Source organism: Taibaiella sp. KBW10 (assembly GCF_003852495.1).
GTDB lineage: Bacteria > Bacteroidota > Bacteroidia > Chitinophagales > Chitinophagaceae > Edaphocola.
The window spans coordinates 1-115,343 of record NZ_QAJI01000003.1; the positions used below are offsets into that span (position 1 = coordinate 1).

Here is a 115,343-nt window from a genome sequence, read left to right on the forward strand (position 1 = left end):
AAAAAAGCAACCAAAATGTTTAAAATGCCGTTAATTTTACCCTGAAACGCAGTACTGTATTGATTAGCAACCAATGAAATCTTTATTGAAATAAACAGCTTCTATCGTGTTGGTAGGCGCTTAAGTAACTTAATGATGCGCTATAAAGGGGAATATCATCGATTTGGACAGTTTCTTCTAACAAAACCCTACCCTGTTTATTGTATAATAAGCCACAAAGTATTTCCGGGACTATATATAATAAGTACAATAAGCAAGGAGCTAAAGCATTAGAACCACATAACATTAATTGAGTATCCGCTTTTAGGAAACAAGAACTTACTTTATTCGTTGGGTTTTCCTTTATGGCTTTTGGAACCTTTTGACTTGACGCAATTTGCTGCGTTATATCTTTTGATTGTTGAGCCTTTAGACGATGCAAACTAAGTGTATTCATGACCGGCTATACTATATATAATACAACGCATACACAACATCTACACCCAGGCAAAAGACAAGCTAATACTACAGGAAGGTAACGAGGATGCCCACGAGCCCTTTTAAGAGCATAAGACCATCTACAATAAACAGGTAAAATAATAAGGGCTGAGGTCTCCGTAGTAAACGAACCACATACCATAAACCCAATAAAGGCAGGAGACTTAGCACGGTTTGCCCTATTGTATATTGACCATACCAGGCCATTATACAAACCAACAAAATCGATAGTATATATAAAGGTATCAGAACAAAGCGTATTGTTTTCTTTAAACCTAAGGATACGACAAAGGTCCGCAGCCCGCTCCGAGCATCTACGGCATAGTCTTTAATATCAAATAAAATACAAAGCTGCAGGATATAAAGGGTATTATAAAGACAGAGTAACATAAAAAGCGGACTGTAGGCCGGCTTACTTCCAATCAGCCATTGGCTGCTCATCACCGGTAACACCGTAATCGTCATCGTCCATAATAAGGAGATGACCAAAGGTTTCAGTACACCATAACGGCGTATATTAAAACGGCCATACCCAATATATGAAAAGGCCAACAGCAGGGCACCTGATATAATTGCATAATCAAGTGGTGCAATGACCTGATGCCTGATAATCGGTATATAATAATATAACGCGGCAAACAGGATAACTGCGGCCCATAAAAATTGTTGCGCCCTTACGAGACGATCGTTTTTAATATACCATAAGGTTCTTTGTACATAAAAGGGGTTTTGAAAAACACTGTCTGTCTTTGCATCTTTAAGTGACCGATAGGCATTAGTATAAAATACAATAACCCCCAGGAACATAATAGCCAGATAATGCCCATCAAAAAAAGGGATGTTCAAAGTAAAAAGGGACTCTAAACATAAAGCAAGCGCGCAGAGTGCATAGAAATAATTACCAAAAAACAGGAATTTCAGGTAATTTCGCCGAAGGATATACGTTCTAATCGTCTTAATCGTCATTTTATAAGAGGGATGCGTGCTATAGGTACTTCATTACAGCCTGTAAACTCAAATATAAGGCCTTAATTAAAAAAAAATAAAAAAAATTTGACAGATTAAAAAATTATGATACCTTTGCAGTCCAAAATTTATAACAACATTTTACAATGGCAAATCATAAAGCAACCCGTAAAGACGTAAGACAAGCTGCTAAACGTCGCGATCGCAACAGATACTATGGCAAAACTACTCGTAATGCCATTCGTACCTTGTTAGCTACAAGTGAAAAAGAAGTAGCGACAGAAAAATTACCAAAAGTAATTTCTATGATTGACAAATTAGCAAAACGCAATGTTATTCATAAGAATAAAGCGAATAACTTAAAATCAAAATTAACTAGAAAAATTACAGCTACTGCTTAATTTTCAATTAGTTTACTAAGATATAAAAGAAGCGCCACGGTAACACACCGTGGCGCTTCTTTTATATGTAATCAAAAGTGCGTAATATTAGGGTACTAAACAACCTGACCTATGAACGAAAAGTTATTTCAGTTTATATGGCAATACGCACTATTTAACCCTCAAAATTTATGCTTAAAAGACGGCAGAGGGATTACGATTATACACAGAGGGCAGCATAACCCCGATGCAGGCCCTGATTTTATCGGTGCAAAATTGCTCATCGAAAATACCACCTGGATAGGTAATATTGAGCTTCACCTGAAAGAAAGCGACTGGCTTAAACATCAGCATCATAAGGATACCAATTATCACAACATTATTTTACATGTGGTGCTGGAGGAAGATGTGTCTTATAGCCTGGGCAATTTTCCGGTATTGAGCCTTAAAGGAAAGATCAAACAGACCCTGATTACCTACTATGAGCAATTAATGCTGCAACAGCAAACTATTGCCTGCAACACCGCGACACAACAGGTGCCGGAACTACTGCGGAACCATTGGCTGGATCGCTTGCTTGTAGAACGCTGGGAGGAAAAATCTGCTGCTATGGAAGCGCTATTGGTAAAGAGTAATTACGACTGGAGAGGCTTGCTCTATCACCGTATAGCCTATAATTTAGGCACTAAAGCGAACGCTGCCGCGTTTGCACAGCTGGCACTGCAAACACCCCTGAATATTTTATCGAAGCATAGAACAGAATTATCCCATATAGAAGCTATTTTATTTGGCCAGGCAGGTCTTATACCCGAAGTACCCCAGGATCCTTATGCGATAGAGCTGACGATACATTATGCTTTTTATAAACAGAAATACCAACTTCAGGCAGTACCGAAACACATCTGGAAATTTTCGAGAATGCGACCGGCACATTTTCCGACCATTCGGCTGGCTCAGTTGGCCATGTTACTCCACAAAAGCCATGACCTGTTTTCTAAAATGATCACAGCAAAAGATAATCTGGAGATAGAGGCGCTCTTGTATACAGAAGTAAGTACCTACTGGCAGGATCATTACACCTTCGAAAAGCCCGCTAAAAGAACTCAAAAACACATGGGCAAGTCTATGATCCAAAATATCATTATCAACACCATAGCCCCCATACAATACCTCTATGCGGCCCATACGGACAACCTGCATCAAAAAGAAAAGGCACTGCAGCTGTTACACGGTACTCCTCCGGAGGAAAACCATATTCTGGATAAATGGGCGGCATTAAATATTACTCCGCAAAATGCCGTCCAATCTCAAGCCCTGATACAGCTTTACAATCATTATTGCAGTAAAAAGCAATGTTTACGCTGTAGCATCGGACACTATCTCTTAAAACAATAAGCGCAACCGGTGCCGGTTGCGCTTATTGTTGATGCTATGTCTACAGGATGATTTAAAGACCCTGAAAAATCTCACTTGAAGTACTGTTATTCGGCAACATTTTCATCTTGTTTTTATAACCGGCTGTTTGCACCCAGTATACAATCCAGAGTACAAATGCAACCAGTCCAATCACACCACCCAATACAGAAATGGCATCGAAGGCCGCATTAGGATCCTGGGTCGGCATTTCGCCCGAGAGCATGCTTTTATACTTAGCAATTGTATCGGACATATTGAACAGGCCCATCACCGTACTTATAATAGACAATACTGCATAAGTCATCCCTACTCCATAAGTGGGTTTTGCTGTAGGTAAAGGCTGGCCTTTGGATTGATACTCTGCAACAATCGTTTGGGAAAGTTTGTTAACGACATACAGATACCAAAAAGAGCCAAAGTAAGGAATCAGCAACAACCATACCAAATTAGGATTCATTTGACGGTTTGCAACAGCCGCAGCCTTAATTGTATTGCTAAGGTTTAATAAATAAATAATAAATACGGTAAGCCCGATAAGTGCCCCTATCAACATGACTATACCTAATGCTGCCATCATCATAATATTGTTTTTTTTGAAGTGAAAAAGATACCGCAAAATACAATTATTTCCCTAAAAATCAAGGCTCGAAAAAGCCTGTAAAAAAGAATTATCAACAATGTGGAAAAAGGTTTAATATATGAATTAATATATGACACTCAGAGCCATTAAATACCGTATATTTGCGAGACTTTTTAAGCCAAGATAATGAGCGATAATACAAATGAAATCCTTCCGAATGAGGGGGGCGAGAATGAGCCACAAAACAGAATTGTAGCTGTAAATATTGAAGAGCAGATGAAAAGCGCATACATCGACTATTCGATGTCTGTAATTGTAGGCCGTGCCCTACCCGATGTGCGTGACGGATTGAAACCCGTACACCGTCGTGTGCTTTATGCCATGAATGAATTGAGCATGGCACATAACAAGCCTCATAAGAAATCTGCCCGTGTGGTAGGGGAAGTTTTAGGTAAATATCACCCGCATGGTGACTCCTCTGTGTATGATGCGATGGTACGTATGGCCCAACCCTGGAGCATGCGTTACATGATGGTTGATGGCCAGGGTAACTTTGGCTCTCAGGATGGAGATGGTCCGGCAGCGATGCGTTATACTGAGGTACGGATGCAACGTTATGCAGAAAGCATGATTGAGGACATCGAAAAAGAAACGGTTGACTTTGGATTAAACTTTGATGACAGTCTTGAAGAACCGACGGTATTACCGACGCGTATTCCTCAGTTACTGGTAAATGGTTCCAGTGGTATTGCTGTGGGTATGGCCACCAATATTATGCCGCACAACCTTACGGAAGTAATCAATGGTTGTATTGCCTATATCGAAAATAAAGAAATTACCATTGATGAGCTGATGCATTACGTAAAGGCTCCGGATTTTCCGACAGGTGGTATCATCTACGGAATCGACGGAATCAAGCAGGGATTCCAAACAGGCCGCGGACGTGTTGTCTTAAGGGGTCGTGTTACGGTTGAGACGTTAAAAAATGGTAAAGATCAGATCGTCATCACGGAAGTACCTTATCAGGTAAGCCGCGATGCCCTGGCCGAAAAGATCGGTTACCTGGTGAATAATAAAATCATTGACGGCATTACCCATGTAGCCAATGAATCGAATAAAGAAGGTACAAGGGTTGTGGTAGAGCTGCGCAGAGATGCAGTTGCTCAGGTAATCATCAACCAATTGTATAAATACAGTGAATTACAAACTTCTTATGGCATCAATAATGTAGCGCTGGTAAAAGGTCGTCCGCGTACCTTGAACCTGAAAGACATGATTTCGGAGTTTGTCGCATTCCGTCATGAGGTCGTTACAAAAAGAACACAATACGAGTTAAGAGAAGCAGAGAAAAGAGCGCATATTCTGGAAGGCTACATGAAAGTAGTTGGTACGCAAAATGACCTGGACCGAGCCATCAAAATTATCAGGGAAAGCAAAACACCTGATGAAGCCAGAGAAGGTTTAATGACTTCTTTTGATTTATCGGAAATTCAGGCAAAAGCCATCTTAGAATTACGTTTACGGACGCTTACCGGACTGGAGATTGATAAGATCAGAAGTGAATATGATGAACTCATGAAAACCATCAATCATTTAAAAGGAATTTTGGCAGATGAGTCGATCCGTTTTGACATTATCAAAGGAGAATTATTAGAAGTACAAAAGAAATTCGGGGACGAGCGTCGCACTGAGATTCAATATGCTTCGGGCGATATGCGTATCGAAGATATGATCGCAGAAGAAGATGTGGTGATCACGATTTCTCACTTAGGCTATATCAAACGTGCTTCTGTAGCAGATTATCGCTCTCAGAAAAGAGGTGGTCGTGGCGCTATGGGTGGCAAAACGAGGGACGAAGATTATCTGGAACACCTGTTCATTGCCTCTACACATGATACCCTCTTGTTCTTTACGGAAAAAGGAAGGTGTTATTGGCTTAAGGTATATGAAATTCCGGAAACGGATAAAAATGCTAAAGGACGGGCTATCCAAAACTTAATGCAAATACCACAGGATGATAAAATCCGCGTGATCCTCGATGTACCTAAGCTAGATGATGAAGCCTTTGTAGACAAACATAATATTGTATTGTGTACCAAAAAAGGGATCATTAAGAAAACAAAATTAAAAGAGTTCAGCCGTCCGCGTCAAACCGGGGTGAATGCAATTACCATCAATGAAGGCGATCAATTGTTAGATGTAGCCTTAACTGACGGCGAAAGCTTTATTATGATGGCGATCAAATCCGGTAGAGCGATTAGCTTTAACGAAGACCGCGTAAGAGCAACGGGTCGTGGCGCTATCGGTGTTTCCGGAATTGAATTAGAAGGAGAAAGCGATGCCGTAGTCGGAATGATCTGTTTATCTAAAGACTTTAAGGACAGAGACCGACAAGTATTGGTGGTATCGGAAAAAGGTTTGGGTAAACGTACACCATTCTTTGAATTAATCGGAGAAGAGGCTACAGATGAAGATAAGGAGAAAGCTTTTACGCTGAAAAATGAAGACGGTTCAGAAAGTTTATACCAATTGAGTTACCGGATCACGAATCGTGGTGGTAAAGGGGTAAAAACCATGAACATTACAGATAAAACAGGTCCTTTGGCCGGCTTATTATCTGTGACTCAGGCCGATGATCTGATGATTACTTGTCAAAGTGGTCTGACCATCAGAATGAAAGTGGAAAGTGTAAGAGAAGCCGGCAGAGCAACGCAAGGGGTTAAACTGATCAATATTGACAATAAAGACCAGATTGCAGCTATTGCCCGTATTCAGGATCAGGGAGAAGAAGAGGAAATTATAGAAGAAGGTGATGTAGTAGTATCAACGGATCCGGAAGGAACAAACCCGACGGCAACCGAAGAGCAAACTCCTGATGCAAATAATGAAGAAACACCTGATACGACGCCTGATGCACCTGCAGCGGAATAACTCCAGGTTCTAAACAAAGCATAATAATCATTATCAAAAAAACGACTATTGTATTCATAAACCAATAGTCGTTTTACATAGACCACCACAATATGGCACAATTACAGTTAGAAAAACCAATTGCGTTCTTTGATTTGGAAACGACGGGTGTTGACCCGGCTAAAGACAGGATCATTGAAATTGCCATTGTCAAATTAAATACGGACGGCACAAGAGATACTTATATCAAACGCATCAACCCGGAAAGGGCGATACCGGCCGAAACAACGGCTATTCACGGCATTACTGATGATGATGTAAAAGACGCCCCTACCTTTAAACAAGTGGCGCACGACATTTTCACTTTTATAAAAAATTGTGATTTGGGTGGCTATAATTCTAATAAATTTGACATTCCTTGTCTGGCAGAAGAATTATTAAGAGCTGGTGTGGAAGTAGATTTTAAGAAAAGAAAATTGGTTGATGTACAACAGGTATTTTACAAAATGGAACCCCGTACCTTGAGTGCTGCTTATAATTTTTATTGTCAGAAAGAACATGTCAATGCCCATGCGGCCCTGGCAGATGTTGAAGCGACTATTGAAATATTGGAATCACAGCTGGATAGATATAACGGAACCATAGAAAATAACGTTGTTGAATTACATAAATTTACGGGAGGAGATGATTTTGTAGATTATGCCCGTAGAATTGTACTGAAAAATGGTGTAGCGGTTTTCAACTTTGGCAAACACAAAGGGGTTCCTGTAGAGCAGGTATTTAAGAAAGAACCTCAGTATTATGATTGGATGATGCAATCAGATTTCGCACTCAATACCAAACAGTGCATTTCTGAAATTTTGAACGCGATGTTATTAAAAAAATAGAACCCATTTTGGCAGAAAAAACGAACAATTTAAAAAAGCTGGTCGTCATACCTACGTATAACGAGAAAGAAAATGCCGCACTAATCATTGCTGCTGTCATGGAGCTACCCGGAGATTTCCATGTGCTCATTGTAGATGATGGTTCTCCAGATGGTACGGCAGATATCGTAAAAGATCTGATGCAGCATACCTATGGCCAACGTTTACATATTCAGGAACGTACCGGTAAATTAGGTTTGGGCACCGCATACATACATGGGTTTAAATGGGCATTACAACAGGGATACGATTATATTTTTGAAATGGATGCCGATTTTTCACACAAACCGAAAGACCTGATCCGCTTATTTGAGGCTTGCCATACCGAAGGTGCAGACCTTAGTGTTGGCTCTAGATATGTAAAAGGCGGCAAGTTGGAAAACTGGCCTGCCGATCGTATCTTTTTATCGAAAGGTGCCTCTTTTTATACCAGAATCATTACCTGGATGCCAGTACGGGACAGCACTGCAGGTTTTGTCTGCTATAAACGAAAAGTATTAGAAACCTTACCACTTGATGAGATCAGATTCATTGGTTACGCCTTCCAGATCGAAATGAAATACCGCTCCTGGAAAGCCGGTTTTAAAATAAAGGAAGTACCCATCACCTTTACAGACAGAGTACTGGGCGCATCTAAAATGTCTAAGGGCATTATTAAAGAAGCGGTGTTGGGGGTCTGGAAAATGAAGTGGTTTATCTAACCCAAAGTATATTGAATAGCGGGCATTCTTCAAGGGATGCCCGCTATTTACTACATACTAAAAAGAAAATCGTGCGCGCGGGAATGAACTACAGATACCGGAACAAAACGATTAATGTACACTTATGTAAAACATAAGACTTAAATTTGCCCTTACATTTTTGACTTTAAACATAATCTATTGATACAATGAAATTCGTCTCTCATTTACAAAACGGGAAAGAACAAAGTGCTGTTTTACACAATGGCAAATTATATAATACTGCGGCATTAGATGCCAGCCTGCCAGATACCATGCAAGCAATGCTGGACAATTGGGCGGCAACTTTTGCAATAACGAAAGCAGCTGTAGCCGCTTTGGATGCAGGACAAAAAAGTGTGGAAAGTATCGAGATGGCTGAGGCGACGCTTTTGGCACCGGTACCACGCCCTACATCCTGCAGAGATGGTTATGCTTTCCGTCAGCACGTAGCGGCTGCACGACGTAACCGTGGTGTGGATATGATTGCAGAGTTTGACCAATACCCTATTTTCTATTTTACCAATCATAATGCCATTCAGGGTCCCGGTGAAATCGAATGTATGCCAGATCATTTTGAGAAGCTGGATTTTGAACTGGAAGTAGCCGTAATTGTGGGTAAGAAAGGACGCAACATTACCGCTGCAGAAGCAGATGACTATATCGCGGGATATTGCATCATGAACGATATGAGTGCGCGTACCTTACAAATGGAGGAAATGCTCTTAAACCTCGGGCCTGCAAAAGGAAAAGATTTCTCTACGGTGATCGGACCATGGATGATTACTCCGGACGAGCTGGAAGCATTTAAGGTAGCCCCAAAACCAAATCATACCGGTAATAGCTATAACCTTAAAATGACTTGTACCGTAAATGGCATTCAGGTGAGTGAAGGTAATATGGCCGACATGGACTGGACTTTTGCTGAAATCCTGGAGCGTTGCGCTTACGGTGCAGACATTCTTCCCGGCGATGTAATTGGTAGTGGCACCGTAGGTACCGGCTGTTTCCTGGAACTAAATGGCACGGCAAAATTAAACAATCCGGATGCAGTACCACAATGGCTGTTGCCTAATGATGAAGTGGTTCTGGAAGTGGCAGAAATGGGCGTCTTAACGAATACCATCAAAGCGGTAGATACTGATTTCTCTATTTTAAAATTAAAAAAGAAATAGGTTTATATTGTATTAGCAGTTAGCGCGNNCGCGCTAACTGCTAATACAATAATTTAATTACCTTGCAGCATTAAAACACCTTTCCTTGCGCAAACATTTTGTACAGAATCTGCTTTTTCTACTATTAGTCAATCTAATCGTAAAGCCACTGTGGATCATGGGCATAGACCGCACGGTACAGAATACCGTCGGCAATGCTGTGTATGGAAGCTATTTTGCCATTCTCAATTTCACCATCATCTTCCAGGTATTGCTGGATTTTGGTTTGCAAAACTACAATAACCAGGTTGTCTCCAAAGCGCCGCAGGCGATGCGTAACCTGTTTCCCAATATCATTATCGCTAAGCTGATTCTTTCTTTTATCTATGTTGCTATTATCATAGGTTTGGGTACATTGTGGGGTTATACGACCAGCCATTTCCTGCTGTTAATTACCCTGACTTTAGTACAGATTACCAGTTCATTTCTTTTATTTTTCAGAAGCAATATTGCGGCCCTCCAGTATTTCAAAACAGATAGTATCTTTTCTGTACTTGATCGGTTTCTCGTTATCGGCATTGTCGCCGGCCTGCTGTTCCTTCCACAGATCAGGCATCATTTTACCATTCAACATTTTGCCTTGGCACAGCTGGGTGCTTTTATTGTTGCCGCAGTAGCCGGTTTCTTAACCTGCAGAAAATTAAGTAAACTGCACTGGCATCATATTAAACTAAAAAAAGTCCGGTTGGTATTAAAGCAAAGTATCCCCTATGCACTACTTATTTTCCTGATGAGCATTTATATGCGCTCTGATGTAATCTTATTGGAAAAGCTCGCCACTGATGGGACCCTTGCCGGTAAATATGCAGCCGCCTTCCGGCTACTGGATGTTTGTAATAATATGTCCGGAGTACTGTTTGCCGGTATGTTACTGCCTTTATTAGGCAAAATGATTGCAAAAAAAGAGGATTACCGGTCGATCATAAAATTATCTGCCAATATTTTGATTCCGGCCTCATGGGGCATTTTTATACTTATTTTCTTTTGGGGCGATTTTATTTTCCTGAAGTTATATAAAGAGGTAAGCACTTCGGATACGGCCATATTAAGATGGCTGATGCTATGCTTACCACTGTACGCAATCAATTATATCTACAGCACTTTATTGACAGCCAATGGCAACATTAAAACCCTGGTACGAATTTCTTTCCTTGCCGTCTTGATTAATGTTGGCCTTAATCTTTATGGCATTTATACCTCCGGTGCCAATGCCGGGATTGTTACCGCAAGAAATGCCTTTATTACCTTGCTGTTTGTCAGCGCTTGTAATATCTGGTTTAGTGCCCAGACCATGCATTTACAATTTGACCGAAAATGGATTCTGAGGCATTTACTTTTTTTGATCTGTAGCAGTTTGGGTGCCTATGCGATCGCACATTTTATGAATACATTCCCGGCTATCGCTCAAATGGGTTTTACCCTGTTTATGGCGCTATGCCTCTATCTGCTTTTGGGTATCATTTCCCTGAAAGACCTTAAAACTCCGCTAAAAAAGTTTAGTTCACCGCATAATTAAACTATTAACAATCTTTTGGTTCTAAGATCGTCATTTATAATCAAATAAATGTCAATTTTGCTCATTCGTATCTATCATAAAACATCTAAACATGAGGCTTTTTAGCACAATCATTGCAGTCCTTTTATCCTTAACACTTTCGGCGCAGACGGCCTACAAAATTTCGGGCATTGTAAAAGACAATTTTAACGAAGAAGTACTTGGCGCTATTATCCAGCTCAAAACAACAGAGAATAAGTACATCAAAGGAACCAGTTCCGTAGAAGATGGTAGTTTTATTATTGATGGTGTCGAAAATGGAAAGTACATTCTTAGTATTACCATGATCGGGGCACAACCACTCGAAAAGAATATTGACATCAGTGATAAGGATCTTAATGTGGGTATTCAGAAGTTTGGCAACGCCAATACCAATCTTAAAGAAGTAACCGTAACGTCTACCTTACTGACAGGACAACAAAACCAGGATACCTCAAGCTATAATGCAAATGCCTTTAAAGTGAATCCGGATGCAACCGCAGAAGATTTGGTGAGGAAGATGCCGGGTATAGATCTTAGTGGTGGTGATGTGAAAGCACAAGGAGAGAAGGTGGCCAAAGTACTGGTAGATGGAAAACCTTTTTTTGGTGATGATGCGGCCTCAACATTGAAAAACCTGCCTGCAGAGGTGATCAGCAAAATACAGGTATATGATGAGAAAAGTGAACAATCAAGGCTGACCGGCGTAGATGATGGTGAAACGGTTAAAGCAATTAATATCGTCACGAAAACAGAAAAAAGAGAAGGGACCTTTGGCAAAGTGTTTGCCGGTGGTGGCCTGGATTTTAATAGCATCTCTAATGGGGCGGTCAATAATGATGCCTTCCGTTATAGTGCCGGTGGTAACATCAACTATTTTAAAGGCGATCGCAGGATCAGTTTTATTGCACAAAGTAATAATGTAAATATCCAAAACTTCAGTTCACAGGATTTGTTGGGTATTTCCAGCTCTAGCGGTGGCCGCGGATTCGGCAGAGGCGGCATGGGCGGCGGTAATAGCGCTAACAACTTTATGGTAAATAGCCAAAACGGCATTGCCCAAACCAATGCATTGGGCTTCAACTATACCGATAAATTGGGTAAAAAAGTAGAGCTGACGGCCAGTTATTTTTTCAATAATACCAACACGAATACCACGCAGGAAACAGACCGCCAGTATGTACTGAATAATGAATCGGGACAAACTTATAAGGAGTTGAGTAATGCAACGGCGCATAACTATAACCACCGGGTCAATGCACGCCTGACCTATACGATCGACAGTAACAATACCTTGATATGGGTACCCAGTTTATCACTTCAGAATAACAACAGTAATTCTAACCTGATGGGAAATACTGCTACATTGGACAATAGTATTGCGAACAGTACCAAGAATGATTTCGAATCCAAACTGAACGGGTATAGCTTTTCTAATATGCTGATGTACTTTCATAAGTTTAAAAAAGCGGGTCGTTCTTTTAATATCAGAATTAATAATGGTCTGAATGAGAACAAAGGAAACAGCAGCTTTTATGCCATCAATACGTTCTACCCTACTGTACAGTTGAATGATACCTTAGATCAAAATTCTACCCTGAACCGTACCGGATGGAATATGAACAGTAATGTAGAATATACAGAGCCAATCACCAAGCATAGCGGAATCCAGATTAGTTATAACAACGGGTATCAAAAAACGAATTCTGATAAACTGACCTATAACTATGATGAAAATACTTTAGGCTATACGATGCAGGATACTGCCTTAAGCAATAAGTATACGACGATATACAAAACAAACGCTGTCGGTTTACGCTATACGTTTAATAATAAAATGATTCGTTTTAATGTGGGTGCGGATGCACAAAAATCAGTGCTGGAGGGAGAACGCGTTTTCCCTTATGAATCGGCAATTAATAAAAATTTCCAGAACATTTTACCCCGGGCTATGATGCGGGTTAATTTCAGTAAGACGAAGAACCTGGGCTTGTTCTACCGAACAGCAACCAACGCGCCGAGTGTTACCCAACTACAAGATGTAATCGATAATAGTAATCCTTTGCAATTAACCTCAGGTAATCCGGATCTGAAACAGTCTTATACCCATAACCTGTTTAGCCGTTACTCCAGCTCCAATGCCAAAACGAACAGTATGTTTTTTGTGATGTTACGCGGTAGCCTGACGAATGATTATATCGGTAACAGTACAATTATTGCGGCCAATGATACCACTGTCGGTAATAATATCACCCTTGCGAAAGGTGGCCAATACACCACACAACGCAATATGGACGGGTATTATAGCTTTAACGCGTTCACAACCTACAGTACGCCTATTCCTTCTTTGAAATCGAATATTAATGTGAACCTGAATGGAGGAATCACCCGCACACCGGGATATATCAATAATGCCAAAAACTATTCCAATAACCGGAATGTAGGATTAGGTGTGGTTTTCAGCAGTAACATTAGTGAGAAGATAGATTTTACTTTATCGTCTAATACCAACATGAACTTTGTACAAAATACGCTGAACAGTAATGCAGATAATAACTATCTAAACCAAAGCACACGTTTAGCAGCAAACTATATTTTCTGGAAGGGAATGGTATTGAATACAGAATTGAATCACCAATTGTATGAAGGATTGACCAGCAGTGCTAATCAGAATTTCTTGTTATGGAACGCCGGTATCGGTAAGAAATTGTTCAAAAAACAACAAGCAGAAATTCGCTTATCCGTATTTGACTTATTGGGTCAAAATAGAAGTATTGCACAATCCTTTACAGAATCTTATAACCAAACGGTGAGCTCGAATGTATTACAACGCTATTTCTTACTGACCTTTACTTATAACATTCGTAATTTCAGAAAAGGAAGTACCGAATCGGATATGGAAACTAAAGGCGAAGGTAATATGCGTATGATGCCTCCCCCACCTCCGGGTGGTGGTATGATGCCTCCTCCGGGTGGCGGACCCATGAATTAATTATGTATTATAAAAAGGCAGCCTGTTCAGGCTGCATTTTTATAATACGAAAATATGTGACACTATTGATTGATCTTCTTTATCTGGTGTACAATACGAAATATTCAAGCGCATTCATGGGAAGGAATTCCCCCCGCTAATGGACAAAGTAATTATAAAAAAAATGGCCGTATCGCTTACGGCCATTTTTTATCGTCACTAAGGAGAAAAACTTATTTAGCAATCATCAGTTTTTTAGTAGCAAACCCATCTTCGGTCGTAAACTTAATGATGTACATACCGGCAGATAAAGATTGTAAATCCAAACGGGCGGTACCATTCTGCACCTTACTCACTTTAGATTCTAATACTGTTTTACCCGTCACATCATATACCGAAACCAATAAGTCTTTACTGGCCTTAAGGTTATATTGAACCGTCAATAAACCATCTCTGTTAGGGTTTGGAAAAATACTGATGTTATTAGAAAGGTCCTCATCTACTTTATTAATCGATGTGGTGCTGATGGCAGCACAAGCAGCAGTTACCGGGTTAATGGTTACGGCATTAGTACCCGCCGGATCCAACCAGGGTTTCAGTTTTCTATTTGTCGCACTTCCATCTACGGCATAATCCCATACATAGGAAAACTTACTGTACTCTACATAATCACCAACATCTGTGGCTTCTCCTGCAGCATTATTCACACAGGAAGCAGGCGTATTATAAGGACCTCCTACAGAAAGCTGCCCGATTAAGAATCCATTACCGTCAAACAAACCGCTTCCTGAAGAACCGGTAGAACCGTAGCTGTTTTCTAAAAGCATTTCCCAGTGGGTATTTGCGGCACCCAGATTAGCAGATTGTATTTGATGTGTGTAAGACAATTTTTTATTATCGCCATCAGGATGATGAAAACCGATGAATTTCTTAGGTTCTGTTACCGTTGTCGGGATAGCAGGATTGTTATTCCAACCAGACAAAACCGCACCATAACTAGCCGGAATTGCTTGCTTTAAGGTAAATAACATAAAATCACCCTTGATTTGATTTGCATTAGTTGTGGCTTCATTATAATTAGCCCTCGCTACAAAATTCAAACCAGTCATAGATTGAGAAGTAGGATTAGCACTTCCTGTACAAGCACTATGCTCAAAATTAAAACGCACTAAAGTCTGATTAAAAGTCGTACTGGAAACAGATCCGGTAGGCTCACAGTGGGTAGCCGTTAATAAATATGGCTTACAACTGGCCGTCGTATTGGCCGTATTATTCACCAAAGTACCCGTACAAGCACCTACACCTTGCGCAGAAAACATTAGTAATTGAACGGTAGCTTTCCTATTATTAGTATAATTAGCTCCTTGCGGACAGATGGCATTCACCATACACACAGAAGAAGATCCGTTCAAGGCATTATCATAAGCATCCCAAGGCATAATATTGGCCGTCGCATATGTTTTTAAATGCTCAATAGCACGGTGAAATACTGCAGCTCTGTCGATATGCAATTGAATATCTCTGACATCTACATTCGCCTCTATATTCAATTCAACATTCACAACACTTCCTTGTACCGCATCGGTCACAAAAGTTCCCGATGCATCATTATTCTCCGCATCAAATGCACCCAACACCTGATTCTTTTGTTCATTGGTCAAGAATAATTTTACCCCTTTTGGCAAATTGAATTGATCATACAATAAACCGATTGCCGGGGCACCCGCGATGGAAATTTGGCCTCTCCAAATGGTCTCCCCGTTATCTAAGGTCACAAACTGTCCCGACTGAGGAAAACCGAAATCAGTAGCAGTATATAAAGCAACTAAAAAGGGCTTGGTAAATTTTGTGTTTTCTCTTTCTGTTTGCAAATAAGCATCCCAATCGGGATTTGCATAGCTAGCCACCGGAATATTCGCATAGGCGATCTCCGTTTTGGCTGTTTGAGGTAATCCTCCTTTGCTGATTTGCGCATGAGACTGGTATGCAAAGCACGCCAATGCAGAAAGTATAAGTACTGATTTTTTCATTAAAAAATGGAATATATTATATAAATGGATTAAGTATACAATATTAAGCAAAAAAACAATTATGTGTATCAGCAATGCCTCATCTGATCAGAATATGACAATAAAAAAGGCTACCCAATAGGTAGCCTTTTTATGCACGATCGGGCAATGTATTTATTGCTGAATCATTATTTTTTTAGTAGCAAAACCGGTTTCCGTACTCAGTTTAACCACATACATACCATTCGAAAGATGTTGCAATCCCAATTGCGCCGTACCATTCAGTGCCTTGGGTAATAAAGAATGATAAACTACTTTACCCGTAACATCATAAACCATAATCTGCAAATCAGCAGTCGACTTTAAATTGTACTGAATCTTTACCTGACCATCTGTATTAGGATTAGGAAATACCGTGATATTATTTGATAACTCATCGTCTTTCATATTGATACCCGTTCCTGAAGTAGCGGCACAGTTTGCTGCATTCAAAGCACCTAAAGTACTCACACCGGAGTTGTTAGGATCAAGCCATGATTTTAATTTGCGATTGGCACCGGCACCATCCAAAGCGTAATCCCAATCATAAGAAAACTTGCTATAAGTTACAAATTTCATGGCATTTACATCGGTTGTTTGCCCTTTGGCATTTACTTTACAAGATGAAGGAGGGTTAACTTCTCCCGCTACGGAAGCAATACCGATTAAAGATCCCTCCGGGTTAACCAGGCCACTACCTGAAGAACCGCCTGCTACATAACCACCATCTAACATCATACCCCAATGGGTATTGGTCGGATTATTGCCCAGTTCGGTACTTTCTATATCATAAGTATAGGAAAGTTTTTTTGCATCTCCGGCAGGGTGATGAAATCCAATGAATTTTTTAGGTTCACTTGTCGTCGTTGCGATACCCGCGCTATTGTTCCAACCCGATAAGGTAGCATTGTAACTGGCAGGCACCGTTTGCCGCAATTGGTATAACATAAAATCCCCTTTAATTGAGGACGTCGACATCGAAGAGCTATAACTGGAACGGGCTATAACGTTAACGCCAACGATTGTTTGTGCTGTAGGTACTTCCGTAGAAGTACAGCCACTTTTTTCGAAATTAAACCGGATCATCATCTGATTAAAGGTGGCATTGTTTAAAGAACCCGTTGCTTCACAGTGTGAAGCCGTTAATATATAAGCATTGCTACACGCACCAATACCGTTGCCGGTATTGTTCAATAAGGTACCCGAACACAGAGAGACGCCCCCAGTTACCGGCAATAAAGTTTGCACCGCAGCTTTTTTATTAATCACATAGTTTGCTCCCTGAGGACAAATAGCATTGATCATACATACAGAAGATGAGCCTAGCAAAGCGCTATCAATAGCTGTAGCGATGGTTTGCGTGCCTGCTGCTGTGGTATACTGCGCCAAATGTTCTATAGCTCTGTGAAAAACGATTGCTTTATCTATGTGTAACTGTATCGTATTTAAGGCCACCCCTGCATCAATATCCAATTCCACATTAACAATACTACCTTGTATGGCATCTGTAATAAATACACCTGAAGGATCATTATTGCTATTGTCAAAAGCACCCAATACCTGCTTCTGGTTTTCATTAGATAAATACAGGCTTACCCCTTTTGGCAGCTGAAAGCGATCATACATTAATCCGATTGCCGGTGCATCCTGTACCGCGATCTGAGCGCGCCACACACGTTTGCCATTATCCAAGGTAATCAATTGTCCCGACTGAGGAAAACCAAAATCTGTGGCAGCGTATAAGCCGGCCAGATAAGGTCTTGTAAAGTCAACATGTTCCTTTTCAGTTGTCAGATAAGCCTCCCAATCGGGATTATTATAAGTAGATAAGGGAATGGTATTATATTCAATTTTATGTTGAAAAGATAAAGGAATGCCTCCTTTACTGATTTGTGCACTAGACTGGAATACAATACATGCCAATGCAGAAAGTATAAGAACTGATTTTTTCATTAAAAAATAGAATATATAAATGAATTAAGTATACAATATTAAGCAAAAAAACAATTATGTGCATCAGCAATGCCTCATCTGATCAGAATATGACAATAAAAAAGGCTACCTATTCGGTAGCCTTTTTTATACACGATCGGGCAATATATTTACTGCTGAATCATCAGTTTTTTAATAGCAAACCCATCTTCGGTCGTAAACTTAATGATGTACATACCGGCAGATAAAGATTGTAAATCCAAACGGGCTGTACCATTCTGCACTTTACTCACTTTAGATTGGTATACCGTTTTACCTGTTACATCATATACCGAAACCAATAGGTCTTTACTGGCCTTCAGATTATATTGAACCGTTAATAAACCATCTCTGTTAGGATTCGGAAAAATACTGATGTTATTAGAAAGATCATCATCTACTTTATTAATAGATGTGGTGCTGATGGCAGCACAGGTAGCCGTTAACGGATTAATGGTTACGACATTGGTGCCCGCCGGATCCAACCAGGGTTTCAGTTTTCTATTTGCTGCACTTCCATCTACCGCATAATCCCATACATAGGAAAACTTACTGTAGTATATATTATCGCCTATATTTGTAGGATTTCCTGCTGCATTATTGACACAGTTTTCCGGTACATTACTATTGCCCCCTAAAGATACCTGGCCGATCAGGTACCCGTCACCATCAAACAAGCCACTCCCGGAAGAACCTGTAGAACCATAGCTGTTTTCGAGTGTCAATCCCCAGTGTGTATCGGGTGCTCCCATAGCTACAGAGCGGATCTGATGCGCGTAAGATAGCTTTTTATTATCACCGTCGGGGTGATGAAAACCGATGAATTTCTTAGGTTCTGATACGGAGGTAGCAATAGAGAGATTGTTATTCCAGCCGGATAAAATGGCACCATAGCTTTCGGGAATAGCTTGTCTAAAGCTAAATAATAAAAAGTCTCCCTTGATCTGATTAACCGCACCCAAATCTGCATTATAATCTGAGCGGGCAACAAAGTTCAGACCGGTCATAGACAAGGCAGCGGGATTGGCACCACCGGTACAGGTACTATGCTCAAAATTAAAACGGACAATGGTCTGGTCAAATGTAGTGCTGGAAACAGAGCCTGTACCTTCGCAATGGGTAGCTGTCAGTAAATAAGGCTTGCAATTTGAAGTGGTATTACCGGTATTATTAACCAAGGTACCGGAGCATGCTGCATAAAAAACCTGGCCGTCCATAGTAACCTCGAACACGATCTGAACCGTTGCTTTCCGGTTATTGCTGTAATTGGCGCCCTGTGGACAGATAGCGTTCACCATACATACAGAGGAAGCTCCATTATAAACACTATCGTAATAATCCCATGTACCAACCGTATTCGATGCATAGGTCTTCAGGTTTTCAATACCGCGGTGAAACACAGCGGCACCGTTGATATGCAATTGAATATCCCTTAGATTCACCTCGGGATCAATATCCAGTTCTATAGTTACTTTTTCGCCCTGTACTGCATCCGTAATAAAAGTACCTGAAGCATCATTGTTATCTACATCAAACGCACCGAGCACCTGCTTCCTGTTTTCATTGGTCAGAAACAAACGCACGCCTTTGGGTAAATAAAACCGGTCATACTTCAGGCCAATGGCCGGTGCACCGATAACAGCGATCTGCCCTCGCCAGACGGTTTGCCCGTTATCCAATGTAACGAACTGGCCAGACTCCGGAAAGCCAAAGTCAGCAGCCGTATTTTGTGCGACCACAAATGGCTTGGCAAATTTTGTACTTTCTTTTTCTTTCTGCAAATAAGCCTCCCAGTCGGGGTTTGCATAAGAAGAAACAGGAAAGTTGTTAAACGAAAGCGTTGTCTTTGCCGTTTGCGGCAAGCCTCCTTTGCTGATCTGTGCACTAATCTGATAGCTGATACAGAAACTTACAGCAATTAAAATAATTGATTTTTTCATTGTAGATCGATAATATATGAATTAACAATATTAAGTAAAATATCATATATTATAAATAATTATTCTAATGAATTAAAAACCCGTCAGTTATACCGGTTTTGAATTCATTAGAAATAGCATTATTTCTAAATCGCCGATTTCTTAGTTGCAAATCTCACTGCTGCATCGCCAAAGCGGACCATATACATTCCATTAGAAAGCTGAGACAGGTCGACCGGAAGCACCCTTGTTCGTAACGTTTTTACCGCTAATATTATATACGGTAATGTGCAGGCCGGGGCTTGATTTCAGGTTGTTTTTAGTTTAGGATATAAGGCAATATCATGAGACAGGTCATAATCGTTCCTCTTAACCGAGATTGGGCAATGACAAAACTATCTGAAGCCTCAAGAACCCCACCCTTAAATTAAATTTATTCATTAAAAGATTGAACTCCATCCCTTAATTAGATACACTTCGATGTAACTTTTTATGCTCATCAGAATTAAATTATTACTCTTATAAAATTTTATTATCTTTAACTAATTTTTTTAAATATCAAAATATACTAATACAATATAAATAAAATTCATTTTTTACACATTCAATATACCGTAATTTAAAATGATCAGACAGTAAGCGGTTTGATTTTATTCAATAACAATAAAAATCTAATGAAAATCTATGAAAAAGAAAATTTTATTTTTATGTGCAGGGCTGGCTTTTGCCTTCAATACAAAGGCACAGATAAGCCAGGGTGGCCTGCCACTATCGATGAAGCAGGAAGTTGCCTTGACCAATGTACCCCTGTCTGATTATCAAAATCCGGACTGGGAAAGTTATTTAAACAAAGAAAAGGAACGGCCAAATAAATCAAAAGTGACCGGTCCGGTAAAAATAGGCTTACATGCACCGACCGACTTCGGATTCCCACAGTCCGGGCAAATGATTACCCTGGACAATGGACAAAGGGTATGGAGAGGGATCATGAGTATTCCAGGTGCTCCGGCGATAGGTTTATTATTTGATCAATTCAATTTACCCAAAGGAGTGAAACTCTACCTGACCAATGAAAATAAAAAACAGGTGGTCGGAGCCTTTGATAACAGCAACAATGATCCTTCCGGACAATTTGCCATAGATGCCATACAAGGTCCTAAAGTATATATGGAACTAAATATTGCTCCGGAGGTAAACCTCAGCGATATAAAGATGCATATTGATAAAGCACTAGTATTTCACAGGGCTATTGAGCATTTACAAACGTACCTGATAGCGGGCGCAACACCTTTAGATCAATTAGATAATCAAACAAATGGTCAGTCATCCCAATGTAACATTAATGCCATTTGCCCTCAGGGTGTGAACTACCCCAACCCCCGAAAGGCGACAGTACAGACGGTAAACATGGCCGGTGGAGACGCTTGCTCCGGAACACTGGTTACCCATACCGGTAATACTGCAGCCAGCTGTAAGCCCTATATTTATACCGCATCACATTGTGAGTCCCCAGGCGAGACTAATTCATCAACGCCCGTCTTCAACCAATATTTGGTCCGGTTTAATTTTGAGCGGCCTACCTGTGATAATAGTGGGGCGACCAATGGCCAGAGCATGATGGGTGTAAATCTTGTAGCCAGATCCGAGTTTCAGGAGCAATGGTTAGGTAATACAACAAGCGTAAAAGGCGATTTTATGTTACTGGAATTGCGTGAGGCCATTCCTGCCGGCTACGGAGCCGTATTTTCCGGTTGGGATAGAAGCAATAGCTTTCCAACCAATGTAAGCCTGCCCAAAAAATTCATCGGATTCCATCATCCTGCCGCAGATAATAAAAAGCTGTCAAGTGCGCAAACAATAGTATCGTATGAGTGGCCTAGTGCAGAACCAAATCCTTCAGGATCCCGCTGGGCTATACAATTGACAGAAGGATATGTGGAAGGAGGTTCTTCCGGTAGTGGCTTATTTAATGGAGATGGCTACCTGATCGGGGATGCCTCTGTAGCAGCTGTCGAAGACACGATACCGGCCAATTGTAAGACAAAGGCGAATGGACAAGCCAATGCAGATCCGTCGAATTTCGTTTTGTACCAAAAGATCAGCCATGCTTGGGAATATAATGAAAACGGGATAGCAGGTGCCAATAGCCTGAAACCATTTTTAGATCCGGCCAATACCGGCGTGCTGAAAATTAATTCTGTAACACAAACGTGTGCCCCACTGACTTCCGGTGGCGGAACAGAAACCGGATTGTCCCTTTCCGGATTTAATGAAGGATTAGATGGTGATATTGTGGTATACCCTAATCCTAGTTCCGGCAACAATGTACAGTTACAGTACAACCTGAGAAATAGGACTGATCTATCTGTAACTATTGTTGATATTACTGGTAAAGTAGTTTTTGAAGCTAAAATAAAGGGTGCTAAAACCGGTACAAAACTAGTAAACTTACAACAGGTATCTTCCGGGATGTATGTGATTAAAATCTCATCGCCTAATGGCTATACCTGTAAGAAACTGGTATTAAATAAATAGTTTTTCCATAGCAATAGTTAATACCCGATTTTCATTCAAAACAAGTACAAGTTCGTATAAAAATTAAGTGGGGTCAAATAANNTTATTTGACCCCACTTAATTTTAAGATATAGAAGTATTTATTTTATAAATACTTGCCGAATTGCTCTATCTATACATACTTAATCAATTATACAAACAGGACACTGCCCTTAGCCCCCTGAACCATCTCTTATTAACCTAAATTAACGGCAATTAACTAGAATTAACTAAGGAGCACTAGGAACATAATTATCTTCGTTATTGAGCTTTATTAAGCGACATAACAATTAAAAATGATCTGACTGCCAAGGGTTTGATCTTATTCAATAACAGAAAACAATCAATTGAAAGCAATGAAAAAGAAAATTATTTTTTTCTCGGTACTGTTGGCTTTAGGTCTGAAGGCTAATGCACAGATAAACCAGGGGGGCTTGCCACTATCGATGAAGCAGGAAATAGCATTGACCAATGTACCCCTGTCTGATTATCAAAACCCGGACTGGGAAAGCTATTTGAACGAAGAAAAGGAACGTTTACATAAGCCACAGGTGACCGGCCCGGTAAAAATAGGCTTACATGCACCGACCGATTTTGGATTCCCACAGTCCGGGCAAATGATTACCCTGGACAATGGACAAAGGGTGTGGAGAGGGATCATGAGTATTCCAGGTGCTCCGGCGATTGGCCTGTTATTTGATCAATTCAATTTACCCAAAGGAGTAAAACTCTACCTGACCAATGAAAATAAAAGACAGGTAGTGGGTGCCTTTGATAACAGCAACAATGATGCTTCAGGACAATTTGCCATAGATGCCATACAAGGTCCTAAAGTATATATAGAACTAAATATTGCTCCGGAGGTAAACCTCAGCGATATAAAGATGCATATTGATAAAGCATTAGTATTTCACAGGGCTATTGAGCATTTACAAACGTACCTGATAGCGGGCGCAACACCTTTAGATCAAGTTGATGCCCAGTTAAACGGAAGGTCTTCTGTCTGTACGATTAATGCCATTTGCCCTCAGGGTGCGAACTATCCCAACCCCCGAAAAGCTACCATACAGACAATAGACATGGTTGGTGGAGGTGCCTGCTCCGGAACCCTGGTTACCCATACCGGTAATACTGCAGCCAGCTGTAAGCCATATATTTATACCGCATCACATTGCGAGCCGACAGGTCAAACCAACTCATCAACGCCCGTCTTCAACCAGTATTTGGTACGGTTCAATTTTGAGCGACCTACCTGTGATAATAGTGGAGCGACCAATGGCCAAAGCATAACTGGCGTAAATCTCGTATCCAGATCTGCTTTCCAATCACAATGGCTAAACGATCTTAATAGTATTAAAGGCGATTTTATGTTACTGGAATTACGTCAGGCCATTCCTGCCAGCTACGGAGCCGTATTTTCTGGTTGGGATAGGAGTAATAGCTTTCCAACCAATGTAAGCCTGCCCAAAAAATTCATTGGATTCCATCATCCGGCAGGAGATAATAAAAAGCTGTCAACTTCCCAAAGCATCGCATCTACAGAATGGCCTAGTCAACAACCCAGCCCATCTGGATCGCGTTGGACCACAGAATTGGAAGTAGGATATGTGGAAGGAGGTTCTTCCGGTAGTGGCTTATTTAATGGGGATGGTTACGTAATCGGCGATGCTTCTGTAGCCGGGGTATCCGCTACGATACCGGCCAATTGTAATACAAAGGCTAACGGAGAGCCGAACGCGGATCCTCTAAATTCCGTAACGTATCAAAAGCTTAGCCATGTATGGGAGTATAATGAAAACGGAATAGCAGGAGCCAATAGCCTGAAGCCATTTTTAGATCCGGCCAATACCGGTGTACTGAAAACTAATTCGGTAACACAAACGTGTGCCCCACTGACTTCCGGTGGCGGAACAGAAACAGGATTATCCCTTTCCGGATTTAATGAAGGATTAGATGGTGATATTGTGGTATACCCTAATCCTAGTTCCGGCAACAATGTACAATTGCAGTACAACCTCAAAAATAGTACTGATCTATCTGTAACTATTGTTGATATTACTGGTAAAGTAGTTTTTGAAGCTAAAATAAAGGGTGCTAAAACCGGTACAAAACAATTAAACTTACAACAGGTATCTTCCGGGATGTATGTGATTAAAATCTCATCGCCTAATGGCTATACTTGTAAGAAACTGGTATTAAATAAATAGTATTTCCCAATCGTTTTTTAAGATAAGGATCTCATAAATTGAAATGCGGTCTATTAAGATTAAATACCTTAATAGACCGCATTTTCGTTTCAAGACACAGGCGTATTTATGTTATACACCCCGTATTTTTTATAAAATCATTATACCAGCATGGTTACCGGGTTTTCTAAATATGCTTTTAACGTTTGCAGGAAGGAAGATCCTACCGCGCCATCTACCACTCTATGATCGCAGCTTAAAGTCAGTTTCATAATGTTGCGGATCACTACAGCACCCTCTTCTGCTACAGGTGTAGGCGCTATTTTACCTACAGCCAGGATACAGCTATCCGGTGGATTGATAATCGCCGTAAACTCATCAATATCCATCATTCCCAAGTTAGAAATGGTGAAGGTATTACCTGTAAATTCTTGTGGTTGTAATTTTTTATCTTTTGCTTTTTTAACCAATGTTTTGGCTTCGGCAGCAATCGCAGACAGTGATTTCTGATCGGCAAATTTGATTACCGGTACAATCAGACCATCTTCAATAGCCACTGCAGAACCAATATGGATATGATGATTTTCTCTTACAAAATCACCCATCCAGCTACTGTTTACCGCAGGGTGTTTGCGTAAAGCCATCGCAGCCGATTTGATTACCAGGTCATTAAAGGATATTTTAGATTCGGATAGCTCATTCATAGCTGCGCGCGCTTCCATAGCCTTATCCATGTTTACAGAGATCGTCAGATAGAAATGCGGCGCCGTAAATTTGCTTTGACTTAAGCGTTGTGCAATCACTTTCCTCATTTGAGAAAGTTCGATATCTGTATGTGATTCTTGCCCTGCTATCACCGGCGCTGAAGCAGAAACGGTTCCACTCGGTTTAGCTGAAGGAACATAAGCTTCTACATCTTTTCTGATAATACGTCCACCATCTCCGCTTCCTTTCAAATCGGATAAGCTGATGCCTTTGTCTTTAGCCATTTTTCTGGCTAAAGGAGACACTTTCACTCTGCTATCCTCACTTGTTGCTGCGGCTGGAGCGGCAGAAGCCTGTTGTGCACTTGCGACTGGCGCCGCGCTAGCGGTCTGTGTTGGTGCAGGCGTGGCTTCAGCTGCAGGAGCAGTATCAGCAGCTTTATTATTATAATAATCTATATAAGGTTTTACATCCGTACCGGCTTTACCAACAATGGCCATAACGCCATTTACCGCAACGCCTTGGCCCGCAGGTACGCCCTGGTATAAAAGTACGCCATCGGCATAAGGCATTACTTCCATGGTCGCTTTATCGGTTTCTACCTCTGCTATCACATCATCAGACTTCACCGTATCGCCAACATTTTTCAACCAGGCCACGATTTTACCTTCTTTCATGGTATCGCTCAGCAAAGGCATTTGTATTACCGTAGCCAATGAAGCATCGGGAGCTGTAGCTGGTGCAGCAGGAGTTGCAGGGGCGGCTGGAGCCGGAGCAGCTTCTGTTGCCGTTGCAGCAGCAGGTGTTTCCTCAACGGTTACCGTATTGGCTGCTTCAGATAAGTGAGCCGATATATCCTCTCCTTCTTTACCAATAATGGCCAAAATATCATTAACCGGAATTTTTTTCTTATCGCTGATGTACAAGATCGTTCCATCTACATAAGGCATTACTTCCATGGTCGCTTTATCCGTTTCTACATCTGCTATTACATCGTCTGACTTCACTTTATCTCCAACTTTCTTGTGCCAGCCCGCAATAACACCTTCTTTCATGGTGTCACTTAATAAGGGCATACGTACTACTTCAGCCATAATATATTCGTTAGTTTTTTATGTTAATTTTCAACCCCCAAATATACTGCATATCATTGATACAATATTCATATTAAGGGCAATTTGTTTTGTTTCCTACAGCCTGTTATTACTTCGTATCCGGCAGGAAGGGTAACATGGTCCAGATTTGATTCTGGTTGTTCATTAATAGCTTAAACTGCTGAAAAGCGTCAAAACTATAGCCCAATTCATTTTGGATCATCTGTTTGGCAAACAAAGAACTGTTCAGCTCTTTACCATTTACCATTTTCAGCAGGCGCTCTATATCAGAAGTAGGTTTAGGAAAGGTAACAACCCTGTATTCACTAATACCGGCAAGTTTTGCCGCAGCTTTAAGTGCCCTGTCTAAACCTCCTAAGCCATCTACCAGGTTCAAACCTAAAGCGGCTGTTCCAGTCCATACTCTGCCCTGCCCTACGCTATCTACATATTCCATGCTTAAATTACGTCCGGCAGCAACCCTGCTTTTGAAGGTACTATAGATTGTGTCCACACCATGTTGGATGATATTTCTTTCCTGCTCTGTAAAAGGACGGTTCATTTGGCCCATATCCGCCATAGGCGCATTTTTCTCCACATCAAAAGTAATCCCCAGCTTATTATTAAATAGCTTCTGCGTATTCATCATGATCCCAAACACACCGATACTACCGGTAATGGTATTAGGCATTGCAAAAACACTGTCGGACTGGCAAGCGATATAATACCCGCCGGAAGCGGCATAATCACCCATAGAAGTCACTAATTTTTTCTTGGCTTTTAATAACTGTAATTCTCTTAAGATATTTTCAGAAGCCAAAGCAGAACCACCGGGAGAATTTACCCTTAATACAACGGCTTTTACATTCTCATCATCCCTTACCCTTCTGATCTCTTTAATAAAATCTTCTGAAGCAATTACCGCATCGCTATTTGCGCCGGCCCGGCCATCTACAATAGATCCTTCAGCAATCAGTAAGGCAATGTGGTTATTACTTGGTTTTTGAGACAACCTGCTTTTATAATCAGATAAAGAAGCAAAATTGAGGTCTTTATCGGCGGCAATACCGGATTTAGCCTTTAATAATTGCTCCATCTCATCTTTATATTTCAATCCGTCTACTAAACGGTATTGTATGGCATCCGTACTGGTTTGGATAGCGCCTTTTTGTACTAAAGAATCTATGGTAGCAGTGTCCATTTTAGTATGCTCACTCACGGCAACCAACATTTCGCTCCATAAATCCTTTTGATAAGCGGCAATTTGCGCCCTGTTCTCCGGGGTCATTTTATAAGCTCTAATCGGCTCTGTGGCACTTTTGAACTTTCCGCAATAAAATATTTCGGGTTCTACTTCCAGCTTGTCTAACAAGCCTTTGTAGAACATAATGTTTGTACTTAAACCTTTTAACTCCACGTTCCCGATCGGGTTTAAGAATACGCTGTCCGCTACAGAAGCCACATAATAAGCTTTTTGGGCAATCCCATCCGCATAAGCATAGATAAATTTACCACTCTTTTTAAAACCTTCCAGGGCTTTACGTAACTGCTGAGAGGTTGCCCAGCCATTATTGTTATTGCCTGCTTTTATATAAATGCCTTTAATATTTTCGTCTGCTTTAGCCAGTTCAATCGCACTCATGATTTCAAACAAACCCACCTCTGCTGCAGGCGCACCACCTGTAATGGCCGATAAGATATTAGCCTGAGGGATTTCGCTAATGGGTTTTGATAAATCAATCTCCAAAATACTGTTCGATTTAATAACGGCAACCTGTGAACTGGTTACAGAGCTGGCCAGGGCACCCATAATACCGAAAAATACCAGCATCAACAGGATTCCTGATACGACAATCGCCAACAGTGAGGCGAAAAAATATTTGAAAAAATCTTTCATAATGAACTTTAACGTTTAAAGCGCAAATATAGTCCATAGTTTCCCAATTGCTCTTCATAAAATGATTTACTAAATGTTATAATTATTATTTCTGTAAATTGCAGTAAACCAAGTACAGACATATGCCATCATTCCATTTTACATATGACAGCTTCCCGGATGCAACCTCAATAGACCCCGTTTTACAACAACTGATGGCCACAGCAGCAGAAGCCGCCCGCAATTTATCTTATGCCCCTTACTCAAAGTTTCAGGTCGGTGCTGCGGTTTTATTGGAAAATGACGCCGTCGTACAGGGCAGCAACCAGGAAAACGCCTCCTTTCCGGCAGGTATCTGTGCCGAAAGGGTCGCCTTGAACAGCGCAGCCGTGTTATATCCTGGTATTAAAGTATTGACAATTGCAATAGCCTATACGAAAGCACATATTGACGCAGAAATGGCGGATGAGGTTTTATCGCCATGCGGTATCTGCAGGCAAGTAATCAGTGAAGTGTACCAGCGGCAAAACAGCCCGATCCGTTTATTAATGAGTAGTGCGAACGGCAAGATTATTATGATTAATGATGCCCAAAATTTATTACCGTTTTCCTTTGGCAGCCATATGCTGTAATCCTTTACAGGATTAGCTTTTGAGCGTTTATATTAACCTTAACACCTGCGAAGCCTGTTATTTATTTGATTAAGTAATTTATTCGTTTTAAGTTCGCGGATTATTTCAAAAAATAGACAAAAAATAATATGCGTAAAGGGTTTATTATTATTTCGACCTTGTTAGTGTTACTAACTTTGGGCTTATCCATTTTCTTAAGCAAAAACTGGTATGTGTTTTTCGGCATTACCTTCCTCTTAACCATATTGGGATATTATGACATGTCCCAGAAAAAGCACTCCATCATGCGTATCTACCCCGTTTTCGGGCGGTTACGTTGGTTTATGGAAGACATTCGCCCCAAAATATACCAATACTTTGTAGAAAGTGATATTGATGGCCGTCCGATCAACAGGATCGATCGTTCTACGATTTATCAAAGAGCCAAGAAAGAAAACGATACGATGCCTTTCGGTACGCAATTAGATGTGTATGCCGAAGGGTACGAATGGATGTGTCACTCCATTGCACCAAAAGACTTTAAAAGCCTGAATCATAACCCAAGGGTACATGTAGGAAACAAGGACTGTACCAAACCTTATGAGTTGAGTATTTACAATATCTCTGCGATGAGTTATGGTTCCCTGAGTTCTAATGCGGTAGAAGCAATGAACGCCGGAGCGCAAATCGGTGGCTTCGCACACAATACGGGTGAAGGGGGTTTGAGTCCTTTCCATTTAAAACATGGAGGCGATGTGATCTGGCAAATCGGTACCGGTTATTTCGGCTGCCGAAATTTAGATGGTACTTTCTCTACCGAATTATTTGCCGAAAAAGCACAGTTGGAAACCGTGAAAATGATCGAGATCAAGATCTCACAAGGTGCGAAACCGGGTCATGGTGGTATCTTACCGGCGGCTAAGAATACCCCTGAGATTGCCGCAATTCGTGCAATCGAACCTTATACTTTAGTAGCTTCTCCTCCCTACCACTCTGCTTTTGGCACACCAAAGGAATTGGTTTTATTTGTCAAAAAACTAAGAGACCTCAGCGGTGGTAAACCGGTAGGTTTTAAACTGTGTATTGGTCATAAATCAGAATTCATCAGTATTTGTAAAGCGATGATCGCTTTAGATACCTATCCCGATTTCATTACCGTAGATGGTGGTGAAGGTGGTACCGGTGCGGCACCACAGGAATTCTCCAACTATGTAGGAGCGCCTTTATTAGATGGTCTTGATTTTGTATCTAATATATTAAGAGGGCTTGACATCAAAAAGCATATTAAAGTATTGGCTTCGGGTAAAATTACCAGTGGTTTCCATTTAGTGCGTGCAATGGCTTTAGGAGCAGATGCCTGCTATTCTGCCCGTGCCATGATGATGGCCGTAGGTTGTATCCAGGCTTTGATGTGTAATACCAACAAATGCCCTGTAGGGGTCGCTACACAGGACAAATCATTGTCTGTAGGTTTGGTGGTAGAAGATAAGAAAACAAGGGTGGCACAATTCCACAAATACACGATTGAAAACTTTATCGAGTTATTGGGTGCAGCCGGGTTAACCAGCAAAGAAGACCTGACCCGTTCTCATATCTATCGTCGTATTTCCTTAAATTCCATGCTGACTTATGAAGAGATCTTCCCATCTTATGAAATGGGCGCTTTCTTAAATCCGGATAATATTCCACAACGTTACAAAACAGACTTCGCCTTTGCCAGTATGGACCAATGGGGTATGTCTAATATCGGTAGCTGGAGTAACGATAACAATAAGTAAATATCTTTTTATACATCAAAAAAAATCCCGGGAGCTTCTTCCGGGATTTTTTATAATGTATATGCGGTTATTTTTCTCCTTTTTGTTCGTGATACTCCTGCTCCGTATTAATTTCCCAGATATTCTGCTTGGTGTTTATCCCATTTACAATATTATCTACGGCAACCATTGCTGTCAACATAGAGTGATCGCTGTTATTATATTTATGCATCCCGTTACGGCCTACCATAAATAAGTTCGCAATCTGGTCTGTGTATATTTTAACCTGATCAAAATCACCATAAGTACCAAAGTATGCCGGGTATGCTTTTTCCATCTTAATCACAGTAGCATCCAGTACATCAGCTTTGTCGATGATACCAATTTGAGACAACTCTTCGATGCCCAACACCTTCATAGAAGTCTCATCTTTTTCCCAGATGTCGTCCCCCTTGTTACAGAAATATTCCATACCTACCCATACATGATTCGGATCAGCAACCATATACGGACTCCAGTTATTGAAGATCTGCAGACGACCTACTTTTACATCATGCTCCTGTATATAGATCCAGTTATCTTTAACGGTATTATCCGACCCTGCGGGGCGCTGGTTATCCCGTTTAATTGTCAGTTTGTTCAATAATAATCCTACAGTTAAAAAGTCACGATACACCAAGCCTTTTGCAATATCAAGTATATTATTCGGCGCTTTGGGGCTGACAATATCGATTAGCTGCTGCACCGGCATGGTCGAGAAGAAATAATCACAATGGTGCATTGTCTCCTCCCCGGTTTGGTTAAGCTTTACTTTTACTTTGCATACATTTCCGGTTGCCGGATCCAGCTCTATACCGGTTACTTCTGTATTCATTACAATACGACCACCTCTCTGCGTGACCATATCCGCAACGGTTTCCCACATTTGTCCGGGTCCGAATTTAGGATACAGAAATTGCTCGATTAGACTGGTCTCCACTTCTTTTTGTGATAATCCCGATTCCTGTCTTGGTTTCTTCAGGGCATGCATGATCGCCTTGGTAATAGACAAGCCCTTAATACGCTGTGCACCCCACTCCGCCGATATCATACGACAGGAGATACCCCAAACCTTTTCCGTATAATCTTTAAAGAAAGTATGATACAATTCTTTACCAAAACGGTTGATAAAGAAGTCCTCCAGCGACTTTTCGTCCTTCCTCGGGCTGATTTGGGAAAGGAGATAAGAAGCCATTATTTTGAATGAACGCATCAGTCCCAAGCCTTTAAGGGTGTCTACAGACAGGGAAATCGGATAGTTAAAGAATTTTTTTAGAAAATAAATACGAGATAATCGGTTACGGATCAGCATAATATTATCCGTTTTATCGGGAGCGCAAGTAGATACATGCTCCTTGCGCTTACCCGCATAAGATCCGAACTTGTCTGCTGCAAGCGCCTCCAGAGGCATGATACTCGTCCACCATTTCATAACCCGGTCCGACTTGGAGAAGAACCGATGTCCACCTATATCAATACGATTGCCTTTATAGTTGACCGTTTTGCTGATTCCACCGATATCGTTTGTCTTTTCAAAAATAATCGGGATAATATCGGTTCTGGATAACAGTTCATAAGCGGCTGTTAAGCCTGCAGGTCCTGCGCCTGAAATAATCGCAATTTTGGGGGGCATAAATCTAATTTTAAAAATTTTAATCCTGCTGCTCTTCAGGCCTACCGAACATCTGGTCTATAAATGATAGCGGGATCACAATTCCCAGTACAAACCACATCAGCATATAACGCAGGGTAATAATCGCCGCAAAAACAGAAAAAGCAAAGTATCCAAAGTAGCATATATACCAAAGCAAAACAGGGTACACAAAGTCACGCTTCCAACGGCCATATATTTTCCTTTGCCTGAACAGGTACAGTGCCGGTACAGCGACACATAAAAAATGAACCAATACAATAAGGTAGGGAAATGGTTTCACAATAGCGACCCGCAAACCTGGATACCTTACTTTATAACTATCCGGCCGCAAGTCAAACCAGTTCCGGGTTTCAATAGTTGCCCAAGAGCTATCAGGCATATTATTACTAGTCAAAGCTTCCGCGTGCGGAAGCACAAAATTCAGGGTATTCGGTACTATCTGATATTTAATAAAATCGCATTTATTATTCATTATCGTCTCCTTACCAAATTCTGCATACATACCAGATAAAGCATACCAGGCATTAAAATAAGACACCCTGTACCGTCTACAATACAGATAAAGGTATAATTTCAAGGGGCTTTCTTTATGCCAAAGAAAGAAAGTACCTACCTTCCCTTCCTGTCGTTCCCGAAATCCGCCCTCTTTCAAAGCCAGACTGGGGTGGGCATAGCAGTAACGAACTATGCTATCGAATTCTTTCAGTTCCGGAGTAGCCCACTCAATACGGTTTTCACTAGAAGGGTGATAGATATATAAGGCATTGTTAGCCATTTGCCAACCAGAAAAACCTGAGAATACATTGGTACCGGTTTCTTCATAAATAGCAGATTTTATAGCGCTATAGGCCCCCATAATCACTAATAAAGTACCTGCAATACCAATCGCTTTATAAACTATCCCGGCCTTATGCGTGATCAATAGCGCCACCACAGTTACTATCGGATAGAAAAGAGCAGTATAGCGGACATTAAAGACCCAGTACAGCATAATGAGCTGCAATACAAGTACCCAGGCAGAGGGCTTTCTGATTATCCATAATAAGCTGGTAAACCATACGATCGTTAGAGTAGTGAAGAGGGTATCACTGGCGATCTGGTTTGCTAAGGGAAGAAAGATCGGGTTGAGTACCAGCAGACATAAAGTGAATATCTTCAGCTTACGGTTTTTAAAAGGAAATAGGAAATCAACTGAAAAAAAACAGAACAGTGTGCTCAGGCACAAAACCATATATTGGCTCAACACAACAGCATAAGAAGAAGAAAAGAAGTCATGTACGATCTGTAGATACTTGGAATACCCAAAAGGCCGATAGTAACTCCGCATGTCCCTGACAGCTGCAAAAATATAGGAATGAGAATCAGCGTAAAAGTCTGCCTCTGCTATGGCATATTTATATCCCAGAAAATAAAGCAGGTAAATCATTACCGCGGCCCAAAACAATCGCTTATTCGCTCTATCATTAAAAATGTGGTTAAACAATTTCTTTTCATTGAGAGATTGGGTGTGTTTATTCATTTCAGGTTTAGCTTTTGATTTCCTAATAAAACTGTTTATTAACGGCAGATTCAATAATAAATATTGCTCAAAGAAAATCAAATATACATTAACTAATATAAATAAACAATTAATACAAAATACTAAATATATAAAATAATAAAAACTAGAAAGATCAGATAATTTTTTACATAAAAAAGCCGTCTCTTGGTAGAGACGGCTTTTATGATGAGTAGTTAAGAAAGCTTATGCTTCTTTACCACCTTTTAATTCATCTTGTAATGTTTGTAATTCGTCCCATTTGCCATCAGCAGCCAATTGCGCTTGTTGTGCCCAAGTTGTTGCATCAGCCAGGTTGAAATTACCTTCAGCAGCTTCTAAGATTTCTTTTACTTCTTCAGCTGTTTTCGTTGCCAAAGTAGCGAAAGTAGTGATACCTGCTGCATTTAATGCTTCTGCGATCTTAGGTCCGATACCTTCGATTTTTACTAAATCATCACCAGAAGCAGCTACTGGAGCCGTTTCAGATTTTTGAGTAGTTGCAGTTGCTGCACCACGGCTACGACGTGTTTTCTTAGTAGCAGTTGTTTTTTCTTCTTTGTTGTAAACTGTATTAAAGTCTACTAATTCAATCATTGCCATTTCAGCAGCATCACCCATACGAGGAGCTAACTTAATGATACGGCAATAACCACCAGGACGGTTTGCGATTTTCTCACTTATTACATCAAACAATTCTTTGATAGATTCTTTGTTTTGTAAATAACCAAATACAACACGACGATTGTGTGTCGTATCATTTTTAGATTTAGTGATCAAAGGCTCAACGAATACGCGTAATGCTTTAGCTTTAGCTAAAGTAGTAGTGATTCTTTTGTGCTCAATCAACTGAGCAGCCAGATTGTGTAATAAGGCTTTTCTGTGAGAAGAGGTACGACCTAAATTGTTAACTTTGTCTCCGTGACGCATGACTAAAAAGTGTTTTTATATGCTGTACCGTGTCAAGGCATACAGCACTGCTTTATTCCCATGAAAGCGATTGCTTAATAAAACCGGTTATGATTAAATAAAGAAACCGTCTGGCTCAGGGAAACCAAACGGTATTATGTTGATTAGTGATTTGATTCACTCAATTTCACGCGACTCACGTCCATACCAAAGCTCAAACCTCTTTCGCCTAAAACCTGTTCGATTTCAGTTAAAGATTTCTGACCGAAGTTACGGAACTTCATCAACTCTTCTTGAGTGTATTGTACCAATTCGATTAAGGAATTGATTTTCGCTGCTTTCAGACAGTTGAATGCACGTACAGAAAGTTCTAAGTCTTCCAATGGTGTATTCAATACTTTACGCAATTGTAACAATCCTTCATCTACAGTCTCTTCTTTCTCTTCACGTTTTGTGTCCAGAGAGATGTTTTCGTCTGTGATGATCATCAAGTGTTGAATCAAAATACGGGAAGCTTCCTTAACGGCTTCTTCCGGATGAATAGTACCATCTGTAATCACATCCATAACTAATTTTTCATAGTCGGTACGTTGCTCCACACGGGTATTTTCAATAGCGTATTTTACATTCTTAATTGGCGTAAAAATAGAATCAATAGCGATAAAGTTGATCGAAGAATCTTTTGGACGATTCTCTTCTGCAGGTACATAACCGCGACCTTTACCGATATGAATTTCAATCTCTAAAGTAGCGGAAGTATCCAAATTACAGATTACCAGTTCAGGGGTCATTACTTCAAAATTTGGAGTAGCTTCGCCAATCATTGCTGCTGTAAATTGCTCTTTACCTTTGATTACCAGGGAAATTTTATCAGAAGAAATACTGCCTTCTGTGATGGATTTAAAACGTACTTGTTTTAAATTCAAAATAATTTCTGTAACATCTTCAATAACACCTTTAATTGTATCGAACTCATGGTCTACGGTAGCAATTTTGATACCGGTGATTGCATAACCTTCCAAAGAGTTTAATAATACTCTACGTAATGCATTCCCGATGGTGACACCATAACCGGGTTCCAGCGGACGGAATTCAAATTGTGCTTCGAAGTCTGTTGCTTTTTGCAATACAATTTTGTCGGGCTTCTGAAAATTCAATATAGCCATATTGAAAGAGTTGTTTTTTTGAAGTTTCAACCGAACAATGTATTCGGTCTATAAAATAAAATTTTGTTGCAATATAATAGAAAAAAATCAATTACCTCCTTATATAGCGAGGTAATTGAACTTTTATTATTTAGAGTACAACTCTACGATTAATTGCTCTTTAATATTTTCAGGAACAAACTCGCGCTCTGGAGCAGCAATGAAAGTACCTTTAAATTCTTTTTCGTTCATATCCAACCAGTTGATGTTTGGATTTTTACCGCGAACTAAGCTTATTACTGCAGAATTTACTTTTGATTTTGGTTTCAATTCGATCACATCACCTGCTTTCATAATGTAAGAAGGAATGTTTACAGATTCACCGTTAATCAGGATATGTTTGTGAGAAACCAATTGACGGGCAGCAGGGCGTGTAGGTGCTAAACCTAAACGGTATACTGTGTTGTCTAAACGGGATTCTAACAATTTGATCAAGTTCTCACCAGTCGCACCTTTCAAACGAGAAGCCTCTTTGTAGATGTTACGGAACTGTTTTTCTAACACCATGTAGGTGTATTTTGCTTTTTGTTTTTCTTTCAGTTGAATTGCGTATTCAGATTGAGATTTACGCTTACGGTTTCCACCGTGCATTCCCGGAGGATTGCTGTTTTTAGAAAGGTTTTTACCTGATCCTAAAATTGGTTCGCCGAAGATACGGCAGATCTTGTTTTTTGGTCCTGTGTAACGAGCCATTTTGTTTAAATTTTATATCGATTTTTGTAACACGGCCCTTCAGCTCATTTAAAAATCGGAAAAGCCGATCTGAAGGGAATTTAAGAATGTTATAAACACTATTAGACTAACCACAAAAATGTGGTTAATCCAATAGTTATATTAGTTATAGATTATACTCTACGTTTTTTAGGAGGACGACAACCATTATGTGGAATTGGCGTGATATCCTTGATTGTTACTACTTCGATACCGCTGTTAGCAACAGAACGAATAGCACCTTCACGGCCAGAACCAGGTCCTTTAACGATAACGTCTACTTTTTTCAAACCTGCGTCGATCGCTACTTTAGCAGCATCGGCAGCAGCCTGTTGTGCAGCGTATGGTGTGTTCTTTTTAGAACCACGGAAACCCATTTTACCTGCAGAAGACCAAGAAATTACCTGACCTGTTTTATTTGTAAAACTGATAATAATGTTGTTGAAAGTCGAAGTAATGTGTACGTCACCATGTGGCTCTACTTTTACTACTCTTTTCTTGGCAGCAGCTTTCGCTGTGTTAACTTTTCCTTTTGCCATTTTAATTAAGGTAATCTTTAAATGTTTTAAAATAACTAAGCGATCAAGCGCTTAGCCGGGTGAACCCTCCCTCGCGAAGAAGTACAATACAGAGATCTGGCGTCCACACCAAGTTTAATTGGTTTACTTCTTCGCAGCTTTTTTCTTACCTGCAACAGTGCGGCGTTTACCTTTACGGGTACGGCTGTTCGTTTTAGTACGTTGTCCACGTAGAGGTAAACCTTTACGGTGACGTACACCACGGTAACAAGCGATATCCATAAGACGCTTAATGTTCATTTGGATTTCAGAACGCAACTGACCTTCTACTTTGAATTCCGAACCGATTACGTTACGGATTGCAGTTTGTTCCTCATCATTCCATTCGTTTACTTTTTTATCAAAATCAATACCAGATTTTACTAAAATGTAACGAGCAGTGCTGCGGCCGATTCCAAAAATATAGGTTAAACCTATCTCGCCACGTTTGTTTTTAGGTAAGTCAATACCAGCTATACGAGCCATTTAATAAATTTTGTTTTAAAAATTTAGAAATTTAATTATCCCTGACGTTGTTTGAAACGAGGATTCTTTTTGTTGATCACATACAATTTGCCTTTACGACGCACGATTTTACAATCTGCACTACGCTTTTTGATGGCTGCACGAACTTTCATGTTTATTATTTATAGTATTTACAATTAAACAAATTTATTACCTTCAGAAAGGAAGATTATTTGTAACGGTAGATGATTCTACCTCTACTCAAATCATAAGGACTCATCTCTACCCCTACTTTATCTCCGGGAAGAATACGAATGTAGTGCATCCGCATTTTACCGGATATCGTAGCCAATATCTCGTGTCCGTTCTCCAGTCTTACCCGAAACATTGCGTTGGATAAGGCTTCTATAATATTTCCGTCTTGTTTTATAAGGGGCTGTTTTGCCATAATTTCTAAAAGGAATGCAAAGGTAAGCAATTTTTTTTGAATAATGTAAAAAAAATATATTATTACGACAATAGTATGCTTGACCTATTGCAATATAAATGTGCAGTATAGAGGAAGACTTTCAGATATACTAAATAATTCATATATTTGAGTACACCTAAAAAATCTATGCGTTATGAAAAATACTGCATCTGCCGCCTCATTTTCAAAAAATCAGGTATGGGGCATCGTCATCTTAATAGTATTGATCCTGCTCCTCATTGTCTGCTGGCGAATCATTCCCCTGTTACAAACCGATAATGACTATATACCGCAAGCTGGTATACAAAAGGAATGGGAAGCCGCGCAAAAGTACGAAAAAATAACACAGGACCCATCAGAACATCCAAACACCTACGATTATCCGGAAACGGGCAGTTCCAGTACCACCCTCTTCTCTTTTGACCCGAATACAGCGTCTGAAAACGATTTTGTACGCCTGGGCCTGAGTCCGAAGGTGGCACGTACGATTCTCAATTACCGCAATAAGGGTGGGAGATTTTACAAAAAGGAGGATTTTGCCAAGATCTACACCCTTCGGGAAGAAGATTTCAAGCGACTGCTGCCCTACATCCATATTGAAGGAGGTAATAAACAGGCTTATGGCCATCAGGCATATAATTCTTATCCCTATCATAAGAATGCCAAAGGAAGCCGTAACACCTACCCTTCCAAAACAAATGAACCTGTCTATATCAATACCTGTACACCCGAACAACTTATGGGGTTAAGGGGGATCGGTACCGGTTATGCTTCCCGTATCCTTAAATACAGAGATATCTTGGGAGGTTTTATTGCCGTAGAACAGCTCAAAGAGGTGTATGGAATGAATGACAGTTTATATGAAGCCATCAAAGACCTCATCAGGATACAACCGGAGCAGATACGGAAGATCAATATTAATACCGCTACAGAAGAAGAATTAAGACAACATCCTTATGCCCGTAATATGGTAAAATACATTATCTTGTACCGCAAAGACATCGGACAATTTAAACGAATAGAAGAATTCCGTCAAGTTCCTTTGATTAATGAAGAAAAATATCGTAAAATTGCACCCTATTTATCATTATAATTACTCAGTTTATGGACTTTAAGTACACGGAGACGCAGCAACAAATTGCGGAAATGGTTAGAGATTTCGCCAATAAAGAAATTCGCCCCAATATTATGGAGTGGGATGAAAACCAGATTTTCCCTGTGGAATTATTTCACAAAATGGGTGAACTGGGTTTGATGGGTGTATTAGTACCGCAACAATATGGTGGCGCAGAACTGTCCTACTTTGAATATATTACGGTGGTAAGTGAGATCGCGAAAGTATGTAGCTCTATCGGTTTATCGACAGCAGCACATAATTCTCTGTGTACCGGTCATATCTTATACTTTGGTAACGAAGAGCAAAAACAAAAATATTTACCGAAACTGGCCAGCGGCGAATGGATTGGTGCCTGGGGTTTAACCGAAGCCAATACAGGATCTGATGCCGGTAATATGCGCTGTACGGCTACCCGCGAGGGAGATGAGTGGGTATTGAATGGTACTAAGAACTGGATCACTCATGGTATCTCTGGTAATGTGGCTGTTGTATTGGCCCGTACAGGGGAACCAAGAACTAAAAATAATGTAACGGCTTTTATCGTAGAAAGAGGAACTCCTGGTTTTTCTGCCGGTAAAAAAGAGAATAAATTAGGCATGCGTGCTTCTGAAACCGCAGAATTGGTTTTTGACAACTGCCGTATTTCCGATGCACAACGTATGGGTGAAGTAGGATCCGGATTCAAACAAGCCATGAAGGTATTGGATGGTGGCCGTATCTCTATCGCAGCCTTATCTTTAGGTATTGCAAAAGGGGCTTATGAAGCTGCCGTTAAATATGCTAAAGAACGCCAGCAATTTGACCAGCCTATCGCTAACTTCCAGGCAATCGCCTTTAAACTGGCCGACATGGCAGTTAAAATTGAAGCCGCTGAATTACTGATTTATCAAGCTGCAGATTTGAAAAATCGTGGAGAGAAAATGACCAAAGAATCGGCCATGGCTAAAATGTATGCTTCTGAGATTTGTGTTCAGGTGGCAACAGATGCCGTACAGGTCTTCGGTGGTTACGGCTATACCAAAGACTTCCCTGTAGAGAAATTCTACCGCGACGCTAAACTGTGTACGATTGGTGAAGGAACGACTGAGATCCAGAAATTGGTGATCTCTCGCGATATCCTGAATATGTAATCGTGAATTATCCAATATTTCCAACAAAGGCTTTATTCTTATACAGAGTAAAGCCTTTGTTTCCTTTACTGATATGACCTTACTGATGAGCGCATGGCTCCGAAAACCTTATAATGTCCTGGTACTGCTTGCGGTACTGACCTTTGCCGGGTCTTTTATAGACCTGAGTGTATTGGATATACACCTGCATGATACGTATTTTATCATTGACCAAAAGTATATTTACTGGGCTTATAGTGCCGTGCTACTGGTTATGGCGCTCTTATACCGGCTTTGCCATTCTTACCTGCTTTCTGCCTGGTTGAGCTGGATGCATATTGCCTCATTGGCAATACTCCTTGGCTGGGTCACGCTGGCCAGAGCATTCATCGACCTGAGTATTTTAAATTCAAAATCCCTGCTCTTTTTACTGGTGATCATCAATATATTTGCACTGCCTGTCAATGTTATTGCAGGAATGCTTCGTAAACTACTTTTCAAATAACATGAATATCAGCAAAAATCAACTCAAATATATCCGCTCCCTTTCGCAACAAAAATTCCGGAAAGAACACCAGACCTATATTGTAGAAGGAATAAAAAATGCAGCTGAATGGCTGATGGCTAAAGCTGATATTGAATATATCGTGGCCCTGGAATCCTGGTATACCGAAAATATGCCTTTATATACACACCTGGAACGCGCTAAGATTCTGATTGCAACAGAAGCCGATTTTGAAAAGATCTCCGGTTTCAAAACACCGAACCAGGTTTTACTGACGGCACACATGCCCAAAATACAGCCGGCAGCCGACTTTAAAGACCAATGGACACTGGTACTGGATAAAGTTCAGGATCCGGGCAATATGGGCACCATCATTCGCACCGCAGACTGGTTTGGTATTAAACAGATTGTCTGTTCACCCGACTGTGTCGAGATCTACAATCCCAAAGTAATCCAGTCTACTATGGGCAGTGTACTTAGAATGCAGTTTACCCATACGAACCTGGTTTCTTTCCTTGAAACTCATAACGAAATCGCTTCTTATGCAGCTATTTTAGGTGGTAGTCCGATCGGGTCCTTAACCGCAACCCCCAAAGGCTTTATCATTATGGGTAATGAAAGTAAAGGGGTATCGGCCGAGGTGCAGGCATTGGCAACACAAGGCATTACAATTCCCCGCATAGGCAATGCAGAGTCGCTGAATGTCGCTGTGGCAACGGGCATTATTTGCAACGAATTGATCTCCTCTTAAGCAACCTCCGGAAATAAAAGACATTACGATGAAAGCATTAACTACTTTCTTTTTGGGTATATTATTAACAACAAGTACATGGGCACAAAAGGCGACTAAGCATATTGCTTATCCCAACAGCTTCAGGATGAGCAACACTTTTTTAACCAATTTTATCATTGCTCCGGTCACCTCAGCAATTAAAAAAGAAATTGGGTTCAGCACTAATCCCGGGACGACCACTAATCCTGATATTATAAAAAAGCTTGCCCCTAAAGATATTAAATGGAGTGGTATCAATAGTATTTATTACCAGATATACCAAAACAAAGAAAGTCAAAAAACACATTATGCCGGCGCTATTGTCTACAGATTTAAGAACAAGAAAACTTTAGATCAAAGTCTGGGTCAACTTCAAATACAAAGCAATGAAGGATATTTAGTACTGGATCATTACCTGATCCGTATCTGGAGTAATGATCATAAAAATGCCGCAATGCATTTAGAAAGGTTGGCTGACTATTTTACCCGAAAATCAGGCGCCACGGTTATTTATTTTAAAGAAGAGAAAGTGTCCGATGTAACAGAGCCCCTTACAGATTAACAGGTGCAAGAACAGGTGGATAGTAAGTACCTCAAAATCCATACAGCCATAAATTAGCATTTTCAACTTTTGAGGCGCTTATAGACCTGAGCGTCCGACATAAATTTTCTTTCGATGCCATGGGGCTGAGATGATCAAGGGCTTCATGTAATCCTGATTCATTGTACGCTTCCCTCCACTCTTTTGTTGACATCACAATAAAAGAAGAAACGTGTGATTACTTGCCGAAGTTTATCGCACTAAATGATCACCAATCGGCTATCCAATTTCAATACACGAGGATAACAAAAGAGGTCGCCCTAACATAGGCGACCTCTTTTGTATGCGTTTATAATGTTGCTATTAACAAGCATCCATCACTTAATCGATTCCTTATTTCTTGATCAGTTTACGGCTACCCACTACTTGTCCGTCACTGCTGATGACCATAGTGTACACACCGGCACTCAGCGCCTGAGTATTATATTTCAGGTACTGACTCGCTTTGATCCTCCCATAATGCTGCACAGACAGCTTCTTACCGGTTACATCATAGAGAGACAGGTCTATATTGCCGGGCTTCTGAACCACGATCTCAATATTCGTTTCTGTAGTGGCCGGATTAGGATACAGGTTGCCGATACTAAAATTAGTATTTGTCACTTTGTCCAGACTCAATGTTTTGTTATACCAAAACACATAAGGCCCTTCTGCACCTGGCATTGGCCTGGTTATGGTCTTACCATTAATACTGGTCGCCGACAAATAGTATTCGAAGGTATCTATATTATTGGTTGTTGTACTTGGGATATTAGCCAGCCAATGATTGCCCGTTCCGGCAGTCATTGTTGTATTCGTCCAGGTAGTGCTACCTTTTTTTCTCCAGTACAATGTAGCAGCGGCAATACCACTTTTATTGGTGATCTCGGCATCAATAGGATAACCGCTTTGGTAGCCTTGGAGCGAACGATAAGGAAAATGGAAAAAGCGTAATGGGTTCTCTGCACTGAATTCTTTGGTAATACAGTGAATAGATCCACCCGAGCCATCTAACAAACGCATATCTATCGGCACAATATTATAACCCGGATAAGCTTTTTTGATAGAATCGATGGCAGCCAGATCTCCGGCAATATTACCACTGGTTGCATCACTGAATATGGGCTGTATAATCGTTTTATTTACGATCAGGTGATTGGAATATGTACGGGTATAGCTTGCATAATCGTCTGCAGAAGTATACCAGCTTCCGTCATCTTTAGATGGGAATGGAATATGGTTAAACTGATAGGGTTTATTGTGGTGATTTATCCTGGTAGCCAGGGTATCAATATTGTTTTTAGCGATGGTATAATCGGTAAAACCCGGCACCGTAGCCATTGCCGTAGGCATTTTAGTGTAGACGAAGGTATTTTCATCAATCATATCTACATATAAATCAATGTGCCCTGTACCACCGTCATGTGGTAGCAGAGGAAGAATATCCGCACGTTGGAGCTTTAAGGCACTACTTATCGAATCTTTAGTCCTGGTTTGCGTATAGGTATTATAGTAAGCATTCAGTTCATATACAGCAGTGCTGGTCGCAAGGTGTCCTGTACCGTCGAGCAGTATATTACCGCCTTCATAATATACAGGTGATTGGTACACCGGTATACCCAGTTCTGTACCCCATTTGATGGGTAATAAATTATCCATGTCCCTTCCCGGATAATATTTAAAATCAACCCAGCCAATCTTATCGTCGGTATCATAATAATAGTTTATCGGACCGAAGTCTCTGGCCCATATATCGTCACCGTCATAAATCATAAAGCGGTAATTGGTCAATGGTTTACCGGCCAATTGCATGCGTTCCTTCACCGCTGCAGTATCGCTGGCAAACCAAACAGTAATATATACTTTAGCACCAGCCTCCTGGATGGAAGAGGCCAATTTAATATATAAATCCGGAGCAGGAGAGGACAACATTGTATCTACTACCGGCACCGCATCGTAGGTATATGGCCAGCTGATAAAGACACCCTGTATCTCCTCAAATTCTCCCGGAAATTTAGCGTCGCTTACGGTTGGCGGTGGCGCTCCTCCTGTAGTGTTTGCGTTTTTTTTTACTTCTTCTTTATCCTGCAGTACAGTAGCCGGTTTGCGCTTATGCTGCTCACGGAATTTTGCAGTGTACTCTTCTTTGCTCAGTTTGCGTAAAGCATCATAAGCCTCTTTCTTCTGCTGGGGGCTGGGTTCTACTCTATGCTGTGCCTGAGCTGCCGTACACAAGGCAATAGCCACAGTAGAGACGAGAATATTTTTAATCATATTGAACATTTTGAAGGGCTAAAGATATAGTATATTTATCGAATAAATATTGTCCTGAGGTAAACTAAAGCCACGTTGCGGTTAACCTACAGACTACTACACTAGTTGTAAATAAAAACAATTGAGCTAAGGACAGGAAAAAGAATACATTACAGGATAAAGCAACTTAAGTGACATCGCAGAAGATTATTTATTCCAGTTTTTATATGGATGGATGGTCAGATTTGAATTGTAATATTCTTGCTGTCCGGTAACCTCCCTGCCCACCCAGTCGGGCAACTCAAAGTGTTCCGCTTCGCTAGTCAGTTCTATTTCCGCCACGATCAATCCGGCATTATCCCCTGCAAATTCATCTACTTCCCAAATCTTACCCTTAAATAATATTTTGTACCTGGTCTTAGATAACTCTGAAACGGAAAACATCGCTAACAGCTCTTCTGCTTCCTGATAGGGAATCTGATACTCATACTCTGCTCGGGTAGCGCCCACAGAGATCCCTTTTATGGTCAAGAATCCTTTATCTGGCGTCTGCCTTACCCTGATGGTCTTTTGAGGGTCGGTTAACAGGTATCCCTGTCTGTATCTTGCCCCTTCCGGCTTTGGCGTTTGGCTCCATTTGTCAAAATCTACTAAATATTTTCTTTCTATTTCCTGTCCCATAATGTTCTGCTTTAAAGCGCGCCTATTCACAGCTTGTAAGTAATAAGCGATACAACTTAGCAAAGATATCGCTATCGTAGAAATAAACCCTGTTCTGCCTCTCTAAGACAGGATAGGCACATAACAAATAAAGGCCTCCCGTTTGGGAAGCCTTTATTATATGAGGTTGGAAGAATTAAGCTAATTCAACTTCAGCACCAGCTTCAGTTAATTTAGATTTCAAATCTTCTGCAGTTGCTTTATCAACACCTTCTTTGATTGCTTTAGGAGCGCCATCAACTAATTCTTTAGCTTCTTTCAGACCTAAACCAGTCAAATCTTTTACGATTTTAACTACGTTCAATTTAGATGCACCTGCACTTTTCAGGATTACATCAAAAGTAGTTTTTTCAGCTACTGCTGCTGCACCGTCACCTGCTGCTACAACTACTGCTGCTGCTGCTGGTTCGATACCGTATTCAGATTTTAAGAAATCTGCTAATTCTTGAACGTCTTTAACTGTTAAGTTTACTAATTGTTCAGCTAATGCTTTAACGTCTGCCATTTTTATAAGATTTTAATAGTGTTAAATATAATTTATAATGATACTGGAAGCCAATATTTGTTGATAAATCCATAAGGAAATATCGTTCTTAAAATTACTCTGCAGCCGGAGTCTCTGGTGCTTCTGGAGCTTCCGGAGTTTCTGGTGTAGGTGCTTCTTCTACAGCAGGAGCAGCTTCTTCGCCACCTTCTGATCTGTTTTCTAAAGCAGCAATTACACGGCTGATTGGAGATTGTAATAAACCGATAACTTCGCCGATAAGCTCGTTTTTGGTTTTGATATTTTTCAACTGAGTTAAAGTGTTGTCGCCAACGAACAGATCTTCGCCGATTAACGCTGCTTTCAATACTGGTTTATCACCAGGATTGTCTTTACGGAACGCAGATAAAATTACTGCTGGTTCTTTAGGAGAATCAGAGAACATTAAAGCGGTAACACCGTGTAATGAATCGTAGATACCTGCATACTTCTCATCATTCAAGCTTTCTAATGCTTTTTTGATCAAAGTATTTTTAGCTACGGTCATTTCTACTTCTTTTTCGAAGCAGGCACGACGAATGCTACTGATTTGCGCTACTGATAAAGACTCCGTATTCGTAATATAGAAATTGCTATACTGAGAAAATTTATTCTTTAAAAGCTCAATTGCTTCTTGTTTTTGAGCAGTTGTCATTGTTTGAATGATTTAATTCCGTTTGATCGGAAATGTTAATTAATGTGTTTCGCTAAACGCTAAAGTTAAGATACAGATTTTGCATCTACCGCAATACCAGGACCCATAGAAGGAGCAATTGTTACACCTTTTACATAAGTACCTTTTGCAGTTGCAGGCTTCATACGAACTAATGTGTTGATTAATTCCTGAGCATTTTCAGCAATTTTGTTAGGCTCGAAAGATACGCGACCAACAGATGCGTGAATAATACCTGCTTTATCTACTTTGAAAGCGATTTTACCACCTTTTACATCGTTCACAGCTGCAGCAACATCATTAGTAACTGTACCTGTTTTAGGGTTTGGCATTAAGTTACGAGGACCTAATACTTTACCTAAACGACCGATTTTAGGCATTACGGATGGTGTAGCGATAATCACATCGATATCAGTCCAACCACCTTCGATTTTAGAAATAAATTCGTCCAGACCAACATAGTCAGCACCGGCAGCAGTTGCTTCTGCTTCTTTATCTGCAGGGCAAAGTACCAATACTTTCTTTGTTTTACCAGTACCGTGTGGTAAGGTTACTGTACCACGTAAGGCCTGATCTGCTTTTTTAGGATCGATACCTAAACGAACGTGAACGTCTACAGAACTATCAAAGTTTGTACAATTCACTTCTTTTACCAACTGAGCGGCTTCACCCAGCGAGTACGCTTTATTTTTATCTACTTTAGCTTCTGCAGCTTTTCTTTTTTTAGTTAAGGTTGCCATTGTAACAACAAGTTTAATTTAGGAATGAACTAATAGGGTTTAGTTTTGCCAAGGGGCATCACCTTCTACAGTAAGACCCATGCTACGTGCTGTACCGGCAACCATTTTCATAGCGCTGTCTACAGTGAAGCAGTTTAAATCGCTCATTTTATCTTTCGCGATTTCTTCAACTTGTGCCCAAGTTACTTTTCCTACTTTGTTACGATTAGGCTCTTTTGAACCGTTTTTGATTTTAGCATGGTCCATTAACTGAACTGCTGCCGGAGGAGTTTTGATTACAAAATCAAATGATTTGTCCGTGTAAACGGTAATCAAAACCGGTAATACTTTACCTGGTTGATCTTGTGTACGTGCGTTGAACTGCTTACAGAATTCCATGATGTTTACACCTTTAGAACCCAAAGCAGGACCGATTGGAGGCGCTGGATTTGCCTGACCGCCTTTACATTGGAGCTTTACATAGCCCGAAATCTCTTTAGCCATTGCTTAATTTTTTGGTATTAACGAGTTAATTGTTGACTCTCCCAAATCTACATATTTCTATTGCAGATTTTTTGAGGATGCAAAAGTAAGATATTATTTTTTATAATCCAAAACTTTTATTTTCCTCTGCTTATAATTGATAAAGGTAAACAATAAACGGGTAAATATTCTAAGTATCTTTGGCTCATGATGACCAAGCAAGCACTCCGGACGGAATATCTCAATAAAAGAAAGGCCCTGACCGAAGCCGAGCGCAACAAACAGGATGACCTGCTCTTAATCCAGTTACAAAGGGTGCCGCTCCTCAACACCCAAACGCTGTTTAATTATGTACCGATGGCGGAGATGGCAGAACCGAATACTTATTTTCTCGCCCAATACCTGGAGGCCATCATTCCCGGCCTGGTCACCGCCTACCCCATTACCAATCTTAAAGAAAGTACGATGGAGGCTTTTATTGCTGACGAAAATACTCCATTCGAAAAAAATCGTTTCGGCTTAGTCGAACCCCTCAGTACCTTAAAAATGGATCCCGAAGCAATTGATGTCGTTTTCACACCCCTGCTGATTGCTGATTTACAGGGATATCGGGTCGGATTTGGGAAAGGCATTTATGATAAATACCTAAAAACCTGCCGTACGGATACCTTAAAAATCGGATTTAGCTATTTCGAACCCGTCAGCGAAATTTCGGATATTAATAAAAATGACATACCTTTAGATATTATAATAACCCCTTATCAAATATTTGAATTTTTAAAAAAATAGCCCATGAAGTATCTTGTAAGCTTATTTAGTCTTTCCGCATTATTATCTGTTTTGTTTTTTGGTTCTTGTAAGAAAAAGAAAATCATCGACCCTACCAACGAAGGGATAAGTACGTACTTACCGACTAACGTAAATAACTGGTGGAAGTACCTTGCAAGTGATGGCACTGTTTTTAAACGATATTATACCGGCAGAGATACCGTTGTGGACGGCTTTAATTACAACCTTTTTGAACAGGTAGATGTGAACACTGGTACGATTGTAAAAGAGTTCTATGCTAAATTTGAAGGAAACTATTATACTTTGCTGCAATTGGACAACAGCGGCACCCGATATGTAAAAGCAATTGTATTAAATGAAAACCCACAGGTAGGTAATACCTGGGAAAGCACCGGAAGCTTTACCTACGGCATTGCTATTCCAACTAAAATTGAAGGTAAGGTAACCTCCATCAACGGAACCTTTACCGTAAATAATGTGGTAGTCGACAGCGTAGTAGAGGTAAAAAGTGTATTATACGGAAAGCTGAACCTGCTCACCTGGACAAACTGTGGTACGATCATCATGAAATTTAGAAGAGGCTTAGGAATCATTAGCGAAAATTACGACTTTAATGTAGGCGGTTTCTTCTCTAAACAATATTCAAATTACATTACGGACTATTATGTACAACCATAAAAAAGCGTAAATCAATCATAAAACAAAAGAGGTCGTTANNTAACGACCTCTTTTGTTTTATGCCCGGAAGGAGAAAACCCGTCTATACAAAATGCCCTGGTTTGAGATTACAAACCAGGGCATTTTCGTACGCTACTTAATATTTATTTACAATATGCGCGCCATACAACAGTAAGCGATTTATGCTCTTAATTGTCAAATGAGCCATATCAATCCTCTTAATGGAAAAGATAAGCATAACCACATCAGGAAACACTTGCTTGCTACAAGCAGCGCCTCAAGTTTACTTTATTTTGTAAACTTGCCGGTTTGCCTTGCAGTACCTTTTGCATTATACAATTCATAGTAATACAAACCGTCTGCATATCGGTTTAGATCAAGGCGTTTTTGACCATCTCTAAATTGCTCATGGTGCATTACTTGTCCCAAAGCATTATAAACCACCAAGGTGTATACCTGTGATAAGCCTGTTTTTTGCTCAAAAACAACATAGTCTTTTGCAGGATTCGGATAGATTTTAAAACCTAAATTACTTGTCTTAACAGGATTGATGCCTGCGGTACCGGCACTCCAGAACAATTCAACTTTATCCACAAATAAGGTGTTATTCAAAAAGTATCCGTTAGGACCTGCATCTCCGGCAGAGACAAATCCAACCACCATAGTATCTGTAGCCGTTCCAAAACTGGTATAGATTACCGGAATTTTCACCTTAGTATAGCCATTGGCACTTGGGGGCGCCAAAACGATACCCTGTCCGATAACGCCGATAGAATCGGGTCTGATATGTCCATAGGCCAATACAAAAGCCACACCGGTATCCTGATTGGTGGCAGGGGCATTTATATAAGCAGTAACACTATCTATTTTTTTACCGTACATGGGTGTACCATTGGTATAGGTAAAAAGATCATAAGGATTAACATTTCCGGAACTCTGTGCTTGCATTAAGGCCGCAATATTCAGGTTTTGTTTGGCATTGGTCAACAATGCAGGTACATTTTTCAAAGAATCGCCAAAGTGTTTGGTCATGATCTTTGCACAATAATCCCCCTCATATTTATCGGCAGATTTATATAATTGTTTTTGTGGGGTAAAAGGTACACCGGAGAGCAAAAGCAAGGGGCCTACCTGATTATTTAAAACCTCATCGGTACCATACCATGCAGTGGGTCTTTCTAGCTGATAAGGTAAAGAGGGCGCTACCCAGGACTCGAAAGTACCATTGGTGATGGCCGGTGTTTGTGCCATCGCCATTGAAGCAACAAGCAATGAAGAGATAAAGAATAAAATACGTTTCATAATGATATTTATATTTAAAAGTCAAATATAATCAATATTTAGAGATTGCTTCTGATTTCATTAAGATCGCTAAACACAAAAGCACCTATCGTATAGATAAGTGCTTTTTATTATGATGTTACTATAATTGAGTATCCGCTTTTAGGAAACAAGGACTTTCTTTATTCTTTTGGTTTCCATTTATAGCGATTGTCACCTTTTACCTTGATGCAAAAGGTAGCGCCAAAAAATCAAGGCTGTATAAATCATTGGCTAAAAATCATTGTGTCGGTCGGCCAAATTATTATATTTAGAAAAGACCAAGACCTCTTTGTAATCTTGGCCAATAGAGTTTATCCAGGTTTACATTAAACGTAATCGTTTTGCCAAAAGCATTCTTGCCTAATATGGATGTTTTATACTCTGTATATTCCGGACTCATCAGTATAGGAAGGTTCACATCCAGGTATGGCGTTAGCTTCACCGTAATTCCGGCATCGTACAAGAAACGGCTTTGGTTGGGATTCACTTCCTTGGCTTTTGCAAAGGTCATAAAATCGGCAAAAATCTGGATCGGCAAGCCAATGGGCAGGTCTATTTTCAGGTTCAGCGCCGCCATCCAGTCATTGGTCAGCCCAATCGGATTGCTATACATCAAGGTTGGCATTTTCATGCCACCTTCTTTCAGGTATATTTGTTGCGCCGCCAGACCAGTTTGCATATTACGGCCGATAAAGGTTTGATCGTAGAGATAATCGTTCCAGCCCGAATAGGTCGCATTAAAACTATATCTCCGGTTGTCCAGCGCACTTCCGTTGAAGTTTACCATTTTACCGGCAAAGCCTCTGAGGTATACTGCTTTCTTTTTATAGAAATAGTCTATTTTCAAATTACCTTCTGCAGAAAATTTAGCAAAGGTCTTACCTACCTGAGCTTCCAGTAAAAGGCTATAAGGATTAAACGTGCGCTTCTGCTCTAAACCGAATTGTACCCTTCCGTACACATTTGTGCTATAGCCGGCTTTAGAAGGATAATACAGGCTATCTGCCGGATTAAGGTCAAAACGATACTGCCCTTCCTGAATATAATATCCTTTGAAAGACAAATAGCGATTCAGGGTACTTCTGGCATACGGCTTTTTAAATACGAAACGTACTTCCGGCGCTACTTTCAGGTATTGTGCTTCGGGGTTATCTATATTATCCAGCATGGTTCTTCTGTAGGAAAAACGCTTTCCTTCAATATTCAGGTCCAACTCCTGCAGCCAGGAAGATTGCGGATACCAGGCCTTACTGACCATACCGGTACCCACCAGTGTTTTACTGCCAAAACCATACATTGGAGCAAGTGCGTACTGAAATGATTTTTCGGGCAGGGTCATATTATGGAATAGGCCTCCCAGCATAAAGCGATCATATACATTATACCCGATTGCCGGTAAAACCCATGTGGTTTGCTTACCGGTAGCTTCCCAGCCCAAAAAGGGCTTCATCCGAAAGCCTTTTGTACCAACATTATTAGAAACGTTATAGTCCGGGATAAAAGAGGCTACAGATATTTTACGATAATGTTCTATTAATCCGAATTTCGTTTTCCCCTGTATCGGATTAATCCAATAAAGTTCCTTATTGCTGTCTACTTGTAAAGCAAGGGGGAGCATAATACCCGTTTTGTTTTTCAGGGTCACCATCCTTGCTCCGTCTGAGGTAATCCATTTAGGCTTAGATATCGAAAAATCAACGCCTTTTGCACTATGCAAAGCATCTGTAAAAAACCAGTCGATATCCTTATCCGTATCCGTATGCTTCTTAAAGATAGCTTTAAAATCTTCAGGTTGCGGATGTTTGTATTTCCAGGTTGTAAAGTAATCCTGCATGGCTGCATTAAAAGATGCCTCCCCCATATATTCTTTTAACAAGACCAGATATGCCGCCGTTTTTCCATAGACATCCCCTCCATAACCATTAGCCGTATATTCATATGCCGGCAACTCAAGGGCCTGATCGATATGCATCGACATGGGAATCGTAAAGCCCAGGTTCTTGGTAAGGCTTTCCAATTTACTGTAGACAGACTTCGGTTTATCGGAGAAAGGTAATGCAGTCACTATATTTTCATAATAACTGTTTACCCCTTCATCCATCCAGGGATACATCCGTTCATTAGACCCCAAAATACCATAAAACCAGTTATGCCCTACCTCATGAATAATCACGGTATGGTTCAGGTCTACGTCATATCCGGGTGCAATTACCGTTACCGTAGGATACTCCATGCCCCCACCCGCTCTCAGGGAGCCTTCTACTGCTTTTACAGTTTTATAAGGATAAGGCCCGACTAATTCACTATATTTCAGAACGGCAGTTTTTACCGATAAGGTCGATTTGCGCCAGCCACTGGCATTGGTCGGTTTAAAAGCCGTATAAATGGTGCTGACCAGGCCGGAGCCCGGAACCTGAACGGTGTCTTTTCTGACCACCCATTTTTTATCAGCAAACCAGGCGAAATCGTGAATATTATCTTCAGTGTAACGAATGGTTTTTAAGGTAGTGGAAGAAGGGATTCTTTTGGTCAATGTGCTATCTTCTTTTGCCGATTTCGGCCATTCTTTCTTAGACAGTTCATCTAACCACTGCTCTTCTTCAGGTGTTTCCAGATTACCGGTAGCCATCACTACATAGTTTTGCGGCAGGGTAATGCTGACATCATAATGGCCATATTCACTATAAAACTCGCCCTGGTCTAAATAAGGATAAGGATGCCAGCCGGTCTTATCGTATACTGCAGGTTTCGGAAACCATTGGGAGATCTGATAACTTTGCCCCTCATGACCCATGCGGGAAAAGGTTTTCGGAATCTTTACCCGAAAAGGCGTGCTGATGCTCGCCGTCATTCCCGGCAGGATCGGTTGTGGTAAGAGGATTTTGACAATATCCGCATCATCGGTAGTGACCATTTTTGCAGGCATATCATTCACCATAAACTTCAGGCTATCGATATAGCCCCAGTCTTCTTTTTTGGCCAGGTAATGCGCCGTACTGCCGTTTTCCACCGATTGCTTTACGTAAGCAGTTTTGTCGCTGCTGTAAGCATTGGGATACAGGTGAAAATATATATACGAAAGTGTATCCGGGGCATTATTGGTGTATTGCAGGGTAATGCTGCCATGTAAAAAATGTTTTACATCATCTAGGCTCACCTCTATTTTCGTATCTACCTTTTGTTGAAAATAGGGTTTCTGCTGTGCCATCGCACTATAGCCAATAGTACTGGCTGCAAGCATTAATAATATGACGTTCTTCCTCATGATTTAGCGATTCGATATAGCTGAAATTCGTATGATTTTTATCTTAAATACCTAATAAAGAACAAATGTAAGAAAATAAAATCCAGTACACGCAAGCCTTTAAACCGATAATTGATGTAAACCAGCGTAAGGGTAACCCTCCTTCTGCACAGGTGCAACCCTAAGCCAAAATTCCAGAAGTGCAAGTCTATATAATCTGTATATTATGTCGCTTAAAACCAGGATGAGGAAATTATTTAGTAGTTTTGATCCTAACCGTTTACCAGATCTAAGCAGTACTTAATATATGAAAGCACCGAAGCAATACCCCATCGACCGAGTTGTGTACCCGATACAAAAATTTATACAACAAGAAAAGTCCGGCGGGATTGTTTTGGGCATCAGCGTAGTGCTGGCTTTAATTTTGGCCAACTCTCCCTGGGCAGCGGCCTATTTCCATTTCTTTGAGCAGCCCCTGGGTTTCCAGTTTAATGGCAGTGCTTATCTGACCTACAGCCTTCATCATTGGATCAACGATGGTCTGATGTCTGTTTTCTTTTTCGTTGTAGGACTGGAGTTGAAACGGGAAATTGTGGGTGGCGCATTGGCCAATCCCAGAAATGCCCTACTACCGATCGGGGCGGCGCTAGGCGGTATGGTTGTACCGGCGCTGATTTATTTTATGTTCAATTCTTCCGGTGCCGTAAGCAGTGGTTGGGGTATTCCAATGGCCACCGATATTGCCTTTGCCTTAGGGGTCTTGTTTCTTTTAGGCAATAAAATTCCGCTTTCTTTAAAAATATTTTTAACGGCATTGGCCATTGTTGACGATCTGGGTGCCGTTTTGGTCATTGCTTTTTTCTACACCTCCGATATCTCTATCATGAACCTGCTGATTGGTTTACTGTTTTTATTGATTATGTATATCGGCAATAGAATGGGTGTAAGAAGCCTTATATTTTATGCTGTTTTAGGTATTCTCGGGGTATGGACTGCCTTCCTGTTATCCGGGGTGCATGCGACGATTGCTGCAGTATTGGCTGCATTTACTATTCCGGCCGATGTAAGGATTAAAGAGCATCTGTACCTCGCCAAAATACAGGATTACCTAAAACGCTTTAAAGCGATTGACCCTAATGAACAGTCACCAACGCTTACCGAAGCACAATTGCACGTGTTAGAAGCGGTAAGAAAAGATACTGATGCTGCTATTCCACCTTTGCAAAGACTGGAGCATGCCATGCATCCTTTTGTTACGTTTATCATCATTCCAATTTTTGCACTGGCCAATGCCGGGATTGATATTGCCATCGATACGGATCAACTGTTTAATACCCATGTGGCTCTGGGTGTGGCTTTGGGCCTGCTGGTCGGAAAGGTTGTGGGCGTTGTGGGCTTTACCTTACTGCTGGTAAAATTAAAAATAGCCCCTTTCCCGGAAGGGATGAACCTTAAAAACCTGTTCGGATTAGGGTTCCTTGCGGCCATAGGATTTACCATGTCTTTGTTCATTACTTCGCTGGCTTTTACAGATGAAGCTTATATGGTACAGGCTAAGATCGGCATCTTCGTTGCCTCTATCATCGGGGGAATTGTGGGCTATAGTATTTTAAGCCGCGCTACAAAAAAGGCCTGATACGAGTGGGTATCAGGCCTGCAAATCTCTATTGAATTTTAATTTTAAACACCTCCAATAAACCGGCTATGTTATGCTGGCTGAAGACCGCATTTTTCAACTGGCTCAGCGTGGGATTTAAAGACACATTATAGGCACTGCTAAAATCAACCTTTTCCAGATTGGTGCGCTCGAAATGAGCCAATCTTAAATCACAGTTGGCAAAAGAGGCCCCCTTTAAATCCGCACCGGTAAAGTCTACTTCTTCCAGGGTACAGGTGTTAAACTTGGTTTGGTGTATTTTGGTTTGATAAAATGAGGAATGGCTCAAGACGCAATGATCGAACTGTATCACCATACCAATCGGACTGGCCGATTCGAAATGCAAACCCAACATTTTACAATCTTTAAAACGGATATTATTCCACACTGTTTTTCCGGTAAGCACCATACTTAAATTGCAGCCGCTGAACGTACAGTCGATAAACTTATACATACTCAGATTGGCCTTGCCGAAATCACAATTCTGAAAAGTGCATCCTTCATATTCCCCAAAAGGTAAAGGGCTTGCGGTGTAGTGTTGGTTTTCAAAAACCGTATCGCTGTAATATTCCATCTGTTTAGTCCTGATATACTTTAATTACATTTTTCAATTCATTCAGTTTCATCAATGCTTCTACCGGGGTAAGGGTATTAATATCGGTCTGAAAAAGAATTTCTTTGATTCGGGAAAGGTCGGTCGACAAACCATCAAAAATATTGAGTTGAAAGGTATCCGTATGGATTTGCTTCATCTTATTTCCGATCTGGTTATCTTTATTTTTTTCTTCCAAAACGGCCAATATTTCATCCGCTCGGTGCGTCAACGCAACCGGCATGCCGGCCATCTTGGCTACTTGTATCCCAAAGCTATGACGGCTTCCACCAGGTGCCAGCTTTCTTAAGAAGATCACTTTATTGGCCGTCTCTTTATGGGTAATATGGTAATTCTTTATGCCCTCAAATTTATGCTCCAGTTCATTGAGTTCATGATAGTGGGTTGCAAAAATAGTTTTGGCTTTATTCGGGTGTTTTTGGATAAACTCAACAATAGACCATGCAATGGAAATACCATCATAAGTGCTGGTACCCCTGCCGATCTCATCAAGTAAAACCAGGCTGCGGTTACTTAAATTATTGATGATGCTTGCTGTTTCATTCATCTCTACCATAAAAGTAGATTCGCCGCCACTCAGGTTATCAGATGCACCTACACGGGTAAAGATCTTATCGGTAAGCCCAATGATAGCCTTGCTTGCGGGTACAAAACTACCCATATGCGCCATCAGGGTAATCAATGCTGTTTGGCGCAGTAAAGCAGATTTACCACTCATATTGGGACCGGTAAGGATAATGATTTGCTGCTCTTCTTTGTTCAGCAAAACATCATTATGGACATACTCCTCTCCGGGAGGCAAATGTTGTTCGATCACCGGATGCCGCCCCGCCCTAATGTCCAATACCGGATCTGCTGCCATCTCCGGTCGCACATACTTGCATTTTTTAGCGATGGTGGCCAGCGATTGCAGGCAATCGATCTGCGCGATCAATTGGGCATTGGACTGCATTACTTTTAAAGACAATTGTAATTGATCTAATAAGACTTCATACAGTTGCCCCTCTATGGCCAGCATTTTTTCTTCTGCCCCCAGGATCTTCTCTTCATATTCTTTCAACTCTGGGGTAATGTATCGTTCCGCATTGGCCAATGTTTGCTTGCGTATCCATTCAGCAGGCACTTTATCTTTATGGGTATTGGTCACTTCAAGATAATACCCGAATACATTGTTGAAGGCGATCTTTAAAGAAGGAATACCCGTTTTAACACTTTCTGTTTCCTGTATTTTGGCGAGATATTCTTTACCATGAAAAGCGATCTGGCGCAGGTTATCCAGTTCCTCATGAATCCCATCGTTCATCACATTTCCTTTATGTATTGCTACTGCGGGCTCTTCTTTGATGTATTTATGGATGACTTCCTGTATGCTTGTGGTCGCTTGTATTCCCGCCAGAATTTGGTTCAGGGCATGTGCGGCGGCAGTTACAGGCAGGTCTTTGATCGCATCGGCGTGTTGCAGGCTGCGCGCCAGTTGTATGACTTCTCTGGGATTGATTTTCTTTAAAGGTACTTTGGCGACCAGTCGTTCAATATCGCCTATGGCTTTCAAATGCTGTCTTAAGCCGGCATTCAACTCTTCATCCTCAAAAATGGTCTGCACAATATCATGCCTCGTCTCAATCTGAGGCAGGTCGACCAATGGAAAGATCAGCCAGCGTTTCAGCATCCTTGATCCCATTGGCGTAATGGTTTCGTCAATGCTGTTCAACAAGGTAAAGCCATGCTCTGCCGGGCTGTGTAAGAGTTCGAGGTTACGAATGGTAAAACGATCCATCCATAAAAAGTCTCCTGCATTGATTTGCTGCAGCGAAGTAAGGTGTTGTAAATGCGGATGTTCTGTATCTTTAAAATAGTGAAAAGCCGCTCCGGCAGCGATGATGGCTGCATTCCAATCTTCCAGGCCAAAGCCTTTGAGCGATTGTATCTGAAAATGTTTGATCAGTAATTCATACGCATAATGATGTTGAAAGATCCAGTCTTCCAGCGCATAGGTGTAATATTTCTGATCCAGTTCTTCTTTAAATATTTTCTGTTTTCCTTTAGACACGAGTACTTCCGAGGGCTGGAAACTTTGTAAGAGTTTATCCATATATTCCATATTGCCCTGCGCCACAAAACACTCTCCCGTAGAAATATCGATAAAGGCAATACCGCATTCTTTATCATCAATAAAGACGGCCGCCAGGAAATTATTGGTTTTATTATCCAGCAAACGATCGCTGGTGGCGACACCCGGTGTTACTAATTCGGTCACACCCCGTTTCACTATACCTTTTACGGTTTTGGGATCTTCCAGCTGGTCACAAATAGCGACGCGGTATCCTGCCTTAACTAATTTATGCAGGTAGGTATCTAAAGCATGGTGCGGAAAACCCGCCAGCTCAATATAAGCCGCTACACCATTGGCTCTTTTGGTGAGGGTAATGCCCAGAATTTTAGACGCGATCACCGCATCTTCACCAAAGGTTTCATAAAAATCGCCTACGCGAAACAATAAAATAGCATCAGGATATCTGCTTTTAATTTCCCCATGTTGCTTCATCAGCGGGGTTTCGGTTGCTGTTTTCTTTGCCATAATACGTACCTACAAAAATACTATTTTGCTTATGGAATCCGAGGCTATTTATACACAAATGTGTATATTCTTTTTTAGGCTTTGACCAAAAAAGAAGCCTTGCGACATTGTTGTCGCAAGGCTTCTTTTGGGCTTCTTGAAAAGGGCGTGCATTAAATCCTAGTCAATCAATAAAATAGCATACAGGTAACGCCTGCATGCGCAGTATACGAGGATAGCGTAAGCCCAAATCCTTTTTTGATGTTTATTTTTTCATACCCGGATATTGCATCTTAAGACCTTTCAGGGCTTTATGGATAAGCGTTGCTACCGTATGGCTTTTATACCAGTTCTGATCGGCAGGAATAATGTGCCAGGGTACTTCATTACATTGTTCAAATACTTCCTCATAGTATTTCATATACTGATCCCAGCTTTGCGATTCTACAATATCATTCGCATTATACTTCCACATTTTACTTGGAATGGTCATGCGTTCTTTCAAACGGATCAATTGTTCTTCTTTAGAAAGGTGCAGGTACAATTTCAACACCACAGTATTGTTATGCTGTTCCAATAATTGCTCAAATTCATTAATCGCTTTCATTCTTTTAGCAGCCAGCTTCGCATCGCAGGAGCCATGTACACGGGTCACCAATACATCTTCATACTGCGAGCGATTGAATACATGGATCATCCCTTTTCCAGGCACTTTACTGTGTATTCTCCATAAAAAATCATGAGATAACTCTTCCTCTGTAGGTACTTTGAAAGAATGCACCACTACCCCACTGGGATTTACATGGCTGAATACATCTCTCACCAGACCGTCTTTCCCACTGGCATCCATACCCTGAATAATGATCAGCAAGCTATGTTTATGCTCTGCGTATAACATATTTTGCAATTCATCAATTTCCTCAAACAGGATTTCCATTTCTTTCTTAGCCTGTTCTTTAGAAATGCTTTTAGGGGCACGCGTATCTATTTTGGATAATTTTATTTTTGCAGTTTTAGGCATGATAATTTTTATTGAAAGGTACAAAAAAGGTTCTGAAAAAGAATTTCAGAACCGGTATATAATATAAGTATTGGCTTAACTTTCTTTAGAAAGTTCCATCTTACGGTATGCTTTGATAAAGATCGCACCCAGGTTTTTGTTTGGTGGAATATAATCGCTGAACAAATCACGATCGCCGGCAGGCTTGGTCGCAAAGTTCGTATTCAGGTTTTTCCACATCGCTACCCAATCTACATTTTCCCCTTTTAAAATCGGCTCGTTCATTTCTCTGATAATGGGTTCGTTGATTTTGTATGAACCTACTTGTTTGGTAGAAATAATATTGGCATCGGGCGACTTATCCAATACACTGGCCAGGTTATGGAAACCGCCACAAGAACCCAACATCACGATTTTCACATTAGGAGTAAGGTTTTTTAAAGAGCCATCCAAGTGATAACTATGACCACGGTGAATCACCACCGTAGGACGAATCTCATTGGCATCCAGGTATTCAAATAATTTATTCTGTGCTTCTTCATCTTTAGGTTCCGGCAAAGGACGGTTGGCATAAATCACCGTTGGTTTTCCCACGAGAGAAGAAATGGTCACCCATTGCGGATTGGACTCATCGATCTTCCATGTTTTACTGCGGAAAGAAGTTAAGAAACTCTGATAGGAGATCTTACCATCTTCATCCCCGTAAAAGAATACTTGTTGTATTACCTTACCGTCTTTATCAACCAAAGAATTATAGTCGACATAGTTAATCGGAGGAATTTCACTTACGCTTTGCTGTAATTGATTGGCATCGGCGGAGTTATTAAAAATCGTTCCCAATAAACCGTACACGATGACACCTTTTTCCCGGTTATCGTCCGGAATAGATTTATCACTGTAGACTCTTTCATAATTGGACTTTACTTCCGATTTCAAAAAGGTCATCAGCTCTTCATTGGTCAGGCTACCAAAGGCATCGGCCACGTCTACCGCATCAGCCAGATCTCTACGGCCGCCATGTTCCAGATTAGCTACAAAAGAGCGCATTAAGGTTGTTTTCTGCGGCTCGGTCATCGTCGCCAAGAACTGTCCTAAAGTATTATACCCCGCAGCCATCCTGATAAAGGTTCTGAAATGGGACATGCGCACTTTCTCCAGTAATTCGTAACCCGAAGTCGTACCCATTTTGGAGATCATTCTTTTGAAGATACCCAGATAAGAACTGGTGTAAATCTCATTCGTCTGACCGCCCAGAAGCATAAAATAATACTCATTAGGATCAAAGCCTTCTACTGATTTAAACCGTACCGCATCGGCTTTTTCATGCAATTCGTTTACCGTGCGTACATACTTTAATGCACGATAGCTGATCTCATCATCTATCGCGACTTCAGACCAGGCTTTTCCTGATATCTTTAGTTCTACAAGGCTTTTAAAATAAGCATCGTCGTTTCTGGCCGTTTCGTCTATCTGTGCGATGGTCTTGCTTCCGTCATTAATCTGATTTAGGAAAGGCAGTACTTTAAATGGTTTTTTTGACTGGTCTACAATCTTTACAATCGTCTGTACCAGTTTATCCGGATTTCTACGAATGACATTGGTATATTTTGAGGTAGGCGCTGCATAGCTCATGATCGTACTTGGCACTACCTTTGCTGCAGCAGCCACTATCGGATCGGCATAAGATTCTTTCGCAAATTCCCCTAATTTTTTAATCATCATTTCGGGATTTTCTACCCCGATTTTTTCAAACAGATAAGCCTTAGCTTCTACACCATTCTCTACTACATCTATATTCTCTAAACTGTAAATATTAGGTTGTTGTCTTACAAATTCCATTACCCGGCCATCAATATCAGCCTGCATTAAATCCTCAAAATTTTTCATGAGTTTTTTGTAATAGATTACATCCGGATCGCCGGCAGTATAATTCCTAAAGGAGTTTAAGCGGTCTGCCAAAGCTCTTTCGTACCGGATTTTATTGGCATGCGTCGCTTTTGAGTTTTCTATTTTAATCAATAGCAAAGGTGCATCTACTAAAAAAGTTTGTGTAAGCACTTTTGATTTTATCGGATCCTCCATAAAAACCACCTTATCAACCGAGCCGTCTTTTGCATCGATCGCACGGATGGCTTTCGTCACATTATTGGCAAACATCCAGCGATTGTTTGGAATGGGAGTGATCAATGTATCTACGACCTGCGCCTTTTCCGTTTTCTTTTTCTTATCGTCTTTTTTATCTCCTGCAAATGCTTGCTGCGCTGTGGTGCTTACCAACAGGCATAAACCCAGGGCAGATAATGATTTTATATATGGCATGTCGTGTATGGTATGAATATTTTCGGTATTGCTTAATGATCGCTTGAAGTGTAAAAATATCATAATTCAGGCGTTATACAGCACTTTTATCATATTTTTCACTTTATTAACAAGGGTTTGCCCTTACCTTTCCAATCTTCAAAATTGGCCTTGATCCAGGATTTGCGCTCCAGATCGCTACTCTCATGGGCAAAGGTAGCCGGCATGGGATAGGTATTCATAAACACAGCGAGTTCCTCACCGGAAAGACCGGTTATATCATTGACCAGGGCGGTAGTGTATACCGATTCAACATATTTCTCCGCTTCCCATCGGGCAAATGTCTTTTTAAATTTCAGTTTGCGTTTTGTTTTCGGGGCTACATATTGCATCCAGGAGGAGAAAATATTTTTAAAGCCAATACCAAGCGGAGAAACAAAAACCTTCAACTTATCTTTCTTACGTGTTAGGGTGGGTTTATACAACTCATATCGTTTCATCGAATCTTTTTGATAGGTGCTTAAGCCACTTACATCCACTTCTTCGAGTTCATCGCTCGCAAAATCCACATAAATACCCTGCGTACCCTGTAGCATGGCTTCACTCACGATAATTGTCTTTTTTTTGATCCCCAACCGGGAAAATACAATTTTGTCTTTCGGGGCTGCTTCAATCTGAAAATAACCATTCTGAGCACCGGTAAGGGTCTGGCCCGTACGTTCATTCTTAATAAATACTAAAGGAACCGCTTCGTCTTTTTCTATATTTTTCACATAGCCTTTCAGCTGGGTCTGTGCCCAACCGGGAAGAACGGTGCACAACAGCAGCAGGAAAAGAAGGTTCTTCATGTAGTTTATTATTTTCTTTTAGGCGAGGTAAACACGGGAATTTCAGGCTTTTTGACCCATTCCAGATAATTATATTTAATCCACATTTTCAATTCAAGATCCGTCGCGGCACGGGCAAAATCCGGCGCTATTGGATACGCATTCATAAAATAAGCCAAAGTATCGCCCTGCAAAGGAACCACAGTGCCTACAAACTCTTTTGTATAGCGGGAGTCTATAAATTGCTGGTTTTCCCAATTTCCGTAATTAAGCTGAAATGCCCTGCGTTGCTTCGCCTTCTTTGATACTTTCTGTGCAAAATAGGTCATTGGAGAAAAGATCGCTTTCGGGCCAGAAACCCACTCGCGGGATAAGGGCTGGCCATACAGGTTTCGCCTGGCCATAGAGTCTCTCTGATAAGGGGTCAAGGCACTTACCTCTACACTTTCCAGCATATAGGACATTGGCTTCAATTCTATATTCCGGAAGTAATCTCCCTTAAGGCTTGTAGGCACATAGAGGATTACATCATTGTATCCGATAAGTGACACCCTGATAGAGTCACCAGCCCTGCAAGACAAGCGGTATAAACCTTTGGCATCACTAATACTGCCGTTGCCGGAATTTAGATTAGTCAGGACCACATTGTCCAGCGTAAGCCCATCGTCATATATGCTCCCATACATGTGTTGTGCAGTAGCCGGAACATAAAGAAAACAGCTCCATAAGAGTATGCCAATAGATAGCAGGTATTGCTTTTTCACCATATCACCAATATAACGTATAAAAACCAAAAAAAATGCTATCCTTTGCAGAATAGCATTTCAAAAATGTAACATTTAATATTATTTCTTTTTAGCGGTTGCTTTTTTAGGAGCTACTGCTTTCTTCGCTACAGCCTTTTTGGGAGCCGCTGCTTTCTTAGGAGCTGCAACTGCCTTTTTGGCTACCGCTTTTTTAGGAGCTGCTGCTTTCTTAGGAGCTGCAACTGCTTTTTTAGCTACAGCTTTCTTAGGAACTGCTGCTTTTTTAGGAGCCGCAACTGCTTTTTTAGCTACAGCCTTTTTAGGAGCTGCTGCTTTCTTAGGAGCTGCAACTGCTTTTTTAGCTACTGCTTTTTTAGGAGCCGCCGCTTTTTTAGGAGCTGCTGCTTTCTTAGGAGCCGCCGCTTTTTTGGGAGCCGCTGCTTTTTTAGGAGCTGCCGCTTTCGCAGTTTTTTTAGTAGTTGCCATACTTACAATTTTTGTGGGTTAGAAATAAAAAAGTTCGACTTTTATATATTAAAGTTCAAATATATGGCAAATATATTATTTCAGCAAATTATGCTTCAGCAACTGCAGCAACTTCGCTAACAGATACCAAAGTTTTGTTTTTTGTTTTTCTGAATTCCACGATACCATCAGTTAAAGCATAGATTGTGAAATCTCTACCTAAACCTACGTTTTGACCAGGGTGGAATTGTGTACCACGCTGACGGATGATGATATTTCCAGAGATGGCAGGTTGTCCACCAAAAATCTTAACGCCTAAACGCTTACTATGTGAGTCGCGACCATTTTTTACGCTACCTTCACCTTTCTTATGTGCCATTGCTTAATTTCTTTTAAATGTTAATACAAATTAGATTAAAATCCTTAATTAAGCGATATCAAGGATCTTAATTTTAGTCAACGATTGACGGTGACCATTCAATTTTTGATATCCTTTGCGACGTTTTTTCTTAAAAATCAAAACCTTGTCGCCTTTTTCATGACTCACAATCTCAGCCTTAATTACTGCTTTAACTGTGCTACCTACTGCAATAGTGCTATCGGTTCCTGTCATCAAGACATCAGAAAATTCTACTTTATCCCCTTCATTACCTGAAAGGCGGTGTACATAAAGTTCATCGTTTTTAGCTACTCTGAACTGCTGTCCTGCTATTGTTACAACTGCAAACATGCTCCAAAAATTTTGGCGAAATTAAACAATTATTTCATATCAACAAATTAATTTTTAATAATTTCTTGCTTTTAGGCCTTCCAAAAGGCATCCAAATCGACCAATATTTGTGCTATATTAATATCATTCATACACCTGAAATGCTTTTTGGGGCATTCATGGTATCCGATCTTGCTACAAGGGCGGCAAGATAGATTATTAACCTCTGCAATGGTAAATAAAGGGCTTATGGTGGTCTCCAGGTCATTGGCACCGTAATAGGGAAACATACCCAGCCAGGGCGTCGTATTGCCCCAAAGAGTAATCATCTTTTTTTGAAACGCGGCTCCGATATGCATCAGCCCGGTGTCATTGGTGATCACTACCCTGGCCTTTTTTACCAAATCGGCAGATTCTACAAGCGAGAACTTGCCACAGGCATTATAGATTTTCACCGGATCGGTCGCCTCTATTGCGGTGGCCATAGCGGCATCGTCGGGTCCACCCAGCAAAATAACCGGGTAAGGGCATTCCGCGACGAGGGTTTTCCATTTAGCTACCGGGAACTGCTTTGTTTCAAAAGAGCCGCCGATCACACAAGCCACATAGCCCATCCAATGCCCCATGGGAATATCTTCCCTTTTGGTTTCCTTATCTTCCGGAATAAAAAAATCGAGTCCCAGACCATCATTCATCACGCCAAGCGGCCTGATGGCTTCAAAATACCGCGCGACAATACTGATTGGCGGCAGAGTATTCCATTTCAGGTTGGTATACAACCATTTCCTGGTATTTAATTTAGAAAAAGTATAGGTTTGGCGCAGCTTGAGTGCCTTTTTCACGCGCATGGTTCGCAAATTGTTATGCAAATCTATGACGACATCAAATTTCAGGGCTTTAAGCGCCGCTATATTTTGTTGCAAATCCTCCTCCAGCGTATGGATGACATCTATATAAGGATTATCGGCAATGACTGATTTAAACTGCTTTTTGACCAGATAATGTATTTCCGCTTCGGGATATTTCCGTTTAAGACAGCGCAACACAGGTGTGGTCAGCACAATATCTCCGATGGAAGAAAAGCGAAGGATAAGTATCTTTTGAATGGGTTTTGGTTTGGTCGCGTGCATCATGAAAGGGAGCGAAAAATCAGACAAAAGAAACATAAAAAAACAGAATAGCCAAAAAGACCATTCTGTTTTCCTATAAAAGAAAATAATATTTATCTCTTTTTCGGTTGCTGTTTTTTCTTACGGCCTATATAGACCAATACACCGGTAACCGGTAAACTTGCGATCAGCAGGCTCATGAGGAAGGCGAAGATTTTACCTGCAATGCCCCAGATGCCCCCGGTATGAATATCATAATTCATCCGCATGACCTTATCGGCCACTCCGGCATCTGCAAAGCGCCCGTATAGATGGTGCACCGGTTTTTCTTTGCCGGTGTATTGATCGTAATAACGGTAATCAGTCTGCCAATAGGTTCCTACTGCAACATTAGTATTTACGGAAATAGTCGCCGTATCGCTTGTCGGGGGATGCAATTCTATAGAAGCTGCTTCCGGTGTATTGTTCCGGATATCCTGGTACAAAAAATCCAGTATATTCTGACTTGCCGGGTTCGCTTTTACGGATAAAGGTTCTTCATAAACCAGGCTTTTGGTACCGCCCCATGCTTTATGGTAGGCATAGGCAAACCAGCGAAAGCCCCAGACTAAACCGGTAAGTACAAAAATAATGGCGATAAGGGACGCGTAAAAACCGATGATGCCATGCAGATCGAAATTTTTACGCCGCCATTTGGTGGTATTTTTCCAACGAAACCAAATGCGTTGCTTAAAGGCATGCTTATTTTTAGGAAACCAGATGATGAGCCCGGTAATAATCATGGCAAAGAAGATCAGGGTAAAGATGGCGACTACGGGCTGCCCCACTTCGGGCGGTAGCCATAAATAAAAGTGCCCGTTCAGGATAAACCTGAAAAAGCCCTTGTTCAGGTCTTCAACAGCCAGCACCTTACCCGAATAAGGATTTATATAAACGGCCTCGTAATAGGTAGGTTCATAATGATAGAATACCGCCTCGACGGCTCTTTTTTCTTTATAATATTTAATGGAATGCAGCTCTTTTCCTGGTAATTGCTGTTGCGCAATAATCACTAATTCGGAAGGCCGCAGGTATGCTTTTTCTTCTTTTTGCACGAAGCGATACCCCTCTGTAGCATCCAGTATCTCTTGCTGAAAAGCATAAATACAACCGGTGAGGGCTATGATAAAAACCACAAGCCCGGATAATAATCCGAGCCATAAATGTAGTTTTTTCATTAATTTTTTGAATGGGGACATGTTTAGAATTTAAAGCTCAGCCCCAGGGAAAGGGATCTTAGTTTTTGAGGGGTAATGGTGGACCAGCCGGAAAAATAATGTTCATTACTGAGGTTATCGACTTTCAGGTTGACGCTATACTGCTCGGCCGTATATGCCAAAGAAGCATTAAAGATGGCGTAACCAGGCAAGGTAAAGGTTCCGATATTGGCTCTGTTCAGGATTTTATTTTCGCTGGCGGCATTCAGGCCCAGGCCTATAGTAAAGTTTTTCAACGCACCTTGGGGTATTTTGTAATTTGCCCAGAAGTTGAACAGGTTTTGCGGGCCGGCTTCTTCCGGGCGCATCCCTAAATAACCAGCCTCCGGCGCATCTTTCGTCACCTTGCTGTCATTATAACTATAGCCTGAGATAATATTAAGACCCGCTACCGGATGGGCTACTAAACTGACTTCGATACCCTTACTGGATACGGTACCACCCTGTATTGAATTGTTAGGGTTAGTAGGATCGGTCATCACTTTATTACCCACTTCAATATTATAATAGCTAGCGGTAAGCCCCAGTTTATTATGCCACAGGTTCGACTTCAGACCAAACTCCAATTGATTGGCATGTTCCGGATCAAACAGTTTCATACGGGGATTGCGGCCATCTATATCGGATACCTGTGCAGGGTCAATATTTACAAAACCATTCATATAGTTCCCGAATAAAGACACTTTATCTTTTACCGGTTGGTAGACCAATCCGAATTTCGGCGATAAGGTCGTCTGGTTTTTCACTTCTTGTGTCGCATAACCACTGGGATTACCATTAAAATTATCGACCCTTAAACTCAGCATGGCCGATAGTTTCGGGCTAAAGTTGATCACATCAGAAATGTAAGCACTCAGAATTTTGGTGGTCGCTATGGCATTTCCTTCGGTCGAATGCAGCAAAGCATTGTCCACAGCTTGTGTCGTAAGTATACCGCTATCGATCTGGTTTTTCAGAGAAACTTTACCATAATCGATCCACCCCGAGCTATTGTTCTGTACTTGCTTTTGGATATAATCTACACCCACAACCAGTCTGTTTCGCAGCTTGCCGATGGTAAAATCTCCGGTGAAGTTTTGTTGGATACCGGTGGCATTAGTGGCTCCGCTGCGCTTAGACATAAAACGGGTAAACTCATCTCCGTTGGCGGCATCCCAAAGGTATTGGTAATAACCGTCTGTCTTTGTATTGCTGCGCGAAACGATCGTCTGCGCTTTCCAGTTTTGGGAAAAAGCATAGATCATCTGTGCCTGCAAGCCAAAAGACGGATTTTTAATCGTCAGGTTATTGCTGGTATATGATTTTTTATAGTTCTGTTCAAAAATATCCATGCCCGAAAAGGAAAGGGGACTGTAACGACTCAGGAAAATCATGGGCGCATTGGCACTCTCCCCGCTTTTAAATTCAGTATTCACGAAAAAACTGAGTTTATCTGTAGCGACGAATTTGACAGAAGGTGCGATAAAGAAGGAGCGGTTAAAACCGGCATCCTGAAACGTATTTTCGTAATGATAAGCGGTATTGACCCTTACTGACACGGACTGACTCAAAGGAGCATTAACATCGGCGGTAAAACGGTTCAATCCATATGATCCGGCGATGTAGGAGAACTCCCCTCCCAGCCTGTCGTAAGGCTTTTTCGTCATGATATTGATCAATCCCCCGTAGGCAATCAGGTTACCGCCGTATAGGGTACCCGAGGGGCCTTTAACTACTTCTATATTTTCGACATTTGCCGGGTCCAGACCGCCATTGCTGATACTGGCCATTCCATTCACCAGGTTGGGCTGTAAGGCAAAACCCCTCATACTATAAAATTCGGCGCCATCACCTCCCCGACCCGTCGATTCCCATAAACGGGTAATGCCTGTCGCATTTTTAAGGGCATCATTCAGATTGGTCACCAACTGATCTTTTAGTACTGCTTTGGGGATGGTGTTATATACCTGTGGGTTTTCCAGATCTTTCAATGCTAATTTACCCACTGTATGGCTTTCATTGATTTTGTATTTGTCTTCTGAGATCTGCACCTCTTCAAGAAGTTGTTGTTTCAGCGTATCGGGTGCAGCTTGTTGCTGGGCTTGTACGGCAAGACCGGAGAGCATAAGGCCGAACATTAAAGGTGTCTTTTTCATATTACACGTATAGATAAATTTATATTTCAGTGCGCGAAATTATGATGCCGCGGCATAAAGCATGTTCGCCTCAGGGAATGATAATTATATATAAGGGAACATATATGAAATATAACATACAAAAAAGCGTGTCTTCCCTGATTGTGGAAGACACGCTTTAGTTATGATAAAACCCGTTATAATCTAATCAACTAATTCGTAGACAATAGCAGATCCCTGACCGACACCGATACACATGGTCGCTAAACCATATTTTACTTTTCTGCGTTTCATTTCGTGCAATAAAGTAGCTGTAATACGGGCTCCGCTACAACCCAATGGATGGCCAATGGCAATGGCGCCGCCATTTACATTGACAATCTCCGGATTGATTTTCAAATCGCGTACTACTGCCAAAGACTGGGAGGCAAATGCTTCGTTGATCTCCGCAAGGCCGATATCTTCAATCGTCAGTCCGGCACGTTGTAAAGCCTTTTCTGTAGCCGGTACTGGGCCTATACCCATAATTGCAGGATCTACTCCGGCAATGGCGCGTCCGATCACTTTTGCTAAGGGCTTCAGGTTATATTTCTTTACGGCTTCCTCAGATGCTAAGAGTAAAGCGGCAGCCCCATCGTTGATCCCGCTGCTGTTCCCGGCAGTAACGGTACCGTCCTTAATAAAGGCAGGCTTCAGCTCGGCCAGTTTTTCAACAGGAGACATGCGCGGATGCTCATCTTTTTCAAAAACAACTGTTTTGCCTTTACCCAGATCGATGGTTACCGGTACGATTTCGTCGGCAAATTTTCCGGCTTCATGTGCCTTTTGGTATTTATCCTGGCTTTCATAAGCAAACTGATCTTGTGCTTCACGGCCAATGTTCCATTGTTTGGCTACATTTTCGGCCGTCTCGCCCATGGCGTAAGGATGGTATAGCGCTGATAATTTTTTATTGACAAAACGCCAGCCCATGGTCGTATCAAACATTTGCTGGTTACGGCCATAAGCACCTTCGGCTTTACCAATCACAAAGGGTGCACGGGTCATGCTTTCTACACCACCGGCAATATACACTTCCCCATCGCCACATTGTATGGCGCGGCTGGCATCCATTATAGATTGCAGGCCGGAAGCACATAAACGGTTTACGGTATTACCACCCACAGTCACAGGAAGCCCGGCTAATAATGCTGCCATACGGGCTACATTGCGGTTATCTTCTCCAGCCTGGTTTGCCGCACCGGCAATCACATCTTCAATAGCGTTTGCATCTACCGAAGGGTTGCGCGCCATTAATGCTTTAATCACATCGGCCAGCATATCGTCCGGGCGCACGCTGCTTAAAGTACCGCCATATTTCCCAATCGGGGTGCGTACGGCATCAATTATATATACGTTTTGAGACATTTTGTTCTTTATTTTTAATGTATTCCAATTATTTTACCAGTTATCATTTCCGGTATTTCCTTGCTTAATGGCGGTTTCTAATTGCATTGCAATCGCCAGTAATTTTTCGTTTACTTCTTTTTTAATATGCTTTGCCGGCTTATTATTTCGCTGTATCTGGTCATAGTTCAGGGTTTCCACGATTCCGTCTGCGTAAGCAACCTGTACCACAATATTGTCAAAGGCGAATTTATAACGACCTTCTTTAAATTGCATATTCAACTTAAAATTAATCATACCGCTGGTAATAGCCCAATTAAAACCACTTGCCGGCTTAAGCACTACCGTTGCTGTATTACTAATGCTGGAAGCCGTTTCATCAAACGCGATATTATTATCATTGGTTTTGAGATTCGCTATAATCCATTTTTTCGCGCGGTTAAACATTTCTTGCTTTGCAACACCCTCTACCATTGTAACCTGCTCATAGCAAACATTACCCGTTGCCTCATTTTTCACGACAACGACTTTATATTCCGAATCTCCCCCTTTTGCCTGTACCTGCGGTGCCGCAGCCAAAAGTGCCAAAGCCAATATTATTTTCTTCATTTAATTTTTATTTAAAAGCGCTAGTATTTGCTGTACCGCTTCCTCCTTCTGTGTACCGATCAACAATTTATGGCCATCTTTAAGTTCGAGCTGTATCCCTTTATCTCCTTTTATATTATAGGCCCGGCCATTTTTAAGACTATACCGTAAACCCCAGCCGCCGTATTCCGCTAGCGGGCTATATTGCCGCACATACACTTTATGCAGCATATCCCAGTCGTATTGCTTGGGCTTGGGCATAAAAGGGAAAAGACGCACACTGATCCCTTCTTCTGAAATACGGGTTTCGAGCCTGATCATAAAAATAAAGCCTACGATCAGCAACAAAACAAGGCTCTGTATTAATGTAGAAACGAGGTTATAAGAACCGTTGACCAAAATCTTATAAATCATGACACCCAGAGGCAGCAGCAATAGCGCATACAGCCACCACTGTGTAAATTTCTGTTTCTCTTCAAATAGCGGCGCAGTCATATAGCTACATTTATTTAATAACGCCCAACTCTTTACCTACTTTCGTAAAGGCCGCAATGGCGGTATCCAAATGATGCCGTTCATGACCGGCAGAGATCTGCACCCTGATGCGTGCCAATCCTTTAGGTACTACGGGGAAGAAGAACCCTATCACATAAATACCTTCTTCTAATAATTTTGCCGCAAAATCCTGCGCCATTACTGCATCATACAACATTAAAGGGCAAATAGGATGCGTACCGGGCTTGATGTCAAAACCGGCTTCCGTCATTTTCTCACGGAAATACATTGTATTTGCTTCTAATTTATCCCGAAGCTCAGTCGTTTCACTCAGCATATCCAGTACAGCAATAGAGGCGCCTACCACGGAAGGGGCAACCGTATTGGAAAACAAATAAGGACGGCTGCGTTGGCGCAACATCTCAATGACTTCTTTTTTTCCGGAAGTAAATCCACCCGAGGCACCACCTAAAGCCTTACCCAGCGTACCGGTAATAATATCTACCCTACCCATAACACCTTTCAGTTCATGCACCCCACGGCCGGTTTTACCCATAAATCCGGAAGAGTGGCTCTCGTCGATCATAACAATCGCCTCATATTTATCGGCCAGGTCGCAAATGGCATCTAAAGGAGCCAAAGTACCATCCATAGAAAATACAGAATCGGTAACAATAAAACGTGTACGGGCATCTTTATGTGCAATCAGTTGCGCTTCCAGTTCTGCCATATCACAGTTTTTGTAACGGGCTCTTTTCGCTTTACATAAACGCACGCCATCAATAATAGAAGCATGGTTTAACTCATCAGAAATAATGACATCATCTTCGCCTAACAAGGGTTCAAAAACCCCGCCATTCGCATCGAAACACGCTACATATAAAATGGTATCTTCAGTACCTAAAAAGGTCGATAATTTTTGTTCTAATTCTTTGTGTATATCCTGTGTACCGCAGATAAAACGTACAGAGCTCATTCCATAACCACGTTCGTCAATCGTTTTTTTCGCTGCTTCCAGTACTTTGGGATGAGAGGACAGACCTAAATAGTTATTAGCACAAAAGTTCAATACTTTGTTACCATTCACCATGATCTCTGCGCCCTGCACAGAATCTATTTTTCTTTCCTTCTTAAACAACCCGGAAGATTGAATTTCAGACAATTCACTTTGTACTCTTGTGTAAAATGTAGTGCTCGACATAAATATCAGGTATTTATTGATTATTTTATTAAAAGGCAAATCTAATAAATATAACGAAACGGGAGTATAAAATAAAGTTTTTCGCTAGAACAGACAAGCAATATGCGTCAAATTAAACTTATTAACATATTATTAATTTCAATTCATATAATTATTAAATAAAAATGTATTCTTTTGTTGTGAGTTACTATGATCAATACACTTTAAAAATCTCTTAAAACTAAAAAACAATGAACATCTTAGACATCGTAAAAAACTATCTTCCGTCCAATCTTGCAGGCCAAATTGCGGAAAACACAGGAGAATCTGAATCCGGCATTTCCAAAGTGATCAGCGCCGCGCTACCCACTATCTTAGGCAGCCTTATTTCTAAATCATCCGGCAATTCGAGCGGTGTTTTCGATATGGTTAAGGGTGCAGCCAATAGCGGCATTTTAGGAAACCTGACCAGTATGCTGGGAGCTACGGAACCTGCTAATGGTACCGGTTTTAATATCTGGACCATCTTAAAGTCTTTATTTGGTGATAAGCTTGGCCATATCGTAAGCGCATTATCCTCTTTTGGTGGTGTGAAAGAATCAACGGCTAATAGTGTATTAGGCATTACCTCGGCAGCTACTTTAGGTGCAGTAGGCAAGTATAGTGCAGAACAAAATCTGGATGCGAATGGCTTGAGTACTTACTTAAATACGCAAAAAAATGCCTTGAGCACGTTCATTCCTGCTGGTTTTGACTTTGCCGGTATCGGTGCAGCCTTAGGTTTAGGCGGACTAGGTGCTGCTGCAGCCACAACGGCAAATCCTGTCAACTCCGGAACAACAACACTACATAATGGCCCAAGTTATACACAGGCTCGCAAAAAACAAGGCAATAGCTGGCTGGTGCCTTTGGTGATCCTAGCGGCAGTAGGTGGCCTTATCTGGTGGTTTACCAAAGATGGTTGTAATAAAAATAACAGTGGTAGTACTGCTACAGATACTCCGGCAGTTGCTGCAGCAACAGTTGCCATACCTGATACTCCTGCTGCAACGACAGCAGCTTCGGGTAGAGAAAGTTTCGTGATTACCTTACCTAGCGGCGCTACTTTAAATGCCTATAAAGGTGGTATTGAAGATCAGATGGTACAGTTCATCCAATCTGATGAGTATAAAAATGCGGCTAATGATGAAGCCTTAAAAAATAAGTGGTTCAATTTTGATAACTTAAACTTCGAATTCGGAACCACAAAAATCACAGAAGCTTCTACCGTTCAATTGGATAATATTATCGCTATCTTAAAAGAATTTAAAGATGCTAAAATTAAAGTGGGTGCTTATACCGATAAAAAAGGCGACGATGCCGGTAATTTAAAATTATCTCAGGGTCGTGCCGATGCGGTAAAAGCTGCTTTAACGAAAGCAGGTGTTGGTGCACAGGTAACGGGTGCTGAAGGTTATGGTGAAAAATTTGCAACAGTAGACGAAAATGCTGATGATAAAGCAAGAGAAGCTGATCGTAAAACAGCTATTCGCTTTTCTAAATAATCTGAAGGAATATTCGGGTATTAAAAAAGGCTTCCAAAATTTTTGGAAGCCTTTTTTAATACTGTTTTTTGCAAACTATTTAGACATTTGGTCTATTTTCTTCTGCATTTCATTTTCTTCAATTTGCATATTATGCGCTTTGGCAAATTCTTGTTGCGCTGCCTGAAACTTATTATCCAATACTTCTTCTTCTTTGACGATATTGTTCGTCATGTTCTGTATTTTAGTCGCATCTGTAGCGGTCGCATTTTTATCAAATGATATCGCAATGATTTGGGTATACTCATTTGAAAAAGTAGCTTTGTAAAAGTTAAGCAGTTTTATAAAGTTCGCTTTCAGGCCTTTATCATCGCCTTTGTACTCAAGCTTGTCTACCTTTGCCAAGCAGGCATCCACACTGGCGATTAATTGTACTCTTTTTTGCTGTGCACCGGCGCTATCCAGTGTTGTGATGGCATTGTTCAGGCCGATCACCTGAGTAATGATGGCATTTTGTTCTGTTACAATAGCATTATTGAATTCTGTCGCATTTCTGGTTTCTAAGAAAGAGCAGGAAGCAAAGGATACACTGCATAAAAGAATGAGGACTATTTTTCTCATAAATAAATGGTTTTTATAATATTAATAAAATTTACAGGGCTAAATTTAGGGTATTGATATTGATCTCCCAAACGATTTAGTAATTACTTTTTACTTTTACCCAAATTTAGTACTCAAGAATGAAAAATATTTGCTTCCTATTCCTCTCGCTGATCTGTTATACTACTGTCCGGGCACAAGACCAATTTCCCAAAAATGATTTTATCAGTCCTTTAAAGATACCCATACAGCTCGCCGGCAGTTTTGCAGAATGCCGCCCAAATCATTTCCATACCGGTATTGATTTAAAGACGAATAATAAGGAGAACCTTCCGGTATTGGCTGCTGCAGATGGCTTTATCAGTAGAATATCTATATCTCATGCGGGTTATGGCAACTGTATATATATGGAGCATCCCAATGGATATACAACGGTTTACGGGCATTTAAACAATTTTATGCCGGAAGTAATGGCCTATGTGAAAGCAGAGCAATACCGCCAACAAAAATGGAATGTGGATCTAAAAGGCCTCTCCTCAACACAATTTCAATATCAACAGGGCGCTCAAATCGCGTATAGTGGTAATACGGGCGGCTCTACCGCACCGCACCTGCATTTTGAGATCAGGGATACCAAAACTGAAGCGGTATATAATGCCTTATTTTTTGGATTGCCGGTCAAGGATAATATCGCACCTAAAGCCACTAAACTAGCGGTGTATAATGCTGAAAGTTTTTTTGGACAAACTCCATTGTTGCTCAAGCTCCAACAAAGCGCCCCGGGAAAATATACTGCAGGCAAAACAACTTTCCTTTCATATAAAAAAATCATGCTGGGTACTGATGCCAAAGATTTTACTAATGGCAGTACCAATTGGTTGGGTATTACGGGTTTACAATTATATGCCGACGAGCAACTGATCTCCGAAGTGCAAATTACTCAATTGAACTTTGCTCAAAACAGGGCCGTGAATGCCTACGCCGATTTCAGAACGTACCAAATGAAGGGTATCTGGTTACATGGCTTATACCGACTCCCCAATAATCCTTTGGAGGTGTACCAAAACATGGTGGACAATGGCGTACTCGATATTTCTGACGGGCGCATCCATCAGATTCGGATCATTATGAAAGATGCACTAGGGAACACGGCTAGTATAAGCCACAGCGTACAGTACAGAGCGGCAACACCAACAACTGCATGCAAGGGCATCTTTAAGGCAGGGCAAAGAAATATATACAAGCACTTTACCGGCAATGTCTATCTGATGTTACCCGAAAATGTATTGTACGACGATGTTTGCTTTAACATCAGAGAATCGCTTCAACCAACTAAACTCTCTAACTTTTTCGAAATATTGAAACCGGAAATCCCGGCACATGATTATTTTGTGTTGGGGATCAAATTACACAAAACATTGCCACCAAACCTGTATGAAAAACTTGTTTTTATCCATAAAATCCCCAAAGCAGCCCTTCCCGGAAGCAATGACCAGGAAGCCCAAGCCGCACACTGGGACAGTGGTTATGCGGTGGCCAAAGTACGCAGTTTTGGCAACTATAGTGTCGCAATAGACACTACTGCTCCCAAAATAATCCGGATCAATCCACAAAGTAAATCGCTGATACAATTTACGGTTACAGACAACCTCACTTTTGTTACAGGCTTAAAAGGGTTTATTAATGATCAATGGGTTTGTTTCTCCAGAAAGGGCAACACCTACACTTATGTACCGGACGAACATTGCCCTACCGGAAGTCAAACGCTGAAGCTTATCGCGGAAGATGAAAACAAAAATCAATCTGTTTACCGGGCAACATTTACCCGGTAACCCTTTATTTCTTTTTCTGGATTGTTTTTTTGACAGGAGGCCGCGGTGCCGGTTCAATTGTGATTTCGCCCCTCATCACCGGTGTGATGGTATCTACTACAGGTATTTTTATGTCAGTTGTTTTGGGTGGGCAAATAATTTTACCTAAGATCATCGGTCTGATTGTATCTGCTTTAGGGGTATCTACCTTCACAGGTGCTACTTCACCTAAAGGCTCTTGAGCATTGGCACAAGAAGCTAAACTAAAAAACAGGACGACCACAGCGGCTATTTTTTTCCAGTAAGGCAGTGAGGAGCGAACTATTTCGGGCAGAAAAGCGACAGGTTGAATACTTTCCTCTTGCAACTGATCTACGCTCATCTGGCCGCAAGTGTTGGCGTTATTCGTTATATACTGGCGTATATCATCGGTTTCCCAGTTTGTAAAATCGACTACCGTTTTGTTGCAAAGGGCACAATGGCGGCCAGTCGCATTGGGAGTCATGTCATTCCAGTTTTCATGACAAGGTTCGGCTATTTTCATTACAGGTTTCATATCTTCGTATTTACCCATAAGATGCAAGGCCTTTTCTCATTCCACAAAAAAATTATATCGGGTATCGGCTTTTAGGAAACAAAGACTTAATTATCATTTTAGTTTCCGCTTATAACTATTGCTACCTTTTGTCTTGATGAAAACAGGCATTTTTGGTCCTTTTGTTCCCACAAAAAGGAGGAACAAAGTGAGTGCCTATATACGGATTTCATAAAATCTATTTCGTAAAGACGTACTGAATAATATTCGCACCCATTTGTAAGGCTTGCAAACGCTTTGCCGGCGCATCTTTATGCACTTCAGGATCTTCCCATCCATCGCCCAGATCGCAATCATAGGTATAGAAGCAAACTAAGCGGCCTTTGTAGATCAAACCATAGCCTTTAGGCTGTTTGCCATCATGCTCATGTATCTTTGGCAATCCGTTTGAGAACTCATATTTCTGATGATAAAGGGCATGCGAAAAGGGCAATTCTACAAAAGTCAGTTCGGGAAATACTTTCTTCATTTCGGGACGTACATAAGGATCTAAACCATAGTTATCATCGATATGTAAGAAACCACCCGCTTCTAAATACAGCCTCAGGTTTTTCGCTTCAGCATCTGTAAAAAACATACGGCCATGACCAGTCGTATGCAAAAAGGAGTAGTTAAAAATATTGGCGCTGCCGACTTCTACCTGAGCCTCTTTCGTATCGATTTGGGTATTCAGGTTTTGATTACAAAAAGCCGCCAGGTTTTTGATTGAGGTTGGGTTGGCATACCAATCTCCCCCACCACCATAAACCAGCAAGCCTATTTTCAATTGTTGTGCCGTGCTCCCAAAAGCACAACAAAGAAGCAGTAAAAAACTATAAATCTTAACCATAATGTACCGCATTAAATACCGTGCAGGCATATAAGCCTGCGGTCTCTGTTCTTAATCGGTTTTGCCCGAATGTGACCGGGGCAAATCCATGGCTCATACTCAATTCAATCTCTGCAGGAGAAAAATCGCCTTCGGGCCCAATCAGCACCAATGCGCCCTGCTGTGGCTGCAAGCTATGGAGGAACGATTTTCTTTCTTGCTCATCGATACAGTGGGCAATAAATTTCTGAGGATATATACCGAGCTCCTGTTTGTATAAATCCTTCAGGCATATTGCATCTGCTAAGCGGGGCAAATAACATTGCTGTGATTGCAGCATTGCCGCTGTCAGAATACTTTGCAAACGATCCATTTTTAATTTATCTTTTTCGCTGCGTTCGGTTACAATAGGATAAATGGCTTCGATACCCATCTCCGTGGCTTTTTCTAATAACCACTCATTACGGCTGTTATTTTTGGTGAAAGCAATGGCCAAGGCAAAGGCCATCGGCCTCGCCGGCACCTTTGTTACGGTATGGCATTGCACTTGACAATGTTTACGTTCAGCAAGGGTAATGGTAGCCTCTATACGGGTACCTTTACCATCGGTAAGTAATAAGGCATCACCTGCTTTCATACGCAATACCTGTATACAATGCTTAGAGGTTGTTTCGTCTAAAGTATACGGTACTGCATCTTGAGGCAATTGTTCCTGGAAAAAAAAGGGGAGCATGGAGAATAGTTTAAGGGAACTGATAGGTGATCATGACTTCTTTCTGATCGGACATCAGCGACTTTTCTGTTTCCATTATCACAATTTTCTCATTCACATAATAAGCCAGTTTCTGTTGTTTGGAATGAAACCTACCATTGTCGGCTGTTTCCGCATACACCATCCCAATCTTTCCCGTAATGTTGTCGTAGTTCACATTAAACTTCTGTACAAACATATCCGGACTTTTGGCGGTGTAGGTCATGATTGACGTTTCTAAAGTATTGTCGTCGAAATTATTAAAATCGTATTGATCAAAATATTTATTGTCGCTGATATCTGTAGCACAGAACAGTTTAAAAATAGTATTCCAGTCTACTTCATCATAAGGGACAAAAGCAGAATCGGTTTTACCATTTACCGTTGTATATTTTCTAAATACAAAAGGTTGTCCTTTTTTAAGATCATATTGGTCGGCAATAAACTGCTTGATGGAGAAATAAGACTTTTCCGGATCATAGGCTGCTTCTTCGGTCTTCTTTTTGCAAGAAGCCAAAAGCAACAACAGAAAGGCACTTAAACACAAAATACTTTTAAAACGCATGGTGCAAATGTAAGAAATAGTAAAAATGATTTTAACTAAATTAGTACTTTCGGTTTAACTTTTTACCATTTTCATGGTCAAACCCCAAATTTATTGAAAATGAAAAATATTGCAGCAGTTCTGTTCTTATTATTCCAGACCATTTTTGCAGGGGCACAAGGCAATAGAAGTACCTTAAATATACGGTTGAGTGACGGCGCACCGCTGTTGGTAACGATTAACAGCCGTGACTTCAAAAAGGTGAATACCCTGATCACTATTGCTGACCTTCCCCGTAAACGACACAATATTCAGGTGTATAAATTTCGTGCTTATGTTGATGGCAAAGGCGGAAAAGCGGAATTAATGTATAGCGGCGATTTTAAAATAAAACCCGGCTTTACTTATGATTGTGTCGTAGATGTCACTACCCGTAAATTGTACATTAAGAATATAAATGAGTCTCCGGGCACCTATACCCCACCGCCGCCCGCAGCAAGACCAGATTTCCGTAAAGATGTACCGCTTGCAGAAAATGAGGTAAATATGAGTCCGCAAAGTGACTTAAGCAGGCTGCAAAAACAGATTGAGGCGGTAAAAGAGGACACGAAAAAACTTTCTTTAGCAAAGGACTATATCGCACAACATCCGGTGTACACGGCCGATGTACGTACCATATCGTCCTGGATTATGTTTGATGATAATAAAATGGATTTCCTTAAAGAGGCTTATCCTCATCTTAAGGATCGGGAAAACTATAGCAGCCTGAGCGATGTATTCACCCTGCCTGCAACAAAAAAGGAATTTAAAGATTTTGCAACAGGCAAAAAGTAACTTAGCGTTCTAAAGTAGCCGCAATGTTCTGGGCAGCAATATATCCTGTTGTCCAGGCATTTTGAAAATTAAAGCCTCCGGTTACCCCATCTATATTTAAGATTTCCCCCGCAAAGTAAATACCGGGATGCCGCTTGCTTTCCATGGTTTGACTATTCACCTCTGATAAGTCTACCCCACCGGCAGTCACAAATTCTTCTTTAAAGGTTGTTTTTCCTTTTACTTCAAATTCATAAGCGGCAAGGTTCTTCACCAGTTTATTAAATAGTTTTGCTGGCAGATCTGTCCATCGCTGTTCCGGGCCGAGCTCACTTTCCAACAACATAAATCCCCATAGCCGCGCGGGCATTTGCAGCCCCTGTGTATTGATTACTTTTTGTTGTGGATGCTGCTGTTTATAATACTGCAAATGTGCTCTGAGGGTCTCTTCATTAAAATCGTTCAGCCAGTTGACCTGGATCGAAAAATGGTAATTAGCCTCTGCTAAAGCTAAGGCACCATAAGCACTCAGCTTTAACACTGCCGGCCCGCTCAAACCCCAATGTGTAATCAGCAAAGGTCCCGATTGCTGTAGCTTGGTTCCGGTAATTTTAACCAGCGCATTGGGCACACTTAAACCCATCAATTGTGCAATGGGATGTTTCGGAATATTAAAGGTAAATAAAGAAGGTACGGGAGAAAGGATATTATGCCCTAAAGTACTCATCCAGTCAAACTGATCCAGCTTCGGAAAGCCTCCTGATGCCAATACAACAATATCTGCCACAATATCTTCCAAACCCTTTAGTTGTATTCGATAGCGCCCTTCTTCAGGAAGGATCTGTGTAACGTGATGATTGAGTTTTAAATGTACCTGCTGTTGGGCTACCTTCCGCATCAGACAGTCGATAATCGTTTGGGAATCGTCAGTGATCGGAAACATACGGTTATCTGCCTCTGCTTTGAGCTTTACGCCATGCGCTGCAAACCAGCTAATGGTATCGGGTACAAAAAACTGATGAAAGGTTTTTTTCACAAACTGCTCACCACGGGGATATTTCTTTGCCATATCGGCAATGCTATCGCATTGGTGGGTCACATTACAGCGCCCGCCACCACTCACTTTCACCTTACTCAGCCATTTACCCGATTTCTCCAGCAGCAGGACCCGCGTATCTTTTCTGTGTGCAAATGTTGCCGCACAAAAAAAACCTGCGGCACCACCGCCAATAATTACAATTGTTTTAAGAGCAGTTTTATCCAAAATATGTTTGTTCTGTTTATATTAAGCCATGATTTCGGCTAAACTTTCTTTTGCAGCCGCAATTGTTTTATCCAGGTCTGCGTAGCTTAAGGCATTATTTAAAAACCAACTTTCGAATGCAGAAGGCGGAAGATAAATACCGCGTTTCAACATGGCATGGAAAAAGCGGCTAAAGAAGGGAATATCGGATGCTGCCGAACTGGCAAAATCTGTGACCGCCTGCTTGGAGAAATGAATGCTGATCATACTACCCATCTGATTGATGACGTAATCGACTCCGCTTGCGTTCAGCACCTGATCTAATCCCTCTCGGAGATATATGGTTTTCTCCTCCAGTTCTGTATAATATTGCGGATTGTTTTTCAACGCTTGTAAGAGGGCACAGCCTGCGGCCATAGCCAAAGGATTACCGCTTAAGGTACCCGCCTGATATACATTTCCTAAAGGAGCAATATGCTCCATAATGGCTCTTTTACCCCCAAATGCGCCTACGGGCATACCTGCACCGATCACTTTACCATAAGTGACCAGATCGGCATCTACACCCAGTTTCTCCTGTGCTCCGCCGGCAGCCATTCTAAAGCCCGTCATTACTTCATCAAAAATCAATAATATATTTTCCTGAGTGCAAAGTGCACGCAAACCTTTAATGAATTGGGCTTCCGGTAAAATACAACCCATATTACCGGCGATCGGTTCAATAATGATCGCGGCAATTTCATCTTTATGCTCGGCCACTAATTGTTGTACTGCGGACAGGTCATTGTAAGGAGCGGTAAGGGTGTCGTTGGCAATACCTGCAGTTACGCCCGGTACATGCTGAATGCCAAATGTAGCGACTCCACTGCCTGCTTTTACCAAAAACATATCGGCATGGCCGTGATAGCAGCCTTCAAATTTGATAAATTTATTTTTGCCGGTATAGCCTCTTGCCAATCGAATGGCAGACATACAGGCTTCCGTACCACTATTCACCATCCGGATCAGGTCTACATTTTTGGTCATAGAACGGATCAGTTCCGCCATTTCTATTTCCAATACTGTAGGCGCACCAAAAGAAGTAGAGTCTGCCGCTTTATTTTGAATGGCTTCTATAACCGGTGTGTAGGCATGGCCTAAGATCATCGGCCCCCAGGAAGCGATATAGTCAATATACTCCTGTCCATCCTCATCATACAGGTATGCACCCTTTGCTTTTTTGATAAAAACCGGGGTGCCGCCCACACTTTTAAAAGCCCTCACCGGCGAGTTGACCCCTCCCGGAATACTTTGTTGTGCTCGTTCAAATAATGATTTGGAGGAAGTATATTCGTACATAGGAATAATCGTTTATTTTAATTTGCAGCGAAATTACAACATAAGTAGCCTACGGTCAAAGGAAACTGGCAAAACATGGCCGACATAGACATAATTTTACACGCGCCACCCTTTTACGCAGTAGTTTAGGCCCTTTCCCTGCTTTATATCGACACAAATCTTGATTAAGCACTATAATATTGTTTCCATGAGACATTAGCCCTGTCCTACACCAAATCCCAATTGGTAAATTCAAAAGCAATAAGTATGAACCCAAAGGTTTACTATATGAACTGGTATTTTCGAAAACAAAATCTTGATTCTATATTTACAGGACATTTTCCGGCCGCGATCAGCGATAGCAGCAGATCAATATTGCTTCATTCATACAAAAGACAGCTCAACATGAAAAGAATTTTACTACTTAATCTTGTTTTTATAATTGCTATTTTCGGTAATAAAGCCCATAGCCAGATTCCGGATAATGCAGAGGGGCGGTTATGGGGTTTGTGTAAAGTATGGGGATATATAAAATACTATCATCCCAAAACCTGCCAGGTAAACTGGGACAGCCTTTTACGGGAGAATATCACCCTCGTATCTACGGCTCCGTCTAATGCCTCTTTCAACAATTCATTGAATAATATGTTGAACTTTGTGGGGCAAATTCCGCCACAACTCTCCACGGTAGCACCGGCAGCAGATTCGAATCTGAACCTTAACCTGGACTGGATTAACAATAGTAATTTTTCTACTACCGTGCAAAATTTCCTGCAAACATTTAAGAGCCGTGCCGGTAAAAACGATTCCTTAGCATGCCGTATCATCTTCAATGACTACACAGATTATGATTATACCAGTTATTTAGACCTTCGTTACGACGAACCGAACTTTATCCCCGATTATACCTTGGAGAAAGATCGGCTGGCACTTACATTTTACTATTGGAATACGTTTAATTATTTCGGGCCTTACCGCAAGCTTAACGATGTATCCTGGGATACTGTTTTGAAACATACCATTACAGATATGAGGACTGCGACGGGTAACCTGGATTATACACTCGCATTCGCAAAAATGCAATCAAATATAGATGATGCGCATGCTTCATTTAGTAGTGTATCTTTATCTGATTATCTGGGTCGCGGAGCATTGGGTGCCCAATTTCGCTGGTACGAAAATAAGATTGTTGTATATAAAGTCTACCCCGGTACAACCGGATTTCAGGTTGGCGATGAAATAGTAAAGATTGATGGCGAAAACATAGCAGACATTGCTGCGAGGTATCGAAATATCATTGCAGCTTCTAATGAGGCAACTTTTTACCGGAATTTATCTGTTTTTTTAGTAAGAAGGGCTTACAACAGTGCTGTTAACTTTGAATTCAGGAACGCTTCGGGGCAATTGTATACCCACTTAATGCAATATAATCTGGAAGGGGCAACATGGAATGCCTGGAAGGAAGCTTCGGATGGTCCCGCATGGAAAACAGTTTGTAATGGTTACGGTTATGTGGATATGGGTAAACTGACCATAAGCCAATGCGCACAGATGTATGAAGAATTCAAAACAAAACCCGGCATTATTTTAGATTGCCGTAATTACCCGAAAGGCACATTTCCCACGCTTGCCCGGTATTTTCTGCAGCAACCGACTATGTCTGCCCGCTACTTCAATCCGGATATAAAAGCACCGGGACTTTTTACCGTACATACAGACCTGAATAATCATGGTACCTGGAATAACCCTGCTCCTTATTCCGGAAAGCTATACTTGATTGTTAATCAGGAGACCCAAAGCCATGGCGAGTATACCGTACAATACCTGAGCAATGCTGCAAATGCCAAGGTCATAGGAACGCAAACGGCAGGGGCAGATGGCAATGTGAATTATGTGAATTTGCCAAATGCAACCCAGCTATACTTTACCGGCCTGGGCTGGTATTACGACGATTGGTATCAATGCCAGCGCAATGGTCTTAAAATTGATACGATTGTGAGCCCTACCATACAAGGGCTAAGAGAAGGACGGGACGAGCTTCTGGAGCGGATTACAGGCTGTACTACATCGATGAAACCCGTAGCATCCACAATACAATTACTTGAACTCATGCCTAATCCGGTACATCAGGAACTAGCGCTAAGCCTTCTTAGCAGCGGCCGGTCAACCGTAAAAATAGTGATAAATGATCTGTCCGGAGGCTTACGATTAAGCCGTGAGGAGCATGCATTACCCGGCGATAATATATGGAAAATAAATGTGGAAAGTCTTTCTCCCGGACTCTATTTCCTGCAAGTAACCGCCGCCGACGGAAGCAGGAGTACCAGAAAGTTTGTAAAACAGTCATAAGAAATCCCTTGNNCAAGGGATTTCTTATGACTGTTCCTTACTTACTTATAATACCGCAGCACATAGGCCAATGGCTTGATTCCTGAAGTTTGCCCATCCCCTTTTTTTGGGGTAAGTTGCCTATTTAAATTGCATAATAGTTTTTATCAATTTTATAAACTTCCGGCTTGTATCAGGTCCTTCGAGCCATTTTCTATTTATCTGTACGTGTACAAAGGTCGCAATACCCGGATACCACTCCGTTGAAGTTTTGGGCCTTATATCCTTTGGGTAAATTCAGGGCGATCTCCTGTTGCAGGCATTCTACTTTACCACAACTAATGCAGCGAAAATGAAAGTGATTGTGTTGATGGTGTTGTTCTGCACAATTCAGGCAAATGGCAAAATATTGCTTCCCGTCATCGCCCACGACCCGGTGCACAATACCTTCTTCACAAAAACGATTCAGTACCCGATAGATCGTGGCCCGGTCTACATGCCCTTCCAGCTCATGCTGTATGGTTTCATGAGAAATGGCTTGTTTCGATTTCTGAAGCGATTCCAGGATTAATGATTTTGTTTTTGTTTGACGGACACTCATAAAATTATGGTTAATTATTGCGACTTAGTTGCAATAATAAGAATAAATGAATTACTTTTGGCAAAAATACACCCTATCCGGTGTTTTACATACAAACAAAAACAAATCAACATATGGCAGCACAACAACATTTCGATGTGATCATTATCGGCGGTAGCTATTCGGGCTTATCCGCAGCTATGGCGTTAGGGCGTGCACTTCGGAAGGTACTGGTGATCGATAGCGGTAAGCCTTGCAATGCACAGACCCCGCATTCACATAATTTCCTGACCCGGGATGGAGCAACACCACAGGCACTAAGCCGTATCGCAAGGGAAGAAGTAGCCCAATACGCTACGGTACAATTTATATCGGACCTTGCAGTAAGCGGCAGCAGCATCCAGGAGGGATTTAGCATACAAACCAAAACAGGCCAGGATTTCACAGCAGGTAAACTCCTTTTTGCGACCGGCGTAGCCGACCAGATGCCGGACATTCCAGGCTTTGCCGACTGCTGGGGTATTTCTCTGATCCATTGCCCCTATTGTCATGGCTATGAAGTACGTCATCAAAAAACGGGTATTATAGCCAATGGCCCAATCGCCTTTGAGTTTGCTAAAATGATCCTGAACTGGACCAGCCAACTCACTTTGCTGACCAACGGGCCTTCGCCACTTAATGAGGAAGAAGCAAAGGTATTACAGGAACGGGGTGTTGAGATTGTTGAAACAAAGATCAAGGCTATAGACCACAACAAGGGACAGGTGCAACAACTGGTTTTGGATGATGGAAAGGCTCTGCCTTTTAATGCGATATATGCCAAAATCCCGTTCCACCAGCATTGCAGCATACCGGAACAATTGGGTTGCCTCTTAACAGAACAGGGTCTGCTCCAGATTGACACTATGCAGCAAACGACTGTTCCGGGTATTTATGCCAGCGGCGATAACACCACTATGATGCGCGCGGTGTCTGCTGCGGTAGCCTCCGGAGCTTTTGCCGGCGCGGCGATTAACAGAGCACTTATTGAGGCTGATTTTGCCTGATCTGCTGCAAGCCACACCTCAAACCGAAAGCAAGGGTTTGGATTATGTATTACATTTGTACTTATAAAACGCTAATCAATACCCTATACTCCTTACATAATGCCGGATCAGTTTAAACAACACATCGCAAAATTCGTCCCGATCACAGAAGCGGAGTTCACCGGGATTTGTACTTATTTTAATCAGGAGCTATTACAGAAAAAAGAACAGGTTTTATCGGAGGGACAAACCTGCAAGAAAAAATATTTTGTGCTCTCGGGCTGTATGCGGATGTTCTTTATCAATGAAAAGGGCGCGGAACAAACAACGCAATTTGCCATTGAACAATGGTGGTTGGCCGATCTCTTTTCTTTTATCCGGCAGCAGCCTTCTTCCTTTGCCATTCAGGCATTGGAGAAAACTGAGGTATTGAGCATCACGGCTACAGCTTATGCCCAATTACTCAACGATTTCCCGTTTATGGAAACTTATTTCCGACAGGTGTACCAGATTACCGCTGCTGCGGCACAAATGCGGGTTAAGTTTCTTTACGGTTATTCTAAGGAGGAATTATATCTTCAATTCAGCAGTAATTTTCCGGAGTTTGTACAAAGGGTACCCCAATACCTGTTGGCCAATTACCTGGGCTGTACCCCCGAATATATAAGTGAGATCAGGGCCAAAAGGCGTTCTTAAACCAGTTTAAGCAAATTATCTTCTCGCCGCTCTATCTTTGCCTTATAAAAACATTTCAATGGAAAAGAGAATCAATATTCAGGAAACAGAACCTCAGGCCTATAAAGCCATGTATGCCCTGGAAGGCTATTTGCAAACCAGCGGGCTTTCCAAAACGCATAAGGAACTTTTAAAAATCCGCGCCTCACAAATCAATGGCTGTGCTTTTTGTATCGATATGCATACTAAGGATGCTTTAAAGAACGGAGAAACCCAACAGCGTATTTTCCTCTTAAATGCATGGAGAGAAACGAACTTATTTACTGAAGACGAAAAAGCAGTGCTCGCTTTGACCGAAGAGATGACCAAAATACACGAACACGGCGTTTCTGATGAGGTCTACAACAAGGCGGCCCAATTATTTGATCCGCATTATTTATCTCAATTGATTATGGCCATCGTAACCATCAATGCATGGAACAGGATTGCAATTACGAGCAAGGCGGAAATAGCCCAATAAACGATAATCCGGGTGATAGAAGGATGCTTTTAAGGAAGCATCCTTTTTTATTTATACAGCATTGCTGCGTCCCGCAAACAAGTATAAAGTCTTATTTTTGTATGGAAAGTGTTCACAAAAACGGAATGGAGCTTAACCTTCCTTAAAATATAAATACAATGTCTTACTGCGCTGTTATCGATACGATGCCTGAAGAAAGAAGGGCCTTACATAAGAATTACCATGACAACCATTATGGTTTTCCCATTCACGATGATAATGAATTATTCGGTCGCTTGATTATGGAAATCAATCAGGCCGGACTGAGTTGGGAGACTATTTTAAAAAAAGAAGAAAGCTTTAGGAAAGCCTATAGCCAGTTTGATATTGCCAGTATAGCAGCTTATACAGAACAGGACAGGGAGCGGTTATTAGCAGATGCCGGCATTATCCGAAACCGCCTAAAAGTAAATGCGGCCATTGAAAATGCCAAAACGATTCTGGATCTGCAAAAGGAATTCGGATCATTTGAACTATGGCTGGAGCACCATAACCCTAAAACGAAAGAAGAATGGGTAAAGTTGTTTAAGAAAACATTCAAGTTTACCGGAGGGGAGATTGTTGGTGAGTTCCTGATGAGTATCGGTTATCTCGCCGGTGCACATACCGCAGATTGCGCTATTCACAAAGCGATTATCAAAACAAAACCGATGTGGTTACAAACAAAATAAACAAATTACTTCTATAAGCCTCATATGCCGCAATCTCCTTATTCACCAAGGCATGTGGCTAGTCTTTAAAAGCTAAGCAGACCAGAAATCAGGATATAGAAAAAGCGCTTTACCAAAATGGTAAAGCGCTTTTTCTATTATATTAAAACCTTAGTTTTTGAATTGAGGAATTAAGCCTTTCGCTAAATCAACCATTTGATTGATTCCGTCTTCCGGTAAATTTCCTTTTTTGAATTCAGCTAATACATTAGGCAATTTAGTTTGCATTTCCAGCATGAACTGATCTTCAAATTGCTTCATGTTTTTAACCGGTACTTCTCTTAACAGGTTATTGGTACCTAAGTAAATGATCGCAACTTGTTTCTCTACTGAATACGGGCTAAACTGTGCTTGTTTCAGGATTTCCACATTACGGGCACCTTTATCAATTACGTTTTTAGTTGCTGCATCCAGGTCACCACCAAATTTAGAGAATGCTTCCATCTCACGGTAAAGTGCCTGATCTAATTTTAAGGTACCGGCTACTTTTTTCATGGATTTGATCTGCGCAGAACCACCCACACGGCTTACCGAGATACCTACGTTGATCGCAGGACGGATACCGGATAAGAATAAGTTAGTTTCTAAGAAGATCTGACCATCTGTAATCGAAATTACGTTGGTAGGGATATAAGCAGATACGTCACCCGCTTGTGTTTCGATAATCGGCAATGCTGTTAAAGATCCACCACCTTTTACCAAATGTTTGATTGATTCCGGTAAGTCGTTCATGTTTTTAACGATGCTATCATCATTAATTACTTTCGCAGCTCTTTCCAGTAAACGGGAGTGTAAATAGAATACGTCACCAGGATAAGCCTCACGACCCGGTGGGCGACGCAACAGCAAAGATACCTCACGGTAAGCTACTGCTTGTTTTGATAAATCATCATATACCACTAATGCTGGACGACCTGTATCACGGAAGAACTCCCCGATAGCCGCACCGGCAAATGGTGCATAGAATTGTAAAGGAGCCGGATCTGCTGCAGTAGCTGATACGATAGTCGTATAAGCCATAGCACCATTTGCTTCCAATACATTCATTACTGCAGCTACGGTAGAAGCTTTCTGACCAATCGCTACATAAATACAATAAACAGGTTTTCCTGCATCAAAAAATTCTTTTTGGTTGATGATGGTATCCAGACAGATGGCTGTTTTACCCGTTTGACGGTCACCAATTACCAACTCACGTTGTCCACGGCCGATCGGAATCATCGCATCTACGGCTTTCAAACCTGTTTGCAAAGGTTCTTTTACCGGCTCACGGAACAAAACACCCGGAGCTTTACGCTCGATAGGCATTTCATATAATTCGCCTTTGATAGGACCTTTACCATCGATAGGCTCTCCTAAAGTATTAACAACACGACCTACCATACCTTCTCCTACGTTAATAGAAGCGATGCTACCCGTGCGGCGTACTTTAGAACCTTCTTTGATTTTGTCACTCTCACCCATCAATACCACACCTACATTGTCTTCTTCAAGGTTCAATGCAATGGCCTTTGTGCCATCTTCAAACTCTACCAATTCTCCTTGGCGTACACTTCCAAGACCATATACGCGAGCAATACCATCACCAATTTGTAATACGGTACCTACTTCTTCAAGGTCAGCTGAGCTATTAAAGTTGCTCAATTGTTGGCGTAATATCGCCGATATTTCGTCCGGTTTAATGTCAACCATTGTTATAAATATTTATAATGATTTAAAAATTTATGATACTTAATACAAACTTAGATGTCTGCGACAAATACGTTTTTAGTAAATTGATTTTTGATATCGGTCAGATCTCTTGAAATGCTCATATCAAAATATTTGTCACCTACCTGCAATTTAAATCCTCCCAAAATAGAGGGATCTATAATTGTTTTATAGATAACGTTATCGTTGCCTAAGCTTTGTTTGATTCTTGCAGAAAGTACTTCCAGCGTAGCAGCATCTAAAGGATAAGCAGTTGTGATATGAACGGTCTGAATATTATTTAATTCTTGATATTGAGCGATAAAAGCGCTGGCAATCTCAGACAATTCCGTTTCTCTGCCTTTCTTTACCACAAGGGCTAAAAACGCAGCAGACAAAGGACTGATTTTATCAGCAAAAATAGCATTGATAATCGCCACCTTCTTGTCCCCTTTTACCAAAGGACTTTGTAAAAACATTTGAAATTCACGTGAATTTTCTAATGCGTTTTGAATGGTCTTTATATCACTCAATACCGCTTCCACATTATTTTGTTCTTTTGCAAGATCCAATAATGATTTAGCATATCTTGAAGCGAGACGTGGATTAGGCATTTATGGGTAATTTGAATGATTAAAATTAGTTCAATTTAATTTCTTCTGACAACATTTTGATGTAATCAGCTTGAGCATCAGCAGCCTCTAATTTCTTACGCAATACTTTTTCAGCAACAGCTACTGCCATAGTACCGATTTCGTTTTTAACTTCAGTAAGCGCCGCATTTTTCTTCAATTCGATTTGCGTGCGTGCCTCTTCCATTATTTTGTTTGCCTCTGCTTTTGCTTGTTCTTTAGCTTCGCTGATGATCTTATCTTTCGTTTCTTTTGCTTCTTTCAGCATGATAGAACGCTCTTCACGGGCTTCCTGGATCAGACGCTGGTTATCTGCCTGCATCTCAGCCATTTCAATTTTCACCTTTTCGGCAGAAGAGATCGCATTTGCGATACCTGTTTCACGCTCATTCAGCATTTTCAGAATAGGCTTCCAGGCAAATTTTTTAAGAATGAACAGTACAATTAAAAAAGCTACTAATGTCCATATAAAAAGACCTAAAGCTGGTGTAATTAATCCCATTGTAATTATTTGTAATGATTAGAGATGTTGAGTATGGTAATGTTTTAATTTCTTAAATAAATTACGCCCGCTGCCCTTTGCGTTGGGCGTAATTTAATGTTTTGTGTTAGCTTGTGTAATGTAGATTACATTACTACTGCTAATAAGCCAGCGATTACACCGAAAAGGGCAACACCCTCGATGAATGCAGCAGTCAGGATCATGCTTGAACGGATATCGCCTGCGGCTTCTGGTTGGCGAGCGATAGACTCAACCGCACCTTTACCGATTTGACCAATACCGATACCTGCTGCTAAAGCTGCGATACCAGCACCAATAGCGCCCAATCCTTTTGCAAGACCTGCTCCATTTTCTGCGGCTTGTAACATTACAGTGTTCAATAAAGACATTGTATTATATATTTAAGTGATTAAAAAAACTTGTTTATAAAAAAATTAAAGTACTAATTCATTCTCACTGTGTGCATGATCCATACCATGGTCTCCGTGCGCATCATGATGTCCTTCTTCTACTGCCTGACCGATAAATACTGCGGTAAGGTTGGTAAAGATAAACGCTTGAATGGCCGCTACCAATAATTCCAAGCAGAACATAAAGATAGAGAAGGCAATGGATACCGGAGCAAATCCCCAACCTGCAGCCTGATTCATGGCACCAAAGATAAATATCATAGAGATAACACTCAGGATAATGATGTGACCGGCCAGAATGTTTGCGAACAAACGGATGGTTAAGGCAATCGGTTTAATGAACAAGGAAATGATCTCAATAACAACCAATAATATTTTTGCAGGCAAAGGTACACCCGGCGGGTTAAATAAGTGACCCCAGAAATGTTTGTTTGCGCTGAATAAGATCACGATGAACGATACTAAAGATAATGCTGCAGTCGCTGCGATATTACCTGTAAAGTTGGCACCGGAAGGAATTAAGCCTAATAAGTTGTTGATCCAGATAAAAAAGAACACGGTTAACAATAAAGGCATAAAGCGCATATATTTATTACCCAGATTTGGCTTAGCCACTTCGTCTCTGATAAAGGTAATTAAAGGCTCAACTGCATTTTGTAATCCGGTAGGCGCTTTCATGGCACCATTCTTCTTATATTTATTCGCTACTGTAAGCATTATAATTAATAATAAAGCTACAGACAATAACATTGAAAATACATTCTTCGTAATAGAAATATCTTTAATAGATGCTCCGTCCGTTGCGATGATCTTACCGGTATTAGATTCCAGCATTTTCATTTCTTCTTCGGTAGCGCCGGCTGCTTTACGCTCATGCATATAGTACTCGGTTACTAATTGATATCCTTCGTAAGCAGCATGTCCGTGTTCCAGTTTAGAAGACATAAACATACTCATTCCTTTTTCCGGATGATAGACAATAACCGGCAAAGGCATAGCGATCGGATGACCGTCAATATCCATTACGTGCCAGTCATAGGCATCACTGATATGACCGAAAATAATCTCTTTAATATTTAGTTTACCTTTTTCTTCATGATGAGCTGCAGCTGCTGCAGGCTCTTCTGTATGCTGCTGCGCTTCTTGTGCAAAGGAACCAAATGCACTAAAAACAAGCATTAAAGTAGCAAAAAACAGTTTAGATTTTTTTAACACGTTTTCCAAATTTTGTGCAAAGATAAGGGTTTTGCTTCCAAAAAAAACATAATCGATAAAAATTATCGCATTTAGAATATCATATTTATTGAGGATTAATTAGCAGTCGTTTATACAATTTAAATACTCCGTATTGTTTCTTTTTTTGCATATAATAAAGTGGTATTTAAACAAATACGAATTAAGCTTTATCATTCTGTTTCCCTCAGGCAAAACAAGACTCTTTGTTATACTTTAAAAGTCCTTTGTACACATAAATCATTTAGTTATTTTATCCTTAGGGTGATCTTGTTTAAAGCAGGGCATTTTATTTTATGAATATCGACCGGTTATATAAGTTTTTAACATTTTTTATGTAAATTCGGCGGTGATATTACCTTAAATATTGGGAATCAGAAAACTTTATGAGAAATAAGATTTATGTTTTTTCCGGCTGTATGCTTTTAAGCATGTCTGCAACCTTGTACACCCATGCCCAAACGAGTACTGAGTTATTCGGGCAGAACAGGGTACAATCAAAGACGTTCAACTGGAAATATTATGAAGCCAAGCGTTTTAAAATATACCATTACGACAAAGCCGGGACGGATCTCTCCAGGTATGTAGCCGAGCAAATGGAGCAAGACCTTACTGCTATTGAAAATCAGATGGGCGGTATCTTCCCTAATCAGCTGGACATTATGCTGTACAATTGTTTTGATGACTTTCAGCAAACGAATATCGGCTTAACTTCCAACAATAATATACATAACAATACCGCCGGCAGGGTGAATATTGTGGGTAATAAACTAGTGGTATATTTTACCGGTAACCATAGCGACCTTAAGCGTCAGTTACGTTCTGCACTCTCCAGTATTATCCTGGAGAAAACGGTGTTTGGCGACAATATTGTAGAATCGCTAAAAAACGCTTTAGTCCTCAATTTACCAAAATGGTTTACGGAAGGATACCTTGAATATGTAGTCGATGGCTGGGACAGCAGAACTGACAATGAATGGAAAGCTTTGATCAATACCGGCAAGCCCCTTAAGTTTGAAGAACTGGCGCGTAAATATCCACAACTCTCTGGTAAAGCTTTCTGGAAATACCTGATTGAGCGCTATGGCGAAAAAGAAGTAAAAGACTTTATCTTCCTGACGCAAAACGACACCAAGATCAACAAAGCGATTCGCTCGCTAACAGACAAAAAAATTGTCCCCAATTTTGATTCGCTGATTGTCTTCTACCAAAATGCATACAATACCGATTTACAAAACCAAACGGATATTACAGCAGAAACCCCTCTGTTAAATATAGAGAACAAGGACTATCAAAGGCGCATATATAATGTAAAGGTATCCCCAAGAGGTTATGATGTGGCTTATGTGGCCTGGAAAAACGGTATGTTTGATGTGATTCTGGAAACCTCCAAACAAATAGAAGGAATCAGAAAAAAGCACATTGCCAAAATCGTGAGCGGCGGACTCATTAATCATAACGAAAGTGACGACCCGAACTACCCTATTCTGGCCTGGAGTAATACCGGTTATAAACTTGGTATTATTTATAAAAAATACGGTACGATATACCTAAAAGTATATGATGCCGTCAAAGCGAAGATTGAGATGTACATCATTTCCAATAAGAAATTTGACCGCGTCCTGAGTTTCACTTTTATGGAAGATGATGATATGATCGTTATGTCGGCTATTAAAGGCGGACAAAGTGATCTTTATGAATATCGACTGAAACGTGGCCGTATCAACCAGATTACCAATGATGCTTACGATGACCTGGAACCGAATTATGTAAGCGGTGGCTCCAGAAAGGGCATTGCATTTCTGTCTAACAGACCGGAACCTTATATCAACATACAACCCCTGCCTAATGAACTTCCTACGGGTAGGTCAAAGGGGTATTTTTACAATTCAACCACACAGAACTATGAATTGTTGCCCTTAACACCTAATGAAAAAGGTGACGTCACACAGATCATTCCTTATGGTCCGGATAACTTTGCCTACCTCACCAATAATAATGGCGTGTACAATAGAAATGTCGTTGCGTTTAGCAGGGATAATAAGAATAAAGATGTTGCCTACAGCATACCGGTAACGGATGGCAATTACGGCATTTTATACCAACAGTATAATCCGGCCAGTAAAAGTATTGCTGATGCTATTAAGACGCCCGATGGCATCAAGGTTTATTTCCGAAAAGTAAACCTGCCCGAACCCTTTGGTGATCTAAAAGCAGTAAACCGTATTCCGGCCAGCCTGGTAGAGGAAGCTTTTCTGAGCAACACTAAAAAGAATGTGATCATTAATGATCAAAATATAAAAGAGCGGAGTAAAGCAAGTTCCTCTTCTACGGATAAAAACAATAATAACGCTAAGGATCAGCTGGACATTAAAGAAGGCGATGCGATGCAGAGTAAATTTAGCCGTAACAGAAAGCGCAAAGCAGCAGACAATACCAATACAGAAGATGGCGCCGGCGAAAAAGTGGTGGTTCGTGCAGAGTCAGACGGATTTGCGCAAAAGCTTTCCGGGGGCAGCACAGCGGTAACTGATAGTACACAAAAAAAGCATATTGTATATGTTGACAGTACTTACATTCGCCTGAGATCGAAAGAATATAAGCCAAGCTACAAAACCGATTTTTATAGTTTGCGCCTGGATAATAATATCTTGTTTACGCGTTATCAGAATTTCACGGGCACCATTTCTACCCCAAGCCTGGGTGGAATGCTTTCTGCCAGCGTATATGACAAAATGGAGAACTATCGCTTTACCGGTGGATTAAGAATTCCTTTTGCCACGAATGGTAGCGCCTATTTTGTACAGTTCGATAATTTCAAAAGAAAAGTCGACTGGGGACTTACTTATTTCCGGGAGACCCAAAACCAGGATGTGCAGCTAATTGCCAATACACCTGCAGGAAGAGAATTATTTATACTTCCGATCAAACCTGTAGTCAACATTTTACAGGGCTATGCAAACTATCCTTTAGATAAAACAAAAAGTATACGCCTGAATGTAGGCCTGAGGCAAGACCGCACTATCCTGCGTGCGGTAAACCCGGTGAGTGCAATTGTAAAAGATGAAGACAAGTACTATATTACCTCCAGGCTAGAGTATGTACATGACGACACCCGTGCTATTGCACCCAATATATTAGATGGATTAAGACTGAAGTTATTTGGCGAGTATTTATATAAGCTTCATGATGATAATGTCTATGCCAATGGCGGTCAAACACGGCCAAAAACAGGTGGTTTCTATAATTTCGGATTTGACATCCGCTATTACGAACCAATATATAAAAACATGATTTTTGCGATACGGACTGCAGGCGCGCATTCTGGTGGCAACGAAAAAATATTGTATATGTTGGGTGGTGTAGACAATTCCCTGAATGCAAAACTGGATGACTACCCTATTCCTTCCAGTAAATTTGCCTTCCAGAGCTTGGCTACAAACCTTAGAGGATACAATCAGAATGCCCGTAACGGAAATACTTACTTCTTGGTTAATGCAGAGTTGCGGATGCCTGTTTTTGAAACCCTGTTCAGAAAGCCGGTACAGTCCAGCATATTGAAAAATCTTCAGGCGATTGCCTTTGTAGATGCGGGTTCAGCATGGCAGTACCTTATTCCAAGTAAGGAAGATCAAAGAAGCAGAAGCGCTACCTTTATTTCCCCGACAAATAGCATCAACTCTCCGGGCAATGTAACCTTAACGGTTAATAATGCCGGTGTCAATTCGGTAGGACTGGGCTATGGTCTTGGCTTACGCACCATGCTCTACGGATATTTTATAAGAGCAGACGCAGCAATGAATCTCAATAATAAAATAATGTATCATATCTCCTTAGGATTTGATTTCTAAGCATACTTTACCCTTATAACACAAGAGGAACCATATACATGGTTCCTCTTGTGTTATAAATCGTTATCTAGACAATTTGCTTCAATTCACTGAGACAGGATATCTCAAAAGTAGGCTGTACTTCATGCGGTATTTTTTCAGGATTAAAATAAACCTGATCCATCCCAAACGATTTTGCACCCATGATATCTGCTTCGAGACTGTCTCCGATCATTAAGGAACCTTGTTTATCGGCTCCTGCAGCGGTCAACGCATATTCAAATATCGGGGCATGTGGCTTAAGGCTATTGGTTGCCTCAGAGGTAATGACATGGGTAAAGTAATGACCGATACCGGCCGCATTTAATTTCTTCCATTGTGTATCTTCAAACCCATTGGTGATCAAATTAAGATCATATTGCTGCGCTTTACAATACTCCAGTATCTCTATTGCAAAAGGAAATAAAGCCTGCTGATGCGGCAAAGCCTCCAGGTATACCTGACTCAAAGCCCTTGCCAAGCGCTCGTCTCCGATCTTGAATTCGATTAAGGTCAGCCACATGCGTTTCCATTTCAATTCTTCCCTGCCAATAAATCCATTACGATACCGTGCCCAGAGGCGGTCGTTATGTACTTTATAATGTTCGTAAAATACCGCAACCGAAGGAACACCTATCGTAGCGAGTTCATGAGTATCATAAATATGCGATAATGTATGGTAGGAGTTTTGCTCAAAGTCCCAAAGGGTATGGTCTAAATCAAAAAAAAGAGTCTTGTATGCCATTACGATTGATTAATGTATAATTTCCATAATTGTGCGGAAAGAAATGAAGGCATTTCCAAATTGCTGATGCCCTAAGGACCTCAAACGTTCATCCTGTTCACTTAAAAACGTATTATAATTTTCAAGGGTATCACAATGAAACTGTGTAACGTACATTACCCCTTCCTCATCATCATTGCCCTGCAATTTACAAAACCGGTGCTCACCAAACAGGCCCGTATCCTGCATTTCCTTAATCCAGGTACTTTTCATCCATTGCAACCAGTCTTGTTCTATCGAGTGCATTACTTTAGTTGTTATATTTAATATCAACATTTTTTTTAGCGCAAAGATAATGATTAGATTTTTCTGAAGAAGGTTAAGCGCCATCGGTATCATACCCGGCGCAACCTTGAAAAATTTAGAACCTGATTACAAAAAAAGCACACTGCAAATGCAGCGTGCTTTTTTTGTTCAGGGCAATAATACGTTTAGTTGATTGCAATCTCTACCTGCGCGGGTTTGATTACTTCTTTTTTAGATAAAGCGATTTTCAAAATACCATTTTCAAAGGAGGCATTAATTTTACCTGCATCTACTTTCTCGCCTAATGTAAAACTTCTTTTAAAGGACTTGACACCAAATTCATTTCTCAAAAGCTTGCCGCTTGTTTCTTTTGCCGGCTCACTCTTATCATAAGAAATGGTAAGGATATGATCCAATACACTTAATTTAATATCTTCTTTCGCCACGCCCGGAGCCATCACTTCAATATTGAATCCTTGCTCCATTTCATAAATGTTTACCGGTGGTTGCATTACCGGACCTGTTGCGTGATCGTCTTTAAACATGGTATTGAATCTACCATCAAAAATAGTTTCCATAAGGTCACCAAAGTTTCTCACACCATTTGCATTAACTGTTTTCATAATTATTTGTTTTTTATTTGTTTTAAAAAATGTTTGTATGGTATCTATAGCAAGTTCCAGACCAACACAATAAACAAGACATTTTGTCATATTTTAAATTAAAACAAAGACATTTTGTCGTTTTTAGTATTATTTTATCATGAATATTCGGCATTTCAAGGCATTTCGCCTCAAAATCTAATGACTTCATCAAAAAAAACATTTCATAATTCCATTTATTTTTATGAAATTTGCAGTACTTACGATGGGTTAGTAAGTAAAGTTCGGGGAGCTGTTACATAATATGTAACGGCTCTTTTTTTTGCCCCTCCACAATCAGTTTCTGATCATTTTCCGGATAAATATTTGATGTATTAATTACAAACTCTAGCACGTATCTTTACGTCCACCATACTATTTTATACATACGATGATTTGGTTCTATTGGACACTATCCCTACTCTTCGGATTACTATTGGCATTTCTTGTTTATAGAAAAGACAAACAAAAAGACGTTCCCGTCAAATGGCTCCCTGCACTCCTCCGCTTCATTGCAGGCAGCTTAACCGCAGGTTTACTTTTAGCACCTGCATTTTCCGGATTAAACAATACAGAAGAGAAACCTACGATCATTTGGCTACAGGATGTATCTACTTCTACCAAAAATGCACTGAGCCAATATCAGGAAAAATACCAGGCTACACAGAAAGCAACACTGGCACAATTAAACAAAAACTATCAGGTACAAATAATCGGATTCGGCAACACGAGTATTAAAGACAGTATTTATACCTATACACAAAAGAGCACCGATATCGCCAGTGCCATTGAACGCGCTGCAGAACAAAACCAGGATAAAAATATCGGGGCTATCATTATTGCTTCTGACGGCATTTACAATGAGGGTAGCAATCCTCTCTTCCTGCAACTCCCTAAACCAATTCCGCTATATACGATTGCGCTGGGTGACAGCACCACCCCTAAAGATATTCGCATCAATGCCCTTCATACCAATAAAACCGTAAGCCTTGGTAGTACTTTTGAAATCTTTGCCGACATCATAGCTACCGGACTTGCAGGCGAGCAAACAACCGTCAGCCTGAACCATAACGGCAAAGTATTGGCAACACAAAGCCTGCAGATCAATAGCATCAATGAAGCCAGTAGCATTAGCTTTAATGTAGTGGCCAGCACCAAAGGCTTGCAACACTATACTGTATCGGTTGCCAAAACCGGTGCAGAACAAAATATACAGAACAATACACAATCTGCAATCGTAGAGGTGACAGAAGAAAAGATCAATGTATTGTTGCTGGCTGCCGCACCGCATCCCGATATTGCAGTTATCCAAAATGCACTTAAAGATGCAGGACAATACAAAGTTGATGTCGTGCTGAATGGCAGCATACCCGGCAATCTTAAGGAATACAATGTGCTCATCGCCTATCAGTTTTACGCAGGCACAGACCTGGACAATATACCTGCCTGGTATATCCTGGGGCCACAAAACAATCCCGGACTCACCAAAAGAATCATGAGCCTGACGGGCACCAGTCCTATCGCAAGCGCCAATGAACCTATGGCCCTGCTGAATCAAAGTTTCAACCTGTACACCTTACCGGCCAACATCAAGCAGACACTCCCTAAAATGCCGCCACTGACGGGCGTATTATTCCAGATGAAGCCCGGCAGCAATCCTTTATTGAGCGACCAAAGCGGCAATAGTATTTGGAGCTATAACCCCGGCAAAGTGCCTTTTAGTATTTTAAACGGCACTGGTTTGTGGCGATGGAATATTTATGAGTATAAAAATTTCAAAACACAACAAACGACTCCCGAACTCATTCGACAAACGGTGGGATTCTTACAGTCCCCTAAAGACAATAAACCTTTTAAGCTCATCTTACCGAAGCATAACTTAAGCGATAGTGAACCGCTGGTGGTACTGGCCGAATTAAGGAACAGTACTGGTGATCTGATCAATACACCGGAAGTTATCCTTTCTGTCGCAGGCACCGGCAAGGACATGAATTACAATTTTGAAAAAACGGGCAACAGTTATCGCCTGCAGGCAGGTTTACTCGCCTCGGGCACATACAGGCTTACCGCCAAAGTAAGCTATAACGGAAAAACCTATGAAGATTATGGGCTGTGCTATGTATCGGACGTTCCACTTGAAGCCTTACGGACACAGTCCGACTACGAGCTGCTGTTCCAGATGGCACAAAAGTCGCAAGGCCGTTTCTTCACACAATACAATTTTAATAACCTTACCGATAGCTTGAAAAAAGATGGCAATATCAAAATAAAAATCCATAGTAAAAGTGAAATACATCCGCTCATCGATCTTAAATGGCTGTTCTTTTTGATTATCGCCATTGCAGCATCAGAGTGGTTTTTAAGAAAATTTTGGGGAATGACCGCTTCCTAAAAAAGCATTCTACAGTATCTTTATCTCAAACAAAAAAACAAATACATTATGAACATCGAACAATTATTTGAAAATAACCGCAACTGGATACAAAGCAAATTAAAAAGTGATGATCAATATTTTGAAAAATTAGCCTCAGGCCAGCAACCCAAAATCCTGTATATCGGATGTTCCGACAGCAGGGTTACGGCGGAGGAGATCATCGGGCTAGAACCGGGAGAAGCCTTTATTCACAGAAATGTCGCCAACCTGGTGAACAATGTTGACCTTAATGTAATGTCGGTAATCAACTATGCTTTAGATCATTTGAAAGTAGATCATGTAGTGGTTTGTGGCCATTATAATTGTGGCGGAGTAAAAGCGGCAATGCAATCTGCAGATTTGGGTATCCTGAATCCTTGGTTAAGAAATATCCGCGATGTGTACAGAATGCATATGGATGAACTGAATGCCATCAGTGATGAAGGAAAACGCTATGACCGCCTGGTTGAATTAAATGTAGAGGAGCAATGTTTTAATGTACTCAAAACAGCAGCAGTACAAAGAGGCGTAAGAGAACGCGGGGTAACGGTACATGGCTGGGTATTTGACCTGCGTACAGGTGAGTTGATCGATCAGAAAATCGACTTCCAGACTAAATTGGACAAAATCAGGGAAATATTCAGATTGGACTAAAATTCAAATAATATAAGTTGCCTTAATGAAAACAATAAGCAATCGATACAGAACAGATCGCTTAGGAATCGGCCTTATAAATCCTTGATTTTTGGCGCTACCTTTTGCATCAAGGCAAAAGGTAACAATAGCTATAAAGGGAAACCAAAAGAATAATGAAGTCTTTGCTTCCTAAAAGTAGATATTCAATTAATATACACAATTAGGGCGCAACCATGGTTGCGCCCTAATTGTGTATATGATAAGACTATTATTTACCTACAACCTCATTCTTAAACCGCTCTTTTAAATAATTGGTATTGAACAAAGAAAGCAGCTCTGTGTAATGATCTATATCTGAAACCCGGGGTTTCAAAACCCTTGCCACTTCATAACGGGAAGACTGCGAATTAAAACTTAGTGCAACTACCCGTACCTGTTCCGTACTGAAGCAAAATGCCTTACCGTACTTTTGTACATAAGAAAGTTTATTTTCCTCATCGGTGCGATCTTCCAAGCGCTGCGCAAAGGCATTAAATGCGGCCTCGGTCATCCCTTCTTCACAATTGATCGTTTTTTTCACCGGCTTTTCTGGTGTTGCCTCTATAGTAACAGCCTGTTCCGGCTCTTCTTTTTTGTTGCGTTTATTACCTTTCTGCTTTTCTGCATTTGCGGCAGCCTCTTTATTCATCTCAAAGTCAAGAAATCGGGTATCTTCTTTTGTGGCAGGTGTTGCAGGTGTATCTTCCGGCGCTGCTACAACCACAACCTTCTTCTCTTTCTTTGGCTTGGCAGCCTTAACCGGTTTGGTTTCCGGCACTTCTTGTACCGGATCGGCAATTTCCTTTCCTGTATTAGCAACATCCGGCTCTTTATTCACCGCCAGCATATCTTGCAGTTCCTTATTCGGATCGGTAGTGATGACATCGTCCTCTACTTTATTACCGGCATTGATGTAATGACCATTATTCAGGTCATATAAAGCAAACTGCGTATTATTAAGCTTTTTTAAGACTAAAGACCGCTGACCGGAAGGTGCAATATTCAATATAAATTTCTGAGCAGGATAAGCATTCTGCTGAAACAATACTTCCAAATGAAGCGGTCCGGCAGCAAGGCCGTTAAGGATTGCAAAATCTTTGCTGTAACGCGCCTGCATCTCCCCTTCCATCTTTACATAAATAGGGGTTTGCTTATCGCCCTGTATATACACAAAGGCATCATTCTTCTCTTGGGCACTTATGGTTATTTGCCCCAGCCCCATAAGACTACAAAACAGCAATATTTTTTTCATTCGATTCCTTTATGCCAGTTCAATCAATATTTCCCCTTTCTCTACAGCCTGGCGTTCTGTGATTTTGATCGCTTTTACCGTAGCATCATTTGGCGCTTTAAAAATGTTTTCCATCTTCATGGCTTCCAGGATTAATACCGGTTCCCCTTTCTTAATCACCTGTCCTTCCGTAACCAATATTTTCAGAATTAAGCCGGGCATGGGTGCCTTTATCGGTTCTATTTTCTGCATTTTAGAAATATCCAATCCCATTTTAGACAGTAAGATATCTATTGGTTCCTGAATCTGGATATCGTATAAATTATTATTGACGCTAAGCGACAAGGTCTTTTTAGCACGATCAACCTGCACGACACTGGCTACATAGCTTTTATTGTTTGCAATAATCGTATAACTGGCATTAGGCAAAGCGACAGCGTCCCAATCGATCTTTTTATCGTTTACCAATACCTGATCCTGATCTACAGAAACAGCCAGTTCCTGAGCATCAGAAAATTTTACGTTGTACATAGTTTTATTTTACAAAAAAAATTAAAATGATGAGACAAAAGTAAGTTATTCTCAGCATCATCACAAACAACAATACTTTTTACTTTGCACGAATAATTTTACTTTTGGTCCATTATTTAACAATCTTATCAAGACTTATGAATTCCAATAATGCAAAGAATATGTTTGAAACGGACAATATTAAAGCGCTGGATGCCCTGGATCGGGCACACCTGATTGCTTTTGCTCCTTATGTATGGGAAGCCTCAAAACTGCTGATCGAAAAAGGCATACTAAATATTGTAGACAAAAGCGGTACAGATGGCATCAGCATAGAAGAGATTGTACCTCAAACAGACCTTTCTCATTATGGGGTGAGGGTATTATTGGAAGCAGGCTTAGGCATTGGATTAGTGTACCGTAAGGCCGATAAATACCTGCTGGCCAAAACGGGTTATTTCATGCTAAAAAATGAAATGACAAAAGTCAATTACGAATTCATGCGGGATGTATGCGCCGAGGGCGCTGAGTCTCTGGAATCTTCTATTTATCATTCCAAACCCGAAGGCTTGAAAGTATTCGGCAACTGGAATACCTTATATGAGGGGCTTTCTGTATTACCGGAACCCGCCAAAACAAGCTGGTTGGCTTTTGATCACTATTACTCTGACAACACCTTTGAGGTGGCCTTGGAACTGGTGTTTGCCTCAAACCCCAAAAAAATACTGGACATTGGTGGCAATACCGGTAAATGGTCTTTACAAAGCCTTCATTATAATCCGGAGGTACAAGTAGGTATTGTAGACCTTCCAGGACAATTGGCAATGGCCGAAAAAAATATTGATGCCGCAGGATTTAAAGGAAGGGTACAGTATTATAACCATAATGTACTGGACAATAGCCTGAGCTTACCGGAAGGATATGACATCATCTGGATGAGCCAGTTTTTGGATTGTTTCTCCGACGACGAAATTGTAGGTATTTTACAAAAATGCCATAAAGTAGCCACCGCCGACACGCGTGTGTTTATCAATGAAACCTTCTGGGATCGCCAAAAATTTGAAACCTCTGCTTTTGCCTTGCAAATGACCTCGCTCTATTTCACGACTATGGCCAATGGCAACAGCCAGATGTATGATAGCCAGGTTTTCTATAAGCTCATTGAGCAAGCGGGGTTTGAGATCATTAAGACCCATGATAACATCGGTTTAAGCCATACCATCCTGGAATTAAAAAAGAAATAAACATTTCTGTAGAACAAAACAAAATACTTTAGAAATGAAACATACTGATGTTTTAGTGATTGGCGCCGGCCCTGCCGGTACCGTAGCAGCATCCATCATCAAAGGAGCAGGATACGAAGTGGAGATTGTTGAAAAAACACAGTTTCCCAGGTTTGTGATTGGTGAAAGTTTATTACCCCGTTGCCTGGAAGCCCTGGAAGAAGCCGGTTTTATCCCTGCGCTGAAAGAAAAAAAGTTTCAGGAAAAATGGGGCGCAAAATTTGTCTTAAACGATGCTATTTGCGATTTCACTTTTAATGAACAACATACAAAGGGCTATAACTATGCCTGGCAAATGCCCCGTGCTGACTTTGACAGCACGCTGGCTGATGAATGTGTGCGTAAGGGTATTCCGGTACACTACTTAAGTGAAGTGGTTGATATCAAAATTGACGAACAAGGCCACAGTATAACAACTGTCCAAAAAGAAGATGGCAGTACGTTTACCGTTTCTGCTAAGTTTATTGTGGATGGTAGTGGTTACGGCCGCGTTATCCCACGCTTATTCAACCTGGACAAGCCCGCACAATTACCAACCCGCAAGACCATTTTTTGCCACATGGAAGATCCGCTGAGACAAACTGTTGAAGAGCCTGATCGTATCGTGATTTATGCGCAAGGGAATGATTGCTGGATATGGACCATACCTTTTTCAAATGGAACAACCTCTGTAGGCTTTGTGGCGCTACCCGAATATTTTGAACAGTATGGCAGCGATGAGGACATCACCGCCAAATTCAAAAAAATGATTGCAGCGGAACCCAACCTCAGGGAACGCTTTAAAGATGTAGTTCTTAAATTTGAACCCCGGATACTGCAAGGCTGGAGTGCAACTTCCACGACTTTCTATGGTCATGGCTTTGTGCTGACGGGCAATGTAACCGAGTTTCTGGACCCGATCTTCTCCTCTGGTGTGACCCTCGCCACCGTATCAGCTCAAAAGGCAGCCAACCTGGTGATCAAACACTTAAAAGGCGAAAATGTAGACTGGGAAAACGATTATATGCGATATATGGAGAAGGGCGTAGATGTGTTCAGAACCTATGTCAAGTCCTGGTATACGGGCGATCTCTATAAAATTTTCTTTGCTGATAATAAAGATGCCAGCGTAAAAGCACAGATTTGCTCGGTACTGGCCGGATATGTCTGGGATGATACCAATCCTTTTGTCAAAAACCATGAAAGATCGGTAAGTTCGCTGATCAATTTTTTAGAGCGTAAAAACTAAATCCGGGTAATGTTGTATATCAATCACTGCGTTTCTTTGCGGAACGATGCCCTGCATGTAGATAAGCACCTCCAGCACACCCTTCCGGTGGCGGAGATTGGCGAAACGCTTACCGGTTTGTACCGCTTGCTGGAGATCAGCTATCCCAAGTTTTTTAAAATGGATCTGGTCTCTAAGGCTGCCTTTCTGGCAACAGAGGTTTTGATGCAGGCCGTTCGTTTTGAGGGCAACCGGGATAAGGTAGCCACGGTGCTCACCACTGCTTCTGGATGTCTGGCAGTAGATGAAAAGTTTGAAGCCTCGCGTAGTGAAGGGGCTTCTCCTGCACTATTTGTATATACCTTACCTAACATCATGCTGGGCGAAATCTGCATTCGCCACCAATTCAAAGGAGAGCAATTGTGCAGTGTTGCCCCGGCAACGGATTGTTATTTTATGGAAGGTTATGTACAGGATTTGCTGGATAACCACGATACAGATGCCTGCTTATGTGGTTTTGTGGAGGCCTATGACCAAACGATTGACGTACGGCTGATCTGGGTTTCTGCACAAGAAAGTAAAACACCTTTTGATCAGGAGCATTTACTTCAAATATTCGCTTCATGAGCCAAGACACGCTTAGTCAATATCAGGCGATCTACGATATCGTGAAGCTCATTCCGTTTGGAAGGGTGTGCAGTTATGGGGTTATTGCCAAATGTGTGGGTTATGGCTGTACCGCCCGTGTCGTGGGCAGGGCAATGTTCAATTCCCATAACCTACCCGAAGTACCGGCACACCGTGTACTCAACAGCCAAGGCAAACTTACCGGGAGGTTTCATTTTGAGACCCCTACCCGCATGCAGGAATTGCTGGAAGCAGAAGGCATTACCATAAAAAATGATAAAGTGTTGGATTTCAAAACAATCTTCTGGGATCCTGATACCCTGGCCGAAAAGTTTTAAGAATTCCCTAGTATTTGCTTAAGAGTTCCATAGTATTTGCTGCCGTACCTTTACAATAGTTTTCAAATGTGCTGCAATGGACTTCTTACTGATTGATACGATAACCAACTCTGCAGGTAAATTATACCTGTTTATCCGATACCGCAACCCAAATAAAAGACGAAAGATATTCCTCAACGAATACGAAGGTTCCTATACCCTGGCCGGGAAAGAGGCGCTACTTTGGGTACTCGCGCTTATTGTCTTACTGATTGTCGTCGGACTGATTGTCTTGACGGTCTCTAATACTTTTATTCCCAGGGAATAAGAAATTTTCTTTGTGGCCTGTTTGCTATTTTTTACAAACGTTATAGTTTTTCTAATTTGGAAAATCGATACCGATTTTCTTTTTATCTTTGACCCACTATGTTTCTCAAGATATTCATATTTTTAATCGTCCTTAGCCTCATCGCACGTTTTGTGCTTCGTTTTGTTATGCCTATTCTTCAGGTTACGAAAGCTGCACGACAGCAGATGAATGACATGCAGCAACAAATGAACAGCAGGAATGGGCAGGCCGAACAACCGCAAAAACAATCAAAAAGAGTAGATGGAGAGTTTATTGACTACGAAGAGGTCAAGTAAACGGATGATCTATCCCTTATAATTGCATATTGCCCGGTTTCTGCCGGGCATTTTTATTTTAAATACATTTTTAACAAGAATTTTAATAGCTAAGTTGCATTAGGTATATTTGCATCGTTATTTACAATTCACCAAGAAAGGAATACAATGAGCGAAGAGCGTTCTTTAAACTTTATAGAAGAAATTATTGAAAAAGATCTGTCGGCCGGCACCCATAATGGGCGGGTACATACCCGTTTCCCACCCGAGCCGAACGGATACTTACATATCGGACACGCCAAATCTATTTGTCTGAACTTTGGACTGGCCAAAAAATATGAGGGTAAATGTAACCTCCGGTTTGATGATACCAATCCCGTTACAGAAGATACGGAGTATGTAGACAGCATCATGAATGATGTACGCTGGCTAGGCTTCGAATGGGATGAGTTACACTATACTTCCGATTATTTTGAGCAATTACATGATTTTGCCGTAGACCTGATTAACAAAGGACTGGCCTATGTAGACGACTCAACAGCAGAAGAAATTGCCGCTACTAAAGGAAATATCGACAGACCGGGTACTGACAGCCCGTACAGGGAAAGAAGTATCGCCGAAAACCTGCAGTTATTTGCCGACATGCGTGCGGGCAAATATGCTGATGGCGAAAAGGTACTTCGGGTAAAAATAGATATGGCACATCCCAATTTATTGTTGCGCGACCCGATCATTTACCGCATCAAACATGCGCATCATCACCGTACCGGAGACACCTGGTGTATCTATCCGATGTATGATTTTGCTCATGGCCAAAGCGATAGTATTGAAGAGATCACGCACTCTATCTGTACCCTGGAGTTTATCCACCACCGGCCTTTATATGACTGGTGTATTGACAAATTGGGTATTTTCCCCTCTCATCAATATGAATTTGCGCGCCTGAATCTGAACTATACAGTGATGAGCAAACGCAAGTTGAAGCAATTGGTAGAAGAAAAACATGTGAGTGCCTGGGATGATCCGCGTATGCCTACCATCAGCGGGATGCGGCGCAGAGGCTATACCCCCGAAAGCATCCGTAAATTTGCGGAGACAATCGGAGTAGCCAAGCGCGAAAACCTGATCGAGATCGGCTTACTGGAGTTCTGTGTGCGCGAACATTTGAATAAAATTGCTTTACGCAGAATGGCGGTGCTGGATCCGATCAAACTGGTGATCACCAATTACCCGGAGGGACAAACAGAAATCCTGAATGCAGAAAATAATCCTGAAGACGAAAACGGCGGTCACCGTCCTTTAGCCTTTAGCAATACACTTTGGATCGAAAGAGAAGATTTCATGGAAAATCCTCCGCCAAAGTATTTCCGTTTGGGTGTCGGATTAAAAGTACGCCTGAAGCATGCTTACATCGTAGAATGTACCGATTATAAAACGGATGAAAACGGGAAGGTAACGGAAGTACATTGTACTTATTTTCCGGAAAGCAAGAGCGGTAACGATACCAGCGGGATTAAAGTAAAAGGAACGATGCACTGGGTAGATACCTTAACGGCACAAACAGCGGAAATCCGCTTGTATGACCGCCTGTTTAAAGTGGAAAACCCTGCTTCGGAAGAGGGTGATTTTAAAGACTATATCAATGCGGATTCTTTAAGTGTTATTGAAAAAGCCTATATCGAACCGGCCCTGACTGAAGCGACACTGGAAGATCGTTTCCAGTTTTTACGCATCGGCTATTTTACCTTAGATAAAGAAAGCTCTCCGGAGCATCCGGTATTCAATAAAACGGTTGGTTTAAAAGACAGCTGGAGCAAAGAACAAAAGAAAGGGTAAATTAAGGATGCCATTGTAAATAAAACGGGCTCTTTAATCCATTAATATAAAGTATAATTTCAAATGAAATACGCATTAGTCACCGGGGGATCAAGGGGTATCGGCAGAGCAGTTTGTATTGCACTGGCACAACTGGGCTACCCTGTTATCATTAACTATAAAGGCAATCTGGCTGCGGCAGAGGAAACCGCTGCAGCGGTAAAAGAGGCTGGCCAGGAAGCAATCCTGCTGCCTTTTGATGTCGCCAAAAAGGAATCGGTGACAGAGGCTTTGGAAGGCTGGATGACCAGCCATCCCGGCGATACGATTGAGGTACTAGTCAACAATGCCGGCATTCGTAATGATGTGCTGATGGCTTTTATGGAAGATGAGCAATGGCGCTCGGTACTGGATACGAGCCTGGAAGGCATGTATAATGTAACCCGCACGATTATGAAACCCCTATTGATGAACCGTTACGGAAGAATCATCAATATTGTGTCGCTCAGCGGAATCAAAGGAATGCCCGGACAGGTGAACTATTCTGCGGCTAAGGCCGGCATCATCGGTGCCACTAAGGCTTTAGCACAGGAAGTGGCCAAACGAAATATTACGGTCAATGCTATTGCCCCGGGTTTTGTGGCATCGGATATGACCAGCGATCTTAATGAAAAGGAGCTTTCTGCCCTTATCCCGATGAATCGCTTTGGCAAACCCGAGGAAGTGGCCGATCTGGTTAGTTTTCTAGCCTCAAAAAAAGCGGCTTATATTACCGGACAGGTGATCTCGATCAACGGCGGTCTCTATACCTAAGCACTGCAATAAAAAAATCAATCCTTAGCGGTCACACGCTCTGTATATTATTCAATATTTTAACAAGCATACATGTATCGTTCTCATCATTGCGGCGAATTGCGCGCGGAACATATCAATCAGGAAATAAGCCTAAGTGGCTGGGTACAGACCATCAGAAAGTTCGGAAGCATCACTTTTGTGGATTTGCGTGACCGCTATGGCATCACACAATTATTGTTCAACGAAGCCCTAACGGCCTTGCTGGACAGCAATCCTTTGGGACGTGAGTTTGTGATCCAGGCAAAGGGTAAAGTGATTGAACGCAGCAGCAAAAATCCGAAAATGCCTACCGGCGATATTGAAATAGCGGTATCGGAATATACCATCCTGAACAAATCGGCAGTACCTCCTTTTACGATTGAAGAAGAAACGGATGGTGGTGATGAACTGCGCATGAAATACCGTTATCTGGATCTGCGTCGCCCTACCCTAAAACGCAATATGGAACTGCGCTACCAGGTAAACCGTGCCGCCCGCAATTATTTGCATGAGCAAGGATTTATGGATATTGAAACGCCGTTCTTAATCAAATCCACGCCCGAAGGAGCCCGCGATTTTGTGGTGCCTTCGCGTATGAATGAGGGACAGTTTTATGCCTTACCCCAAAGCCCGCAGACGTTTAAACAATTGTTGATGGTGAGCGGCTATGACCGTTATTACCAGATTGTAAAATGTTTCCGTGATGAGGATCTGCGTGCCGACCGTCAACCGGAATTTACACAGATCGACTGTGAAATGAGCTTTGTAGAACAGGAAGATATTTTACAAAACTTTGAAGGTATGTTCAAGCACATTTTCAAGGAAATAAAAGGTTTGAATCTCCCGGATGCTTTTCCGCGGATGACTTGGCATGAAGCAATGTGGCATTATGGAAATGACAAACCGGATGTCCGTTTTGGCATGAAGGTGCAAAACCTTAAAGTAAACAATACGGTGCATTGTGCCGCCTTGAATGGTGTTGATTTTAAAGTAACCAATGAAGCGGAAACCATTCTGGCGATCAGTGTACCCAATGGTTCGGAATATACCCGTAAACAAACAGATGAATTAACGGAATGGATCAAACGCCCGCAAATCGGCATGACCGGACTCTTGTTCATTAAATGCAATACAGACGGCACCTTCAAAAGCAGTGTAGATAAGTTTTTTGATGAAGCCAAACAAAAAGAGATTGCCGATACTTGTGGTGCGCAAGCCGGGGATATTATCCTGATCCTGGCCGGCGGGGAAGATAAAACCCGCAGTGCTATAGCAAATTTAAGATTGGAAATGGGTCAGCGTTTAGGCTTACGTAACCCGGAAGTTTTCGCGCCTTTATGGGTTCTGGATTTCCCATTGTTTGAGCATAATGAAGAAGATAACCGCTGGTATGCCAAACACCATCCGTTTACCGCACCCAAACCGGAGCATATTGCTTTGATGGATGATCCTTCCCGTTTTGGAGAGATCAATGCCAATGCTTACGATATCGTACTGAATGGTACAGAGATCGGCGGTGGTTCTATCCGTATCTACCAAAGGGAGCTGCAGGAAAAAATGTTTGCCGCTTTGGGCATGAGTAAAGAAGAAGCACAGGAACAATTCGGTTTCTTATTAGGTGCCTTTGAATATGGTGCGCCGCCACATGGTGGTTTAGCTTTTGGCTTTGACCGTTTATGCGCTTTACTAGGTGGTGAAGAGAGTATTCGTGACTTTATTGCATTCCCCAAAAACAATGCCGGTCGTGATGTAATGCTGGATGCGCCCGCAGCTATTGAACAAAAGCAATTGGATGAGCTGAAATTAAAAATAAGTTTATAGAGAAGCATTGAATATATTTAAGACAAAGGCGCCTTTGTCTTAAATATAAAAACAGTCATCCTATTTTCGGATCAATTTCTGCATTTTCTCCTGTGTGCCTATTGTAATCTTTAACAGGTAAATACCTGCAGGAAGATCAGCACCCGGTACCTCTGCCTGTAATTGTACCTTTTGCTTTTTCCATATTTTTCTTCCGTTCACATCATAAAGTTCCAGGTTTGCATCCAGTTCTGTTAGGGGTAATTCTACAGTCCAGTTTGCAGTGCTGGGATTGGGATAGACAGAGACAGCCATTGCAGCCGGATTTAGGTCAGGGATTATCCCTCTTATACCATAATACTCATTGTATTCGTTAATGGTAAACCACACATTTTTTGACATATAGGACTCCCCACAACTATTTTGTGTTTTGATCCAAACGGCTCTGTAATCGCTTAGCTCCGGTTTGTACACGTTATAACTCGTTTGAGAGGCGCTATAATTTGTTCCATCCAGGCTCCATCGTACACTGGTTATATAAGGGCTGTTCGGTTTTACAGTCAGTATTTTCCCTTTTGTATATCCATTGGGGTGCAGGATATTTTCATCCGATACACTAAAGCTATAACCCGAACCTGCGGCAAAATCAAATTGTTCTACGATATCTGCCCCACAAGGATTATGAATTGTTGCCTTTACATAAGCCGGAGCATCATTGATTGCCTTGATAGTAATACTATAACTATTGGAACTCATCATTTGCACCGCGACATCCCGGTAGTCCCAGGTAACCGTGGCACCGGCCGGAATCGCATAATTATGATAAAAGGTCCGGGTACTGCCAATACATAAAGGTGTATTGACGTCATTCATTACCAGAAGGGTATTCTTGCAGATGTTCGGGCATCCTGGTTGGCCTCTCTCAATTTCTGCGGTGATCCATTTTGCCGAAGTTTCTGTCAGGGAGACATGGTCTTCATTTACCTTTGCCGTAAAATAATTATTAAAAGGAATCTCGTTATTGCATACAAGATTACGGTTATTAAAGGCATTTGCCCAGTTAAAATTGGTCTGGTTAAAAGCCAAAGCACTGACCGAAGGTATAAAGCAATGTGTTTCCTGCAATACATTTGTAAAGGTTCCGATATTCATGCCAGCTGCTGTTTCCTTGATTTCATCCCGTAGAATAGCACCGGTGGTATACGTTCCGCCGGAGACGACATCCATAGAGCCCCTGCTGTTATTGTTGTTTATATTTTCAGAAACAGAATAGGATGGATTAAAAATGCTTACAAAACCACCTACCCTGTAAAAAGGATTAATGCTGCTTCCGTAAACCGGCATTGAGGATGCTTTTACATTGATCACCTTTATAAAACCGCCTGCATATACATTGAATATTTCCACGCCTTCCGTTCCGGTCTTCTTTCCGAGAGCCGTACCATTGATCAGGGATACCTTACGCAGATTGACCGGCCAACCGTTGCTCCCGGAAATACCGTTATTGACGAGGTAATTGTTATAGTACTGCGTATGAAAGACAGCCGTACCGTTAGCACCATCCGTTTGTTCAATCAACAGCTGTCTGGCTGCTTTGGAGCGCAACTGATTATTGTAAGAATCTTTTGCGCCTTTCTTATTCAGCCCGTAGCCCATGGCATAGATGGATTTTTGCAAAGACAAGGGAATATTTGCTCCTTTATGCGGACTGTCAAAGCTCACATACAGGCGTGTATTATGATTCAGTCCATATTTTTCCATGTAAGCCAAACCATACCGGGCAATCTGCCCGCCCATGCTCGGGCCTACCACAACTATCTTTTCATTGCTTGACGATTGGCTAAGCCCGGCATTAACCAGTTGGATCAGCTTTACCAATACCATCGCATTCCGCTCTATATAATCGGCACCTCCATCTCTGTCTGCCCCGGATTCGGCCGTTTTATAATTAGGGAAATTAAGTACAATCACATCATATCCTTTTTTCCGCAACTCATCTCCCAGATGTTTATTGTTCCCATATTGAAGCAGGTCCCAAATCCCTTTTATCTTCTTATCACCCTTATATCTTTCCAGAATCCAGCGACCGTCTCCCGGATCAAAGCCATCGATTATTATGATCGGTTTTTTGATACTTTTGTCACAAGATCCCCAGGAATTATTTTGTTGATGATAAAAAATTTTATACTCCCCTTTACCCTGAGTAGCTGTTGCTTCATCATATCCTTTGAACGTAAGGTTTGTACCGGACCAAATGATCCCGTCATCATAACAGGGATCATTAAAAAAGGCGCTTAGCATGGCCACGTTTCCATTATGCCAGACTACGGGATATGTCCCGGGCAGCAGAATGCCCCCTTTTGATATTTTTATGGAGCCCTTGATCAGCGAATCGGTGATGCCGCTAATATCCAGCGATAATTCCTGCCCCGGATCTATCCGGATTTTATGGCCGGTTTCGGCCAGTGTAATCTCCATATAATCCAAATGATCAGCCGTATTATCCAGCGCAACATCAGGATCAAGGTAAAACTTAACCTGACTACCTTTGAGTTCCTGACTGGAAATGAGTGGCAGGGTTGTCCTGTGGTTCAGATAGGGGTTACCGATGCCATCGTACAAGAGGCTATCATCACCATAGACGATAGCACCATTTTTCAGGGCATTGGTATCCATACTATTAAAACGGTAATCAATATAGCCGAGTGTAATCCCCTTGTCACTCTGTTCATTTTCGAGGATACGCTGTTTCATCGCATCGGCTGTCATCATAATAGCATTCCTGTCGTAAGTGGCTAGCTCCAGTTCATACCAGGCTTGTTCCGTATAGGCATAGTCTATAAGATCTGGTAATCTTCCAAGGGACAGGTCAGCCCAGGGAAATACCCGGTCATATAAGACGCCCGAAGGGATACGCGTCTTATCCAAATGCAGGAACAGGCTGTCCTGGGTTTCAATATAGGTCTTTGTTTCCGGCAGCTCATCCTGCTGCGCATGGAGGAGGAGACTACTACCAAATAATGCTAAGAAAGATAAAATTCTTTTCATACAGATTTGTTATGGGGCTAATTAATAAAAGAGTAATCATGTGGGGTGAACCAGGCTTTTGATTTGTGGCTGATAGCGGATGTACCTGTCTTTGTATTGCTAGTGATCCCGGGAGGATTACAGTGCGTACACAAAACCTTCAATACTCATCTGGTAAACCTTGGGCTTATCCTGAGGAAATATGTTACTGACGTTCCACTACCTAAAATCTGATTATGTTTGA

Annotated in this window: 99 protein-coding genes; 40 read left to right on the forward strand and 59 right to left on the reverse strand. The window is 41.3% G+C overall.

Annotated elements, in window-relative coordinates; all coding sequences use genetic code 11:
* Nucleotides 1–504: 504 nt before the first annotated feature.
* Complete coding sequence (locus DBR32_RS04290) at nt 505–1,443, reverse strand: hypothetical protein (protein ID WP_124635073.1); 939 nt, start codon at nt 1,441–1,443, stop codon at nt 505–507.
* Nucleotides 1,444–1,589: 146 nt separating this feature from the next.
* Here DBR32_RS04290 and rpsT point away from each other — a divergent pair, with 146 nt between their 5' ends.
* Both rpsT and DBR32_RS04300 read left to right on the forward strand, forming a co-directional pair.
* Nucleotides 1,590–1,844, forward strand: coding sequence for a 30S ribosomal protein S20 (rpsT, locus tag DBR32_RS04295; protein WP_124635074.1), 255 nt, complete (start codon nt 1,590–1,592; stop codon nt 1,842–1,844).
* A 111-nt stretch (nt 1,845–1,955) separates the two neighbouring features.
* Complete coding sequence (locus tag DBR32_RS04300; RefSeq protein ID WP_124635075.1) at nt 1,956–3,218, forward strand: DUF2851 family protein; 1,263 nt, start codon at nt 1,956–1,958, stop codon at nt 3,216–3,218.
* Between the two features lie 52 nt (nt 3,219–3,270).
* Here the strand turns inward: DBR32_RS04300 and DBR32_RS04305 are convergent, their stop codons facing one another.
* Nucleotides 3,271–3,819, reverse strand: a complete 549-nt coding sequence (locus DBR32_RS04305) for a hypothetical protein (RefSeq protein WP_124635076.1) — start codon at nt 3,817–3,819, stop codon at nt 3,271–3,273.
* A gap of 186 nt (nt 3,820–4,005) precedes the next feature.
* On the opposite strand from DBR32_RS04305, the gene gyrA reads away from it, so the two are divergent.
* The 6 genes from gyrA to DBR32_RS04335 all read left to right on the forward strand — a co-directional run bounded on the left by gyrA (nt 4,006) and on the right by DBR32_RS04335 (nt 14,114).
* A complete protein-coding gene (gene gyrA, locus DBR32_RS04310; RefSeq protein ID WP_124635077.1) occupies nt 4,006–6,750 on the forward strand; it encodes a DNA gyrase subunit A in 2,745 nt (914 codons plus the stop codon).
* Nucleotides 6,751–6,842: 92 nt separating this feature from the next.
* On the forward strand, nt 6,843–7,616 hold the full coding sequence (locus tag DBR32_RS04315; protein WP_124635078.1) for a 3'-5' exonuclease: 774 nt from the start codon (nt 6,843–6,845) through the stop codon (nt 7,614–7,616).
* 8 nt (nt 7,617–7,624) lie between these two features.
* Nucleotides 7,625–8,356: a polyprenol monophosphomannose synthase gene (locus tag DBR32_RS04320; protein WP_124635079.1), complete on the forward strand. Its 732-nt coding sequence runs from the start codon at nt 7,625–7,627 to the stop codon at nt 8,354–8,356.
* Nucleotides 8,357–8,544: 188 nt separating this feature from the next.
* Nucleotides 8,545–9,549 (forward strand): fumarylacetoacetate hydrolase family protein, encoded by a 1,005-nt coding sequence (locus DBR32_RS04325; protein ID WP_124635080.1) that lies wholly within the window; start codon nt 8,545–8,547, stop codon nt 9,547–9,549.
* 85 nt (nt 9,550–9,634) lie between these two features.
* Nucleotides 9,635–11,104 carry an oligosaccharide flippase family protein gene (locus DBR32_RS04330; RefSeq protein ID WP_124635081.1) on the forward strand — a complete coding sequence of 490 codons (1,470 nt, stop codon included), beginning with the start codon at nt 9,635–9,637 and terminating at the stop codon, nt 11,102–11,104.
* A gap of 91 nt (nt 11,105–11,195) precedes the next feature.
* On the forward strand, nt 11,196–14,114 hold the full coding sequence (locus tag DBR32_RS04335; RefSeq protein WP_124635082.1) for an outer membrane beta-barrel protein: 2,919 nt from the start codon (nt 11,196–11,198) through the stop codon (nt 14,112–14,114).
* Between the two features lie 212 nt (nt 14,115–14,326).
* On the opposite strand, the gene DBR32_RS04340 is transcribed toward DBR32_RS04335, so the two are convergent.
* The 3 genes from DBR32_RS04340 to DBR32_RS04350 form a co-directional block, all read right to left on the reverse strand.
* The gene (locus tag DBR32_RS04340) at nt 14,327–16,123 is read right to left on the reverse strand and encodes a T9SS type A sorting domain-containing protein (RefSeq protein WP_124635083.1); all 1,797 of its coding nucleotides are present in this window, start codon (nt 16,121–16,123) and stop codon (nt 14,327–14,329) included.
* Between the two features lie 153 nt (nt 16,124–16,276).
* Nucleotides 16,277–18,094 carry a T9SS type A sorting domain-containing protein gene (locus tag DBR32_RS04345; protein ID WP_124635084.1) on the reverse strand — a complete coding sequence of 606 codons (1,818 nt, stop codon included), beginning with the start codon at nt 18,092–18,094 and terminating at the stop codon, nt 16,277–16,279.
* Nucleotides 18,095–18,243: 149 nt separating this feature from the next.
* Nucleotides 18,244–20,052, reverse strand: a complete 1,809-nt coding sequence (locus DBR32_RS04350) for a T9SS type A sorting domain-containing protein (RefSeq protein ID WP_124635085.1) — start codon at nt 20,050–20,052, stop codon at nt 18,244–18,246.
* 663 nt (nt 20,053–20,715) lie between these two features.
* Between DBR32_RS04350 and DBR32_RS04355 the strand changes: the two genes are divergently transcribed.
* Nucleotides 20,716–22,566, forward strand: a complete 1,851-nt coding sequence (locus DBR32_RS04355) for a T9SS type A sorting domain-containing protein (RefSeq protein ID WP_124635086.1) — start codon at nt 20,716–20,718, stop codon at nt 22,564–22,566.
* Between the two features lie 375 nt (nt 22,567–22,941).
* Nucleotides 22,942–24,792 (forward strand): T9SS type A sorting domain-containing protein, encoded by a 1,851-nt coding sequence (locus DBR32_RS04360; RefSeq protein WP_124635087.1) that lies wholly within the window; start codon nt 22,942–22,944, stop codon nt 24,790–24,792.
* Nucleotides 24,793–24,932: 140 nt separating this feature from the next.
* On the opposite strand, the gene DBR32_RS04365 is transcribed toward DBR32_RS04360, so the two are convergent.
* Nucleotides 24,933–26,570, reverse strand: coding sequence for a pyruvate dehydrogenase complex dihydrolipoamide acetyltransferase (locus DBR32_RS04365; protein WP_124635088.1), 1,638 nt, complete (start codon nt 26,568–26,570; stop codon nt 24,933–24,935).
* 109 nt (nt 26,571–26,679) lie between these two features.
* The gene (gene sppA, locus DBR32_RS04370; RefSeq protein ID WP_124635089.1) at nt 26,680–28,467 is read right to left on the reverse strand and encodes a signal peptide peptidase SppA; all 1,788 of its coding nucleotides are present in this window, start codon (nt 28,465–28,467) and stop codon (nt 26,680–26,682) included.
* A gap of 122 nt (nt 28,468–28,589) precedes the next feature.
* Here sppA and DBR32_RS04375 point away from each other — a divergent pair, with 122 nt between their 5' ends.
* Nucleotides 28,590–29,078, forward strand: coding sequence for a cytidine deaminase (locus DBR32_RS04375; protein WP_124635090.1), 489 nt, complete (start codon nt 28,590–28,592; stop codon nt 29,076–29,078).
* Nucleotides 29,079–29,206: 128 nt separating this feature from the next.
* Complete coding sequence (locus DBR32_RS04380; RefSeq protein ID WP_124635091.1) at nt 29,207–30,835, forward strand: FMN-binding glutamate synthase family protein; 1,629 nt, start codon at nt 29,207–29,209, stop codon at nt 30,833–30,835.
* 67 nt (nt 30,836–30,902) lie between these two features.
* Here DBR32_RS04380 and DBR32_RS04385 read toward each other — a convergent pair whose 3' ends face one another.
* The 9 genes from DBR32_RS04385 to infA form a co-directional block, all read right to left on the reverse strand.
* Entirely contained in the window at nt 30,903–32,486 is a 1,584-nt protein-coding gene (locus DBR32_RS04385; RefSeq protein WP_124635092.1) for an NAD(P)/FAD-dependent oxidoreductase, read from the reverse strand.
* A gap of 19 nt (nt 32,487–32,505) precedes the next feature.
* Nucleotides 32,506–34,026: a hypothetical protein gene (locus DBR32_RS04390; protein WP_124635093.1), complete on the reverse strand. Its 1,521-nt coding sequence runs from the start codon at nt 34,024–34,026 to the stop codon at nt 32,506–32,508.
* Between the two features lie 225 nt (nt 34,027–34,251).
* Nucleotides 34,252–34,974, reverse strand: a complete 723-nt coding sequence (gene rplQ / locus DBR32_RS15840) for a 50S ribosomal protein L17 (protein WP_124635094.1) — start codon at nt 34,972–34,974, stop codon at nt 34,252–34,254.
* Nucleotides 34,975–35,117: 143 nt separating this feature from the next.
* Complete coding sequence (locus tag DBR32_RS04400; RefSeq protein WP_124635095.1) at nt 35,118–36,119, reverse strand: DNA-directed RNA polymerase subunit alpha; 1,002 nt, start codon at nt 36,117–36,119, stop codon at nt 35,118–35,120.
* A 126-nt stretch (nt 36,120–36,245) separates the two neighbouring features.
* Entirely contained in the window at nt 36,246–36,851 is a 606-nt protein-coding gene (gene rpsD, locus DBR32_RS04405) for a 30S ribosomal protein S4 (RefSeq protein WP_124635096.1), read from the reverse strand.
* 152 nt (nt 36,852–37,003) lie between these two features.
* On the reverse strand, nt 37,004–37,408 hold the full coding sequence (gene rpsK, locus DBR32_RS04410; protein ID WP_124635097.1) for a 30S ribosomal protein S11: 405 nt from the start codon (nt 37,406–37,408) through the stop codon (nt 37,004–37,006).
* A 123-nt stretch (nt 37,409–37,531) separates the two neighbouring features.
* On the reverse strand, nt 37,532–37,912 hold the full coding sequence (gene rpsM, locus DBR32_RS04415; protein WP_124635098.1) for a 30S ribosomal protein S13: 381 nt from the start codon (nt 37,910–37,912) through the stop codon (nt 37,532–37,534).
* Nucleotides 37,913–37,947: 35 nt separating this feature from the next.
* Entirely contained in the window at nt 37,948–38,064 is a 117-nt protein-coding gene (gene ykgO / locus DBR32_RS04420) for a type B 50S ribosomal protein L36 (RefSeq protein WP_086099068.1), read from the reverse strand.
* A 56-nt stretch (nt 38,065–38,120) separates the two neighbouring features.
* Nucleotides 38,121–38,339, reverse strand: a complete 219-nt coding sequence (gene infA, locus DBR32_RS04425) for a translation initiation factor IF-1 (RefSeq protein WP_124635099.1) — start codon at nt 38,337–38,339, stop codon at nt 38,121–38,123.
* A gap of 175 nt (nt 38,340–38,514) precedes the next feature.
* On the opposite strand from infA, the gene DBR32_RS04430 reads away from it, so the two are divergent.
* The 5 genes from DBR32_RS04430 (at nt 38,515) to DBR32_RS04450 (ending at nt 42,425) form a co-directional block, all read left to right on the forward strand.
* Entirely contained in the window at nt 38,515–39,453 is a 939-nt protein-coding gene (locus DBR32_RS04430; RefSeq protein WP_124635100.1) for a helix-hairpin-helix domain-containing protein, read from the forward strand.
* Between the two features lie 11 nt (nt 39,454–39,464).
* Nucleotides 39,465–40,607 carry an acyl-CoA dehydrogenase gene (locus tag DBR32_RS04435; protein WP_124635101.1) on the forward strand — a complete coding sequence of 381 codons (1,143 nt, stop codon included), beginning with the start codon at nt 39,465–39,467 and terminating at the stop codon, nt 40,605–40,607.
* A gap of 73 nt (nt 40,608–40,680) precedes the next feature.
* Complete coding sequence (locus DBR32_RS04440) at nt 40,681–41,091, forward strand: hypothetical protein (RefSeq protein WP_233559658.1); 411 nt, start codon at nt 40,681–40,683, stop codon at nt 41,089–41,091.
* Nucleotide 41,092: 1 nt separating this feature from the next.
* Nucleotides 41,093–41,842: an RNA methyltransferase gene (locus DBR32_RS04445; RefSeq protein WP_158605905.1), complete on the forward strand. Its 750-nt coding sequence runs from the start codon at nt 41,093–41,095 to the stop codon at nt 41,840–41,842.
* 28 nt (nt 41,843–41,870) lie between these two features.
* A complete protein-coding gene (locus DBR32_RS04450; RefSeq protein WP_124635104.1) occupies nt 41,871–42,425 on the forward strand; it encodes a hypothetical protein in 555 nt (184 codons plus the stop codon).
* 372 nt (nt 42,426–42,797) lie between these two features.
* Here DBR32_RS04450 and DBR32_RS04455 read toward each other — a convergent pair whose 3' ends face one another.
* The 6 genes from DBR32_RS04455 to rplK all read right to left on the reverse strand — a co-directional run bounded on the left by DBR32_RS04455 (nt 42,798) and on the right by rplK (nt 47,835).
* Nucleotides 42,798–44,717, reverse strand: a complete 1,920-nt coding sequence (locus DBR32_RS04455; RefSeq protein ID WP_158605906.1) for an agmatine deiminase family protein — start codon at nt 44,715–44,717, stop codon at nt 42,798–42,800.
* 186 nt (nt 44,718–44,903) lie between these two features.
* Nucleotides 44,904–45,377, reverse strand: a complete 474-nt coding sequence (locus tag DBR32_RS04460) for a CYTH domain-containing protein (protein WP_124635106.1) — start codon at nt 45,375–45,377, stop codon at nt 44,904–44,906.
* Between the two features lie 175 nt (nt 45,378–45,552).
* Nucleotides 45,553–45,921, reverse strand: a complete 369-nt coding sequence (gene rplL, locus DBR32_RS04465) for a 50S ribosomal protein L7/L12 (RefSeq protein WP_124635107.1) — start codon at nt 45,919–45,921, stop codon at nt 45,553–45,555.
* A gap of 94 nt (nt 45,922–46,015) precedes the next feature.
* Nucleotides 46,016–46,594: a 50S ribosomal protein L10 gene (rplJ, locus tag DBR32_RS04470; protein ID WP_124635108.1), complete on the reverse strand. Its 579-nt coding sequence runs from the start codon at nt 46,592–46,594 to the stop codon at nt 46,016–46,018.
* Nucleotides 46,595–46,659: 65 nt separating this feature from the next.
* Nucleotides 46,660–47,352: a 50S ribosomal protein L1 gene (rplA, locus tag DBR32_RS04475; RefSeq protein WP_124635109.1), complete on the reverse strand. Its 693-nt coding sequence runs from the start codon at nt 47,350–47,352 to the stop codon at nt 46,660–46,662.
* A 39-nt stretch (nt 47,353–47,391) separates the two neighbouring features.
* A complete protein-coding gene (gene rplK / locus DBR32_RS04480) occupies nt 47,392–47,835 on the reverse strand; it encodes a 50S ribosomal protein L11 (RefSeq protein WP_124635110.1) in 444 nt (147 codons plus the stop codon).
* Between the two features lie 186 nt (nt 47,836–48,021).
* Here rplK and DBR32_RS04485 point away from each other — a divergent pair, with 186 nt between their 5' ends.
* Nucleotides 48,022–48,603 (forward strand): 5-formyltetrahydrofolate cyclo-ligase, encoded by a 582-nt coding sequence (locus tag DBR32_RS04485; RefSeq protein WP_124635111.1) that lies wholly within the window; start codon nt 48,022–48,024, stop codon nt 48,601–48,603.
* Nucleotides 48,604–48,606: 3 nt separating this feature from the next.
* On the forward strand, nt 48,607–49,281 hold the full coding sequence (locus DBR32_RS04490) for a hypothetical protein (protein ID WP_124635112.1): 675 nt from the start codon (nt 48,607–48,609) through the stop codon (nt 49,279–49,281).
* A gap of 288 nt (nt 49,282–49,569) precedes the next feature.
* On the opposite strand, the gene DBR32_RS04495 is transcribed toward DBR32_RS04490, so the two are convergent.
* Both DBR32_RS04495 and DBR32_RS04500 read right to left on the reverse strand, forming a co-directional pair.
* The gene (locus DBR32_RS04495) at nt 49,570–50,583 is read right to left on the reverse strand and encodes a T9SS type A sorting domain-containing protein (protein ID WP_124635113.1); all 1,014 of its coding nucleotides are present in this window, start codon (nt 50,581–50,583) and stop codon (nt 49,570–49,572) included.
* Between the two features lie 289 nt (nt 50,584–50,872).
* Nucleotides 50,873–53,869: a M1 family metallopeptidase gene (locus DBR32_RS04500; protein WP_124635114.1), complete on the reverse strand. Its 2,997-nt coding sequence runs from the start codon at nt 53,867–53,869 to the stop codon at nt 50,873–50,875.
* 286 nt (nt 53,870–54,155) lie between these two features.
* Between DBR32_RS04500 and nhaA the strand changes: the two genes are divergently transcribed.
* Nucleotides 54,156–55,484, forward strand: a complete 1,329-nt coding sequence (gene nhaA, locus DBR32_RS04505) for a Na+/H+ antiporter NhaA (RefSeq protein ID WP_124635115.1) — start codon at nt 54,156–54,158, stop codon at nt 55,482–55,484.
* 28 nt (nt 55,485–55,512) lie between these two features.
* Here the strand turns inward: nhaA and DBR32_RS04510 are convergent, their stop codons facing one another.
* The 16 genes from DBR32_RS04510 to kbl form a co-directional block, all read right to left on the reverse strand.
* Nucleotides 55,513–56,079, reverse strand: a complete 567-nt coding sequence (locus DBR32_RS04510) for a pentapeptide repeat-containing protein (protein ID WP_124635116.1) — start codon at nt 56,077–56,079, stop codon at nt 55,513–55,515.
* A gap of 4 nt (nt 56,080–56,083) precedes the next feature.
* A complete protein-coding gene (gene mutS / locus DBR32_RS04515; RefSeq protein ID WP_124635117.1) occupies nt 56,084–58,696 on the reverse strand; it encodes a DNA mismatch repair protein MutS in 2,613 nt (870 codons plus the stop codon).
* A gap of 244 nt (nt 58,697–58,940) precedes the next feature.
* On the reverse strand, nt 58,941–59,696 hold the full coding sequence (locus tag DBR32_RS04520; RefSeq protein ID WP_124635118.1) for a PPK2 family polyphosphate kinase: 756 nt from the start codon (nt 59,694–59,696) through the stop codon (nt 58,941–58,943).
* Nucleotides 59,697–59,771: 75 nt separating this feature from the next.
* Nucleotides 59,772–62,057: a hypothetical protein gene (locus DBR32_RS04525; RefSeq protein WP_124635119.1), complete on the reverse strand. Its 2,286-nt coding sequence runs from the start codon at nt 62,055–62,057 to the stop codon at nt 59,772–59,774.
* A gap of 35 nt (nt 62,058–62,092) precedes the next feature.
* Complete coding sequence (locus tag DBR32_RS04530) at nt 62,093–62,821, reverse strand: hypothetical protein (RefSeq protein ID WP_124635120.1); 729 nt, start codon at nt 62,819–62,821, stop codon at nt 62,093–62,095.
* An 8-nt stretch (nt 62,822–62,829) separates the two neighbouring features.
* Nucleotides 62,830–63,567: a hypothetical protein gene (locus tag DBR32_RS04535; protein ID WP_124635121.1), complete on the reverse strand. Its 738-nt coding sequence runs from the start codon at nt 63,565–63,567 to the stop codon at nt 62,830–62,832.
* Nucleotides 63,568–63,645: 78 nt separating this feature from the next.
* Nucleotides 63,646–64,032 (reverse strand): histone, encoded by a 387-nt coding sequence (locus DBR32_RS04540; RefSeq protein ID WP_124635122.1) that lies wholly within the window; start codon nt 64,030–64,032, stop codon nt 63,646–63,648.
* An 88-nt stretch (nt 64,033–64,120) separates the two neighbouring features.
* Nucleotides 64,121–64,390 (reverse strand): 50S ribosomal protein L27, encoded by a 270-nt coding sequence (gene rpmA / locus DBR32_RS04545; RefSeq protein WP_124635123.1) that lies wholly within the window; start codon nt 64,388–64,390, stop codon nt 64,121–64,123.
* Nucleotides 64,391–64,438: 48 nt separating this feature from the next.
* Entirely contained in the window at nt 64,439–64,741 is a 303-nt protein-coding gene (gene rplU / locus DBR32_RS04550) for a 50S ribosomal protein L21 (protein WP_124635124.1), read from the reverse strand.
* A 71-nt stretch (nt 64,742–64,812) separates the two neighbouring features.
* Nucleotides 64,813–65,853, reverse strand: coding sequence for a glycosyltransferase family 9 protein (locus DBR32_RS04555; protein ID WP_233559659.1), 1,041 nt, complete (start codon nt 65,851–65,853; stop codon nt 64,813–64,815).
* A gap of 89 nt (nt 65,854–65,942) precedes the next feature.
* A complete protein-coding gene (locus tag DBR32_RS04560; protein ID WP_233559660.1) occupies nt 65,943–67,046 on the reverse strand; it encodes a PepSY domain-containing protein in 1,104 nt (367 codons plus the stop codon).
* Between the two features lie 23 nt (nt 67,047–67,069).
* Nucleotides 67,070–69,220, reverse strand: coding sequence for a TonB-dependent siderophore receptor (locus DBR32_RS04565; protein ID WP_124635126.1), 2,151 nt, complete (start codon nt 69,218–69,220; stop codon nt 67,070–67,072).
* 183 nt (nt 69,221–69,403) lie between these two features.
* A complete protein-coding gene (locus DBR32_RS04570) occupies nt 69,404–70,606 on the reverse strand; it encodes an acetyl-CoA C-acyltransferase (RefSeq protein ID WP_124635127.1) in 1,203 nt (400 codons plus the stop codon).
* A gap of 33 nt (nt 70,607–70,639) precedes the next feature.
* Nucleotides 70,640–71,194: a DUF4468 domain-containing protein gene (locus DBR32_RS04575; protein ID WP_124635128.1), complete on the reverse strand. Its 555-nt coding sequence runs from the start codon at nt 71,192–71,194 to the stop codon at nt 70,640–70,642.
* Nucleotides 71,195–71,668, reverse strand: a complete 474-nt coding sequence (locus DBR32_RS04580; RefSeq protein ID WP_124635129.1) for a hypothetical protein — start codon at nt 71,666–71,668, stop codon at nt 71,195–71,197.
* 10 nt (nt 71,669–71,678) lie between these two features.
* Nucleotides 71,679–72,869, reverse strand: coding sequence for a glycine C-acetyltransferase (kbl, locus tag DBR32_RS04585; RefSeq protein ID WP_124635130.1), 1,191 nt, complete (start codon nt 72,867–72,869; stop codon nt 71,679–71,681).
* A gap of 230 nt (nt 72,870–73,099) precedes the next feature.
* On the opposite strand from kbl, the gene DBR32_RS04590 reads away from it, so the two are divergent.
* Nucleotides 73,100–74,392, forward strand: coding sequence for an OmpA family protein (locus DBR32_RS04590; RefSeq protein ID WP_124635131.1), 1,293 nt, complete (start codon nt 73,100–73,102; stop codon nt 74,390–74,392).
* A 75-nt stretch (nt 74,393–74,467) separates the two neighbouring features.
* On the opposite strand, the gene DBR32_RS04595 is transcribed toward DBR32_RS04590, so the two are convergent.
* Nucleotides 74,468–74,992, reverse strand: a complete 525-nt coding sequence (locus tag DBR32_RS04595) for a hypothetical protein (RefSeq protein ID WP_124635132.1) — start codon at nt 74,990–74,992, stop codon at nt 74,468–74,470.
* A 119-nt stretch (nt 74,993–75,111) separates the two neighbouring features.
* On the opposite strand from DBR32_RS04595, the gene DBR32_RS04600 reads away from it, so the two are divergent.
* Nucleotides 75,112–76,803, forward strand: a complete 1,692-nt coding sequence (locus tag DBR32_RS04600; protein WP_124635133.1) for a M23 family metallopeptidase — start codon at nt 75,112–75,114, stop codon at nt 76,801–76,803.
* Nucleotides 76,804–76,807: 4 nt separating this feature from the next.
* Here DBR32_RS04600 and DBR32_RS04605 read toward each other — a convergent pair whose 3' ends face one another.
* The 4 genes from DBR32_RS04605 to DBR32_RS04620 all read right to left on the reverse strand — a co-directional run bounded on the left by DBR32_RS04605 (nt 76,808) and on the right by DBR32_RS04620 (nt 79,501).
* Nucleotides 76,808–77,338: a hypothetical protein gene (locus tag DBR32_RS04605; protein WP_124635134.1), complete on the reverse strand. Its 531-nt coding sequence runs from the start codon at nt 77,336–77,338 to the stop codon at nt 76,808–76,810.
* 217 nt (nt 77,339–77,555) lie between these two features.
* A complete protein-coding gene (locus DBR32_RS04610) occupies nt 77,556–78,206 on the reverse strand; it encodes a DUF4159 domain-containing protein (RefSeq protein ID WP_199724361.1) in 651 nt (216 codons plus the stop codon).
* Nucleotides 78,199–78,918: a 16S rRNA (uracil(1498)-N(3))-methyltransferase gene (locus DBR32_RS04615; protein WP_124635135.1), complete on the reverse strand. Its 720-nt coding sequence runs from the start codon at nt 78,916–78,918 to the stop codon at nt 78,199–78,201. The genes DBR32_RS04610 and DBR32_RS04615 overlap by 8 nt, the downstream gene beginning before the upstream one ends.
* A gap of 10 nt (nt 78,919–78,928) precedes the next feature.
* Nucleotides 78,929–79,501, reverse strand: coding sequence for a hypothetical protein (locus DBR32_RS04620; protein WP_124635136.1), 573 nt, complete (start codon nt 79,499–79,501; stop codon nt 78,929–78,931).
* 99 nt (nt 79,502–79,600) lie between these two features.
* Here DBR32_RS04620 and DBR32_RS04625 point away from each other — a divergent pair, with 99 nt between their 5' ends.
* On the forward strand, nt 79,601–80,314 hold the full coding sequence (locus DBR32_RS04625) for a DUF4476 domain-containing protein (protein WP_124635137.1): 714 nt from the start codon (nt 79,601–79,603) through the stop codon (nt 80,312–80,314).
* A 1-nt stretch (nt 80,315) separates the two neighbouring features.
* Here the strand turns inward: DBR32_RS04625 and DBR32_RS04630 are convergent, their stop codons facing one another.
* Both DBR32_RS04630 and hemL read right to left on the reverse strand, forming a co-directional pair.
* Nucleotides 80,316–81,557 carry an NAD(P)/FAD-dependent oxidoreductase gene (locus DBR32_RS04630; RefSeq protein WP_233559661.1) on the reverse strand — a complete coding sequence of 414 codons (1,242 nt, stop codon included), beginning with the start codon at nt 81,555–81,557 and terminating at the stop codon, nt 80,316–80,318.
* Nucleotides 81,558–81,578: 21 nt separating this feature from the next.
* The gene (hemL, locus tag DBR32_RS04635; RefSeq protein ID WP_124635138.1) at nt 81,579–82,874 is read right to left on the reverse strand and encodes a glutamate-1-semialdehyde 2,1-aminomutase; all 1,296 of its coding nucleotides are present in this window, start codon (nt 82,872–82,874) and stop codon (nt 81,579–81,581) included.
* Between the two features lie 384 nt (nt 82,875–83,258).
* Between hemL and DBR32_RS04640 the strand changes: the two genes are divergently transcribed.
* Entirely contained in the window at nt 83,259–85,202 is a 1,944-nt protein-coding gene (locus DBR32_RS04640; protein WP_158605907.1) for a S41 family peptidase, read from the forward strand.
* 193 nt (nt 85,203–85,395) lie between these two features.
* Here DBR32_RS04640 and DBR32_RS04645 read toward each other — a convergent pair whose 3' ends face one another.
* Nucleotides 85,396–85,782 (reverse strand): Fur family transcriptional regulator, encoded by a 387-nt coding sequence (locus DBR32_RS04645; RefSeq protein WP_124635140.1) that lies wholly within the window; start codon nt 85,780–85,782, stop codon nt 85,396–85,398.
* 113 nt (nt 85,783–85,895) lie between these two features.
* Between DBR32_RS04645 and DBR32_RS04650 the strand changes: the two genes are divergently transcribed.
* From DBR32_RS04650 to DBR32_RS04665, 4 genes are all read left to right on the forward strand, one after another.
* Nucleotides 85,896–86,807 carry an NAD(P)/FAD-dependent oxidoreductase gene (locus DBR32_RS04650; RefSeq protein WP_124635141.1) on the forward strand — a complete coding sequence of 304 codons (912 nt, stop codon included), beginning with the start codon at nt 85,896–85,898 and terminating at the stop codon, nt 86,805–86,807.
* A 99-nt stretch (nt 86,808–86,906) separates the two neighbouring features.
* On the forward strand, nt 86,907–87,482 hold the full coding sequence (locus tag DBR32_RS04655; protein ID WP_124635142.1) for a Crp/Fnr family transcriptional regulator: 576 nt from the start codon (nt 86,907–86,909) through the stop codon (nt 87,480–87,482).
* Between the two features lie 58 nt (nt 87,483–87,540).
* Nucleotides 87,541–87,981 carry a carboxymuconolactone decarboxylase family protein gene (locus tag DBR32_RS04660; RefSeq protein ID WP_124635143.1) on the forward strand — a complete coding sequence of 147 codons (441 nt, stop codon included), beginning with the start codon at nt 87,541–87,543 and terminating at the stop codon, nt 87,979–87,981.
* Between the two features lie 158 nt (nt 87,982–88,139).
* Nucleotides 88,140–88,691, forward strand: coding sequence for a DNA-3-methyladenine glycosylase I (locus tag DBR32_RS04665; RefSeq protein ID WP_124635144.1), 552 nt, complete (start codon nt 88,140–88,142; stop codon nt 88,689–88,691).
* A 150-nt stretch (nt 88,692–88,841) separates the two neighbouring features.
* Here DBR32_RS04665 and atpA read toward each other — a convergent pair whose 3' ends face one another.
* The 5 genes from atpA to atpB all read right to left on the reverse strand — a co-directional run bounded on the left by atpA (nt 88,842) and on the right by atpB (nt 93,178).
* Entirely contained in the window at nt 88,842–90,422 is a 1,581-nt protein-coding gene (atpA, locus tag DBR32_RS04670) for a F0F1 ATP synthase subunit alpha (protein ID WP_124635145.1), read from the reverse strand.
* A 50-nt stretch (nt 90,423–90,472) separates the two neighbouring features.
* A complete protein-coding gene (gene atpH / locus DBR32_RS04675; protein ID WP_124635146.1) occupies nt 90,473–91,033 on the reverse strand; it encodes an ATP synthase F1 subunit delta in 561 nt (186 codons plus the stop codon).
* Between the two features lie 25 nt (nt 91,034–91,058).
* The gene (gene atpF / locus DBR32_RS04680; RefSeq protein ID WP_124635147.1) at nt 91,059–91,553 is read right to left on the reverse strand and encodes a F0F1 ATP synthase subunit B; all 495 of its coding nucleotides are present in this window, start codon (nt 91,551–91,553) and stop codon (nt 91,059–91,061) included.
* Nucleotides 91,554–91,678: 125 nt separating this feature from the next.
* Nucleotides 91,679–91,942, reverse strand: a complete 264-nt coding sequence (gene atpE / locus DBR32_RS04685) for an ATP synthase F0 subunit C (RefSeq protein ID WP_124635148.1) — start codon at nt 91,940–91,942, stop codon at nt 91,679–91,681.
* A 45-nt stretch (nt 91,943–91,987) separates the two neighbouring features.
* Nucleotides 91,988–93,178 (reverse strand): F0F1 ATP synthase subunit A, encoded by a 1,191-nt coding sequence (atpB, locus tag DBR32_RS04690; RefSeq protein ID WP_233559662.1) that lies wholly within the window; start codon nt 93,176–93,178, stop codon nt 91,988–91,990.
* A gap of 404 nt (nt 93,179–93,582) precedes the next feature.
* On the opposite strand from atpB, the gene DBR32_RS04695 reads away from it, so the two are divergent.
* A complete protein-coding gene (locus tag DBR32_RS04695; protein WP_124635149.1) occupies nt 93,583–97,047 on the forward strand; it encodes a hypothetical protein in 3,465 nt (1,154 codons plus the stop codon).
* A 67-nt stretch (nt 97,048–97,114) separates the two neighbouring features.
* On the opposite strand, the gene DBR32_RS04700 is transcribed toward DBR32_RS04695, so the two are convergent.
* The 3 genes from DBR32_RS04700 to DBR32_RS04710 all read right to left on the reverse strand — a co-directional run bounded on the left by DBR32_RS04700 (nt 97,115) and on the right by DBR32_RS04710 (nt 98,718).
* Nucleotides 97,115–97,810 carry a YjjG family noncanonical pyrimidine nucleotidase gene (locus DBR32_RS04700; protein ID WP_124635150.1) on the reverse strand — a complete coding sequence of 232 codons (696 nt, stop codon included), beginning with the start codon at nt 97,808–97,810 and terminating at the stop codon, nt 97,115–97,117.
* Nucleotides 97,811–97,819: 9 nt separating this feature from the next.
* Entirely contained in the window at nt 97,820–98,125 is a 306-nt protein-coding gene (locus DBR32_RS04705) for a DUF4286 family protein (RefSeq protein ID WP_158605908.1), read from the reverse strand.
* 155 nt (nt 98,126–98,280) lie between these two features.
* Nucleotides 98,281–98,718 carry an Hsp20/alpha crystallin family protein gene (locus DBR32_RS04710; protein WP_158605909.1) on the reverse strand — a complete coding sequence of 146 codons (438 nt, stop codon included), beginning with the start codon at nt 98,716–98,718 and terminating at the stop codon, nt 98,281–98,283.
* A 409-nt stretch (nt 98,719–99,127) separates the two neighbouring features.
* On the opposite strand from DBR32_RS04710, the gene DBR32_RS04715 reads away from it, so the two are divergent.
* Both DBR32_RS04715 and DBR32_RS04720 read left to right on the forward strand, forming a co-directional pair.
* Nucleotides 99,128–101,128 carry a hypothetical protein gene (locus tag DBR32_RS04715; protein WP_124635153.1) on the forward strand — a complete coding sequence of 667 codons (2,001 nt, stop codon included), beginning with the start codon at nt 99,128–99,130 and terminating at the stop codon, nt 101,126–101,128.
* A 48-nt stretch (nt 101,129–101,176) separates the two neighbouring features.
* Nucleotides 101,177–101,803 carry a carbonic anhydrase gene (locus DBR32_RS04720; RefSeq protein ID WP_124635154.1) on the forward strand — a complete coding sequence of 209 codons (627 nt, stop codon included), beginning with the start codon at nt 101,177–101,179 and terminating at the stop codon, nt 101,801–101,803.
* A gap of 250 nt (nt 101,804–102,053) precedes the next feature.
* Here the strand turns inward: DBR32_RS04720 and DBR32_RS04725 are convergent, their stop codons facing one another.
* Both DBR32_RS04725 and DBR32_RS04730 read right to left on the reverse strand, forming a co-directional pair.
* Nucleotides 102,054–103,076, reverse strand: a complete 1,023-nt coding sequence (locus tag DBR32_RS04725; protein ID WP_124635155.1) for a DUF4476 domain-containing protein — start codon at nt 103,074–103,076, stop codon at nt 102,054–102,056.
* Between the two features lie 9 nt (nt 103,077–103,085).
* Nucleotides 103,086–103,586: a biotin/lipoyl-containing protein gene (locus DBR32_RS04730; RefSeq protein WP_124635156.1), complete on the reverse strand. Its 501-nt coding sequence runs from the start codon at nt 103,584–103,586 to the stop codon at nt 103,086–103,088.
* Nucleotides 103,587–103,723: 137 nt separating this feature from the next.
* On the opposite strand from DBR32_RS04730, the gene DBR32_RS04735 reads away from it, so the two are divergent.
* From DBR32_RS04735 to aspS, 9 genes are all read left to right on the forward strand, one after another.
* Complete coding sequence (locus DBR32_RS04735) at nt 103,724–104,809, forward strand: class I SAM-dependent methyltransferase (RefSeq protein ID WP_199724363.1); 1,086 nt, start codon at nt 103,724–103,726, stop codon at nt 104,807–104,809.
* Between the two features lie 34 nt (nt 104,810–104,843).
* Nucleotides 104,844–106,076 carry an NAD(P)/FAD-dependent oxidoreductase gene (locus DBR32_RS04740; RefSeq protein WP_124635157.1) on the forward strand — a complete coding sequence of 411 codons (1,233 nt, stop codon included), beginning with the start codon at nt 104,844–104,846 and terminating at the stop codon, nt 106,074–106,076.
* 9 nt (nt 106,077–106,085) lie between these two features.
* Entirely contained in the window at nt 106,086–106,682 is a 597-nt protein-coding gene (locus DBR32_RS04745) for a hypothetical protein (protein WP_124635158.1), read from the forward strand.
* Nucleotides 106,679–107,020: an MGMT family protein gene (locus DBR32_RS04750; RefSeq protein WP_124635159.1), complete on the forward strand. Its 342-nt coding sequence runs from the start codon at nt 106,679–106,681 to the stop codon at nt 107,018–107,020. The genes DBR32_RS04745 and DBR32_RS04750 overlap by 4 nt, the downstream gene beginning before the upstream one ends.
* Nucleotides 107,021–107,096: 76 nt before the next feature.
* The gene (locus tag DBR32_RS04755; protein WP_124635160.1) at nt 107,097–107,327 is read left to right on the forward strand and encodes a hypothetical protein; all 231 of its coding nucleotides are present in this window, start codon (nt 107,097–107,099) and stop codon (nt 107,325–107,327) included.
* Nucleotides 107,328–107,425: 98 nt separating this feature from the next.
* Nucleotides 107,426–107,644, forward strand: a complete 219-nt coding sequence (locus DBR32_RS04760; protein ID WP_124635161.1) for a hypothetical protein — start codon at nt 107,426–107,428, stop codon at nt 107,642–107,644.
* 147 nt (nt 107,645–107,791) lie between these two features.
* On the forward strand, nt 107,792–109,459 hold the full coding sequence (locus DBR32_RS04765; RefSeq protein ID WP_124635162.1) for a glutamine--tRNA ligase/YqeY domain fusion protein: 1,668 nt from the start codon (nt 107,792–107,794) through the stop codon (nt 109,457–109,459).
* Between the two features lie 63 nt (nt 109,460–109,522).
* The gene (gene fabG / locus DBR32_RS04770) at nt 109,523–110,251 is read left to right on the forward strand and encodes a 3-oxoacyl-ACP reductase FabG (RefSeq protein ID WP_124635163.1); all 729 of its coding nucleotides are present in this window, start codon (nt 109,523–109,525) and stop codon (nt 110,249–110,251) included.
* A 72-nt stretch (nt 110,252–110,323) separates the two neighbouring features.
* On the forward strand, nt 110,324–112,093 hold the full coding sequence (gene aspS, locus DBR32_RS04775; protein WP_124635164.1) for an aspartate--tRNA ligase: 1,770 nt from the start codon (nt 110,324–110,326) through the stop codon (nt 112,091–112,093).
* A gap of 60 nt (nt 112,094–112,153) precedes the next feature.
* Here aspS and DBR32_RS04780 read toward each other — a convergent pair whose 3' ends face one another.
* Complete coding sequence (locus DBR32_RS04780) at nt 112,154–115,120, reverse strand: T9SS type A sorting domain-containing protein (RefSeq protein ID WP_124635165.1); 2,967 nt, start codon at nt 115,118–115,120, stop codon at nt 112,154–112,156.
* Nucleotides 115,121–115,343: the final 223 nt, after the last annotated feature.

Coding starts and splice junctions, on each gene's coding strand:
- rpmA (WP_124635123.1), bottom strand. CDS start 64,390: ATGGCACATAAGAAAGGTGAAGGTAGCGTAAAAAATGGTCGCGACTCA.
- DBR32_RS04535 (WP_124635121.1), bottom strand. CDS start 63,567: ATGGTGAAAAAGCAATACCTGCTATCTATTGGCATACTCTTATGGAGC.
- DBR32_RS04780 (WP_124635165.1), bottom strand. CDS start 115,120: ATGAAAAGAATTTTATCTTTCTTAGCATTATTTGGTAGTAGTCTCCTC.
- DBR32_RS04495 (WP_124635113.1), bottom strand. CDS start 50,583: ATGAAACGTATTTTATTCTTTATCTCTTCATTGCTTGTTGCTTCAATG.
- DBR32_RS04390 (WP_124635093.1), bottom strand. CDS start 34,026: ATGAATAAACACACCCAATCTCTCAATGAAAAGAAATTGTTTAACCAC.
- DBR32_RS04490 (WP_124635112.1), top strand. CDS start 48,607: ATGAAGTATCTTGTAAGCTTATTTAGTCTTTCCGCATTATTATCTGTT.
- DBR32_RS04300 (WP_124635075.1), top strand. CDS start 1,956: ATGAACGAAAAGTTATTTCAGTTTATATGGCAATACGCACTATTTAAC.
- DBR32_RS04725 (WP_124635155.1), bottom strand. CDS start 103,076: ATGAAAAAAATATTGCTGTTTTGTAGTCTTATGGGGCTGGGGCAAATA.
- DBR32_RS04510 (WP_124635116.1), bottom strand. CDS start 56,079: ATGGAATATTACAGCGATACGGTTTTTGAAAACCAACACTACACCGCA.
- DBR32_RS04640 (WP_158605907.1), top strand. CDS start 83,259: ATGAAAAGAATTTTACTACTTAATCTTGTTTTTATAATTGCTATTTTC.
- rplJ (WP_124635108.1), bottom strand. CDS start 46,594: ATGACAACTGCTCAAAAACAAGAAGCAATTGAGCTTTTAAAGAATAAA.
- DBR32_RS04705 (WP_158605908.1), bottom strand. CDS start 98,125: ATGTTGATATTAAATATAACAACTAAAGTAATGCACTCGATAGAACAA.
- hemL (WP_124635138.1), bottom strand. CDS start 82,874: ATGTACGAATATACTTCCTCCAAATCATTATTTGAACGAGCACAACAA.
- DBR32_RS04380 (WP_124635091.1), top strand. CDS start 29,207: ATGCGTAAAGGGTTTATTATTATTTCGACCTTGTTAGTGTTACTAACT.
- DBR32_RS04645 (WP_124635140.1), bottom strand. CDS start 85,782: ATGAGTGTCCGTCAAACAAAAACAAAATCATTAATCCTGGAATCGCTT.
- DBR32_RS04530 (WP_124635120.1), bottom strand. CDS start 62,821: ATGAAGAACCTTCTTTTCCTGCTGCTGTTGTGCACCGTTCTTCCCGGT.
- DBR32_RS04385 (WP_124635092.1), bottom strand. CDS start 32,486: ATGCCCCCCAAAATTGCGATTATTTCAGGCGCAGGACCTGCAGGCTTA.
- aspS (WP_124635164.1), top strand. CDS start 110,324: ATGTATCGTTCTCATCATTGCGGCGAATTGCGCGCGGAACATATCAAT.
- DBR32_RS04600 (WP_124635133.1), top strand. CDS start 75,112: ATGAAAAATATTTGCTTCCTATTCCTCTCGCTGATCTGTTATACTACT.
- rpsM (WP_124635098.1), bottom strand. CDS start 37,912: ATGGCTCGTATAGCTGGTATTGACTTACCTAAAAACAAACGTGGCGAG.
- DBR32_RS04745 (WP_124635158.1), top strand. CDS start 106,086: ATGTTGTATATCAATCACTGCGTTTCTTTGCGGAACGATGCCCTGCAT.
- DBR32_RS04375 (WP_124635090.1), top strand. CDS start 28,590: ATGCCATCATTCCATTTTACATATGACAGCTTCCCGGATGCAACCTCA.
- DBR32_RS04325 (WP_124635080.1), top strand. CDS start 8,545: ATGAAATTCGTCTCTCATTTACAAAACGGGAAAGAACAAAGTGCTGTT.
- rpsD (WP_124635096.1), bottom strand. CDS start 36,851: ATGGCTCGTTACACAGGACCAAAAAACAAGATCTGCCGTATCTTCGGC.
- atpA (WP_124635145.1), bottom strand. CDS start 90,422: ATGGTTGACATTAAACCGGACGAAATATCGGCGATATTACGCCAACAA.
- rplU (WP_124635124.1), bottom strand. CDS start 64,741: ATGTTTGCAGTTGTAACAATAGCAGGACAGCAGTTCAGAGTAGCTAAA.
- DBR32_RS04615 (WP_124635135.1), bottom strand. CDS start 78,918: ATGCTCCCCTTTTTTTTCCAGGAACAATTGCCTCAAGATGCAGTACCG.
- DBR32_RS04715 (WP_124635153.1), top strand. CDS start 99,128: ATGATTTGGTTCTATTGGACACTATCCCTACTCTTCGGATTACTATTG.
- DBR32_RS04340 (WP_124635083.1), bottom strand. CDS start 16,123: ATGAAAAAATCAGTACTTATACTTTCTGCATTGGCGTGCTTTGCATAC.
- DBR32_RS04525 (WP_124635119.1), bottom strand. CDS start 62,057: ATGATATTTTTACACTTCAAGCGATCATTAAGCAATACCGAAAATATT.
- DBR32_RS04555 (WP_233559659.1), bottom strand. CDS start 65,853: ATGATGCACGCGACCAAACCAAAACCCATTCAAAAGATACTTATCCTT.
- DBR32_RS04350 (WP_124635085.1), bottom strand. CDS start 20,052: ATGAAAAAATCAATTATTTTAATTGCTGTAAGTTTCTGTATCAGCTAT.
- ykgO (WP_086099068.1), bottom strand. CDS start 38,064: ATGAAAGTTCGTGCAGCCATCAAAAAGCGTAGTGCAGATTGTAAAATC.
- rpsK (WP_124635097.1), bottom strand. CDS start 37,408: ATGGCAAAAGGAAAAGTTAACACAGCGAAAGCTGCTGCCAAGAAAAGA.
- rplK (WP_124635110.1), bottom strand. CDS start 47,835: ATGGCTAAAGAGATTTCGGGCTATGTAAAGCTCCAATGTAAAGGCGGT.
- DBR32_RS04720 (WP_124635154.1), top strand. CDS start 101,177: ATGAACATCGAACAATTATTTGAAAATAACCGCAACTGGATACAAAGC.
- DBR32_RS04750 (WP_124635159.1), top strand. CDS start 106,679: ATGAGCCAAGACACGCTTAGTCAATATCAGGCGATCTACGATATCGTG.
- DBR32_RS04460 (WP_124635106.1), bottom strand. CDS start 45,377: ATGGGACAGGAAATAGAAAGAAAATATTTAGTAGATTTTGACAAATGG.
- DBR32_RS04540 (WP_124635122.1), bottom strand. CDS start 64,032: ATGGCAACTACTAAAAAAACTGCGAAAGCGGCAGCTCCTAAAAAAGCA.
- DBR32_RS04435 (WP_124635101.1), top strand. CDS start 39,465: ATGGACTTTAAGTACACGGAGACGCAGCAACAAATTGCGGAAATGGTT.
- sppA (WP_124635089.1), bottom strand. CDS start 28,467: ATGAAAGATTTTTTCAAATATTTTTTCGCCTCACTGTTGGCGATTGTC.
- DBR32_RS04760 (WP_124635161.1), top strand. CDS start 107,426: ATGTTTCTCAAGATATTCATATTTTTAATCGTCCTTAGCCTCATCGCA.
- DBR32_RS04595 (WP_124635132.1), bottom strand. CDS start 74,992: ATGAGAAAAATAGTCCTCATTCTTTTATGCAGTGTATCCTTTGCTTCC.
- DBR32_RS04655 (WP_124635142.1), top strand. CDS start 86,907: ATGCCGGATCAGTTTAAACAACACATCGCAAAATTCGTCCCGATCACA.
- DBR32_RS04290 (WP_124635073.1), bottom strand. CDS start 1,443: ATGACGATTAAGACGATTAGAACGTATATCCTTCGGCGAAATTACCTG.
- DBR32_RS04650 (WP_124635141.1), top strand. CDS start 85,896: ATGGCAGCACAACAACATTTCGATGTGATCATTATCGGCGGTAGCTAT.
- rplL (WP_124635107.1), bottom strand. CDS start 45,921: ATGGCAGACGTTAAAGCATTAGCTGAACAATTAGTAAACTTAACAGTT.
- DBR32_RS04610 (WP_199724361.1), bottom strand. CDS start 78,206: ATGGTTAAGATTTATAGTTTTTTACTGCTTCTTTGTTGTGCTTTTGGG.
- DBR32_RS04660 (WP_124635143.1), top strand. CDS start 87,541: ATGGAAAAGAGAATCAATATTCAGGAAACAGAACCTCAGGCCTATAAA.
- DBR32_RS04590 (WP_124635131.1), top strand. CDS start 73,100: ATGAACATCTTAGACATCGTAAAAAACTATCTTCCGTCCAATCTTGCA.
- DBR32_RS04440 (WP_233559658.1), top strand. CDS start 40,681: ATGACCTTACTGATGAGCGCATGGCTCCGAAAACCTTATAATGTCCTG.
- atpE (WP_124635148.1), bottom strand. CDS start 91,942: ATGTCTTTATTGAACACTGTAATGTTACAAGCCGCAGAAAATGGAGCA.
- DBR32_RS04575 (WP_124635128.1), bottom strand. CDS start 71,194: ATGAAGAAAATAATATTGGCTTTGGCACTTTTGGCTGCGGCACCGCAG.
- atpF (WP_124635147.1), bottom strand. CDS start 91,553: ATGGGATTAATTACACCAGCTTTAGGTCTTTTTATATGGACATTAGTA.
- DBR32_RS04335 (WP_124635082.1), top strand. CDS start 11,196: ATGAGGCTTTTTAGCACAATCATTGCAGTCCTTTTATCCTTAACACTT.
- DBR32_RS04560 (WP_233559660.1), bottom strand. CDS start 67,046: ATGAAAAAACTACATTTATGGCTCGGATTATTATCCGGGCTTGTGGTT.
- DBR32_RS04345 (WP_124635084.1), bottom strand. CDS start 18,094: ATGAAAAAATCAGTTCTTATACTTTCTGCATTGGCATGTATTGTATTC.
- DBR32_RS04500 (WP_124635114.1), bottom strand. CDS start 53,869: ATGAGGAAGAACGTCATATTATTAATGCTTGCAGCCAGTACTATTGGC.
- DBR32_RS04565 (WP_124635126.1), bottom strand. CDS start 69,220: ATGAAAAAGACACCTTTAATGTTCGGCCTTATGCTCTCCGGTCTTGCC.
- gyrA (WP_124635077.1), top strand. CDS start 4,006: ATGAGCGATAATACAAATGAAATCCTTCCGAATGAGGGGGGCGAGAAT.
- DBR32_RS04620 (WP_124635136.1), bottom strand. CDS start 79,501: ATGCGTTTTAAAAGTATTTTGTGTTTAAGTGCCTTTCTGTTGTTGCTT.
- DBR32_RS04710 (WP_158605909.1), bottom strand. CDS start 98,718: ATGAAAACAGTTAATGCAAATGGTGTGAGAAACTTTGGTGACCTTATG.
- DBR32_RS04695 (WP_124635149.1), top strand. CDS start 93,583: ATGAGAAATAAGATTTATGTTTTTTCCGGCTGTATGCTTTTAAGCATG.
- DBR32_RS04625 (WP_124635137.1), top strand. CDS start 79,601: ATGAAAAATATTGCAGCAGTTCTGTTCTTATTATTCCAGACCATTTTT.
- DBR32_RS04700 (WP_124635150.1), bottom strand. CDS start 97,810: ATGGCATACAAGACTCTTTTTTTTGATTTAGACCATACCCTTTGGGAC.
- DBR32_RS04400 (WP_124635095.1), bottom strand. CDS start 36,119: ATGGCTATATTGAATTTTCAGAAGCCCGACAAAATTGTATTGCAAAAA.
- infA (WP_124635099.1), bottom strand. CDS start 38,339: ATGGCAAAACAGCCCCTTATAAAACAAGACGGAAATATTATAGAAGCC.
- rplA (WP_124635109.1), bottom strand. CDS start 47,352: ATGGCAACCTTAACTAAAAAAAGAAAAGCTGCAGAAGCTAAAGTAGAT.
- DBR32_RS04740 (WP_124635157.1), top strand. CDS start 104,844: ATGAAACATACTGATGTTTTAGTGATTGGCGCCGGCCCTGCCGGTACC.
- rpsT (WP_124635074.1), top strand. CDS start 1,590: ATGGCAAATCATAAAGCAACCCGTAAAGACGTAAGACAAGCTGCTAAA.
- DBR32_RS04580 (WP_124635129.1), bottom strand. CDS start 71,668: ATGACTGCGCCGCTATTTGAAGAGAAACAGAAATTTACACAGTGGTGG.
- mutS (WP_124635117.1), bottom strand. CDS start 58,696: ATGGCAAAGAAAACAGCAACCGAAACCCCGCTGATGAAGCAACATGGG.
- DBR32_RS04520 (WP_124635118.1), bottom strand. CDS start 59,696: ATGCCTAAAACTGCAAAAATAAAATTATCCAAAATAGATACGCGTGCC.
- DBR32_RS04305 (WP_124635076.1), bottom strand. CDS start 3,819: ATGATGATGGCAGCATTAGGTATAGTCATGTTGATAGGGGCACTTATC.
- DBR32_RS04430 (WP_124635100.1), top strand. CDS start 38,515: ATGAAAAATACTGCATCTGCCGCCTCATTTTCAAAAAATCAGGTATGG.
- nhaA (WP_124635115.1), top strand. CDS start 54,156: ATGAAAGCACCGAAGCAATACCCCATCGACCGAGTTGTGTACCCGATA.
- DBR32_RS04570 (WP_124635127.1), bottom strand. CDS start 70,606: ATGTCTCAAAACGTATATATAATTGATGCCGTACGCACCCCGATTGGG.
- DBR32_RS04360 (WP_124635087.1), top strand. CDS start 22,942: ATGAAAAAGAAAATTATTTTTTTCTCGGTACTGTTGGCTTTAGGTCTG.
- DBR32_RS04450 (WP_124635104.1), top strand. CDS start 41,871: ATGAAAGCATTAACTACTTTCTTTTTGGGTATATTATTAACAACAAGT.
- rplQ (WP_124635094.1), bottom strand. CDS start 34,974: ATGCGTCACGGAGACAAAGTTAACAATTTAGGTCGTACCTCTTCTCAC.
- DBR32_RS04735 (WP_199724363.1), top strand. CDS start 103,724: ATGAATTCCAATAATGCAAAGAATATGTTTGAAACGGACAATATTAAA.
- atpH (WP_124635146.1), bottom strand. CDS start 91,033: ATGCCTAATCCACGTCTCGCTTCAAGATATGCTAAATCATTATTGGAT.
- DBR32_RS04315 (WP_124635078.1), top strand. CDS start 6,843: ATGGCACAATTACAGTTAGAAAAACCAATTGCGTTCTTTGATTTGGAA.
- DBR32_RS04365 (WP_124635088.1), bottom strand. CDS start 26,570: ATGGCTGAAGTAGTACGTATGCCCTTATTAAGTGACACCATGAAAGAA.
- kbl (WP_124635130.1), bottom strand. CDS start 72,869: ATGTCGAGCACTACATTTTACACAAGAGTACAAAGTGAATTGTCTGAA.
- DBR32_RS04445 (WP_158605905.1), top strand. CDS start 41,093: ATGAATATCAGCAAAAATCAACTCAAATATATCCGCTCCCTTTCGCAA.
- DBR32_RS04765 (WP_124635162.1), top strand. CDS start 107,792: ATGAGCGAAGAGCGTTCTTTAAACTTTATAGAAGAAATTATTGAAAAA.
- DBR32_RS04665 (WP_124635144.1), top strand. CDS start 88,140: ATGTCTTACTGCGCTGTTATCGATACGATGCCTGAAGAAAGAAGGGCC.
- DBR32_RS04485 (WP_124635111.1), top strand. CDS start 48,022: ATGATGACCAAGCAAGCACTCCGGACGGAATATCTCAATAAAAGAAAG.
- DBR32_RS04355 (WP_124635086.1), top strand. CDS start 20,716: ATGAAAAAGAAAATTTTATTTTTATGTGCAGGGCTGGCTTTTGCCTTC.
- DBR32_RS04730 (WP_124635156.1), bottom strand. CDS start 103,586: ATGTACAACGTAAAATTTTCTGATGCTCAGGAACTGGCTGTTTCTGTA.
- DBR32_RS04455 (WP_158605906.1), bottom strand. CDS start 44,717: ATGATTAAAAATATTCTCGTCTCTACTGTGGCTATTGCCTTGTGTACG.
- DBR32_RS04755 (WP_124635160.1), top strand. CDS start 107,097: ATGGACTTCTTACTGATTGATACGATAACCAACTCTGCAGGTAAATTA.
- DBR32_RS04605 (WP_124635134.1), bottom strand. CDS start 77,338: ATGAAACCTGTAATGAAAATAGCCGAACCTTGTCATGAAAACTGGAAT.
- fabG (WP_124635163.1), top strand. CDS start 109,523: ATGAAATACGCATTAGTCACCGGGGGATCAAGGGGTATCGGCAGAGCA.